The 113,489-nt window shown below is 71.3% G+C and carries 104 protein-coding genes and 1 tRNA gene; 62 read left to right on the top strand and 43 right to left on the bottom strand.

The features are described 5' to 3' along the window. Window positions 1-84: 84 nt before the first annotated feature. Both ACYBSK_RS31390 and ACYBSK_RS31385 read left to right on the top strand, forming a co-directional pair. Window positions 85-1,155, top strand: a complete 1,071-nt coding sequence (locus ACYBSK_RS31390; protein WP_460244128.1) for an SIS domain-containing protein — start codon at window positions 85-87, stop codon at window positions 1,153-1,155. Between the two features lie 427 nt (window positions 1,156-1,582). Continuing rightward, on the top strand, window positions 1,583-3,049 hold the full coding sequence (locus tag ACYBSK_RS31385; protein WP_457481924.1) for a sensor histidine kinase: 1,467 nt from the start codon (window positions 1,583-1,585) through the stop codon (window positions 3,047-3,049). A gap of 210 nt (window positions 3,050-3,259) precedes the next feature. Here ACYBSK_RS31385 and ACYBSK_RS31380 read toward each other — a convergent pair whose 3' ends face one another. Together ACYBSK_RS31380 and ACYBSK_RS31375 are read right to left on the bottom strand one after the other, a co-directional pair. Continuing rightward, window positions 3,260-3,517 (bottom strand): WhiB family transcriptional regulator, encoded by a 258-nt coding sequence (locus tag ACYBSK_RS31380; RefSeq protein ID WP_016639615.1) that lies wholly within the window; start codon window positions 3,515-3,517, stop codon window positions 3,260-3,262. Between the two features lie 321 nt (window positions 3,518-3,838). Further along, window positions 3,839-4,807 (bottom strand): diacylglycerol/lipid kinase family protein, encoded by a 969-nt coding sequence (locus tag ACYBSK_RS31375; protein ID WP_457480625.1) that lies wholly within the window; start codon window positions 4,805-4,807, stop codon window positions 3,839-3,841. Between the two features lie 126 nt (window positions 4,808-4,933). Between ACYBSK_RS31375 and ACYBSK_RS31370 the strand changes: the two genes are divergently transcribed. After that, window positions 4,934-5,383, top strand: coding sequence for a hypothetical protein (locus ACYBSK_RS31370; protein WP_460244127.1), 450 nt, complete (start codon window positions 4,934-4,936; stop codon window positions 5,381-5,383). A gap of 77 nt (window positions 5,384-5,460) precedes the next feature. Here the strand turns inward: ACYBSK_RS31370 and ACYBSK_RS31365 are convergent, their stop codons facing one another. From ACYBSK_RS31365 to ACYBSK_RS31355, 3 genes are all read right to left on the bottom strand, one after another. Beyond that, window positions 5,461-6,495 (bottom strand): RNA polymerase sigma factor SigF, encoded by a 1,035-nt coding sequence (locus tag ACYBSK_RS31365; protein ID WP_457480623.1) that lies wholly within the window; start codon window positions 6,493-6,495, stop codon window positions 5,461-5,463. Further along, window positions 6,492-6,905 carry an ATP-binding protein gene (locus ACYBSK_RS31360; RefSeq protein ID WP_306323431.1) on the bottom strand — a complete coding sequence of 138 codons (414 nt, stop codon included), beginning with the start codon at window positions 6,903-6,905 and terminating at the stop codon, window positions 6,492-6,494. Before ACYBSK_RS31360 ends, ACYBSK_RS31365 begins: the two co-directional genes overlap by 4 nt. Window positions 6,906-7,170: 265 nt before the next feature. Next, window positions 7,171-7,431 (bottom strand): UBP-type zinc finger domain-containing protein, encoded by a 261-nt coding sequence (locus tag ACYBSK_RS31355; protein WP_457480622.1) that lies wholly within the window; start codon window positions 7,429-7,431, stop codon window positions 7,171-7,173. 51 nt (window positions 7,432-7,482) lie between these two features. Between ACYBSK_RS31355 and ACYBSK_RS31350 the strand changes: the two genes are divergently transcribed. Next, a complete protein-coding gene (locus tag ACYBSK_RS31350; protein WP_457480621.1) occupies window positions 7,483-9,081 on the top strand; it encodes a Na+/H+ antiporter in 1,599 nt (532 codons plus the stop codon). On the opposite strand, the gene ACYBSK_RS31345 is transcribed toward ACYBSK_RS31350, so the two are convergent. From ACYBSK_RS31345 to ACYBSK_RS31335, 3 genes are all read right to left on the bottom strand, one after another. Beyond that, a complete protein-coding gene (locus tag ACYBSK_RS31345) occupies window positions 9,060-9,983 on the bottom strand; it encodes a 1-aminocyclopropane-1-carboxylate deaminase/D-cysteine desulfhydrase (protein ID WP_460244126.1) in 924 nt (307 codons plus the stop codon). The two genes, ACYBSK_RS31350 and ACYBSK_RS31345, sit on opposite strands and share 22 nt — an antisense overlap. Window positions 9,984-10,029: 46 nt before the next feature. Continuing rightward, on the bottom strand, window positions 10,030-10,620 hold the full coding sequence (locus ACYBSK_RS31340; protein WP_460244125.1) for an N-acetylmuramoyl-L-alanine amidase: 591 nt from the start codon (window positions 10,618-10,620) through the stop codon (window positions 10,030-10,032). 140 nt (window positions 10,621-10,760) lie between these two features. Then, the gene (locus tag ACYBSK_RS31335) at window positions 10,761-10,994 is read right to left on the bottom strand and encodes a hypothetical protein (RefSeq protein WP_457481923.1); all 234 of its coding nucleotides are present in this window, start codon (window positions 10,992-10,994) and stop codon (window positions 10,761-10,763) included. A gap of 186 nt (window positions 10,995-11,180) precedes the next feature. Between ACYBSK_RS31335 and ACYBSK_RS31330 the strand changes: the two genes are divergently transcribed. The 3 genes from ACYBSK_RS31330 (at window position 11,181) to ACYBSK_RS31320 (ending at window position 14,732) form a co-directional block, all read left to right on the top strand. Beyond that, window positions 11,181-12,587 (top strand): family 2B encapsulin nanocompartment shell protein, encoded by a 1,407-nt coding sequence (locus ACYBSK_RS31330; RefSeq protein WP_457480618.1) that lies wholly within the window; start codon window positions 11,181-11,183, stop codon window positions 12,585-12,587. Between the two features lie 112 nt (window positions 12,588-12,699). Continuing rightward, the gene (locus ACYBSK_RS31325; RefSeq protein ID WP_460244124.1) at window positions 12,700-13,821 is read left to right on the top strand and encodes a family 2 encapsulin nanocompartment cargo protein polyprenyl transferase; all 1,122 of its coding nucleotides are present in this window, start codon (window positions 12,700-12,702) and stop codon (window positions 13,819-13,821) included. A 293-nt stretch (window positions 13,822-14,114) separates the two neighbouring features. Then, window positions 14,115-14,732, top strand: a complete 618-nt coding sequence (locus tag ACYBSK_RS31320; protein WP_460244123.1) for a GNAT family N-acetyltransferase — start codon at window positions 14,115-14,117, stop codon at window positions 14,730-14,732. Between the two features lie 93 nt (window positions 14,733-14,825). Here ACYBSK_RS31320 and ACYBSK_RS31315 read toward each other — a convergent pair whose 3' ends face one another. The 3 genes from ACYBSK_RS31315 to sodN form a co-directional block, all read right to left on the bottom strand. Continuing rightward, on the bottom strand, window positions 14,826-15,710 hold the full coding sequence (locus ACYBSK_RS31315) for an NAD(P)-dependent oxidoreductase (RefSeq protein WP_460244122.1): 885 nt from the start codon (window positions 15,708-15,710) through the stop codon (window positions 14,826-14,828). Between the two features lie 48 nt (window positions 15,711-15,758). Further along, window positions 15,759-16,583, bottom strand: coding sequence for an ATP-grasp domain-containing protein (locus ACYBSK_RS31310; RefSeq protein ID WP_457480614.1), 825 nt, complete (start codon window positions 16,581-16,583; stop codon window positions 15,759-15,761). Between the two features lie 155 nt (window positions 16,584-16,738). Beyond that, a complete protein-coding gene (sodN, locus tag ACYBSK_RS31305) occupies window positions 16,739-17,134 on the bottom strand; it encodes a superoxide dismutase, Ni (RefSeq protein ID WP_306323441.1) in 396 nt (131 codons plus the stop codon). 201 nt (window positions 17,135-17,335) lie between these two features. On the opposite strand from sodN, the gene sodX reads away from it, so the two are divergent. Next, on the top strand, window positions 17,336-17,779 hold the full coding sequence (sodX, locus tag ACYBSK_RS31300; RefSeq protein ID WP_457480613.1) for a nickel-type superoxide dismutase maturation protease: 444 nt from the start codon (window positions 17,336-17,338) through the stop codon (window positions 17,777-17,779). On the opposite strand, the gene ACYBSK_RS31295 is transcribed toward sodX, so the two are convergent. Then, the gene (locus ACYBSK_RS31295) at window positions 17,683-18,312 is read right to left on the bottom strand and encodes a CGNR zinc finger domain-containing protein (protein ID WP_457480612.1); all 630 of its coding nucleotides are present in this window, start codon (window positions 18,310-18,312) and stop codon (window positions 17,683-17,685) included. The genes sodX and ACYBSK_RS31295 overlap by 97 nt on opposite strands. 84 nt (window positions 18,313-18,396) lie before the next feature. Here ACYBSK_RS31295 and ACYBSK_RS31290 point away from each other — a divergent pair, with 84 nt between their 5' ends. Beyond that, on the top strand, window positions 18,397-19,167 hold the full coding sequence (locus tag ACYBSK_RS31290; RefSeq protein WP_457480611.1) for a class I SAM-dependent methyltransferase: 771 nt from the start codon (window positions 18,397-18,399) through the stop codon (window positions 19,165-19,167). 154 nt (window positions 19,168-19,321) lie between these two features. Here the strand turns inward: ACYBSK_RS31290 and ACYBSK_RS31285 are convergent, their stop codons facing one another. The 3 genes from ACYBSK_RS31285 to ACYBSK_RS31275 are packed head-to-tail and all read right to left on the bottom strand — an operon-like array spanning window position 19,322 to window position 22,024. Beyond that, on the bottom strand, window positions 19,322-20,083 hold the full coding sequence (locus tag ACYBSK_RS31285) for an amino acid ABC transporter ATP-binding protein (RefSeq protein ID WP_457480610.1): 762 nt from the start codon (window positions 20,081-20,083) through the stop codon (window positions 19,322-19,324). A 3-nt stretch (window positions 20,084-20,086) separates the two neighbouring features. Then, the gene (locus tag ACYBSK_RS31280; RefSeq protein ID WP_460244121.1) at window positions 20,087-21,025 is read right to left on the bottom strand and encodes an amino acid ABC transporter permease; all 939 of its coding nucleotides are present in this window, start codon (window positions 21,023-21,025) and stop codon (window positions 20,087-20,089) included. 42 nt (window positions 21,026-21,067) lie between these two features. Then, a complete protein-coding gene (locus ACYBSK_RS31275; protein ID WP_460244120.1) occupies window positions 21,068-22,024 on the bottom strand; it encodes an ABC transporter substrate-binding protein in 957 nt (318 codons plus the stop codon). A gap of 567 nt (window positions 22,025-22,591) precedes the next feature. On the opposite strand from ACYBSK_RS31275, the gene ACYBSK_RS31270 reads away from it, so the two are divergent. The 4 genes from ACYBSK_RS31270 to ACYBSK_RS31255 all read left to right on the top strand — a co-directional run bounded on the left by ACYBSK_RS31270 (window position 22,592) and on the right by ACYBSK_RS31255 (window position 25,776). Continuing rightward, window positions 22,592-23,806 carry an NAD(P)-dependent malic enzyme gene (locus ACYBSK_RS31270; protein ID WP_457480607.1) on the top strand — a complete coding sequence of 405 codons (1,215 nt, stop codon included), beginning with the start codon at window positions 22,592-22,594 and terminating at the stop codon, window positions 23,804-23,806. Window positions 23,807-23,933: 127 nt separating this feature from the next. Beyond that, window positions 23,934-24,896, top strand: coding sequence for a zinc-binding dehydrogenase (locus ACYBSK_RS31265; RefSeq protein WP_460244119.1), 963 nt, complete (start codon window positions 23,934-23,936; stop codon window positions 24,894-24,896). A gap of 107 nt (window positions 24,897-25,003) precedes the next feature. Further along, window positions 25,004-25,213: a helix-turn-helix domain-containing protein gene (locus tag ACYBSK_RS31260; RefSeq protein ID WP_207827323.1), complete on the top strand. Its 210-nt coding sequence runs from the start codon at window positions 25,004-25,006 to the stop codon at window positions 25,211-25,213. Between the two features lie 2 nt (window positions 25,214-25,215). Continuing rightward, complete coding sequence (locus ACYBSK_RS31255; RefSeq protein ID WP_460247136.1) at window positions 25,216-25,776, top strand: Clp protease N-terminal domain-containing protein; 561 nt, start codon at window positions 25,216-25,218, stop codon at window positions 25,774-25,776. A 352-nt stretch (window positions 25,777-26,128) separates the two neighbouring features. On the opposite strand, the gene ACYBSK_RS31250 is transcribed toward ACYBSK_RS31255, so the two are convergent. Next, a complete protein-coding gene (locus ACYBSK_RS31250) occupies window positions 26,129-27,103 on the bottom strand; it encodes a PadR family transcriptional regulator (protein ID WP_460244118.1) in 975 nt (324 codons plus the stop codon). A 1-nt stretch (window position 27,104) separates the two neighbouring features. Beyond that, window positions 27,105-28,016 (bottom strand): DUF4097 family beta strand repeat-containing protein, encoded by a 912-nt coding sequence (locus ACYBSK_RS31245; protein WP_457480604.1) that lies wholly within the window; start codon window positions 28,014-28,016, stop codon window positions 27,105-27,107. 169 nt (window positions 28,017-28,185) lie between these two features. Between ACYBSK_RS31245 and ACYBSK_RS31240 the strand changes: the two genes are divergently transcribed. Next, the gene (locus ACYBSK_RS31240; protein WP_460244117.1) at window positions 28,186-29,010 is read left to right on the top strand and encodes a hypothetical protein; all 825 of its coding nucleotides are present in this window, start codon (window positions 28,186-28,188) and stop codon (window positions 29,008-29,010) included. A gap of 107 nt (window positions 29,011-29,117) precedes the next feature. Here ACYBSK_RS31240 and ACYBSK_RS31235 read toward each other — a convergent pair whose 3' ends face one another. Continuing rightward, the gene (locus ACYBSK_RS31235) at window positions 29,118-29,303 is read right to left on the bottom strand and encodes a DUF6104 family protein (protein WP_037674049.1); all 186 of its coding nucleotides are present in this window, start codon (window positions 29,301-29,303) and stop codon (window positions 29,118-29,120) included. 178 nt (window positions 29,304-29,481) lie between these two features. Here ACYBSK_RS31235 and ACYBSK_RS31230 point away from each other — a divergent pair, with 178 nt between their 5' ends. From ACYBSK_RS31230 to fxsT, 8 genes are all read left to right on the top strand, one after another. Then, entirely contained in the window at window positions 29,482-29,988 is a 507-nt protein-coding gene (locus tag ACYBSK_RS31230; protein ID WP_460244116.1) for a CU044_2847 family protein, read from the top strand. Between the two features lie 80 nt (window positions 29,989-30,068). Beyond that, complete coding sequence (locus tag ACYBSK_RS31225) at window positions 30,069-32,084, top strand: VMAP-C domain-containing protein (RefSeq protein WP_460244115.1); 2,016 nt, start codon at window positions 30,069-30,071, stop codon at window positions 32,082-32,084. A gap of 136 nt (window positions 32,085-32,220) precedes the next feature. Beyond that, on the top strand, window positions 32,221-33,252 hold the full coding sequence (locus ACYBSK_RS31220) for an AAA family ATPase (protein WP_460244114.1): 1,032 nt from the start codon (window positions 32,221-32,223) through the stop codon (window positions 33,250-33,252). A 4-nt stretch (window positions 33,253-33,256) separates the two neighbouring features. After that, on the top strand, window positions 33,257-36,655 hold the full coding sequence (locus ACYBSK_RS31215; RefSeq protein ID WP_460244113.1) for an SAV_2336 N-terminal domain-related protein: 3,399 nt from the start codon (window positions 33,257-33,259) through the stop codon (window positions 36,653-36,655). Between the two features lie 36 nt (window positions 36,656-36,691). Continuing rightward, on the top strand, window positions 36,692-36,877 hold the full coding sequence (gene fxsA, locus ACYBSK_RS31210; protein ID WP_460244112.1) for an FxSxx-COOH cyclophane-containing RiPP peptide: 186 nt from the start codon (window positions 36,692-36,694) through the stop codon (window positions 36,875-36,877). A 154-nt stretch (window positions 36,878-37,031) separates the two neighbouring features. Further along, window positions 37,032-38,228, top strand: a complete 1,197-nt coding sequence (locus ACYBSK_RS31205; RefSeq protein WP_460244111.1) for an FxsB family cyclophane-forming radical SAM/SPASM peptide maturase — start codon at window positions 37,032-37,034, stop codon at window positions 38,226-38,228. Next, window positions 38,228-39,658 carry an aKG-HExxH-type peptide beta-hydroxylase gene (locus ACYBSK_RS31200; RefSeq protein ID WP_460244110.1) on the top strand — a complete coding sequence of 477 codons (1,431 nt, stop codon included), beginning with the start codon at window positions 38,228-38,230 and terminating at the stop codon, window positions 39,656-39,658. The genes ACYBSK_RS31205 and ACYBSK_RS31200 overlap by 1 nt, the downstream gene beginning before the upstream one ends. Window positions 39,659-39,799: 141 nt before the next feature. Then, complete coding sequence (fxsT, locus tag ACYBSK_RS31195) at window positions 39,800-42,811, top strand: FxSxx-COOH system tetratricopeptide repeat protein (protein WP_460244109.1); 3,012 nt, start codon at window positions 39,800-39,802, stop codon at window positions 42,809-42,811. An 85-nt stretch (window positions 42,812-42,896) separates the two neighbouring features. Here fxsT and ACYBSK_RS31190 read toward each other — a convergent pair whose 3' ends face one another. From ACYBSK_RS31190 to ACYBSK_RS31170, 5 genes are all read right to left on the bottom strand, one after another. Continuing rightward, window positions 42,897-46,724: a multifunctional oxoglutarate decarboxylase/oxoglutarate dehydrogenase thiamine pyrophosphate-binding subunit/dihydrolipoyllysine-residue succinyltransferase subunit gene (locus tag ACYBSK_RS31190; protein WP_460244108.1), complete on the bottom strand. Its 3,828-nt coding sequence runs from the start codon at window positions 46,722-46,724 to the stop codon at window positions 42,897-42,899. 240 nt (window positions 46,725-46,964) lie between these two features. Further along, complete coding sequence (locus ACYBSK_RS31185) at window positions 46,965-48,053, bottom strand: HAMP domain-containing sensor histidine kinase (RefSeq protein ID WP_457481921.1); 1,089 nt, start codon at window positions 48,051-48,053, stop codon at window positions 46,965-46,967. A gap of 41 nt (window positions 48,054-48,094) precedes the next feature. Beyond that, entirely contained in the window at window positions 48,095-48,832 is a 738-nt protein-coding gene (locus ACYBSK_RS31180) for a response regulator transcription factor (RefSeq protein ID WP_266714016.1), read from the bottom strand. Between the two features lie 93 nt (window positions 48,833-48,925). Beyond that, the gene (locus ACYBSK_RS31175) at window positions 48,926-49,609 is read right to left on the bottom strand and encodes a spermidine synthase family protein (protein WP_457480593.1); all 684 of its coding nucleotides are present in this window, start codon (window positions 49,607-49,609) and stop codon (window positions 48,926-48,928) included. A 57-nt stretch (window positions 49,610-49,666) separates the two neighbouring features. After that, window positions 49,667-50,335, bottom strand: a complete 669-nt coding sequence (locus ACYBSK_RS31170) for a GNAT family N-acetyltransferase (protein ID WP_460247135.1) — start codon at window positions 50,333-50,335, stop codon at window positions 49,667-49,669. 171 nt (window positions 50,336-50,506) lie between these two features. Between ACYBSK_RS31170 and lon the strand changes: the two genes are divergently transcribed. Beyond that, window positions 50,507-52,918 (top strand): endopeptidase La, encoded by a 2,412-nt coding sequence (gene lon, locus ACYBSK_RS31165; RefSeq protein WP_457480592.1) that lies wholly within the window; start codon window positions 50,507-50,509, stop codon window positions 52,916-52,918. A gap of 76 nt (window positions 52,919-52,994) precedes the next feature. Here lon and ACYBSK_RS31160 read toward each other — a convergent pair whose 3' ends face one another. After that, window positions 52,995-53,834, bottom strand: a complete 840-nt coding sequence (locus ACYBSK_RS31160; RefSeq protein WP_460244107.1) for a lysozyme — start codon at window positions 53,832-53,834, stop codon at window positions 52,995-52,997. 239 nt (window positions 53,835-54,073) lie between these two features. Between ACYBSK_RS31160 and ACYBSK_RS31155 the strand changes: the two genes are divergently transcribed. Further along, on the top strand, window positions 54,074-54,574 hold the full coding sequence (locus ACYBSK_RS31155) for a MarR family winged helix-turn-helix transcriptional regulator (RefSeq protein WP_457481919.1): 501 nt from the start codon (window positions 54,074-54,076) through the stop codon (window positions 54,572-54,574). A gap of 60 nt (window positions 54,575-54,634) precedes the next feature. Here the strand turns inward: ACYBSK_RS31155 and ACYBSK_RS31150 are convergent, their stop codons facing one another. Then, window positions 54,635-55,423 carry a protein phosphatase 2C domain-containing protein gene (locus ACYBSK_RS31150; RefSeq protein WP_457480590.1) on the bottom strand — a complete coding sequence of 263 codons (789 nt, stop codon included), beginning with the start codon at window positions 55,421-55,423 and terminating at the stop codon, window positions 54,635-54,637. Window positions 55,424-56,095: 672 nt separating this feature from the next. Between ACYBSK_RS31150 and ACYBSK_RS31145 the strand changes: the two genes are divergently transcribed. The 5 genes from ACYBSK_RS31145 (at window position 56,096) to ACYBSK_RS31125 (ending at window position 61,690) form a co-directional block, all read left to right on the top strand. Further along, a complete protein-coding gene (locus ACYBSK_RS31145; protein ID WP_460244106.1) occupies window positions 56,096-58,780 on the top strand; it encodes a sensor histidine kinase in 2,685 nt (894 codons plus the stop codon). A gap of 35 nt (window positions 58,781-58,815) precedes the next feature. Further along, window positions 58,816-59,289 carry a roadblock/LC7 domain-containing protein gene (locus tag ACYBSK_RS31140; RefSeq protein ID WP_457480589.1) on the top strand — a complete coding sequence of 158 codons (474 nt, stop codon included), beginning with the start codon at window positions 58,816-58,818 and terminating at the stop codon, window positions 59,287-59,289. Then, complete coding sequence (locus tag ACYBSK_RS31135) at window positions 59,286-59,726, top strand: DUF742 domain-containing protein (RefSeq protein WP_457480588.1); 441 nt, start codon at window positions 59,286-59,288, stop codon at window positions 59,724-59,726. Before ACYBSK_RS31140 ends, ACYBSK_RS31135 begins: the two co-directional genes overlap by 4 nt. Then, window positions 59,707-60,336, top strand: coding sequence for a GTP-binding protein (locus ACYBSK_RS31130; protein WP_457480587.1), 630 nt, complete (start codon window positions 59,707-59,709; stop codon window positions 60,334-60,336). Before ACYBSK_RS31135 ends, ACYBSK_RS31130 begins: the two co-directional genes overlap by 20 nt. 97 nt (window positions 60,337-60,433) lie before the next feature. After that, window positions 60,434-61,690: a styrene monooxygenase/indole monooxygenase family protein gene (locus ACYBSK_RS31125; protein WP_460244105.1), complete on the top strand. Its 1,257-nt coding sequence runs from the start codon at window positions 60,434-60,436 to the stop codon at window positions 61,688-61,690. A 148-nt stretch (window positions 61,691-61,838) separates the two neighbouring features. Here the strand turns inward: ACYBSK_RS31125 and ACYBSK_RS31120 are convergent, their stop codons facing one another. From ACYBSK_RS31120 to ACYBSK_RS31105, 4 genes are all read right to left on the bottom strand, one after another. After that, window positions 61,839-62,972, bottom strand: coding sequence for a C40 family peptidase (locus tag ACYBSK_RS31120; RefSeq protein ID WP_460244104.1), 1,134 nt, complete (start codon window positions 62,970-62,972; stop codon window positions 61,839-61,841). Window positions 62,973-63,108: 136 nt separating this feature from the next. Then, window positions 63,109-63,393, bottom strand: coding sequence for a hypothetical protein (locus ACYBSK_RS31115; protein ID WP_457480584.1), 285 nt, complete (start codon window positions 63,391-63,393; stop codon window positions 63,109-63,111). A 79-nt stretch (window positions 63,394-63,472) separates the two neighbouring features. After that, complete coding sequence (locus ACYBSK_RS31110) at window positions 63,473-64,198, bottom strand: TetR/AcrR family transcriptional regulator (RefSeq protein WP_457480583.1); 726 nt, start codon at window positions 64,196-64,198, stop codon at window positions 63,473-63,475. 236 nt (window positions 64,199-64,434) lie between these two features. Continuing rightward, window positions 64,435-65,373 (bottom strand): AurF N-oxygenase family protein, encoded by a 939-nt coding sequence (locus tag ACYBSK_RS31105; RefSeq protein WP_457480582.1) that lies wholly within the window; start codon window positions 65,371-65,373, stop codon window positions 64,435-64,437. Window positions 65,374-65,530: 157 nt separating this feature from the next. Here ACYBSK_RS31105 and ACYBSK_RS31100 point away from each other — a divergent pair, with 157 nt between their 5' ends. Together ACYBSK_RS31100 and ACYBSK_RS31095 are read left to right on the top strand one after the other, a co-directional pair. Then, the gene (locus ACYBSK_RS31100; protein ID WP_457480581.1) at window positions 65,531-66,637 is read left to right on the top strand and encodes a ferritin-like domain-containing protein; all 1,107 of its coding nucleotides are present in this window, start codon (window positions 65,531-65,533) and stop codon (window positions 66,635-66,637) included. Between the two features lie 28 nt (window positions 66,638-66,665). Further along, window positions 66,666-67,505: a hypothetical protein gene (locus ACYBSK_RS31095; protein WP_460244103.1), complete on the top strand. Its 840-nt coding sequence runs from the start codon at window positions 66,666-66,668 to the stop codon at window positions 67,503-67,505. A 16-nt stretch (window positions 67,506-67,521) separates the two neighbouring features. On the opposite strand, the gene ACYBSK_RS31090 is transcribed toward ACYBSK_RS31095, so the two are convergent. The 5 genes from ACYBSK_RS31090 to ACYBSK_RS31070 all read right to left on the bottom strand — a co-directional run bounded on the left by ACYBSK_RS31090 (window position 67,522) and on the right by ACYBSK_RS31070 (window position 72,966). Continuing rightward, window positions 67,522-68,991 carry a peptidoglycan D,D-transpeptidase FtsI family protein gene (locus ACYBSK_RS31090; RefSeq protein ID WP_460244102.1) on the bottom strand — a complete coding sequence of 490 codons (1,470 nt, stop codon included), beginning with the start codon at window positions 68,989-68,991 and terminating at the stop codon, window positions 67,522-67,524. Next, entirely contained in the window at window positions 68,988-70,370 is a 1,383-nt protein-coding gene (locus tag ACYBSK_RS31085; RefSeq protein ID WP_457480578.1) for an FtsW/RodA/SpoVE family cell cycle protein, read from the bottom strand. The genes ACYBSK_RS31090 and ACYBSK_RS31085 overlap by 4 nt, the downstream gene beginning before the upstream one ends. An 87-nt stretch (window positions 70,371-70,457) precedes the next feature. Next, window positions 70,458-70,805 (bottom strand): SH3 domain-containing protein, encoded by a 348-nt coding sequence (locus ACYBSK_RS31080; RefSeq protein WP_457480577.1) that lies wholly within the window; start codon window positions 70,803-70,805, stop codon window positions 70,458-70,460. Between the two features lie 134 nt (window positions 70,806-70,939). Continuing rightward, the gene (locus ACYBSK_RS31075) at window positions 70,940-72,196 is read right to left on the bottom strand and encodes an ATP-binding protein (protein WP_460247134.1); all 1,257 of its coding nucleotides are present in this window, start codon (window positions 72,194-72,196) and stop codon (window positions 70,940-70,942) included. A gap of 71 nt (window positions 72,197-72,267) precedes the next feature. Beyond that, window positions 72,268-72,966: a hypothetical protein gene (locus ACYBSK_RS31070; protein WP_460244101.1), complete on the bottom strand. Its 699-nt coding sequence runs from the start codon at window positions 72,964-72,966 to the stop codon at window positions 72,268-72,270. 120 nt (window positions 72,967-73,086) lie between these two features. On the opposite strand from ACYBSK_RS31070, the gene ACYBSK_RS31065 reads away from it, so the two are divergent. Continuing rightward, window positions 73,087-73,890 carry a nuclease-related domain-containing protein gene (locus ACYBSK_RS31065; protein WP_460244100.1) on the top strand — a complete coding sequence of 268 codons (804 nt, stop codon included), beginning with the start codon at window positions 73,087-73,089 and terminating at the stop codon, window positions 73,888-73,890. A gap of 283 nt (window positions 73,891-74,173) precedes the next feature. On the opposite strand, the gene ligD is transcribed toward ACYBSK_RS31065, so the two are convergent. Next, window positions 74,174-75,052, bottom strand: a complete 879-nt coding sequence (gene ligD / locus ACYBSK_RS31060; RefSeq protein ID WP_460244099.1) for a non-homologous end-joining DNA ligase — start codon at window positions 75,050-75,052, stop codon at window positions 74,174-74,176. Window positions 75,053-75,131: 79 nt separating this feature from the next. Between ligD and ku the strand changes: the two genes are divergently transcribed. Continuing rightward, complete coding sequence (ku, locus tag ACYBSK_RS31055; RefSeq protein ID WP_460244098.1) at window positions 75,132-76,055, top strand: non-homologous end joining protein Ku; 924 nt, start codon at window positions 75,132-75,134, stop codon at window positions 76,053-76,055. A 101-nt stretch (window positions 76,056-76,156) separates the two neighbouring features. Here the strand turns inward: ku and ACYBSK_RS31050 are convergent, their stop codons facing one another. Together ACYBSK_RS31050 and ACYBSK_RS31045 are read right to left on the bottom strand one after the other, a co-directional pair. Then, window positions 76,157-77,287 (bottom strand): acyltransferase family protein, encoded by a 1,131-nt coding sequence (locus tag ACYBSK_RS31050; protein ID WP_457480572.1) that lies wholly within the window; start codon window positions 77,285-77,287, stop codon window positions 76,157-76,159. A 235-nt stretch (window positions 77,288-77,522) separates the two neighbouring features. After that, window positions 77,523-77,987 (bottom strand): MarR family winged helix-turn-helix transcriptional regulator, encoded by a 465-nt coding sequence (locus ACYBSK_RS31045; protein ID WP_460244097.1) that lies wholly within the window; start codon window positions 77,985-77,987, stop codon window positions 77,523-77,525. Window positions 77,988-78,159: 172 nt separating this feature from the next. On the opposite strand from ACYBSK_RS31045, the gene ACYBSK_RS31040 reads away from it, so the two are divergent. Genes ACYBSK_RS31040 through ACYBSK_RS31025 form a run of 4 tightly spaced genes read left to right on the top strand, consistent with a single transcriptional unit; the run spans window position 78,160 to window position 81,919 of the window. Beyond that, a complete protein-coding gene (locus ACYBSK_RS31040) occupies window positions 78,160-79,074 on the top strand; it encodes an SDR family NAD(P)-dependent oxidoreductase (RefSeq protein ID WP_460244096.1) in 915 nt (304 codons plus the stop codon). Window positions 79,075-79,079: 5 nt separating this feature from the next. Beyond that, window positions 79,080-79,961 (top strand): amidohydrolase family protein, encoded by an 882-nt coding sequence (locus ACYBSK_RS31035; protein WP_460244095.1) that lies wholly within the window; start codon window positions 79,080-79,082, stop codon window positions 79,959-79,961. 15 nt (window positions 79,962-79,976) lie between these two features. Further along, the gene (menE, locus tag ACYBSK_RS31030) at window positions 79,977-81,470 is read left to right on the top strand and encodes an o-succinylbenzoate--CoA ligase (RefSeq protein ID WP_460244094.1); all 1,494 of its coding nucleotides are present in this window, start codon (window positions 79,977-79,979) and stop codon (window positions 81,468-81,470) included. Window positions 81,471-81,475: 5 nt separating this feature from the next. After that, window positions 81,476-81,919: a MaoC family dehydratase gene (locus ACYBSK_RS31025; protein ID WP_460244093.1), complete on the top strand. Its 444-nt coding sequence runs from the start codon at window positions 81,476-81,478 to the stop codon at window positions 81,917-81,919. Window positions 81,920-81,929: 10 nt separating this feature from the next. Here the strand turns inward: ACYBSK_RS31025 and ACYBSK_RS31020 are convergent, their stop codons facing one another. The 3 genes from ACYBSK_RS31020 to ACYBSK_RS31010 all read right to left on the bottom strand — a co-directional run bounded on the left by ACYBSK_RS31020 (window position 81,930) and on the right by ACYBSK_RS31010 (window position 82,840). Beyond that, window positions 81,930-82,343 carry a type II toxin-antitoxin system VapC family toxin gene (locus ACYBSK_RS31020; RefSeq protein ID WP_460244092.1) on the bottom strand — a complete coding sequence of 138 codons (414 nt, stop codon included), beginning with the start codon at window positions 82,341-82,343 and terminating at the stop codon, window positions 81,930-81,932. Next, entirely contained in the window at window positions 82,340-82,603 is a 264-nt protein-coding gene (locus ACYBSK_RS31015) for a CopG family transcriptional regulator (protein WP_460244091.1), read from the bottom strand. The genes ACYBSK_RS31020 and ACYBSK_RS31015 overlap by 4 nt, the downstream gene beginning before the upstream one ends. 165 nt (window positions 82,604-82,768) lie before the next feature. After that, window positions 82,769-82,840 (bottom strand) — tRNA-Arg (locus ACYBSK_RS31010). A gap of 114 nt (window positions 82,841-82,954) precedes the next feature. Here ACYBSK_RS31010 and ACYBSK_RS31005 point away from each other — a divergent pair. From ACYBSK_RS31005 to ACYBSK_RS30885, 25 genes are all read left to right on the top strand, one after another. Further along, window positions 82,955-83,503, top strand: a complete 549-nt coding sequence (locus tag ACYBSK_RS31005) for a response regulator (protein ID WP_460244090.1) — start codon at window positions 82,955-82,957, stop codon at window positions 83,501-83,503. 139 nt (window positions 83,504-83,642) lie between these two features. Beyond that, on the top strand, window positions 83,643-84,860 hold the full coding sequence (nrtL, locus tag ACYBSK_RS31000; RefSeq protein ID WP_460244089.1) for an ArgS-related anticodon-binding protein NrtL: 1,218 nt from the start codon (window positions 83,643-83,645) through the stop codon (window positions 84,858-84,860). A 39-nt stretch (window positions 84,861-84,899) separates the two neighbouring features. After that, window positions 84,900-86,291 (top strand): diaminopimelate decarboxylase, encoded by a 1,392-nt coding sequence (gene lysA, locus ACYBSK_RS30995; protein ID WP_460244088.1) that lies wholly within the window; start codon window positions 84,900-84,902, stop codon window positions 86,289-86,291. Between the two features lie 105 nt (window positions 86,292-86,396). Then, a complete protein-coding gene (locus tag ACYBSK_RS30990; protein ID WP_457480548.1) occupies window positions 86,397-87,689 on the top strand; it encodes a homoserine dehydrogenase in 1,293 nt (430 codons plus the stop codon). Window positions 87,690-87,703: 14 nt separating this feature from the next. After that, entirely contained in the window at window positions 87,704-88,762 is a 1,059-nt protein-coding gene (thrC, locus tag ACYBSK_RS30985) for a threonine synthase (protein WP_457481913.1), read from the top strand. 293 nt (window positions 88,763-89,055) lie between these two features. Beyond that, window positions 89,056-89,973, top strand: coding sequence for a homoserine kinase (thrB, locus tag ACYBSK_RS30980; protein WP_457480547.1), 918 nt, complete (start codon window positions 89,056-89,058; stop codon window positions 89,971-89,973). Between the two features lie 397 nt (window positions 89,974-90,370). Then, window positions 90,371-92,449 carry a transcription termination factor Rho gene (rho, locus tag ACYBSK_RS30975; RefSeq protein ID WP_460244087.1) on the top strand — a complete coding sequence of 693 codons (2,079 nt, stop codon included), beginning with the start codon at window positions 90,371-90,373 and terminating at the stop codon, window positions 92,447-92,449. Window positions 92,450-92,789: 340 nt separating this feature from the next. Continuing rightward, entirely contained in the window at window positions 92,790-93,890 is a 1,101-nt protein-coding gene (locus ACYBSK_RS30970; RefSeq protein ID WP_460244086.1) for an LCP family protein, read from the top strand. Window positions 93,891-94,045: 155 nt separating this feature from the next. Further along, on the top strand, window positions 94,046-94,267 hold the full coding sequence (gene rpmE, locus ACYBSK_RS30965) for a 50S ribosomal protein L31 (RefSeq protein WP_359182830.1): 222 nt from the start codon (window positions 94,046-94,048) through the stop codon (window positions 94,265-94,267). A gap of 106 nt (window positions 94,268-94,373) precedes the next feature. After that, window positions 94,374-95,450 carry a peptide chain release factor 1 gene (gene prfA / locus ACYBSK_RS30960; RefSeq protein ID WP_460244085.1) on the top strand — a complete coding sequence of 359 codons (1,077 nt, stop codon included), beginning with the start codon at window positions 94,374-94,376 and terminating at the stop codon, window positions 95,448-95,450. An 82-nt stretch (window positions 95,451-95,532) separates the two neighbouring features. Then, a complete protein-coding gene (gene prmC, locus ACYBSK_RS30955; protein WP_460244084.1) occupies window positions 95,533-96,372 on the top strand; it encodes a peptide chain release factor N(5)-glutamine methyltransferase in 840 nt (279 codons plus the stop codon). 71 nt (window positions 96,373-96,443) lie between these two features. Further along, a complete protein-coding gene (locus ACYBSK_RS30950) occupies window positions 96,444-97,091 on the top strand; it encodes an L-threonylcarbamoyladenylate synthase (protein ID WP_457480542.1) in 648 nt (215 codons plus the stop codon). Next, the gene (locus tag ACYBSK_RS30945; protein ID WP_457480541.1) at window positions 97,088-97,750 is read left to right on the top strand and encodes an arsenate reductase/protein-tyrosine-phosphatase family protein; all 663 of its coding nucleotides are present in this window, start codon (window positions 97,088-97,090) and stop codon (window positions 97,748-97,750) included. The genes ACYBSK_RS30950 and ACYBSK_RS30945 overlap by 4 nt, the downstream gene beginning before the upstream one ends. Before the next feature lie 229 nt (window positions 97,751-97,979). Continuing rightward, window positions 97,980-99,254 carry a serine hydroxymethyltransferase gene (locus tag ACYBSK_RS30940; protein WP_460244083.1) on the top strand — a complete coding sequence of 425 codons (1,275 nt, stop codon included), beginning with the start codon at window positions 97,980-97,982 and terminating at the stop codon, window positions 99,252-99,254. Window positions 99,255-99,381: 127 nt separating this feature from the next. After that, window positions 99,382-100,722, top strand: coding sequence for an MraY family glycosyltransferase (locus ACYBSK_RS30935; RefSeq protein WP_460244082.1), 1,341 nt, complete (start codon window positions 99,382-99,384; stop codon window positions 100,720-100,722). A gap of 272 nt (window positions 100,723-100,994) precedes the next feature. Continuing rightward, window positions 100,995-101,453, top strand: a complete 459-nt coding sequence (locus ACYBSK_RS30930) for a hypothetical protein (RefSeq protein ID WP_457480538.1) — start codon at window positions 100,995-100,997, stop codon at window positions 101,451-101,453. 273 nt (window positions 101,454-101,726) lie between these two features. Next, window positions 101,727-102,497 carry a F0F1 ATP synthase subunit A gene (atpB, locus tag ACYBSK_RS30925; protein ID WP_457480537.1) on the top strand — a complete coding sequence of 257 codons (771 nt, stop codon included), beginning with the start codon at window positions 101,727-101,729 and terminating at the stop codon, window positions 102,495-102,497. Window positions 102,498-102,572: 75 nt separating this feature from the next. Continuing rightward, entirely contained in the window at window positions 102,573-102,812 is a 240-nt protein-coding gene (gene atpE, locus ACYBSK_RS30920) for an ATP synthase F0 subunit C (protein WP_457480536.1), read from the top strand. A 40-nt stretch (window positions 102,813-102,852) separates the two neighbouring features. Beyond that, entirely contained in the window at window positions 102,853-103,401 is a 549-nt protein-coding gene (locus ACYBSK_RS30915; RefSeq protein WP_457480535.1) for a F0F1 ATP synthase subunit B, read from the top strand. Beyond that, window positions 103,398-104,219 (top strand): F0F1 ATP synthase subunit delta, encoded by an 822-nt coding sequence (locus ACYBSK_RS30910; RefSeq protein ID WP_457480534.1) that lies wholly within the window; start codon window positions 103,398-103,400, stop codon window positions 104,217-104,219. Before ACYBSK_RS30915 ends, ACYBSK_RS30910 begins: the two co-directional genes overlap by 4 nt. 121 nt (window positions 104,220-104,340) lie before the next feature. Beyond that, entirely contained in the window at window positions 104,341-105,936 is a 1,596-nt protein-coding gene (atpA, locus tag ACYBSK_RS30905) for a F0F1 ATP synthase subunit alpha (RefSeq protein ID WP_457480533.1), read from the top strand. Window positions 105,937-105,957: 21 nt separating this feature from the next. Further along, window positions 105,958-106,884, top strand: coding sequence for a F0F1 ATP synthase subunit gamma (locus ACYBSK_RS30900; protein WP_460244081.1), 927 nt, complete (start codon window positions 105,958-105,960; stop codon window positions 106,882-106,884). Continuing rightward, window positions 106,884-108,332: a F0F1 ATP synthase subunit beta gene (gene atpD / locus ACYBSK_RS30895; RefSeq protein ID WP_457480531.1), complete on the top strand. Its 1,449-nt coding sequence runs from the start codon at window positions 106,884-106,886 to the stop codon at window positions 108,330-108,332. Before ACYBSK_RS30900 ends, atpD begins: the two co-directional genes overlap by 1 nt. Window positions 108,333-108,447: 115 nt before the next feature. Beyond that, the gene (locus ACYBSK_RS30890; protein ID WP_457480530.1) at window positions 108,448-108,822 is read left to right on the top strand and encodes a F0F1 ATP synthase subunit epsilon; all 375 of its coding nucleotides are present in this window, start codon (window positions 108,448-108,450) and stop codon (window positions 108,820-108,822) included. A 133-nt stretch (window positions 108,823-108,955) separates the two neighbouring features. Next, complete coding sequence (locus ACYBSK_RS30885; RefSeq protein WP_457480529.1) at window positions 108,956-109,411, top strand: DUF2550 domain-containing protein; 456 nt, start codon at window positions 108,956-108,958, stop codon at window positions 109,409-109,411. Window positions 109,412-109,512: 101 nt separating this feature from the next. On the opposite strand, the gene ACYBSK_RS30880 is transcribed toward ACYBSK_RS30885, so the two are convergent. The 3 genes from ACYBSK_RS30880 to ACYBSK_RS30870 form a co-directional block, all read right to left on the bottom strand. Beyond that, the gene (locus tag ACYBSK_RS30880; RefSeq protein ID WP_457480528.1) at window positions 109,513-111,375 is read right to left on the bottom strand and encodes a glycosyl hydrolase family 18 protein; all 1,863 of its coding nucleotides are present in this window, start codon (window positions 111,373-111,375) and stop codon (window positions 109,513-109,515) included. A 139-nt stretch (window positions 111,376-111,514) separates the two neighbouring features. Further along, entirely contained in the window at window positions 111,515-112,162 is a 648-nt protein-coding gene (locus ACYBSK_RS30875; RefSeq protein WP_457480527.1) for a response regulator, read from the bottom strand. Continuing rightward, entirely contained in the window at window positions 112,159-113,331 is a 1,173-nt protein-coding gene (locus ACYBSK_RS30870; RefSeq protein WP_460244080.1) for a sensor histidine kinase, read from the bottom strand. The genes ACYBSK_RS30875 and ACYBSK_RS30870 overlap by 4 nt, the downstream gene beginning before the upstream one ends. Window positions 113,332-113,489 lie beyond the last annotated feature (158 nt).

Genomic DNA, 113,489 nt, shown 5'->3' with positions numbered 1-113,489 from the left:
GCGGGCGCCCCGAGGCCACAGTGGAAGGTGTCCGGAGCCCGATCGGCCACGGCCCCGGTCCGCCGACGCACCGGAGGTGCCCGTATGACCGCCCCCGTCCCCGAGGCCGACCCCGAGCGCCCCGGTCGGATCATGACGCGCGAGATGCGCGAGCAGCCCGACGTGCTGCGCCGCCTCCTCGCCGACGGCGCCCCGCGCATCCAGGAGGTGGCCCGGAGGGTCGCCGCCCGCGCCCCCCGCTTCGTCCTGCTCACCGCCCGCGGCACCTCCGACAACGCCGCGCTCTACGCCAAGTACCTGCTGGAGATCCGCCTCGGCCTGCCCTGCGGCCTCGCCTCGATGTCCACGACGACGGCGTACGGCGCCCGCCCCGACCTGCGCGACGTCCTCGTGATCACGGTCAGCCAGTCCGGCGGCTCGCCCGATCTGGTCGCCTCCACGAAGGCCGCCCGCGAGGCCGGCGCGATCACCCTCGCGGTCACCAACAACCCGGACTCCCCGCTGGCCGCGGTCTCCGAGCACCACGTCGACATCATGGCCGGACCGGAGAAGGCCCTGCCCGCGACGAAGACGTACACCGCCTCGCTCCTCGCCCTGTACCTCTTCGTGGAGGGCCTGCGGGGCGGCGACGGGGCGCCCGCCGCCGTGCTGCCCGGCCACGCCGACCGGATCCTGGCCCGCCAGGACGAGGTCCGCGCCCTGGCGGCCCGCTACCGCTTCGCCGAGCGCATGGTGATCACCTCGCGCGGCTACGGCTATCCGACCGCCAAGGAAGCGGCCCTCAAGCTGATGGAGACCAGCTACATTCCCGCCCTCTCCTACTCCGGCGCCGACCTGCTGCACGGCCCCCTCGCCATGGTCGACAACATCTCCCCGGTCATCGCCGTGGTCACCGACGGCCGCGGCGGCGACGCCCTCCAGCCCGTCCTCGACCGGCTCCGCGGGCGCGGCGCGGACCTCATGGTGGTCGGCCCCGAGGCCCAGGTGGCCCGCGCCTCCGCCGGTTTCGTCCTGCCGACCGCCGGGGTCGCCGAGGAGGTGCAGCCGGTCCTGGAGATCCTGCCGCTCCAGCTCCTCGCGTACGAGGTGACCATCGCCCGGGGCCAGGACCCGGACGCCCCGCGCGCCCTCGCGAAGGTCACGGAGACCCGCTGACCGGGAATCGACCGGCCCGCGAATGAACCGGCGGTGTCCGGCACTCGTGCAGGGGTAGGGACGTTGAAGTGGACGAGGGACGGCCGTGACCGTCGGAGAAACCGACGAGAACAAACCTCTGCCGAGGCATGGACAGGGGAGAATGGTCTAGTCCACAATGCGTAACTGGAACTTCCGCCCTCCCCGCACAGGAGGACGGACAGAGGACCCGCCGCTCTCTGCCCTGACTGCGTCGGATCCTCGATCGGCAGCCGGGACCGCACACCTGGAAGCCGGTGCACCTGAAGGGCTGCGGTGCTAGGGGAAGGGCTGAGGGTCCCTGCCCCCGGCGCCGCGGCCCGTCGGTCTTTTCAGGCCCTGGTCTTCTCGCGCCTCCGGTCTTTTCGGGCCTTCGGCGGGTGCCGGTTAAGCTCGGCCCGTGCCCTCCATGAACGATCTCGTCCGCCAGCACACCGCCCTCGGTGCCTCCGATCTCGAGTGGCTGCATCTGCTGGTCTCGGAGTGGCAGCTGCTCTCCGACCTCTCCTTCGCCGACCTCGTCCTGTGGGTCCCCACCCATGACGGCACGCGATACGTCTCCGTGGCCCAGATGCGGCCCAACACCGGTCCGACGTCCTACCAGGACGACATGGTCGGCCACCTCGTCCCGCGGGGGCGCCGCCCCATGCTGGACGTCGCGCTCGACGAGGGCCGCATCGTGCGCGAGGGCGACCCCGAGTGGCGCGAGGAGGTCCCGGTGCGGGTGGAGTCCATCCCCGTACGCCGGGAGGGCCGTGTCCTCGGCGTCATCGCGCGGAACACGAACCTGCTGACCGTCCGCACGCCCTCGCGCCTGGAGCTGACCTACCTCCAGTCCGCCTCCGACCTCGCGCAGATGATCGCGGCCGGCACCTTCCCGTTCCCCGACCAGCAGGTCGACATGGACGCCTCCCCGCGCGCGGGCGACGGCCTGATCCGGCTCGACGCGGACGGCATCGTCCAGTACGCCTCGCCCAACGCCCTGTCCGCGTACCACCGGTTGGGCTTCCAGGCCGATCTGGTCGGCCACCACCTCGGTACGACGACGGCCGAACTGGCGCCGTCCCGCGGCCCGGTGGACGAGGCGCTCGCCAAGGTGGCCAGCGGCTGGGCGCCGCGCGAGTTCGAGATCGAGGGCGAGGAGGGCTCGATCCAGGTCCGCGCGATCCCGCTCAAGCCCAAGGGCGTGCGCATCGGTTCGCTGGTCCTGCTGCGCGACGTCACGGAACTGCGCCGCCGCGAACGCGAGTTGATCACCAAGGACGCGACCATCCGAGAGATCCACCACCGGGTGAAGAACAACCTCCAGACGGTCGCCGCGCTGCTGCGCCTCCAGGCCCGCCGCATCGGGTCCGACCGCGGCCGCGAGGCGCTGGAGGAGGCGGTCCGCCGGGTCGGCTCCATCGCGATCGTGCACGAGACGCTCTCCCAGAACCTGGACGAGCGCGTGGAGTTCGACGAGATCGCCGACCGGGTCCTCGCCATGGTGGCGGAGATCTCACCGGGCCAGGTGACGGGCCGGCGCACCGGCCGCTTCGGCATCCTGGACGCCGAGGTCGCCACCCCGCTGTCGATGGTGCTCACCGAGGTGCTGCAGAACGCCCTGGAGCACGGCTACCGCCAGGGCGACACCGGCACGGTCGAGGTCTCGGCCGTGCGCGGCGGCACCAGCAAGGAGGCCCGCCTCCTGATCACCGTTCAGGACGACGGCGTCGGCCTGCCCGAGGACTTCGACCCGAAGCGCGCGGGGAACCTGGGGCTGCAGATCGTGCGCACCCTGGTGGAGGGCGAGTTGGGCGGAACGTTCGACATGGTGCCCGCACCGGAACGCGGCACACAGGTCATCCTCGACATTCCCGTACGCAGCAGCAAATAGCGGAAGGGGGTCGGCCGCGCGGCCGACCCCGGACAGCAGTGAGCCCCGGAACCGTCGAACGGTTCCGGGGCTCACTGCTCGCGTTGCTCGGGTCATGTCCCGGGCTGAGCCTGGGGGAGCATCGGGGGGTACTGCGCGCTGCGGCTCGGGGGCGGGAGATGCGTACTCGATGTACGCGCCGCCGGGCTCAGGCTCGTACGGGGTGCGGGATCAGGCGGAGGCCTGACGGGCCCGGTTGCGAGCGGCGCGGCGCTTCATCGCGCGGCGCTCGTCCTCGCTGAGGCCACCCCAGACGCCGGAGTCCTGGCCGGACTCGAGCGCCCACTGCAGGCACTGCTCCATGACGGGGCAGCGGCGGCAGACGGCCTTGGCTTCCTCGATCTGCAGCAGCGCGGGACCGGTGTTGCCGATGGGGAAGAAGAGCTCGGGGTCTTCCTCGCGGCAAACGGCGTTGTGACGCCAGTCCATGGCTGCTACCTCTCCTTGGTATTACGTGCAGGTTGCTTGTGAATGTGAACGCTTTCACGAAACCCTCAACAAGTGAACCGGACGAACGTCACATCCGCGACGGGTGTCCGTATCTTTTGAGGAGGGGATTCGGGCTCTCTGTGGGGCCGATGTTGCGGGCCGTCCCGAGCGCCATGTAGAGATTCGCAAACCTCGGCGGCGGATACAACCCCTTCTGGAAAGTTTTTTTTGATTCCTCGGTGTCGGCTAGGTCACAGCCGTACTTCCATGGGGTGGATGCCAGCCCAAACGTTCGAGATGAAGGACTTTAGTCCCTTCCACTCACACAATCACACGCAGTGCACGGCGTACGCCTGTGAACGTCACGCTGGTTCGCAGTCCCAGGTGGTCGCCGTCCATCTGAAGGGGCAGGGGCGCCTTCGAATGCAAGGTGAAGTCGGTCAGGTCGTGGAGCGTGACCGCGTTCTTCCCGTGGGGGCCGCGTTCGGGTGTCGAAGCCAGCAGCTGGGTGCCGTAACGGGCCACCGCCGGAGTCGAGAGTTTCTTGAGTCCGAGCACGTCAAGGCCGGTGTCGAAGGACGCCTGCGGTGTCGGGTACAGCGGCCTGTTGCCCAGGAAGGACCACGGCGACGTGTTGCTGACTATCGAGACGACCAGATCCGTGACCGGATCCTCGCCCGGCCGTTCGAGCGTGATGGTGCCGTGCCGCCGGTCGGCCTCGCCGAGGAACTGGCGCACCACCTGTCGCACGTACAGGGCATGCGTCGAACGCTTGCCGCGCTCCCGCTGCTGCTCGACCCGGCCGACCACGCCCGCGTCGAAGCCGAGGCCCGAGGCGAAGGTGAACCAGCGCGCCGGCACGCCCTCGTCCTCCGTGCCCACGGTGCCCGAGGCGAGGCCCAGGCCCACCGTGCGCCGCCGGCCCTCTCGCAGGGCGTCCAGGAGCTGCCCCGTGGCCTCCACGGGGTGGTTCGGCAGGCCGAGGGCGCGCGCGAAGACGTTCGTGGAGCCGCCGGGGACGACGGCGAGGCCGGGCAGGCGGTCGAGGTCGACGCCGTTGTGCAGCAGCCCGTTCACGACCTCGTTGACCGTGCCGTCGCCGCCGAGGGCGACGACCAGCTCGATGTCCTTGCTCTCGGCGGCCTGCCGGCCGAGGTCGCGCGCGTGGCCGCGGTACTCGGTGGTGACGGCCTCGAGCTTCATCTCGCTCGCCAAGGCGTGGATGAGGACATCACGCGTGCGCGCGCTGGTGGTGGTTGCCGCCGGATTGACCACGAGAAGTGCACGCATGCAAGGCAGAGTACCCAGCGGCCTTGATCCGACCCAGACCGAGGTGGGTGTCCGGCGGGAGTCGGCACCCGTTTCCCGCGGGGTCCGGCCTTCGAAGCGGCGGTCGGTGGCGGCTACGCTGCAAAGGTGACCTCAGAGCAGAATCCCGCCCCCGAGACCCCCGAAGAAGCCGTCGGCCCGCGCCCCGTCCGGCTGACCGTCGCGGCCGCCCTGGCCGGACTCGAAGGGCTCGCGCTCGTCGTGGGCGGTGTCTACATGCTGATCGCCGGTCTCGCCGGGCACCCCGACAACCCGGAGCAGGCCGTCACCGGCGGGGTCACGCTCGTCGTGCTCGCGCTGCTGCCGCTGTTCGCCGCGCGCGGCCTGCTCGCCCGCAAGGGCTGGAGCCGGGGCCCCGCGATCATCACGCAGATCATGGCTCTGCCCGTCGCCTACACGCTGCTCCAGGCCGACAGCATGGCCATCGGCGGCGGCATCGCGCTCGCCGCCGTGGCGATCGCCGCGCTGGTGCTGCTGGTCAACCAGGAGACCACGCGCGCGCTGGGCATCCGTACGCCGGGCTCCTCGCCGCAGTAGCGCGCGAGGCGACGCGCCACGAGAAGGCGCCCGACGCGTGCCGCGCGTCGGGCGCCTTCTTCGTGTGCCGGTCGGGGTCACTCCTCGACGAGGAGCCTGTCCCGGAGCTGTGCCAGCGTGCGGGCCAGCAGGCGGGAGACGTGCATCTGGGAGATGCCGACCTCCTGGGCGATCTGCGACTGCGTCATGTTCCCGAAGAACCGCAGCAGCAGGATCCGCTTCTCGCGCGGCGGCAGGTCCTCCAGGAGCGGCTTGAGGGACTCGCGGTACTCGACGCCCTCCAGCGCCTCGTCCTCGGCTCCCAGCGTGTCCGCCACCGCGGGGGACTCGTCGTCGGTGTCCGGGACGTCCAGGGACAGCGTGGAGTACGCGTTGGCCGACTCCAGGCCCTCAAGGACCTCCTCCTCGGAGATGGCCAGCTTCTCGGCCAGCTCGTGCACCGTGGGGGAGCGGCCGTGCAGCTGGGACAGCTCCGCGGTCGCCGTCGTCAGGGCCAGGCGCAGCTCTTGGAGACGGCGCGGCACGCGCACCGCCCAGCCCTTGTCGCGGAAGTGCCGCTTGATCTCACCGACGACGGTCGGCGTCGCGTACGTGGAGAACTCCACGCCGCGCTCCGGGTCGAACCGGTCCACCGACTTGATCAGGCCGATCGTCGCGACCTGCGTGAGGTCGTCGAGGGGCTCGCCGCGGTTGCGGAAGCGGCGCGCCAGGTGCTCGACCAGCGGCAGGTGCATGCGGACGAGCTGATTGCGCAGCTCCGCGTACTCCGGGCTGCCGTCCTTCAGGGCGCGCAGCTCGATGAACATGGCCCGCGCGCCGCTGCGGTCCGTCGGATCGTGTCGGCCGTGCCGCTCACCGTGTCGCTCGTGGTCGCTCATCAATCCCGCCCGTCGCGCGTTTGATCCCCCTGAGCCCCCGCGAAGTACGGCCCCCGGGGTCGGCGCTGCCTGCTGCGCCGCGCCTGCCGCCGGGTCCGCCGCGTCCTGCGGGTGCGGCCGGGCCTGCTGCTCGGGGATGCCGGTGGTCGGCCGCTGCATCCCGCTCGCGTCGTCGGCCGGGAGATCCCGTGTGCCGCGCTTGTCGTCCCGCACCGGACCTTCCCCGTTCCTCACGTCGGGCCGGGGCCCGCGCCGCGCTTCTTGTAAAGGCTGATGGAGACGGTCTTGTCCTCGGCCACCGCGGAGTCGACCTGGCCCGCGAGGGCCGAAAGGACCGTCCACGCGAAGGTGTCGCGCTCCGGGGCCCGACCGTCGGTCGTGGGCGCGGAGACCGTCACCTCCAAGGAGTCGTCGACCAGCCGGAACACACAGCTGAGCACGGAGCCCGCGACCGCCTGCTGGAGCAGGATCGCGCAGGCCTCGTCGACAGCGATGCGCAGGTCCTCGATCTCGTCGAGGGTGAAGTCCAAACGCGCCGCGAGACCGGCCGTCGCCGTACGCAGCACCGACAGGTAGGCACCCGCAGCCGGGAGTCGGACCTCCACGAAGTCCTGATTTCCGGGGTCGCCTGCGATCTGGGACACCCTCACCTCCAAGGTGGTACAAGCACTTTCGGGCTCCGGAGGCGTCGTCCCCCGGGTGATGCGCCACTTATATCTGCGGTGACGCTACCGCGCGCCCGACTTTCCTGTCCCGGGGACCCCCGGCCCATTGCTGTCACTCATAGTAAGCCTACGGGTACGGACAGTGGCTAGAGGGTGTGCGGGCCCAATTGGAAAGAGCGGGCGCCGGGTTGACGTACCCAGGCGCCAGTGGATCGAACCCCGACGGGCCGGGGGATCCGCCGCGTCAGACCAGAATGGCGTCGACAAAGCACCAACGCCAGCTCTCACCAGGCTCGAAGGTGCGCATCACGGGATGGCCGGTCTCCGCGTGATGGGCCGTCGCGTGCTTGTACGGGGACGAGTCGCAGCACCCCACATGGCCGCAGACCAGACAGAGCCGCAGTTGCACAGGGTGACTGCCGACGGCCAGGCACTCCAAGCAGGTCTCGCTCAGAGGAGCGGGCTCGGGGTGCGGCAGTGCGGCGACGTGCGAGCACTCGTTCATGATGGCCAGGTTACGACGGGTGTCGCGAAGTGGTGCGGTGGAAGGCGGGTCATGGACGTATTGCCCCTGGTGGGTCTGGTGGCGGCGAGCGCGGCGGTGGCGGGAGCTGCCCGCAGGACGCCGGTTCCGGCGCCGCTCCTCCTTGTCGCGATCGGACTCATGGCGTCCTACGTGCCGTGGGTTCCGCAGTACGTGCTGGACCCGCACGTCGTGCTGCCGCTGATCCTGCCCCCGCTGCTGCACACGGCCGCCCTGGAGAGCTCCTACCTCGACCTCAGAGCGAACATCAGACCCGTCGCGCTCCTCTCCGTGGGGTACGTCCTGTTCGCCACGCTCGCGGTGGGCTGGCTCGCCTACGAGCTGATCCCGGACCTGCCGCTGACCGCGGCGCTCGTCCTCGGCGCGGTGATCGCGCCGCCGGACGCCGTGGCCGCCACGGCCATCGCCCGGCGCGTGGGGCTGCCCTCGCGGCTCACCACGATCCTCCAGGGCGAGTCCCTCGTGAACGACGCGACCGCGATCACCGCCTACAAGGTGGCGCTCGCCGCGGCGGTGGGCGAGGGGGCCAGCTGGGCGGGCGGGCTCTGGGAGTTCCTGGTGGCGGCCGTCGGCGGCGTCGGCGTGGGGCTGCTCCTGATGGTGCCGCTGCACTGGTTGCGCACGCACCTCAAGGAAGCGCTGCTCCAGAACACGCTCTCCCTGCTCATCCCCTTCGTCGCGTACGCGGTCGCGGAGCAGGTCGGCGCCTCCGGAGTGCTCGCCGTCGTGACCGTGGCGCTCTACCTCGGGCACCGCTCCTGGCAGGTCGACTTCGAGACACGGCTCCAGGAGGCGGCGGTGTGGAAGGTCGTCGCGTTCATCCTGGAGTCCTCGGTCTTCGCCCTCATCGGTCTCCAGCTGCGCTTCGTCCTCGAAGGGCTCGGCGAGTACAGCGTGGCGCAGGCCGTCTGGTACGCGGTCGGCGTGTTCGTCTTCGTGGTCGTGGTCCGGTTCGTGTGGTCGTATCCCGCCACCTATCTGCCGCTGTGGCTGTCGTCGCGGATCCGCGCGCGGGAGAGCGACACCGACTGGAAACGGCCGCTGATCGTGAGCTGGGCCGGCATGCGCGGCGTGGTGTCGCTGGCCATCGCGTTCTCCATCCCGCTGGTCACCGAGAGCGGGGACCCGTTCCCCGGGCGCAACCTGGTGCTCTTCCTGACCTTCACGACGGTCATCGGGACGCTCGTCGTCCAGGGGCTCACGCTGCCGCCGCTGATCAAGTGGCTGAAGCTGCCCGGCCGGGACACCCAGGCGGAGACGCTCGCCGAGGCGCAGGCGCAGAACGTCGCCTCGACGGCCGCGGAGGAGCGGGTGGACGCGTTGATGCAGGACGAGCGCAACTGCCTTCCCACGCCGCTCCAGGACCGTCTGCGCACCGTTCTGGAGCGCCGCCGCAACTCGGTGTGGGAGCGGCTCGGCCAGGCGAACCCGGTGACCGGGGAGTCCGCCGACGACACGTACCGCCGGCTCGCGCGGGAGGCGATCGCGGCCGAGCGGGAGGTCTTCGTGCGGATGCGCGACGAGCGGCGCATCGACGACGAGATGCTGCGGACGCTGCTGCGCAAGCTGGACCTGGAGGAGGCCGCCGCCTACCGGGAGGTCGACGGCTGAGCGTCGTCGAAGGGGGCGCCCGTGACCACCGCCGCGACGGTCGTCCCGCGCGCGAAGGCGCCCTCTTCGGCCAGAGCGGCGAGGGCGTACAGGGTCTTGGCGACATACAGGCGCTCGACGGGAACGCCGTGCCGGGCCTCGAAGTCCTCGGCGAACGCGGCGAGTTCCGCGGGCACGCGCGCGTAGCCGCCGAAATGGAAGCGGTCCTCCACCCGCCAGGCGCCCCGCGGTCCGCCGAACGCCGCCTCCTGCAGCGCCCGGACCTCGCCCGGGAGGAAGCCGCCCTTGAGGACGGCCACACCCAGGGCGCGCTGCTCGGGGCCCAGGCCCGCCGCGGCTCCCGCGAGGGTGCCGCCCGTGCCGCAGGCGAGCGCGACGACGTCCGCCCGGCCCCGCAGCTCCCGCCCCAGCTCCGTGCAGCCCTGCACGGCGCGCGCGTTGCTGCCGCCCTCCGGGACCACGTACGCGTCCCCGGCGCCGGCCGCCGCGAGAACGGCGGCCAGCACCTCCGGCTCGGCTTTGCGGCGATACGTCGACCTGTCGACGAAGTGCAGGCGCATCCCGTCGGCCACGCAGCGGGACAGCGACGGGTTCAGGGGGCGGTCGGCCAGCTCCTGGCCGCGGACGACACCGATGGTGGCCAGGCCCAGGAGGCGGCCCGCCGCCGCCGTGGCCCGCAGGTGGTTCGAGTAGGCGCCCCCGAAGGTGACGAGCGTGCGGCCCCCCGCCGCCGCCAGATTGGGGGCGAGTTTGCGCCACTTGTTGCCGATGAGATCCCGGTGGATCAGGTCGTCCCGCTTGAGCAGCAGACGTACGCCGTGGCGCGCGAAGCGCTCGTCGTCGACCTCCACGAGAGGCGAGGGGAGGTGAGGGCGCAGATCGGCGCCGAGGGGGCGGGGCACCCGGCCATTGTCGGACACACGGCCGGATGCCCGCCCCCGCGGGGCGCTACTTGAGCCGGTCCCCGATGCGCTTGCGCATCGACGCCATCGTGAAGCCCTTCGGATCGATCTTCCCCGGCTGCCACTCCAGGTGGCCGATGACCGAGCGCTCCGTCCAACCGTGATGACGGCAGATCGCGGCCGCCGCTCTCTCGATGGCCTCCAGCTGAACGGCCGGCCACGGGTCCTCGCCGTCGCCGAGGTTCTCGCACTCGAAGCCGTAGAAACGGCTGTTGCCGTCCGTGTTCGCCTCGTTGTCGTGCGGCAGCGCCTTCTCCGCGATCACCGCGCGCAGCACGTCGTCGTCGCCGAGCCCCGCGTGGTTCGCCCGCCCGTAGCCGACCAGATGGACGTGACCGTCCTTGGTGATGACCCCGTGGCACAGCGGCCCCGGCAGGTTCGGATGGCCCTTGCGGCAGATACGGACCGTGTTCTCGCTGCCCGACGTGACGGTGTGGTGGATCATCACTCCGTTCACCGGGCCCCAGTCGCCGACGTGATTGCGGTTGTGACTCCGCCATTCGCCGACTTCGACCACCGTCAGACCCTCGTCCTTGAGTGCGTCGATGAAACTGCTTGCGGACATGGGTGGGGCCACGGCCGCCTCCTTCGCGGGAGCGACGGCCGCCGAGTGCGCACCGTCTCGTACGGTTCGCTTGTACCGGAACCACCGTGCAGCGACCAGCCGTTCGCACAAAGTGCACATAGTTCGCGGCCTCGGCGGCCGGCTCGCTCGGTTCAGCTGCGCAGGACGCCGTCCCCGTTCGCCGCGATGTGCGACTCGAGTGCCTGGAGCGCCTGCTGCGTGGCCTGCGGGCTGCCGGTGCCCTTGCGCTCCGCGTAGTACGCCGCGCCCAGTCGCTTGAGCAGATCGCCGCCCGCGCGCTGCGCCTGCACCTCGTCCAGCTTCTGCTTGCCCTGCGTCAGGCCGCGCTGCGCCTGCTCCTTGGCCCGGTCCATGAAGCCCGCCATGGTGATCACCCTTCTCGTTCTTTACCGTTTCCTGACCAACGCGCGTCGGGATCTTCGAGTTCCGGGTGGCCACCTATGCCCCGTCGATCGGAAATCCATTCCCGCTCATTTGTGTAATGGTGCGACAGCGCTCCGTGATGAAGGCTTGTCCGTGCAGGTCAGTTCATGATCGGGAGGGCATAGCACATGTCGGTAGGCGAAGAGGTCCGCGAGCAGACCCCCGGACCGCAGAAGAGTCTGGGCACGTCCGCGGCGCGGAACCTGGCCACGACGACCAAGTCCGCGCCGCAGATGCAGGAGATCAGCTCCCGCTGGCTGCTGCGGACCCTGCCCTGGGTGGATGTGCAGGGCGGCACGTACCGGGTCAACCGGCGGCTGAGCTACTCGGTGGGCGACGGACGCATCACGTTCGTGAAGACGGGCGACGACGTCCGGGTCATCCCCGCCGAATTGGGGGAACTGCCCGTGCTGCGGGGCTTCGAGGACGAGCAGGTCCTCGGCGAGCTGGCCCAGCGCTGCACCCAGCGCGAGTACGCCGCGGGTGAGGTGATCGCCTCGTTCGGCAGCCAGGCCGACGAGGTGTTCCTGCTCGCCCACGGCCGCGTCGAGAAGATCGGCACGGGGCCGTACGGGGACGACGCGGTGCTCGGAGTGCTCGCCGACGGGGCGCACTTCGGCGAGCAGGCGCTGGTCGACCCGGACACCATCTGGGAGTTCACGGCGAAGGCGGCCACCGCGTGCACCGTGCTCACGCTGCCGCGCAGCGACTTCGAGCAGGTCGCCGAGCGCGCCGATTCACTGCGCGACCACCTCCAGCGGCTGCGGTCTCTCCCGGAGCAGCGGTCCAACACCTATGGGGAGAAGGAGATCGACCTCTCGGCCGGTCACGTCGGCGAGGCGGTGCTGCCCGGCACCTTCGTCGACTACGAGGCCGCTCCCCGCGAGTACGAACTGAGCGTCGCCCAGACCGTGCTGCGCATCCACACGCGCGTGGCCGACCTCTACAACCAGCCCATGAACCAGACGGAGCACCAGCTCCGGCTCACCGTCGAGGCGTTGAAGGAGCGCCAGGAGCACGAGCTGATCAACAACCGGGAGTTCGGCCTGCTCAGCAACTGCGAGTACGAGCAGCGCCTCCAGCCGCACGACGGCGCGCCGAGCCCCGACGACATGGACGAGCTGCTCAGCAGGCGGCGCGGCTCCAAGCTGTTCCTCGCGCACCCGAAGGCGATCTCCGCGTTCGGCCGCGAGCTCAACAAGCGGGGACTGGTACCCGAGAGCATCGACGTCGGCGGGAACAGGATCCCGACCTGGCGCGGTGTTCCGATCTACCCCTGCAACAAGATCCCGGTCACCGAGGCGCGGACCACGTCCATCATCTGCATGCGTACCGGAGAGGAGGACCAGGGCGTCATCGGGCTGCGGCAGTCCGGCATCCCGGACGAGATCGAGCCGAGCCTGTCCGTGCGGTTCATGGGCATCAGCGAGCAGGCGATCATCTCCTACCTGGTGTCGACGTACTACTCGGCGGCGGTGCTGGTGCCCGACGCGCTCGGTGTGCTGGAGAACGTCGAGGTCGGCCGGTGGCGGTGACCGGCCGCGCCCGGCCCGTGGTGTCCCCGCCGTGCGGGGCGGGTACACCCAGGGGGTACGCGCCCACCAGTAGCGGAACCGCCACCGTCCGCACCCTCTCCGGGGTGAGTCCATGACGCAGACGACGGAGACGCGAGTGGCAGCACAGCCGGCCGAGTCGGCCGCGGCGACCGGTGGTCGGACAGGAGGTGCGGGGGAGGGCCACGAGGCGCAGGAGGCCTCGGAGATCCTGGCGCAGGCCAGGGCCGCGGTCGACCCCGAGCTGCGACGGGTCGTCGAGGCGCTGCCCGGATCCATACGCCGCGTCGCCCGCTACCACTTCGGCTGGGAGCACGCCGACGGCACACCGGCCACGGGGAACGCGGGCAAGGCCGTACGGCCGGCCCTCGTCCTCGCGGCGGCGCGGGCCCTCGGTGGGCGGCCCGAGCGGGCGGTGCGGGCGGCGGCGGCCGTGGAACTGACCCACAACTTCACCCTGTTGCACGACGACGTGCTGGACCGGGACACCACCCGCAGGCACCGCCCCACCGCGTGGACGGTGTTCGGGGACGCCGACGCGATCCTCGCGGGTGACGCCTTGCAGGCCCAGGCGCAGCGTCTGCTCGCCGCGGACGACCACCCCGCGGGACCGGCCGCGGTCGCCCGGCTCGCGGCGTGCGTCGTGGAGTTGTGCGAGGGCCAGGCCGCGGACGTCGCCCTGGAGGCGCGGGACCCCGCGCAGGTGACCCTGCCGGAGACGCTCGCCATGGCGGAGGCCAAGACCGGGGCGCTGCTCGGCTGCGCGTGCGCGCTGGGCGGGCTGTACGCGGGGGCCGGCGAGGAGGAGGTCGAGGCGCTCGACGCGTTCGGGCGCTGTGCCGGGCTCGCGTTCCAGCTGATCGACGACGTGATCGGCATCTGGGGCGACCCGGCCCGCACCGGCAAACCGGCCTGCGCCGACCTCGCCGTGCGCAAGAAGTCCCTGCCCGTGGTCGCGGCGCTCGCCTCCGGCGGGGCAGCGGCGCGGGAGCTCGCGGCGCTGTACGGGGCGCCGGGGCCGGAGAAGGAAGGAGTGGCGGAACTGGAGAGGATCGCGTTGGCCGTGGAGCGGGCCGGTGGGCGGGACTGGGCGCAGGCGCAGGCCGCGGACCACATGTCCCGTGCGGTGGACCGCCTGTCGCAGGCGGTGCCGGTGCCGGAGGCGGCGGACGGTCTGCTGTCCCTGGCGGAATTCGTCACGCGTCGCGGCTACTGAGGCCTGTCGGCGGGGGGCCGTGATCGGTTGCGGTGCCCCGCCGGGGGTGCCGCGGGCAGCGCCGAGTGTGCGTGCTCCGCCGTGCGGCGGGGGCGCTGGAGCGGGGCTGAGGCCGTCGCCGGATGTGCGCCGCACCGGGGGCCGCCTTGCCCACCCTGCCGCCCTTGGCGGCAGATTGCCCAAGGCGGGGCGGCGTCCACCGGAGGGGGTGGGGTGGGCTGGTCGTGGGGGTGGGGTGGTCGAATAGGGTGCCAACTAGTTTGCTGGGCGGCTGAGTTGGTGAGGGGTTGGCGATGGGTGTGGGGATACGGCGGGCCGGGGAAGCGGATCGCGACGACGTGGTGCGGCTGCTCGACGCGGCGTTCATGGACGACCCGGTCAGCGGCTGGGTGTTCCCCGACGAGGAGCGGCGGCGGGAGCGGCACGCCGGGCTGATGGGAGTGTTCACGGACGCGACGTTCGCCGAAGGGTACGTCGACCTGACCGAGGACGGTTCGGCCGTCGCGCTGTGGGTGGACATGCCGGACGGACCGGCGGACGAGGGCGGGCAGGACATGCCCGCGCAGGTGCGGGCGGCGGTCGACCCCGACAACGTCCGGGTGGAGCAGATCGCCCGGTGGACCTCGCAGGCGCACCCCGTGGGCCGGGCGCACGCCTACCTGTGGATGATCGGCGTCACGCCCGAGCGGCAGGGCCAGGGGCTCGGCACCGCGCTGATGGCGCCGGTCCTCGACCGCTGCGACCGGGAGGGGCTTCCGGCCTACCTGGAGGCCAGCAGCGCACGCGGCCGGGCGCTGTACGAGCGCCTCGGCTTCGTCCTCACCGGAAACGCGATCGAGCTGCCGGACGGACCGACGATGTGGCCCATGTGGCGTGAGCCGAACGCCGGATCGAGCCCCTGCGGCGATTGAGCAGCGGGGTTCGGGGCGGAGCCCCGAGACGTGGGCCGGTCGACGCCGCAGGCGTGTGAGGTAGGTGCGGGCCGGGCGGGGGCCCGGAAGGTGTCAGTCGTCCGTGAAGCTCGCGAAGTAGGTCGCTGCCATGTCCTGCGCCCCGTGCCCCTGCTCGGACGCGCGGCGGAAGCGTTCGCGGCTCGCCGCCACCGCGTCCATGCGGATGCCCGCGCGTTCGGCCGCGGCGAGTACCAGGCCCGCGTCCTTGGCCGCGTTGTCCACCGAGAAGCTCGGGGTGTAGTCGGCTTCGCGGATGGCGGCGGACTTGTTCTGGAAGTAGGCGTTGTCCAGCGGCCCGCCGGTGACCACGTCCACCACGTCGCCGGGGTCCACACCGAGCCCCTGCGCCAGGGCGAGCGCCTCGCCGACGCCCGTGGTCAGCGCGATCACCCAGGAGTTGAGGGCGAGCTTGAGGCGGCTGGCGGTACCCGGCGTGCCGTCGCCGACCCACACCGTGCGGGAGCCGACCGCGTCGAAGAGCGGCTGGACCGTCTCCCGGACGGTCTCCGGGCCCGCCGCGAGCACGATCAGCTTGCCCTGTTCGGCGGGCTGCCGGGTGCCCTGGACGGGCGCGTCGACGAGGAGGAGTCCGGCGCGGGCCGCGTACTCGGCGAGCTCGTCGATGCCCTCGCCGACGGTCCCGGACTGCACCCACACGGTGCCGGGCTTCACGGTGGCCTCCTGGATCACCTCCAGGGTGCGGGGCCCGTCGGTCAGGACGGTCAGGACGACGTCGGCGTCCCGGACCGCGTCGGCCGCGCTGTCGGCGACCGCCACCCCGTCGGCGGCCAGCGGTTCGGCCTTCGCGCGGGTCCGGTTCCAGGCCCGGACCGTGAACCCGGCGCGGGCCAGATTGCGGGCCATGGGCGCGCCCATCGTCCCGGTGCCGAGCACGGCGACGACGGGGCGGGCGGCGGACGGTGCGGTGCTGGTCATGAGCGAACTCCCTGGGTGGGTGCTTCCTCCGTGCGAGTGGTCCCGCCCTCAGACGCTAGCCCGGATCGACGCCTCCATCGCGGTCACGAACGCGTCCCGTGTCGCCTCGTCCAGCAGGTCGAGCGAGAGGTACGGGTTGAGGTCCTCCAGCTCCACGAGGAGCAGCCCGCCGTCCGGGGCGCGGCAGGCGTCGACGCGCTGGATGCCGTGCGGCAACGTGTTCCACTCGATGAAGGAGCGGGCGAACGCGCGGTCCGCGGGCGTCGGTTCGTACGGGCGCAGCTCCCAGCGGCGCGCGGGATCGGGCGCGTACAGGGCGTACATCAGCCGGTCGTCGACGAAGTAGAAGGAGACCTCGTAGGCGAAGTCGACGCGCGGCTGCACCAGCAGGCCGCCGTCCGCGTAGGGGAGTCCGGGCAGGTCGGCGGCCGATACGAAGCGCAGGCCCACCGAGTCCGCGCCCAGCTTCGGCTTCGCCACGTACGCGTCGGCCTCCGGCAGCCGGTCCAGGTCGGCGGCCCGGTCGACCGTGGGGATGACCGGGTGACCGGCCGCGGTCAGGTCCACCAGGTACTGCTTGCCGGCCATGTCGGCGCGCCCGGTCAGCGGGTTGTAGACGTTCGCGCCGCGTTCGAGGGCCCGCGCGCGGAACGCGTCGTACGCCTCCTGGTAGCCGAGCACCGGACCGCTGTTGCGGACCACGACGGCGTCGAAGCCGTCCATCAGCGCGGCCGCGTCCAAGGGGTGGCACAGGGCGAGGTCGAAGGCCGAGCGCAGCCGGGACGTGAGGTGGATGTCCTCGTCGCAGTAGCGGCGGCCCTTGGCGGGATACGCGAGATCGGTGACGTAGAGGACGCGGGGGCGCGGAGACAAGGCGGGGACTCCGGAGGTGGTGCCGAGGGGCCGGGCGGGGCTGGTGCGCCGAAGGGGCCCGGCCGAGCGCGTTGGCTCGGACGGGCCCCTTCGGGAAGTTCACGGACCTGCGGGGGTGCACCGCCCGCCGGTCGCTGAAGTGAACGCGGCCAGGGTCAGGCCTTCTTGGTCTCCCAGAAGATCTTGTCGATCTGGGCGATGTAGTCCAGAGCCTTCTGGCCCGTGGCCGGGTCCGACGAGCCCTTGGCGGCCGAGAGGGCCTTCAGGGTGTCGTTGACCAGCTGGTGCAGCTCCGGGTACTTCTCGAAGTGCGGCGGCTTGAAGTAGTCGCTCCACAGCACCGAGACGTGGTGCTTGGCGAGCTCGGCGCGCTGCTCCTTGATGCCGATGGCACGCGTCTGGAACTGCGGGTCGTCGTTGCCGGCCATCTTCTCCTGGACGGCCTTGACCGACTCGGCCTCGATGCGGGCCTGGGCCGGGTCGTACACGCCGCAGGGGAGGTCGCAGTGAGCGCTGGCCTTCACCTTGGGGGCGAACAGGCGGGAAAGCATGTAGCTGTTCCTTCCTCGTGATCGTCTTCTCGGGTGCGACATTACTCCGTGAGCAACGGCTTTTCTCGGGTGCCCCCGGCGGCTTAGGACAAAAGTCCTGGGTGGGACCGGGACCCGTGCGTCTGGTGGAGGATGGGACCGTGAAGGGCACCGGGCCTGCGGGCCGGCGGAAGCAGCGGTGGGAACCGGGGAGGTTTTCTGATGCCCGAGGCGGTCGAGGAGATGCGCGAGGCGAAGGTGCCGTTTCAGATCATTGAGGTGGAGGGGCCGTCCATGGTTCCGACGCTGTACCCCGGTGACTGGATGCTGGTGCAGCACGGCGCGCGCGTGCGGGCCGGTGACGTGGTCGTCCTGCGCCACCCCTTCCAGCAGGACCTGCTGGTGGTGAAGCGGGTCGCCGAGCGGCGCGAGGGCGGCTGGTGGGTGCTCGGCGACAACCCGGGCGCCGGCGGCGACAGCACCGTGTACGGCGTGGTGCCGGACGAGCTGGTGCTCGCGAAGGTGCGCGGCAGGCTGCGGCGCCGCAGGCCGTGGGCCGAGGGGGAGGGTCAGCGCTCGGTGTCGGCCGTGCTGTCGTGGGTCCTCTCGGCGGTGCGCCCCGTGCTGTCGGACCGGTCGGCCTCCAAGCGCTTGCGGGCGCGGTAGGCGGCGACGTTGGCGCGGGTCGCGCAGCGGTCCGAGCAGTAGCGGCGCGAGCGGTTGGTGGACGTGTCGAGGTAGGCGTTGCGGCAGGGCGTCGCCTCGCACAGGCCGAGGCGGTCCACGCCGTACTCGGTGAGGTGGAAGGCGAGGCCCATCGCGGCGATCGCGGCGTAGCCCGCCGTCGCGTTGGACGGGTGGTCCGCCAGGTGCAGGTGCCACAGCGGGCGGCCGTCGTCGTCGCGGTGGTTGTGGCCGGAGATCTGCGGGCTCACCGGGAACTCCAGGAGCAGCGAGTTCAGCAGGTTCACCGCGAGTTCCTCGTCGCCGCCGTCGGCCGCGTCGAACACCGCGCGCAGCCGCCCCCGTACGCCTCTGAAGCGGGTCAGGTCCGCCTCCGTGGCGCGGCGGGCCGCCTCCTTGTTGGCGCCGAAGAGCTCGCGCACCGCCTCCACGGAGGTCAGGGAGTCCTTGCTGCGCTCCGGCTCCTCGGTGTTGACGAGGCGCACGGCGTAGTCCGAGTAATAGGCCAGTTCCACTTGTAGTCCTTACCGGGGCGCTCTATCGTCGTCTGAAGCGAGGGTAATACTCGCTTCCGGGTTAAGGGTATTACGGGAGGCTGCATGTCCGAGACCGTCGCCAACACTCGTACCACCGACTGGCGGGCCTGGCAGGAGAGCTGGGACCGGCAGCAGGAGTACTTCATGCCGGACCGCGAGGAGCGGTTCCGGGTCATGCTCGACATGGTGGAGGCGTTCGCCGGGCCCGAGCCGCGGGTGCTCGATCTCGCGTGCGGCACGGGGAGCATCACGGACCGGCTGCTGAAGCGGTTCCCCGGGGCCACCAGTGTCGGTGTCGACCTCGATCCGGCGCTGCTCGCCATCGCGCGGGGGACGTTCGAGGGGGACGAGCGGGTCGCGTTCGTGACCGCCGACCTCAAGGATCCGGGGTGGACCGGGGCGCTGCCGCACGACACGTACGACGCGGTGCTCACCGCCACCGCCCTGCACTGGCTGCACTCCGAACCCCTCGCGACGCTCTACGGTCAGGTCGCCGGGCTCGTCCGCGACGGCGGCGTCTTCATGAACGCGGACCACATGATCGACCAGACGACGCCGCGGATCAATGCGGCGGAGCGGGAGCTGCGGCATGCGCGGATGGGCTCCGCCAAGGCCGGTGGGGCGGTGGACTGGGCGCAGTGGTGGGAGCTCGCCGCGGCGGATCCGGTGCTGGCCGGGCCGACGGCCGAGCGGTTCGAGATCTACGGGGAGCATGCGGACGGGGACACGCCGTCGGCGGCCTGGCATGCGGAGGCGCTCCGCGCGGGTGGGTTCGGGGAGGCGAGGGTCGTGTGGGCGTCGCCGTCCGATGCGATGGTGCTGGGCGTGAAGTGAGCCCCCGCGGCGAGGGCGTTGCGGTCGCGGGGCGCTGCCCCGGACCCCGCTGCTCAATCGCCGCAGGGGCTTGATGTGGGGCGCTGCCCCGGACCCCGCTGCTCAATCGCCGCAGGGGCTTGATTGGTGCACTGTTGGGCTCTAACGCCCGGCTCTACAGCACCTTCGACAGGAACGACTGGGTGCGTTCCTGTCGGGGGTTGGTGAGGACCTCGCGGGGGTCGCCGGATTCGACGACCACGCCGTCGTCCATGAAGACCAGGCTGTCGCCCACCTCGCGGGCGAAGCCCATCTCGTGGGTGACGACGACCATCGTCATGCCGGACTCGGCGAGGTCGCGCATGACGTCGAGGACCTCGCCGACCAGCTCGGGGTCGAGCGCGGACGTCGGCTCGTCGAAGAGCATCAGCTTCGGTTCCATCGCGAGCGCGCGGGCGATCGCGACGCGCTGCTGCTGGCCGCCGGAGAGCTGCGAAGGGTAGTTGCCGGCCTTGTCGGCGAGGCCGACGCGGTCGAGCAGCTCCTGCGCCTTCGCGCGGGCCTCGGACTTCGACTGCTTCTTGACCTGGACCGGCGCCTCCATGACGTTCTCGAGGGCCGTCATGTGCGGGAAGAGGTTGAAGCGCTGGAACACCATGCCGATGTCGCGGCGCTGCAACGAGACCTCCCGGTCCCGCAGTTCGTACAGCTTGTCGCCCTGCTGCCGGTAGCCGACCAGGTGCCCGTCGACGTAGAGCCGGCCGGCGTTGATCTTCTCCAGGTGGTTGATGCAGCGCAGGAACGTCGACTTGCCCGACCCCGACGGGCCGATGAGGCAGAAGACCTCGCCCTGCTTGACCTCCAGGTCGATGCCCTTGAGGACTTCGACGTTGCCGAAGGACTTGTGCACGCCCTCGGCCTTGACCATCGCGTTCACAGGTCATCGCCTCCAAGCGGACAGCGAAAGCATGTTGGCCTTCACCTTCTGCCACGGTGTGTTCGGCAGCTGCCGCGACGTGCCCCGCGCGTAGTAGCGCTCGATGTAGTACTGGCCGACGCTCAGGATCGAGGTCATGACCAGGTACCAGGCCGCCGCGGTGAAGTACATCTCCACCGGCGCGCCGGACTGCTGGCCGATGTCCTGGGCGTAGCGGAAGAGTTCGTTGAACTGGACCGCCGCGACGAGCGAGGTGGTCTTCAGCATGTTGATGAACTCGTTGCCGGTCGGCGGCACGATGACCCGCATCGCCTGCGGGATCACGATGCGGCGCAGCGTCTTGGAGTGGCTCATGCCGAGCGCGTGGGACGCCTCGGTCTGGCCCTCGTCGACGGACATGAGGCCCGCGCGGCAGATCTCCGCCATGTACGCCGCCTCGTTGAGGCCCAGGCCGAGGAGGGCCGTGAGCAGCGGCGTCATGAAGGACGACCAGTAGTCCTTGTAGATCGGCCCGAGGTTGATGTACTCGAAGACCAGGCCCAGGTTGAACCAGATGAACAGCTGGACCAGGACCGGGGTGCCGCGGAAGAACCAGATGTAGAACCAGGCGATCGAGCTGGTCACCGGGTTCTTCGACAGGCGCATCACGGCGAGGGTGATGCCGCCGACCACGCCGATGAGCATCGACAGGATGGTCAGGAGCAGGGTCTTGCCGACGCCCGTGAGGATGCGGTCGTCGAAGAAGTACTCGGGGACCGTGCCCCACTGGATCTTGCCCTGGCCGAACGCGTAGACGATCGAGCCGAGGAGCGCGAGGGCCACGACCGTCGCGATGTAGCGCCCGTAGTGCCGGACGGGGATCGCCCTGATGGCCTCCGGCGAGGCCGCGGGCGGCGGCGTGTCCTCGGGGCCGCCGCCCGTCTTCTCTATGTCAACTGACACGGATCTTGCCTTTCAACGACTTCACATGGACGGTTCGTGCCGTCACTTGCCGCCGTTGACAACGGCGGACTTCACGGCGCCCGCCTCGACGCCCCACTTGGCGATGACCTTGTCGTACTCGCCGTTCTTGATGATCGCGTCCAGCGCGGCCTTGAGGGCGTCGCGCAGTTCCTTCTGGTCCTTGGAGACGGCGATGCCGTACGGGGCGGCCTCGACCTGGTCGCCGACGATCTCGAAGTCCTTGCCGCCGCCGGAGGTCTTCACCGCGTACGCGGCGACCGGGAAGTCGGAGGAGCCGGCGTCCGCGCCGCCGGAGCGCAGGCGGGTCTGGGCCTGCTGGTCGTCGTCGAAGGACTGGATGCCGAGCTTCTTGCCGGACGGGCACTTCTTGGCCTGCGACTTGGCGAGGTCGTGGGAGACCGTGCCGCGCTGCACGACGATCTTCTTGCCGCAGAGGTCGTCCCAGGTCTCGATGGACTGGGTCTTGCCCTTCGGGGTGTAGATCGAGACGCCCGCGTTGAAGTAGTCGACGAAGTCGACGCCCTCGCCGACCTTCTTGCCGGTGTCGGAGTCGACACCGTCCTGACGGTCCTTGGTGTCGGTCATGGCCGACATGGCGATGTCGTAGCGGTTCGACTTCAGGCCCGTGATCAGGGTGTCGAACGTGCCGTTCTGGAACTCGAACTTCACGCCGAGCTGCTTGCCCATCGCCTTGGCGAGGTCGGGGTCGATACCGATCGCCTTGCCGGACTTGTCCTTGAACTCGACGGGCGCGTACGCGATGTCCGAGCCGACCCGGATGACGCCCTTGTCGCGGATCTCCTTGGGGAGCTTGTCGGCGAGCGGCGCCGAGTCCGAGCTCTTGGTGCTCTCGTCGGACTTCGTCTGGTCACCGCAGCCGGTCAGCAGCAGAGCGCCGGCGACCGCGATCGCGCCGACCGCGGCTATCCGGGACTTCGCGGACTTCGCGGTCGTGCGCTGAGTGGTGCTTGCGGTCATGGTTGGTTCCTCCGGCCGGGAGTGGGAGTTGCCGAGCTGGTCGCCTTGGCACGCGCCTTCGGGTGTCGCGACCTCGTGTGATGAGGCATCTTGCCATTCGGACTCGGCTGTTCAGGGGGTCAGCCATGTCAAAATCGGATAACAGGTGACTCAAGACGGCCAACATCCGCGCGCATCACGGTGCATGGAGGCCACATCTTCTGCGGATCCGGCGCGCGACGGCCGGAGGATCTCCTGTGCCGCGCCCGCTGTCTCACCATTCGGTCGGACTTCCAGGGCTTTGGGCGGCCGACCTGCGGACTTGTCCAGATATTCGGCTATGAGTCATGTCACCGAGGCGTGATCGATCACGGGTGGGCTCGTGCCCGGCACGGTCCGTCAGGTAAGAAGGATCCTTACACCCCTCATCCGGGGCTCAGGGCGCGCGTGCGGCGCGCCCGTCGTGTACGTGCCCATGGGCCTGCCCGCAACAGGGTCGTCCGGCGCGCACACGGTGCCCGCCCGTTCCTCAATCAGGGACGGATCCACCCTCAACCTGTGCAACACATGACTTAAGGGGTCAGAAAAGTGGCAGCGGAGATCGTCAACCCTCGCAGCGACGCGAGTACCGGCAACGAGGGCTCCGACGAGCCCTTCGATCCGGCCTTCGCGCTGCACCGTGGCGGCAAGATGGCCGTGCAGGCCACCGTGCCGGTCCGCGACAAGGACGACCTGTCCCTGGCGTACACGCCCGGCGTCGCGAAGGTGTGCAGCGCGATCGCCGAGCAGCCGGAGCTCGTCCACGACTACACGTGGAAGTCGAGCGTCGTGGCCGTCGTGACGGACGGCTCGGCCGTCCTCGGACTCGGTGACATCGGTCCCGAGGCCTCCCTCCCGGTGATGGAGGGCAAGGCCATTCTCTTCAAGCAGTTCGGTGGCGTGGACGCCGTGCCGCTCGCGCTCTCGACGAACGACGTCGACGAGATCGTCGACACCGTCGTGCGCCTCGCCCCGTCCTTCGGCGGCGTGAACCTCGAGGACATCTCGGCCCCGCGCTGCTTCGAGATCGAGAAGAAGCTCCAGGAGCGCCTCGACATCCCGGTCTTCCACGACGACCAGCACGGCACCGCCGTCGTCACGCTGGCCGCGCTGAAGAACGCGGCCCGGCTCAGCGGGCGCACGCTCGGTGAGCTGCGCGGCGTGATCTCCGGCGCCGGCGCCGCGGGTGTCGCGATCGCGAAGTTCCTCCTGGAGGCGGGTCTCGGCGACGTCGCGGTCACCGACCGCAAGGGCATCGTCAGCCGGGACCGCGAGGACCTCACGCCGGTCAAGCGCGAGCTCGCGGAGATCACCAACAAGGCGGGCCTGTCCGGTTCGCTGGAGGACGCCCTCGCGGGCGCCGACGTCTACATCGGCGTCTCCGGCGGTACGGTCCCCGAGCCCGCGGTCGCCTCCATGGCGAAGGGTGCCTTCGTGTTCGCGATGGCCAACCCGACCCCCGAGGTGCACCCCGACGTCGCGCACAAGTACGCGGCCGTCGTGGCGACCGGCCGTTCGGACTTCCCGAACCAGATCAACAACGTGCTCGCGTTCCCCGGCATCTTCGCCGGTGCGCTCCAGGTCCGGGCCTCCCGGATCACGGAGACGATGAAGATCGCGGCGGCCGAGGCGCTGGCCGCGGTGGTCGGGGACGAGCTGTCCGCCGAGTACGTGATCCCGTCGCCGTTCGACGAGCGCGTGGCGCCGGCCGTGACGGCGGCGGTGGCCGCCGCCGCCCGTGCCGAGGGCGTGGCGCGCCGCTGACACCGGGCGCGTTTTTCGGTCGAGGCCCCGCCGTTCGGCGGGGCCTTTTCCGTGTCCGTGGCTACGGGACGTGTGTCACAGGCGGCGGTGGTTCCGCGCGCTGGGCACGGCGCCTATCGTCAAGGTCATGTTCGCCGCCTACGCTGCCCGCATCGATCGTGATCAGCCGCTGAACGGCCTGGAGTTGGGGGAGCGGCCCGCCCCCGGGAACCGGCCCGGCTGGACCACCGTGAACGTCAAGGCCGCCTCCCTCAACCACCACGACCTGTGGTCCCTGCGCGGGGTCGGCCTGGGGGAGGAGTCCCTGCCGATGATCCTCGGCTGCGACGCCGCCGGGATCGACAGCGAGGGCAACGAGGTCGTCCTGCACTCCGTGATCGGCCAGAGCGGATACGGGGTCGGGCCGCGCGAGAAGCGCTCCATCCTCACCGAGAAGTACCAGGGCACCTTCGCCGAGCAGGTCACCGTGCCCGAGTGGAACGTGCTGCGCAAGCCGAAGGAGCTCTCCTTCGAGGAGGCGGCCTGCCTGCCGACCGCCTGGCTCACCGCGTACCGGATGCTCTTCACCAACGCCGGGGTACGTCCCGGTGACTCGGTCCTCGTGCAGGGCGCGGGCGGCGGGGTCGCGACGGCCGCGATCGTGCTCGGCAGGGCGGCGGGCCTGCGGGTCTTCGCGACCAGCCGTGACGAGGCGAAGCGGAAGCGGGCGCTGGAGCTGGGGGCGGTCGAGGCCGTGGAGACGGGGGCGCGGCTGCCGGAGCGCGTCGACGCGGTGATCGAGACCGTGGGCGCCGCGACCTGGTCGCACTCCGTGAAGTCGCTCAGGCCGGGCGGGACGCTGGTCATCTCGGGCGCGACGAGCGGGCCGAACCCGCCCGCGGCGGAGCTGAACCGGATCTTCTTCCTCGAACTCAAGGTCGTCGGCTCCACGATGGGCTCCAAGGACGAGCTGGAGGACCTGCTGTCCTTCTGCGCCGCCACGGGGGTCCGGCCGGTGATCGACGAGGTGCTGCCGCTGGACAGGGCGCGGGAAGGGTTCCAGAAGATGGCCGGGGGCGACTTGTTCGGGAAGGTCGTACTGACAGTCTGAGCCGGTGAGGGGAGGGGCGTTGCGGCGATGGGCCGGGCGCCCCTTTTTTCTGCCCCGGTTGTCAACCGGGGTTGACGATGAGAGCCGCGTCAACCTACATTGACACCATGACCGAGGCAACGGATCTCGCCGAGCAGGCGGGGGCCCGCGATCCGCGGGTCGGGCTGCGAGCGGTCGCCGCGCTGCGGCGGCTCCTTGAGCAGCTGGAAGCGGTACAGGTGCGCAGTGCGCGCAATCAGGGCTGGTCGTGGCAGGAGATCGCGGCCGAACTGGGAGTCAGCCGGCAGGCCGTGCACAAGAAGTACGGGAGGCGATGACGGTGTTCGAGCGGTTCAGCAAGGGTGCGCGGGACGTGGTGAAGGGGGCCTTCGCGCACGCCGAGCGGGAGCGGGCGGAGAGCGTCGACGAGGGCCACATGCTGCTCGCGCTCCTCGACGGCACCGGGACGCGCGGCTCGTTCGCGCTCGGTGCGCTGGGGGCGGGTACGCAGGAGCGGCGTACGTCGATGGGGCGGGCCCTTGCGCTCGCCCGGCGCAGGGCGGGCCTTTCGCGGGCCGACGCGGAGGCGCTGGCGGGGCTCGGGGTCGACGTCGAGGAGATCGTCGCGCGCGTCGAGGAGGCGCACGGCGAGGGGGCGTTGACCGGTGGGCGGCGGGTCGGTGGGCGGCGGCGGACGCTCACGCGTGAGGCGAAGGGGGTGCTGGAGTCGTCCCTGCGGATCGCGCTCGCGCATCGTGACCGGGTGATCGGTGACGAACACCTCCTCCTGGCGATTGCCTCCCGGCCGGGGGTCGGGGCGGAGGTGCTGGCGGAGCACGGGGTGCGGGTGGAGGGGTTGGAGCGGGTGCTGTACGGGGGCGGTGAGGCGGCGGCCGGGTGAGGGTCCCTGTGCGGGGCCCTGTGTGGGGTGCGGGTGCGGTGCCGGGGGTCCCGGTGCCGCGCCGGGGTGGGGGCCGCCCGAAGGTGCTGCCCGCACCGGGGTGCCGCCTTGCCCACCCTGCCGCCCTTGGCGGCAGATTGCCCAAGGCGGGGTGGGGTGGGGTGGCGCATTGCTCAAGGCGGGGCGGGGTGGGGTGGCGGATTGCGCAAGGCGGGGCGGGGTGGGGCGGCGGATTGCCCAAGGCGGCGAGATTTCCGCCCGTCCGCCGCCGTGCATTTCCAGCCCCTCCGGCGTTTGAGGAGCGGGGTCCGGGGCGGAGCCCCGGGGTGTGTGGCACGGGTGGGCGCCCCCGTTATCCCTTCGGGGAGCGGAGCGTGGACGCGATGTGGGTGGCGGCCTCCGTCAAGTGGGTGCGGATCGACCGGAGTTGCGCGTCCGTGACGCCCCCGTCGCGGGCCGAGTCGCGGATGTCGTCACGGAACCGGTCCAGGAGCCGGTCCAGGTCACGCGCCGGGTCACCCGTGGCGTCCTCCGACGCCCACGACGGCACGTAGTCGACCGGCACCTCGTCGGACGGCGGCCGGTACTGGGGCTCCGCCGGCTTCCCCCAGGACTTGCCGAACTCGCCGAACTCCTTCGCCAGTTCGGTCAACCCCTCCCGCACCCCGGTCGGCCAGTCGCCCCGCGTGAAGTGGTCCTGCACCTGGTCCTGGACGCGCCGCGCCATCCGCTGGAAGTCCTCCGCGGCCTGCGCCCGCACCTGGTCCTGCGTCTCCTTGGCCTGCCGCCGTGCCCGCTGGGCCTCCTCGCGGGCGCGACGGCTCTCGTCCTTCGCGCGCCGCGCCTGCTCCTTCCACTCCTGCTTGGCGCGCCGCACCTCCTCCTTGGTGGTGCGCCACGCCTCCTTGTCCGTGAAGTCCGTGAAGTCGGAGGCGCCCGCCCGGTTCTGCGACGCGGCCGCCCGCACCTCGCGGCGCAGATCGCCCGCCGCGCCCCGCACGTCGTCCCGGATCTCCGCCGCCAGCTCGGCGACGGACTCGCGGATCTCCAGCTCCAGGTCGGCCAGTTCGCCGCTGCGGTCCGCCAGCTCGGCCCGGCCCGCATCGGTGATCGCGTAAACCTTCCGGCCGCCCTCCGTGGTGTGCGTGACGAGGCCCTCGGACTCCAGCTTGGCCAGGCGCGGGTAGACCGTGCCGGCCGAGGGTGCGTACAGGCCCTGGAAGCGCTCTTCCAGCAGGCGGATGACCTCGTACCCGTGGCGCGGCGCCTCGTCGAGGAGCTTCAGCAGGTACAGGCGCAGGCGGCCGTGGGCGAAGACGGGAGGCATGTCAGAGCACCTTCTTGTCGGAGGGGCCGGCGGCGTCCTGCGGGCCGGGGGTGGCGTCCTGCGGGGCCGGGGCGGCATCGCTCCCGGCGGGGCCCGGTGGCTCCTCCTCGGAGGGCGGCCTGCGCAGCAGGGCGATCGAGCCCGAGACCGTCGTCGCCTTGAGCTTGCCGGTGCCCGCCCCGAGGCGACCGGTGATCTTGTGGGCGCCCCAGGCGCCGGACACCCGCAGGTCCTCGAACGCGTTCGACACCGCGCCGCTCGCCGTGTTCGCCTCGACCTCCGTGTCCGCCGGGTGCGGGATACGGATGGCGATCTCGCCGGAGATGCTGGCCAGGCTCACGTCCGTGGGCCCCGACGGGTCCAGGTCCACGATCATCGAACCGCTCACCGTGTCCGCCTTCACGAAGGAGCCGGAGCCCTCGACGACGGTCAGGTCCCCCGACACCGAGTTGAACCGCAGGTCGCCGGTGACCGCCTGCGCCTCGACGCCCCCGGAGACCGTGCTGGTGCGCACCGGGCCCGTGACGCCGACGAGTGTCGTGTCACCGGTGACGCCCTTCACCTCCGTCGACCCCTCCAGGCCGGAGACGACGGCGCCCGCGCCGACCACGCCGACCTCGACCCGGGTCCCGGCCGGGACCGCGAGCGAGACGACCGCGCTGCGGTGCCACTCCTTGCGGTCGAGCCACTTGAGGAAGCCCTTCCAGGGCAGGTCGTCGTACCCGACGGTGAGGGTGCCGTCCTGCTGCGTCACCCGCAGCGGGGGCCCCTCGATCTCCGAGACCTCAAGGCGGGCCGCGCCCTCGGTCGTCCCCACCACGTTCACCGCGCCGCTCACGACACGTACCTGCAGCGCCGACACCGGCTCGTCGAAGACGAGTTTCCGCGGCTCCGCGACGGACCACTCGGGCATGGTGCGACCTCCTCGACGCTCGGGAGCGAACGCGCCATATCGCGTCCTCCGTCAAACACGATATATCGCGGATCCGGGAAGTCAAGACTGTCGCGGAAGTTCCCCTCCGTCACCCCTCCCGGGCGGTCATGTGCTGCGGAAACGCCCCGGATTGCCTAGTTTTGAGGTCATGTCGTCCGTCGAACCCGCCGGTGCGCTGCTCCTCTGCCGCGCCGAACCGACCGTCGTGGCCCCCGCCGCCCAGCTGCTGCGCGAGCGGATGCTGCTCACCCGGTCCGGCCCCGAGTGGAGCGTCCTCGTGCCCGAGACGAAGCCGTGGCTGTCCCTGGAGGACGGCGGCGGCGAACCCGTCGACCGGGTGCTCGGCGGCTGGGCGGGCGCGCTCGCCGTCGGCGCGACCTGGCCGGTGCTCGCGCTGTGGTGGGACGCCGACCGCAGCGGATTCACGCTGGCCTCGGGGTTCCGCCGCCCCGTCGGCTACGAGTGGCTCGCGAACGGCACCCCGGTCGGCGAGGGCGAGGCGCTGCGCACCTTCGCGGCCCGCCTGGGCCTCGACCCCGTACTGGACCTCCAGGCCCTCGAAGCGCTCGCGAAACCCGACAGCGAGGCGGACGCGCGCGCCCGCATGCTCGGCCTCCTCGCCGTCCTCGACCGCGCCGGACTCGTCCTGCCCACCGGGCTGACCCCGGGCGAACCCGCCGACCGGCTGCGCGAGGTCGCGCGGATCCAGCCGGACGCGCGGCAGATCACCTGGTCCGGCTGGCGCGACGCCGTGCACGCCGAACTCGACGTCGTGGAGGCCACGAGCGTCGGCCCCTGGCTGCGCGGCCCCCGCGCGCGCTGGCTCGCCGCCGCCCAGCTCGCGGCCGGGCTGCCACTGACCGCGTACGGCCTGCGGCGCCGCAGCGGCGGCTGGATCACCGCGGGGTCGCTGCTCCTGCTGCACGGCACGCTCGGCTTCGCGTACGACAAGCTCCGCGCGGGGCGGGACTGAGGGCTCCGCGCGGGACGCGGCTGATCAGCTCCGCGCGCGGGAAGCGACCGGCCGGCGGCCGCGACCCGCCCTGCGCACCGCCGTCGGGGGCGCGACCCGCCCTGCTCCTACTCCTCGTCGTCGTCCTCGTCGTCGAGCCGTGCCAGCCACGTGGCGAGGCGCTCCACCGGTACCTCGAAGTCCGGGTTGAGGTCGACGAACGTTCGCAGCTGCTCGGCGAGCCACTCGAAGGTGACCTCCTCCTCGCCGCGCCGCTTCTCCAGCTCTTCGATGCCGCGGTCCGTGAAGTACATGGGGCTGTTCTCCTGCGTGCGAAGCCCGCGCGGGTGCGCGGGCGGGGTGTGACTGCTCACCCAGCCTATGGGGACCGCGGGCATCACGGCCTGCCCGAGGGGTAGCCCCCGCCCAAGCTGGGAAGGACCCTTGTCCCGCAAGGGGAGGTCACGGGGGAACGGGGAACGGGGGAGCGGTATGGAGCAGGAAGTGACCAGGGTCGCGCGGATCGCGCTGCCGGACGGGACGCCGGTGTGGGCCCGGATCTCCGGGTCGGCCGAGGAACTGGGCGTGCGGAGTGGTGAGTTGTCGTTCTCCGACACCGGGTTCACGGACCGCGTGGAGGCCGGCGTCGAGAGTCTGCACGGGCTCGTGACCGGGGTCGCGCGCTCCCTCGCGGGTCCGCTGCGCGCGGTGCGCCCCGACGAGGTGAGCGTCGAGTTCGGCGTCGAGCTGACCGCGAAGGCGGGCAAGGTCGTGGGGCTGCTCGCGGACGGGGAGGCCAAGACGGCCATCAAGGTCACGCTGACCTGGAACGACGGCCCGCCCGACCTGGAGAACCCGCAGGATCCGGCCACCCGCGCGGCCACGCCCCCCGGCGCCCCGCCGGCCACGCCACCCGCCCCTCGCGCGGCCACGGGCGCATCACCCGGCGCCACGGCGCACGGCGGAGGCGATCCGACCGTCGCCGGGGCGGGGGCATGACACCGGGGTACGACGGGGGCGCATCGGGCAAGCGGGATGCTGCCCTCCTTGCACTGCGTGAACTCGTCATGGCGTCGACCGTGCGCATTCATCGCACGGGCGCCGGGTATGCAGCGGACGGACCCGAAAGCTTCGTCGGGAGCGGCTTCTTCGTCGCCCCGAACTGGGTGCTGACCTGCGCACACGTGGCGCGTGGCCAAGAAGGGGGCGAGCTGGCGGTGGCCTACGAGACCGGACCGGGACGCGGCACGTCCCTCGTCCCCGCGGAGGTCGTCGCCTCGCTCCCCGAGCACGTCGAGCGGGCGGTGCCCGGCAAGTGGCCCGCCCCCGACCTCGCCCTCGTGCGCCTGCGCGGACCCGTCGACCACGAGTGCGCCTACGTAGCCGAGCGGCCTGCCTCGTACTACAGCGAGGGGGAGGTCTTCTACGCCGGCTGGACCGTGGTCGACGGACGGTTGTGCCGCCTCGACGGGCCGATCTCCGTGAAGGGCACCATCGGCGACTGGTCGTCCGGCGTGCAGCTGCGCCTCGGGGAGAACGACCTGCCGTACGGGATCTCCGGCGGTCCGGTCGTCGATCCGGTGCGCGGCGAGGTCATCGGCGTACTGAAGTCGCGCGCGGAGCACGGGCGCGGGGGCACGTCCATCGGGATCGAGCAGCTGCGCACGCTGCCGGTGCCCGGGGAGGCGGTGCGGGCCGAGCACGACGACCTGTACCAGGCCGTGTGCCACGCCCACGACCGCTACCACCGGGACCGCCAGCGGCAGTCCCGCTCCGACCGCAACACCTGGGCCGACGTGCAGCACCGGCTCGGCGCGCGGCCGGGACGGACGCTGACCGCGGGGGAGCGCGTCCAGCTCCTCGGCCGCCTCGCCGACCTGCCGCCGCCGGTCAGCACGCGCAATCTGCTCGACGTCCTGGACTCGCTCCCGGAGTACGAGGGCGGCACCCCGCTGCCGTCGCCGCGCGGCTGGCGGGACGGGCTCGGGGCCCTGTACGAGGGCGCGCACGACGACGGTGTGCGCGGGCTCGTGCTCGACTACGCGATGCGGGTCCTGGCGGCCGAGCGCCCCTTCGTCACGCCGGGCACGACGGACGCCGAGGACGCCCTGTGGGACTGGGTGCGGCACGCCGCCGAGGGCGGCCTCGACGGGGCGCGCAGGCGGCGCCTGGAGAAGCAGTGGATCGAGTGGACGCGCTCGGGCCGGTCGCGCGGCCCCGTCCGGTCGCACGGGACACCGGGGGAGCCGGCCGCCGCGCGCCCGTACGCGCTGCTCGAACTCGTCGAGCGGGGCTGGGAGCGGGAGCACTGGGACTGGCAGCTGTACGTCGCCCGGCCCGACGGCGCGCGGGAGTGCGTGGGGTACGGGGAGCGCACCCCGACCGACGCCCTGCCGGAGCGGCTCGCCGGGCCTTTCACGGAGGCCTTCCGGCAGTGCGACGAGCCGGGGTGGCCCGCGGTGCTCCAGGTCGTGCTGCCGCACAACCGCCTCGACCTGCCGGTGGACGGCTGGCGGCCGCGGCCCGACGAACCGCCGCTCGGGGTGCGCGGCCCCGTCGTGCTGCGCTGCGGGGACCGGGACCGGCTGACCGGCGAGCGCGGGTTCGCCGAGTTCGGCCCGGCCGCGCCCGAGTCGGACGCGGACCGCGCGGACCGCTGGCGCTGGCTGCACGCGCACGGCGCGCGGGCGGAGATCCTCGACTGCGACGAAGGGATGCCCCAACCGGTGCCGGAGAGCCCGGAGTTGCGCAATCTGTCGCCCGGATCCGTACCAGTGATGTGTCGCTATGGAGAGCACCGCTACGAGGACGACGCGGAGGCGCTGGCCCGGATCCTGCTGGGCGGCTTCGGCGTGGCCCTGTGGCGCCGGGGCCCGGCCCGCTCGGCGGCGGTGTGCGGGGAGTTCCACCGCGGCGCCGTCGTCACCATCGCGGACGCGCGCGGGGCACGGCAACTGCCGGAGCGCGTGCACGAGTTGCGCAGAAAGCTGCTGGCGAGTCGTACGGAGGCGTACTGGGCCGACGGCATCGCCCTGTTCTACGACGACCCGGACCAGCCCCTGCCGGGCACCGGCGAACTCCTGGAGGCGCCGTGACGCCGTCGCGCGCTCGCGCCGAAGGGCCCTTCAGGCCAGCTCGCCGCCGAGCCCTTACAAGCGCCACCAACCATCGATACCGTGAGGCACGTCCCTTCGGCTGCCCTGCTGGACGAGTGACGACGAGGACCGGATCATGACCGAATCCAGTGAGTGGCTCATCTACCGCGGCGCCGGTGAACCCCACGAGGGCCTGGACCGGCTGCCCCCGCCGCCGCCCTGGCGGGACTTCTCGGGGCGGTCCGCCACGGACGCGGCGGCCGGGGCCGACGGCTCCGAGGACCGCAGGCTCGGCGCGCACCGCCACCTCGCGGAGCTGCACCGGCCCGGCGCCGAGGAACTGGAGATGATCAACGCGGCGCTGTATCTGCGCCGCCCCCTGCTCGTCACGGGCAGCCCCGGCGCGGGCAAGAGCACGCTCGCGCACTCGGTGGCGTACGAGCTGGGCCTGGGCAACGTACTGCGCTGGTCCATCGTCAGCCGGTCCACGCTCCAGGACGGGCTCTACCACTACGACGCCATCGCCCGCCTCCAGGACGTGCAGATCGCGGCGCAGGGCGGGTTCGGGTCGGCCGGCGGCTCGCCGGGGGCCGTCGAGGGAATCGGGAGCTACATCCGGCTCGGGCCGCTGGGCACCGCGCTGCTGCCTTCGGCGACGCCGCGCGTGCTGCTCATCGACGAGCTCGACAAGAGCGACATCGACCTCCCGAACGACCTGCTGAACGTCCTGGAGGAGGGCGAGTTCGCGATACCCGAACTCGAACGGGTCGCCGACCGGTTACCGGACGGCGAGGCCGAGGTCCTCACCGCCGACGGCGTGAAGGTCCGCGTCCGCGACGGCCGGGTGCGCTGCAACGCCTTCCCGTTCGTGGTCCTCACCAGCAACGGGGAGCGCGACTTCCCCGCCCCGCTGATGCGCCGCTGCATCCACCTCGAACTCGGCAGGCCCGACCACAACCGCCTCGCCACCTTCGTACGCGCCCACCTCGGCGACGAGGCGGCGCGCGCGGGCGAGGACCTGATCAATCGCTTCCTGGAGCGCTCGCGCAGCGAACTCCTCGCCACGGACCAGCTGCTGAACGCGATCTACCTCACCGACGCGGCCGCCCCCACCAGCCGTGAGTCCTTCGCCGACCTCCTGATCCAGCGACTCGACCGCCCGAGGTGAAGCGGTGACTCCCGACGCGACGGCGCGTCAGGGTCCCGGGGCGCCCTCGGAGACCGGACGCCAGGGCGGCGACCCCGTCGCCGGACTCGTCGCCAGGCTGCGGCGGACCGGCCTGGACCCCGACGCCGAAGGTCTCTGCGACGCGCTGTGGCTGGCCCGGTACGCCCGGCCCCCGGGCGCCGCGCCCGGCCATGACCCGGAGCCCGGCGGACGGCCGCCGCGCGCCGACCCGCGGCCGGCCACCGTGCCGGACACCCCGCACCCCCCGCCGTCCGACCGCGCCCCGGAACACCCGGCGCCCCAGGTGTACGGCGAGGGGGGCGACCGGCGCGTCGCCCTGTACCCCGTGCCGCGCTCCGGTCGCGGCACCGCGCGCGCGGGCGGCCGCACCGCCCCGCTCCCGGTCGGCGTGCCCGCCGCGCCCGCCTTCCCCTCCCCGCTCGAACTCCAGCGCGCCCTGCGGCCGTTGCAGGGGTACCGGAGCGCCGCGCCGCCGCTGCGCTCCGTGCTCGACGAGACCGCGACCGCCGAGCGCACCGCGCGCGCGGGCGGCCTCGTCCTGCCGGTGTTCCGCGCGGTGACCCGCGCCGACGCCCGGCTGCACCTCGTCATGGACGCCTCCTCGTCGATGCGCGTGTGGGACCGGATGTTCGAGGAACTGGAGCAGGTCTTCGGCCGGCTGGGCGCCTTCTGGGACATCCAGGTCAGCTACCTGCACGAGGGCCCCGACGCCGAGGCCGCCGTCAGCCGCAGCCCCGAGCTGTACGCGGCGCCCCTGCACTCCGCCGACCGGCTCAGCGACCCCTCCGGGCGCCAGGTCACCGTCCTCGTCAGCGACTGCGCGGGCCCGCTGTGGCGCAGCGGCCGCGCCCACCGCCTCCTGCACCAGCTGGCCCGCCAGGCCCCCGCCGCCGTGCTCCAGCCGCTGCCGCAGCGCATGTGGAACCGGACCCGGCTCCCGGTCACCTACGGGGAGCTGAGCCGCGGCGAGACCCTGGGCGGCGCCGCCGCCCTGCGCGTGCGGACCGCCGCGGGACCCGCGGCGCAGGCCCGCGCGGGCGCCCTCCCGGTGCCGGTGCTGCCGCCGGAGCCGGTGGCGCTCGGCACCTGGGCGCGGCTGCTCGCGGGCGCCGGCGCGGGACCGGTCGCGGGCGCCGTCGGCTGGGTCAGGGCGGACCAGCGGCCGGCCTCGGCGGGCCGTCAGGCGCAGCGGCCGTCCGTGCTCGAACTGGTCTCCCGGTTCCGCTCCACCGCCTCACCGGACGCGAGCCGGCTCGCCGGGTTCCTGGCGGCGGCCCCGCTCTGCCTGCCGGTGATGCAGCTCGTGCAGCGCACCATGCTGCCCGGCTCCGGCCCCTCCGAGCTGGCCGAGGTGCTGCTCAGCGGGCTGCTCACGCGGGCCAAGGAGGACCACGGGGGCGGCAGCGGCGACGGTGTGCAGTGGTACGAGTTCGCGCCCGGCGTGCAGGAGGCGCTGCTGGGGCCGCTCGGCAGGGACGAGGCCGTGCTCGTCCTCAAGCACTGCTCCGAGTACATCGAGGCCCGCTTCGGCAAGGGCGGCCCCAACTTCCCGGCCCTCGCCCTCGCCCAGCTCGGCGACGGCTCCGACGAGCCCGAGGGGCCCGACGCGGTCCGCCGCCCGGGAGGCAGCGGCTACCGGACACCGGCCACCGTCGACGGCGACAACGGATACGGCGGGCCGGGCGGCCCCGACCTGGTCCCGCAGCCCTTCGCCGAGGTCGCGGCCCGTGTCCTGGAGCGCTTCATGCCGCTGCCCGAACAGTTCGCGCCGTACGGCAGCCAGGGCCACGAAGGACTCACGGAAGCACCGCCCACCCACCCCGCCGTCACCCGCGCCCGCGCGCTCGCCGAGCGCTTCGACAGCGAGCGCATGGTGCAGGACCTCATCGACGCCGTGCAGCTGCTGCGCGGCGCCACCGAGCACGAGTCGCCCGCGGAGCGGGACTTCGAGCTGTGGGCCGAGTACGCCCACTGCGTGCTGCGCCTGTGGGAGGTGCAGGGCGGCGCGGAACTGCTGCGGGAGGCCGAGCGGGCCGCCGAGCGGGCCGCCGCCCACCCGCACGCGCTGCGCGAACGTGCCGTCCTCGCGCGCGTGCTCGCCACCGCCGCCACCGACCGCCGTCGCCGCGGCGACCGGGGCGGCGCGCTCGAACTGCTCCGCAGGGCCGACCGGGAGTACGCCGTGGCCTGCTCGGCCCCCGACCTCGCGGAGCAGGAGGCGCTGCGGCTCACCCTGGAGCGGGTCGCCGCCCTGGACGCACAGTGGCGCCTCGGCAGCGACAGCGCGCTGCTCCAGGGCGCCGTCGGCATGCTGGAGGCCTTCGTGGACACCTGGCCCGACCGCCGGCACCCGCCGGAACTGCCGCTCGCGCACGGCCGCGTCCTGCTCCGCCTCGCCGGTACCTCGGCCGACGGCGAGCAGGCCGTCAAGTACGCGGAGCAGGCCGCCGGTTCGCTGCGCACCGCCCTGAACAGCGAGGCGGAGGACCCCGGAGGGGTGCCGCGGGTGCGGGTGCTGCTCGACCTGGTGGACGCGCTCCTCGTGACCGGTGACGCCCTCGACGAGGCGGCGGCGCGGGTCGACGAGGCCCTCGCGGCCGCCCGCGACCAGCGGCTGCGCGCCGCCGTCCTGCTGCGTGCCGCACGCGTCGCGCGCGCCCGGCACGCCGAGTCCGGCGACCCGCGCGAACTCCAGCAGGCTGCCCGCCACTTCGAGCAGGCCGCGCACTGGATGCCCCGGGACTCCGCGGCGCACGCCGACGCGCTCGCCGAATGGGGCGAGGTGCTGCTGCTCCGGGCGGGCGCCGCGCCGTCGACGCCCGCCGAGCAGGACGCGCTGTCCCGGGCCGTCCGGGTGCTGCGGGACTGCCGCGCCCAGACCCCGGCGGGCAGCGCCCGGCTCGCGCACCGCCTGCTGCTGCTCGGCCGCGCCCTGATGCTGCGCTACCGCGCGCGCGGGGACCGCGTCGACCTGCGCGAGGCCGAGCACCTCCTCGGGCTCGCCGCGTCGGAGGCGGACGACCATCTGCTGGCCGCGCGGAGCTGGCTGGAGCTCGGACAGGTGCAGTTCGAGGTGTTCCGCAGCCTCGGCCGCCCGGCCCGCCTCGACGAGGCCGTCGACGCGTTCCGGTACGCCGCCGAGTCGGCCCGCGGCGCCGAGCGGGAGGCCGATACCGACCGGCTCCGCCAGGAAGCCGTCGTACTCGGCGCGCAGGCACACCACTTGCGGGGTATGTCCTACGAAGCGGCGGCACGCCCGCGCGCCGCCCGGGAGGCCTATCGGGCGGCCCGCGGCGAGTGGGCGAGGCTGCCGGACGACACCGTGACCGGGGGCGGGCCCACGGCGGAGCAGACCGCGCAGCGCCTCGCCGCGCTCGACTGACACCGGCCCGTCGTCGGCCGGGAAAGAGGGGATCGCATGGACGCACAGGACGTACGGGACGCGCACCGGGAACCGGCCGAGCCGGGCCCGGACCTCACCGAGCTGAGCCTCGCCGAACTGCGCACGGCCCAACACCCCGTGCTGGACGAGGTGTTGACGGACCTGCGCGAGCGCGCGGAGCGGCCCGGTGAGATGCTCTGGGGCTTCAACAGCGCCCTCTGAAGCCCCGCGCCCACGCGGGGAGCCGCTTTCGGTCGCCCCGCGCGAGCGAACCGGACAACGTTGAACCCACCACGTTTGTGCCGCGCGCCCCACTGGGAAGGCGCCCCGTACGCGCGAGCCCGTCCTGCGGGCGCACGGCATGGGGGGTACCGGAGTGGCTGGAGTCTCCACGGACGCCGTCACCGCACGGGCACCACGACAACGGACGTTCCCCTTCCGCCAGTTCATCGTGAAGGTGCACGGCCGCTGCAACCTCGCCTGCCGCTACTGCTACCTGTACGAGGGGCCCGACCACACCTGGAGCACCCGCCCCGCCGCCGCGTCGCCCGAGGTCCTCGACCGCACCGCGACCCGGATCGCCGAGCACGCGCGCGTACACGAACTTCCGCACCTCTCGCTCGTCCTGCACGGCGGTGAACCGCTCCTCGCGGGCGCCGCCGTCCTCGGCCGGTTCACGGACCTGGTCCGCGAGCGGGTCCCCGCGGGGTGCGCGGTGCACTCCGTCGTCCAGACCAACGCCACCCTGCTCACCGAACGGCGCCTCACCACCCTCGCCCGGCACCGGGTCCGCGTCGGCGTCAGCCTCGACGGCGGACTGCCCGCCCACAACGCCCGCCGCGTCGACCGCGCGGGCCGCCCGTCCTGGCCCGCCGCCACCCGCGGGGCGCGCCTGCTCGCCGAGCGGTTCCCCGACACGTACGCCGGGATCCTCGCCGTGATCGACCCCGCGCAGGACCCCGTGGAGACGTACGAGTCGCTGCTCACGCTCGGCCCGCCCGCGCTCGACCTGCTGCTCCCGCACGGCAACTGGTCGGCGCCGCCGCCCGGTTGGGAGCCCACCGGGACCGTGTACGGCGGATGGCTGTGCGCGGCCTTCGACCGCTGGTGGGACGCGGGACACCGGGAGACCCGGGTCCGCCTCTTCGAGGAGTGCCTCGCCCTGCTCCTCGGCCTGCCCTCGGCCGTGGAACCGCTCGGCCTCGGCCCGTTCGAGGCCGTCGTCGTGGAGACCGACGGCTCCATCGAACAGGTCGACTCGCTCAAGTCCGCCTACGACGGCGCCGCGTGGACCGGGCTCGACGTCTTCCGGCACGACTTCGACGCGGCGCTCGCCCACCCCGCCGTCGCCGCCCGGCAGGCGGGCGCCGCCGCGCTCGCCGCCGACTGCCGGGCCTGCCCGCTGCTCGACGTCTGCGGCGGCGGCCAGTACCCGCACCGCTACCGCGCGGGGCACGGGTTCGCGAACCCGTCCGTGTACTGCGCCGACCTCCAGCGCTTCATCCGTCACGTGGCGTCGCGGGTCACCGCGAGCGCGGTGCCCGGCGCCCACCCCGAAGGGGACCACCCGTGATGCTCCCGGCGATCCCGGACCACGCCCTCACCGAACTCGGCCGCACCGAAGGCGGCCCCGAGGCCCTCGCGCTGCTCGTCCGTGCCCAGGACACCCGCAGGCTGCTGATGCTGCGCGCCGTGCTCGACGCCACGGCCGACGCCGACCCCCGGCTCTGCCCGGTGCCCGCCCGCAGGCGCCTCAGGGAGGACTGGGCGCTGCTGGAGGCGGCGGACGCCACGACCCGGCGGCCCGCCGACTCACCGGCCCGCGCCCGCGTCCTGCACCCGCTGGTCGGCCCCTGGGCGCAGCGCTGCCTGATCCTGCTGCGCACCGACCCCGCCCGCCCCGGAGCGCTCAAGCGCAGCCGCGAACTCGCCCGGGAACTGGCCCACTTCAGCAACCTCGCCGCCGCGTCCGCCGTCCGCGCGGGCCTCCCCTTCACCGCCCGCCTCACCGCCCGCGACGGCCTCCTCGGACTGCCCTCGCTCGGCGCGCTGCACACCCCGGAGCCCGACGGCACGCCGTACGACGTCACCTTCGAGCACGGCCGGCTGACGATCCGCGGGCGCGGCGCCGCCCCCGTGTGCGTCCGCCCGGAGCGCGGCACCGGAGCCTGGTCCGACGACCCCGCGTGGACGCCCGCCCACACCCTCCCCGCCCTCACCACGGGCGCCGAACCCACCCCGCTCGACGACCTCGACCCCTACCGCGGCGCCGAAGGAGGCACTCACTACCGGGGCGCGGGCGGACCCGCGACCCTCGACGACGCCGCCCGCAAACGCTGGCTCCAGGCCTGGTCGGGCACCGCCGTCGAACTCCGCCTCGGCGGCGAGCAGCGCCTCGCCGAGGCCGTCGCGCTGCTGCGCTGCCTCGTCCCGCTCGACACGCCGCCCGGCGCCGACCCCTACGACGCCACGGCCGGCACGTGCAGCGGCACCCGGCGCGAGGCCTTCGGCGCCGTCCTCAGCAGCACCCCGCCCACGGCGCCGGTGTTCGCCGCGACCCTCGTCCACGAACTCCAGCACACCAAGCTGCTCGCGGTCGCCGACCTCGTGCCGCTCCACCGGGCGGGCGGCGCCGCCCGCTACTTCGCGCCGTGGCGCCCCGACCCGCGCCCCTTCGACGGCCTGCTCCAGGGCGCGTACTCGCACCTGGCGCTCGCCGACTTCTTCCAGCGGCGCGCACTGAGCATCGGCAGGACCGCCGAGCGGGAGTCCGCCTGGGCGGTGCACGCCCGCTGCAAGGCGCAGGTGGGCGCCGCGCTCCCGGCCGTCGTCGGCTCGACCGACCTCACCCCGCAGGGCCGGCGCTTCGTGGACCGCATGGTCGCCACCTACGAGCGGCTCGACGAGCACCCGCCGCCCCGCGGCCACGCCGCCCGCGCGCGTGCCTACGTGGATGCGGCCCGCACCCTGTTCTCGGCACGCCGGATGCGTTCAACGGGGTGATTTTTGCTGCCAGTTGGGGCGAAGATCGGGGCATGAGCGTGAAGGAATGCCGGTACGTCGCGCGGAGGCCGCTCAGGCCCGTCCCGACCCTGTCGCGGTGGCGTGCCGAGGTTCTACCATTACGTGCCGGGAGGCCGCTGAATGTCTGCAATCCGTAGGCCGGTCGGATCCACCGGCAAGGGGGCCGGGAAATCCACGGTCACCATCAGCTTCGCCGGCTTCAACCGGGCCTGGGCGGCCTGGATCGGAGACCGGCTGGAGCGGCGCGGCCTGCGCGTCGTCTACGCGCGCTGGGACTCCCGCGCCGACGTTCCGCTGGCCGACCTGCTGAGCGACCTCAGGCTCGCCGAGGGCCGCGTCCTCGTCATCGTCAGCGAGTGGTACTTCCAGCTCGGCCCGCGCACCCACGAGGAGTGGAACGCGGCGCTGCGGCAGATCGTCGCCCCCGACGCCGCCCGGTTCGCCGCCGTCTCCGTCACCAACGCGACGCTGCCCACGGCGACCACCGTGCTCGCCGCCACCCAGCTGATCAACATGGGCGCCGACGAGGCGGAGCGCCGCCTCCTCGACCGGCTCGACCTGCCGACCGACCCGCTGCCGGAGCCCGCCGCGGGCGAGCGGCGCGGCCCGCGCTTCCCCGCCTCCATGCCCGAGGTGTGGGGCGGAGTGCCGCGCCGCAACACGCGCTTCACCGGCCGCGAGCCGCTGCTCAACGACGCGTACCACCTGCTCCAGGGCGCCGAACCCGGCGCGGGCGTGCTCACCATGCACGGCATGTCAGGCGTCGGCAAGACCCAGCTCGCCGCCGAGTACGTCTACCGCTTCGGCTCCGAGTACGACGTCGTGTGGTGGGTGAACGCCGAGGGCCGGGTCACCTACCGCCGCCTGATGGCCGAACTCGCCCCGAAACTGGGCCTGTCCACCGGACCCGAGTACGGCGAGCGGCTGCGCGCCGTCCGCGACTCGCTGCGCCGCGGCGACCCCTACGGACGCTGGCTGCTCGTCCTCGACGGCGCCGACGAACCGGACCAGATATGGGACCTCGTGCCCACCGGCCCCGGCCACGTCCTGATCACCTCCCGCAACCCCGAGTGGAGCGAGCACAACAGCAAGCTCCTCGAAGTGCCGATCTACGACCGCGACGAGTCCGTCGCGTTCATCCGGCGCCGCGCGCCCCGCCTGAGCGAACCGGACGCGGACCGGCTCGCCGCGGCGCTGGAGGACCTGCCGCTGCTCCTCGACCAGACGGCGGGCTGGCTCAACGACTCGGACATGACCGTCGAGGAGTACATCGACCTCCTGGAGGGCGGCATCGACCAGGACGTCGTCCGGGTCTCCGCCGACTTCCCGCTCTCCTTCCAGACCGCCTGGTCGATACTGCTCAACAAGCTGCGCGAGACCGTCCCCGAGTCCGTCGACCTGCTGCGCCTGTGCACGTTCTTCGCGCCCGGCTTCATCCCCGTACGCCTCCTGCGGGAGATGCCGCACGACGAACTGCCCGAGCAGGTGGCCGGGTTGCTCAACGATCCGCTGCTGTGGAACAAGGCGATCAACCAGCTGCGCCAGTACTCCGTCGTCCGCCTGGAGTCCCACGAGACGGGCGGCGACGAGTCCTCGGCCTCCGGCGAGTCCCTGTACCTGCACCGCATGGTCCACCAGATCGTGCACAAGGACATGCCCGACGAGGACCGCCGCGAGTTCATCGACGTCGTCCGCAAGGCGCTCGCCGCCGCCGACCCGGGCCGCGCCACCGACACCCGCCTGTGGGACGAGTACGCGGCGATCGTGCCGCACCTGAAGTACGCCGACGTCCTGGAGAGCACGGACCGCAAGGTCCAGAACATGGTGCTCAACTGCCTGCGCTACATGTACTTCACGGGCGAGTACGTCTCCGGCATCAAACTCGGCGAGCGCGCCCTCGCCACGTGGAAGCGCCGCCTCGGCGACACCCACCAGCGGGTCTGGGACCTCACGTACCACCTGGCCAACCTGTTGCGCGCGGCCGGCGAGTACGAGCGCGCCGAGGAGATCGGCAGGGCCGCCGCCGACCACCTCCTGGTCGAGCGCGGCCCGCAGGACCTCGACTACCTGCGCGCCAACATCGGCCGCGGCGCCGACCTGTGGGGCCTCGGCCGCTACGAGGAGGCCCGCGAGCTGTACGACTGGCTGTACCCGGCCTACCGCGAACTCCTCGGCGAGCAGGACTCCCGCACCCTCAACGCCCTGAACAACCTGGGGTTCGCGCTGCGCCTCCTCGGCCGCTACAAGGAGAGCCTCGACATCGACCGGCGTACCCTGGAGGCCCGCCGGCTGCTCCTGAAGAACCGGCACCCCTGGGCGCTGTTCTCCGAGATCCACTACGCGACGAACCTGCGCCTGCTCGGCCGCTACACCGAGGCCGAGTCCATGCAGGCCAAGAACGTCCGCGAGTACCGCATCGTCATGGGCGGCGACAACCCGCAGACGCTCCTCGCCGAGCACAACCTCGCGCAGTGCCTGTACCGGCTCGGCGACCACGGCCGGGCGGGCCCGCTGTTCACCCGCGTCCGCGAGCGCTACGAGCGGCAGCTGGGGGACAACGACCCGCAGACCCTCGCCGCGGCCGTCAGCCACAGCTGCTTCACCCGCGAGCACGGCGACATCGACCAGGCGCGGGAGACGAGCGAGTACGTCCTCGCCCGTTACGAGGAGAAACTCGCCGAAGGCCACCCGTTCATCGCCGGGGCCCGCTCCAACCACGCGCTGATCCTGCGCAGCGTCGGCGAGCGCGACCAGGCGCACGCGCTGATCGAGCAGGCCATGACCGACATGACGGCCGCGGTCGGCGACCACCACCCGTGGACGGTGGGCTGCGCCGTCAACGCGGCGGCGCTGCGCAACCTCGTCGGCGACACCGAGTCCGCGGCCGCCCTGAGCAAGTCGGCCGCCGCCCGCGGCGCGGAGACCCTCGGCCGGACGCACCCGCTCACGCTCACGGCGCGCGTCGCGCACGCGGCGGACCTGCGGGGCCTCGGCGACCGCCGGGAGGCGGAGAAGACCGAGCAGGAGGCGCTCTCCGACCTCGCCTCCACCCTCGGCCCGCAGCACGTCCACACCCTGTCGGCGCGGGCCCGCAACAGGCCGTACTGGGACTTCGAGCCCCAGGTGACCTGAGCGCCGCCCGCACCCGAAAAGGCCGAAGGCCCGGCCCCCTCGGAAGGGGGCCGGGCCTTCGGCTTCGTTCGCCGGACCTTCGGGGCTACGCCTCGAAGACCTCGCGCACCAGCTGCTCCTGCTCGGCCTGGTGGCGCTTGGCCGAACCGACCGCCGGGGACGAGCTGTGCGGCCGCGAGATGCGGCGCAGGCGCTCACCGTGCGGCACGTCGGCGCCGACGGCCAGGTCCAGGTGGTCGATCAGGTTGAGAGCGATGAACGGCCAGGCACCCTGGTTCGCCGGCTCCTCCTGCGCCCACAGGTACTTCTCGGCGTTCGGGAACTTGGCGATCTCGGCCTGGAGCTCGGCACCCGGCAGCGGGTACAGACGCTCGACGCGGATGATCGCGGTGTCCGTGACGCCGCTCTTCTTCTTCTCGGCCTCGAGGTCGTAGTACAGCTTGCCCGACACGAAGACGACCTTCTTGATGGCCTTCGGGTCCGTGGCACCGGCCTCGACCTCGGTGTCGCCGATGACCGGACGGAAGCCGCCCGTCGTGAACTCCTCCACCTTCGACGCGGCGGCCTTGAGGCGCAGCATCGACTTCGGGGTGAAGACCACCAGCGGCTTGTGGTGCGGGTTGTGCACCTGCCACCGCAGGAGGTGGAAGTAGTTCGACGGCAGCGTCGGCATGGCGACCGTCATGTTGTTCTGCGCGCACAGCTGGAGGAAGCGCTCGACGCGGGCCGAGGAGTGGTCCGGGCCCTGGCCCTCGTAGCCGTGCGGCAGCAGCAGCGTGACGCCGGAGGTCTGGCCCCACTTCTGCTCGGCGGCCGAGATGTACTCGTCGACGACGGTCTGCGCGCCGTTGACGAAGTCACCGAACTGCGCCTCCCACATCACGAGGGACTCGGGGCGCGCCAGCGAGTAGCCGTACTCGAAGCCCATGACCGCGTACTCGGAGAGCAGCGAGTCGTAGACGTTGTAGCGGGCCTGGTCCGGCGACAGGTAGAGGAGCGGGGTGAAGTCCTCGCCCGTCTTGTTGTCGATGAGGACCGCGTGGCGCTGACCGAAGGTGCCGCGGCGCGAGTCCTGGCCGGACAGCCGGACCGGCGTGCCCTCCAGGAGCAGCGAGCCGAGGGCGAGGGTCTCGCCCATGCCCCAGTCGATCGTCCCGTCCTCGATCATGGTGGCGCGGCGCTGGAGCTGCGGCAGCAGACGCGGGTGCACCGTGACGTGGTCCGGGATGTTGACCTGGGACTCGGCGATGCGCTTGACGACCTCCTGGGAGATCGCGGTCTGCACCGGCACCGGGAACTCGGCCTGCGGCTCCGGGACTTCGGTGGCGGTCGGGTGCGAGACGGCCTCGCGGACCTCCGTGAAGACCTTCTCCAGCTGGCCCTGGAAGTCCTGGAGCGCCTGCTCCGCCTCTTCCAGGGTGATGTCGCCGCGACCGATGAGGGACTCGGTGTAGAGCTTGCGCACCGAGCGCTTCTTGTCGATCAGGTCGTACATCAGCGGCTGCGTGAACGCCGGGTTGTCCGACTCGTTGTGACCGCGGCGGCGGTAGCAGATGAGGTCGATGACGACGTCCTTGTTGAACGCCTGGCGGAACTCGAAGGCCAGACGGGCAACGCGGACGACGGCCTCGGGGTCGTCGCCGTTCACGTGGAAGATCGGCGCCTCGATCATGCGGGCCACGTCCGTGGCGTACATGGAGGAGCGCGACGACTCCGGGGCGGCGGTGAAGCCGACCTGGTTGTTGATGACGATGTGGACCGTGCCGCCCGTGCGGTAGCCGCGCAGCTGCGACATGTTGAGCGTCTCGGCGACCACACCCTGGCCCGCGAAGGCCGCGTCACCGTGCAGGGCGACCGGCAGGACCGTGAAGTCCGTGCCGCCCTTGTTGATGATGTCCTGCTTGGCGCGGACGATGCCCTCGATGACCGGGTCGACCGTCTCCAGGTGGGACGGGTTGGCGGCCAGCGAGACGTTGATCTGCTCGCCGTCCAGGCCCGTGAAGGTGCCCTGGGCGCCCAGGTGGTACTTCACGTCGCCGGAGCCGTGCATCGACTTCGGGTCGAGGTTGCCCTCGAACTCCCGGAAGATCTGCGCGTACGACTTGCCGACGATGTTCGCCAGGACGTTCAGGCGGCCGCGGTGGGCCATGCCGATGACGACCTCGTCGAGGCGGGCCTCGGCGGCGGCGTCGATGACCGAGTCGAGCAGCGGGATGACGGACTCGCCGCCCTCCAGGGAGAACCGCTTCTGACCGACGTACTTGGTCTGGAGGAAGGTCTCGAAGGCCTCCGCCGAGTTCAGCCGGCGCAGGATGCGCAGCTGCTCCTCGCGCTCCGGCTTGGCGTGCGGCCGCTCGATGCGGTCCTGGAGCCAGCGGCGCTGCTTCGGGTCCTGGATGTGCATGAACTCGACGCCGGTGGTGCGGCAGTACGAGTCGCGCAGGACGCCGAGGACGTCGCGCAGCTTCATCATCGACTTGCCGGCGAAGCCGCCGACGGCGAACTCGCGCTCCAGGTCCCACAGCGTGAGCCCGTGCTCGGTGATGTCCAGGTCGGGGTGCTTGCGCTGCTGGTACTCCAGCGGGTCGGTGTCGGCCATGACGTGGCCGCGGACCCGGTAGGAGTGGATCAGCTCGAAGACGCGGGCGGCCTTGGTGACGTCGTCGTCGTGCGACGCGTCGATGTCCTTGAGCCAGCGGACCGGCTCGTAGGGGATCCGCAGGGCCTTGAAGATCTCGTCGTAGAACTCGTTCTCCCCGAGGAGGAGGTTCGCGACGATGCGCAGGAACTCGCCGGAGGCGGCGCCCTGGATGACCCGGTGGTCGTAGGTCGACGTGAGCGTCATGACCTTCGAGATGCCGAGCTTGTTCAGGGTGTCCTGGGACGTGCCCTGGAACTCCGCCGGGTAGTCCATGGAGCCGACGCCCATGATGACCGACTGTCCGGGCATCAGGCGCGGGACCGAGTGGACGGTGCCGAGGCCGCCGGGGTTGGTCAGGGAGACCGTGACACCGGTGAAGTCGTCCATGCCGAGCTTGCCGTCGCGGGCACGCCGGACGATGTCCTCGTAGGCCTGCCAGAACTCGAAGAAGTTCAGCGTCTCGGCCTTCTTGATGCCGGCGACGACGAGCTGGCGGTCGCCGTTCGGCTTCACGAGGTCGATGGCCAGACCGAAGTTGATGTGCTCCGGCTTCACCAGGGTCGGCTTGCCGTCCTTCTCCTGGAAGGAGTAGTTCATCGACGGCATGGCCTTGATGGCCTGCACCATCGCGTACCCGATCAGGTGCGTGAAGGAGATCTTCCCGCCGCGGGCGCGCTTCAGGTGGTTGTTGATGACGATGCGGTTGTCGAACAGCAGCTTCACCGGGACCGCGCGCACGGACGTCGCCGTGGGGACCTCGATGGACTTGTTCATGTTCTTCGCGACGGCGGCGGCGGGACCGCGCAGCGTCACGAGCTCGGGGCCGGCAGGGGCCTCGGTCGTCACTTCTTCAGCCTTCTTCGGTGCGGGGGTGGCGGGCTTCGCGGCCTGAGCGGGCGCGGCGGCCGGCTTCGGCGCGGTGGGCGCGGCCGGAGCGGCGGGCTTTGCGGGCGCGGCGGCAGCCTGTGCGGGAGCTGCGGCTGCGGGCTGCGCGGGGGCTGCCGGGGCCTGCGCCGCGGGCGCGGCCTGGGCGGCGGGCTTCTCGGCCGGCTTCTGGGTCGTCGCGGCCCCCGCGGCCGCGGCACCTGGCTTGTAGTCGGCGAAGAAGTCCCACCAGGCTCGGTCTACCGAATTCGGGTCCTGGAGGTACTGCTGATAGATCTCGTCGACGAGCCACTCGTTGGGACCGAAGGCGGCGGCAGGGTTTTTACCCTGCCCGGCTTGGTCGGTCTCGGTGGAGATGCTCGAGTTACTGGGGGACTGTGGCGACACGGCGGTAACCGCCCTCTTCCGCTTCTCACAAGGTGATGGACAGCGGGAATAAAGGCTACGCCTCCAAAGACGGGACGTGCAGACCGGGCCGGTGATCCGTCACGTAAGTCACACCGGAAGCCGTGTTTCGGGCCGTGAAATGGCGGGAAACAACCGGGGTTTCGGTACGTTCGGATGCGCGCCGGGCGTGTTCGTGTACGCCGGGCGCGCTCTTGACCCCTGCCTGACCGAAACCCTACGTCAACTTTGCGTTCCGGGCTCTCCCGGAAGAGTGACCTTGATCCGGCAGCCCCGAGCGGATTCGGCCACCCGGATCCGGCCGCCGTGCAGTTCCACGGCCCAGCGGGCGATGGCGAGGCCGAGGCCGGTGCCGCCGTCGCCCTTGTCGCCCGTGGCGGCGCCCTGGTTGAAGCGCTCGAAGACCTTGTGCCACTCGGACTGCGGGATGCCGGGGCCCTCGTCGAGGACTTCCAGTTCGAGCGAGTCCGGGTAGGGGCCGCGCCGGGCGAGCACGGTGACCCGGCCGTGCTGCGGGGAGTGCTTCACCGCGTTGTCGATGAGGTTCGCGACGACCTGGTGGATGCGCTCCGGGTCCGCGTGCGCCGTCAGTTCGGGCGGTGAGACGTCGAGGTGCAGATGGACGTCCGTACGCGTGTGGGTGCCGGAACCGGAGGCGATGCCGGCGCGCTGGGAGACCGCCATGTTGGCCTCCTTCAGGACGCCCGACAGGTACGGCCACACCTCGAAGCGGCGGGTCTTCAGCGGCACCGCGCCGTTGTCCAGGCGGGACAGGTCGAGCAGGGTGTCGACGAGCCGGCCGAGCCGCTCCGTCTGTTTCAGCGCCGTGCGCATCGTCTCGGGGTCCGCGGCCATGACGCCGTCCACGACGTTCTCCAGCACCGCGCGCAGGCCCGCGATGGGCGTGCGCAGCTCGTGCGAGACGTTGGCCACCAGCTCCTTGCGCTGCTGGTCCTGCGCCGCCAGCTCGTCGGCCATGCGGTTGATGGTGACCGCGAGGTCGCCGATCTCGTCGCGCCGGCCCGCGCCGCGCACCCGGCGCGAGTAGTCGCCGTTGGAGATGAACCGGGCCACCGTGTTCATCTCGTCGAGCGGGGCGGTCAGCGAGTGCGCCACGAACTGCGTGATCAGCAGTGTCGCGATGATCGAGAACACCGTGATGAAGCGCAGCTCGGTCGCCGTGTACATCGCCACCATGAGCAGACCCGTGGTGATGAAGACGGAGACGACGACGAGCGTGCCCAGCTTCGCCTTCACGGAGAAGGGGCGCAGGCCGCCGGACGCCCAGTGCGGATTGAAGGACGGCCGCAGCGGCCGTCCGCCCGCCGTCGTCCGGTCACGGTCCCCGGCGCTCACGGGTTCGGCGTCTCCAGCGCGTAACCCACGCCGTGCACGGTGCGGATGCGCTCCGCGCCGATCTTCCGGCGCAGTGCCTTGATGTGGCTGTCGACGGTGCGGGTGCCGGAGGCGTCCGCCCAGTCCCACACCTCGGCGAGCAGCTGCTCACGGGAGAGCACCGCGCGCGGGGTGTTCGCCAGGCACACGAGGAGGTCGAACTCGGTGGGCGTGAGGTGCACGTCCTCGCTGCGCACGCGCACGCGGCGCTGCGCGTGGTCGATCTCCAGCTCGCCGAGCCGCAGTATGCCGCTGCGCGGCGTCGTGGCGGCGAGGGCCGCCCGCTCCACGCGGCGCAGCAGCACGTGCACGCGCGCCGCCAGCTCCCGCATGGAGAACGGCTTGGTCATGTAGTCGTCGGCGCCGACGCCGAGGCCGACCAGCATGTCCGTCTCGTCGTCGCGCGCGGTGAGCATCATCACCGGCACGGGCCGCTGGGCCTGCACGCGCCGGCAGACCTCAAGGCCGTCGAAGCCGGGCAGCATGATGTCGAGGATCAGCAGATCGGGCTGCCAGGCCTCGGCCGTGTCCACCGCCGCCGGACCGTCCTGCGCGGTTTGCACGAGGAATCCCTCGGCGCGCAGCCGAGCGGCGATGGCGTCGACGATCGTCGGATCGTCCTCGACGACCAGGACCCGCCGTTGGGCTCCCTGAGTCGTCGTGGTGGTGTTGTGGGAGGTGTGTGTCTGCTCCATCGCCCCGCCCCTGAATGCGCGCCGTCGTGACGCGCTTGACGCTTGAATGATCGGGTTTCGGACGTCAGCGTACGGGGAGTTACCGCCGGTCGGCTACGTGGGCCTCGTCGCGAGGTGCACCACGTCGGGGACGCCCCGGACAACGGGGATCTCTTCGGTGCGCACCGCCTGGAATCCGGCATTCCGCAAGGTTTCTTCGAAATTTGCTGACGGCTGTGCGGACCATACGGCGAGAACCCCGCCCGGGTCGAGTCGGTCCCGGCAGGTGGCGAGGCCTGCCGGGGAGTAGAGGCCGTCGTTGTCCTCGGTGACGGTCCAGTCCGGCCCGTTGTCGATGTCGAGGCAGAGCGCGTCGTACGTCTCCGTGGTCGTGCGCAGGTGGGCGACGAGGTCGGCCTCGACGATGTCCGTCCGGGCGTCGGCGAGGGCCTCGGCGGACAGGGTCCGCAGCGGCCCCGTGCGGTGCCAGCCGACGATCGCCGGCTCGCGCTCGACGACGGTGATCCGGCCCCAGCGCGGGTTCGCGGCCGCGTGCGCGAGGGAGAAGCCGACACCGAGACCGCCGATGAGCACCCGCGGCCCCTCCCGGTCGCCGAGAGCGGCGAGCGCCGAGTCGACGAGCCGCCGCTCGGAGCGGCCGTCGGACGTGTCCATCAGGAACGTGCCGTTGGCGATGATCTGGAGCAGATCGCCGTGACGGCGCAGGACCACCTCGCCGAAGGGGCCTTCGCGGCGGTCCAGGACGACGGGAGGATCGGGGTCGAGCTGAGTCGTCATGGCCGCCATTGTGGCCGACGGGCGGGGCGCCGCGCGGGGTTTTCTGTGGCCCACGTCTCACGTGGCGCTGGTCACTCCTCGGCCCGCGTACTTCGCGTTCGTCAGCGGCGCCTCGATCCGCCACCCCACGGACTCGTACAGGAGTCGCCCCTCGGGGGTGCACGCCAGGACGGCGTGGACGGCGCCCTGGGTGCGGGCCGTCTGCTCAAGGGTGCCCATGACCACCCGCCCGAGCCCCTTGCGGCGGTGCCGCTCGGACGTCTCGATCTGGTCGACGACGGCGCTCGCCCCGGTCGGGGCGACCTGGCCGCGTGCGGCGAAGGCGCCCTCGGTGTCGGTGAGCAGGACGCGGGTGACGCCGGCGCGGGTCCAGATGTGCCGGATGTAGCCGTCCGGCGCCGGGGGCACGGGGGTCGGGGCGAGGTCCGTCGACATCAGGAAGTCGTCCGCCCCGTACGGCTCCCACTCCGGGCCGAGCCACGGCAGTACGCGCGCGGGGTCGGCGAAGACCTTCAGGTGGGTGCCGCGCCCGCGCGTCGCCCCGGCCACCTTGCGCACGGTCTCCTCGGTCACCGTCTCGTTGGCGGCACCGACGACATGGCGGCTCACGTGCTCAGGCAGGCCCACGTGAATCGTGTAACCCCAGGGCTCGACGAGCGGGGGAGCGGTCCCGCGCGAGACCACCCAGCCGTCGACCCAGTTCCGTACGAGTTCCTCGCCGCGCATGCCCGTCACGCTCCCCAATGTAAGGGTCATATTTCCCAGGCGCTTATTACATCGCGCGTGTCGTCGCGGCCGGAAGGCGTGATCGCTGACAGCGAACGCCCTTCTCGGAACATCTGAAGGTCGCCAAGCATTGAGTCGACATAGCTCAACTTGACTGCCGAAGGGGAGATCATGGCTTCGACGTCCAACCCGCTCACCCTGCCCGTGCTGCCCCTCGACGACGAGGTCGTACTGCCGGGAATGGTGGTGCCCCTGGACCTGAACGACACCGACGTACGGGCCGCGGTGGAGGCCGCGCAGGCCGCCGCGCGCACTGGAACCAGCAAGCCGAAGGTTCTGCTTGTTCCACGGATCGACGGCACGTACGCGAACACCGGCGTGCTCGGCACCGTCGAGCAGGTCGGACGCCTCGCCGACGGCGACCCCGGCGCGCTGATCCGCGGCGTCGGCCGCGTCCGCATCGGCGCGGGCACCACCGGTCCCGGCGCCGCCCTGTGGGTGGAGGGCCTGACCGTCGAGGAGGAGGTGCCGGACCCGCTGCCCGGCGCCGTGACCGAACTGGTCAAGGAGTACAAGGCGCTCGCCACGAACTGGCTGAAGAAGCGCGGCGCCTGGCAGGTCGTGGACCGCGTCCAGGCCATCGACGACGTCTCCGCGCTCGCCGACAACTCCGGCTACTCGCCGTTCCTCACCACCGCCCAGAAGGTCGAGCTGCTCGAAGCGGCCGACCCGGTGAAGCGCCTGAAGCTCGCCACCCAGCACCTGCGTGACCACCTCGCCGAGCAGGACGTCGCCGAGACCATCGCCAAGGACGTCCAGGAGGGCGTCGACAAGCAGCAGCGCGAGTTCCTGCTGCGCCGCCAGCTCGACGCCGTGCGCAAGGAGCTGCGCGAGCTGAACGGGGAGAAGGACGAGGGCGAGGAGTCCGACGACTACCGCGCCCGCGTCGAGGCCGCCGACCTCCCCGAGAAGGTGCGCGAGGCCGCGCTCAAGGAGGTCGACAAGCTGGAGCGGTCGAGTGACCAGTCGCCCGAGGGCTCCTGGATCCGCACCTGGCTCGACACCGTCCTCGAACTCCCGTGGAACGAGCGGACCCAGGACGAGTACGACATCCAGGGCGCCCAGTCCGTCCTCGACGCCGAGCACGCGGGCCTCGACGACGTGAAGGAGCGCATCACCGAGTACCTCGCCGTGCGCAAGCGCCGCGCGGACCGGGGCCTGGGAGTCGTCGGCGGCCGCCGCGGCGGCGCCGTGCTCGCGCTCGTCGGCCCGCCCGGCGTCGGCAAGACCTCGCTCGGCGAGTCCGTGGCGCACGCGATGGGCCGCAAGTTCGTCCGCGTCGCGCTCGGCGGTGTCCGCGACGAGGCGGAGATCCGCGGCCACCGGCGTACGTACGTGGGCGCGCTGCCCGGCCGTATCGTGCGGGCGATCAAGGAGGCCGGGTCGATGAACCCCGTCGTCCTCCTCGACGAGATCGACAAGGTCGGCTCCGACTTCCGGGGCGACCCGGCGGCGGCGCTCCTCGAAGTGCTCGACCCGGCCCAGAACCACACCTTCCGGGACCACTACCTGGAGGTGGAGCTGGACCTGAGCGATGTGGTCTTCCTGGCGACCGCGAACGTCCTGGAGGCCATCCCGGAGGCCCTGCTCGACCGCATGGAGCTGGTCCGGCTCGACGGCTACACCGAGGACGAGAAGGTCGTCATCGCCCGCGACCACCTGGTGCCGCGCCAGCTGGAGCGTGCCGGGCTCGACGCCGACGAGGTCGTCATCGGTGACGACGCGCTGCGCAGGCTGGCCGGCGAGTACACGCGCGAGGCGGGCGTGCGCAACCTGGAGCGGTCCGTCACACGGGTGCTCCGCAAGGTGGCCGCGCAGCACGAACTGGGCGACCGGGAACTGCCGTTCACCGTCGGCGCGGACGACCTGCGCGGACTCATCGGGCGCCCGCACCACGTGCCCGAGTCGGCGCAGGACCCGGCCGAGCGGCGTACGTCCGTGCCGGGTGTCGCGACGGGGCTCGCGGTCACGGGGGCCGGGGGTGACGTGCTCTTCGTGGAGGCGTCGCTGGCCGACCCGGAGACGGGCGCGGCGGGGCTGACGCTCACCGGCCAGCTGGGCGACGTTATGAAGGAGTCGGCGCAGATCGCCCTGTCCTTCCTGCGCTCGCACGGCGCCGAACTGGAGCTGCCCGTCGCCGACCTCAAGGAGCGCGGCGTGCACATCCACTTCCCGGCGGGCGCCGTTCCCAAGGACGGGCCGAGCGCGGGCGTCACGATGACGACGGCGCTGGCGTCGCTGCTGAGCGGGCGGCTGGTCCGTACGGACGTGGCGATGACCGGTGAGGTGTCGCTGACGGGGCGGGTGCTGCCGATCGGCGGCGTCAAGCAGAAGCTGCTCGCGGCGCACCGGGCGGGCGTCACGACGGTGATCATCCCGAAGCGGAACGAGGCCGACCTGGACGACGTCCCGGCCGAGGTCCTGGAGAAGCTGGACGTGCACCCGGTGAACGATGTGCGCCAGGTGCTGGAGCTGGCGCTGGCTCCCGCGGCCACCGGGGCGGAGGTTCCCGTCGCCGCCTGAGCCGCACCGGCGTCGAGGACGCGGGGCTCCGTCCCGGAGCCCCGCGTCCTCGATCGTCCAGAGGGCTGGACCGGGCTCAGCCGTTGGCGAGCGCCACGACGCGGTCGAGGGCGCCGTTGAACTTGTTGTGGTCGCCGACCGTCGGGCCGGACGAGGTGTACTGCCACATCGTGTAGTAGCCCCAGCCGGCCGGGAGCGTGCCGACGGTGGAGGCGTAGCGGGCGATCCACAGCGGGTTGTTGGCGGCGAAGCCGCTGTAGTTGCCGGTGCACTGGGTCCACCAGCTGGTCGCCGTGTAGATGACGGCGTCACGGCCGGTGCGGGCCTTGTACTGGTTCAGGAAGTCCCGGATCCAGGTCACCATGGCGCTCTGCGTCTTGCCGTAGCAGGCGGCGCCGTACGGGTTCCACTCGATGTCGAGCGCGCCCGGCAGCGTCTTGCCGTCCCTGGACCAGCCGCCTCCGTGGTCCACGAAGTAGTTGGCCTGCGTGGCGCCGCTCGTCGTGTCGGGCGTCGCGAAGTGGTACGCGCCGCGCACCATGCCCACGTTGTACGAGCCGTTGTACTGCTGCGCGAAGTACGGGTTCGTGTAGTACGTGCCTTCGCTGGCCTTGGTGTAGGCCCAGCGCACGCCGCTGTTCCAGAGCGTCGACCACGCCACGTTGCCCTGGTGGCTGGAGACGTCGACGCCCTCGGTCTGGGTCGCGGCGATGGAGTTGGTCGGCGGCAGGGAGCCGACGCCGTCGTGCGCGGCGACCCCCATGCCCATGTACGCCTCGCCGCGGGCCGGTCTGTCGGCGGCGTGGGCCGCGCCCGGCAGGGCGAGGAGGAGGGAGAGCGCCGCGAGCAGGGCGCCGGTGATTCCCAGACGGGAACCGCGTCTGCGACGGTTGAGGACAGGTCTGTGCACGGGCATGAGCGGCCTCCGAGAACGACGTGGGGTGACGTGCGGTGGCGCCGGTGCGCTTGATGGCGTGAACCCTGACGGGTGTGCGTGCCGGGTACGGCAGCGGTAAAACGCTACGCACGTAGACCCCGGGAGGGAAGAGGGGCCGGTGTGTGCCGTTGGTCTACTCCTGCGAAATACTGGGGGAACTGCGGCGACGGCCGTGGTGGGCGAAAACTTTCAGAGAAAATCTGGTCATGGGTACTGACGTGCGCGAGGACGGAAACGACGGGCGGCGGGACGCGGAAGGCGCACCGCGACCCGGCACCGCGCCCTCGCCGGTGGACGGCGAGTTCCTGGCGCTGGAGCGGGAGTTGACCGTCTTCCTGCGCCGGGCCCGCGCCAACTCCGGCGAGATGGCCCGCGAGGTCCACCCCGACCTGGAACCGGCCGCGTACGGGCTCCTGGTGCGCCTCGCCGAGTGCGGGGCGCAGCGGGCCACCGAGCTCGCCGCGTACATCGGCGTCGGCAAGGCCACGATGAGCCGCCAGCTGCGCGCGCTGGAAGAGCTCGGCCTCGTCGGCCGCGAACCGGACCCCGCGGACGGCCGGGCCTGGCTGGTCTCCCTCACGGAGTACGGCAGCGAGCACTTCCGGCGGGTGCGGGACGCGCGGCGTATGCGGTACGTGCGGCAGCTGGACGGGTGGGACCGGCGCGAGGTCGCCGAGCTGGCGCGGCTGCTGCATCAGCTGAACGCCGGGGCCGAGTAGTCCCGCGACGTCGGAGCCCCTCCGGCGATCGGGGAGCGGGGGCCGGGGCGGGGCCCCGGGTCACAGCGCCACGTACGCCAGCGTCGCGTCGTCGTGGACCTTGCCGCGCCGCAGATACGTGCGCGACGCCTCGTCCGCGTCCTCCAGCGCCCGCACCCGCGACACCACCGCCTCCACGCCCTCCTTGCGGACGAGCGCGAACAGGTCCGCCCAGCCGCCCTCGTGGAACGTCTCCACCCACCGGGTCACCCCGTCCGTCATCGCGGCCAGCGCCCGCACCTCGGCCCGGGGGAGCGTGCCGGTCACCGCGCGCCGTGCCACGGACGGGTCCGCGGCGGCGGTGAAGAAACCGCCCTCCTTGTTGCGCACCGTGGCGTCGGCGACCTCGTTGGAGACGAGGTGGGCGCGCGGGACCCGGTCGAGCCGGTCGTCGAGGTGCGCGGTGACCGCCCCGTCCGGGGCCTCGACGAGCAACGCGGAGTCGGAGAGCACCAGATGCTCCACCCGCTCGTCGTCCCAGCGGGCGACGACGACGGTTGCCTGAGGCGTGCGCGGGTGAGAAAGGTCACATGTGTCGCGGTGGGCGTCGGCGGTCCGGGCGATCGCCTCGCCGAGCGTGTCAAGCAGGCTCATATCCCGGCGTGAAACGGACAGTTCGGCCAGTGCCCCGCCGAGGTGCGCGGTGAACCACGGGACCGAGTGCCGGCAGCCGTCGTCGCCGGGCGGGGGAGTGACCCCGTCGAGCACGATGAGTGATCCCCCATGCCCCGTGGCCGGTGCGGCTACCGATACCCAGTCCTCGTTCGGTCGGTCGGGGGTGCCCGGCTCGGTGGTCAGTTCGATGCGCATGCGGTCAGTCTGCATGAGGCGCTCTCACCAGGGCGTGAGGCGCCGCGAGTTGGCGGGTGGCGGCCGGAAGAACCGGGCTGAGCGCCGGGTTTGTGCGGAATGATCGCTTCCGTCGGGGGTGTGGCGGGGCATCTTGCCAAAGGCTGTGGAAGACGTCCAACCCGCGCGCGGTTGACGCAGGGTGATCTCCGCCAGGGAACTTGCTCCCCAACTCCCGCTCGATGTTCACTCCTTCGGGTGGCGGGCGAGGTGATGGGCGCCCCCTGCTCACCGGCACTGGAAGGGTCAGGAGCCAGGCCAGAGGGGCACCAGTGTTGACGCGGCGTCACCCGGGCCCATGGGTAGGACGAGTCAGGAATGCGAGCATCAGTGGGGAACACCTCCGGCGGTAATGGGGCCAGTGGGCTGGGTGTGACGGGTGGTGTCGGCCCGGGGGGACCGGGTGTTTCGGGCTCCGCGGATGCCGTGGCCGCCGCGCCGGGGCCGACGTCGCGGGGCGCTGCCCCGGACCCCGCTGCTCAAGCGCCGCAGGGGCTTGAAGGTGCCGCCGCGCCGGGCTCGACGACGCGGGGCTCCGCTGCTCAAGCGCCGCAGGGGCTCCAGAGTGCTGCGCCCAAGCCTGCCGATACCCCCAACCGTGGGAAGCGCGTGCGCGTGCGGAGTCGGTTGATCGTGGCCGTCGCCGTGGTCGCCGCCGCCGTGATGGGGGCCGGGGCTCCCGTCGTCATCGGGGCCTCCGACCGCGTCGGGGAGTCGCAGACGCTCGTCGACGACGCCCAGCGGACCCAGAAGGCGCTCTCCCTGTCGTACGCGCTCGCGGACGAGCGGGACGAGGTCACCCGGTACATCGCGGCGGGCCGCCCCAAGGGCCAGGGCCTCAGCGAGGAGCGCGGGGCCCGGGTCGACCGGCAGGTCGACGAACTGCGCGTGGACGCGCCCGCCGCCCTGCGCAAGGACCTCGACGAGGTCGCCGCCGTCCGCCGCTCCGCCCTCACCGGCAAGGGTTCCGCCCTGGAGGCGCACACCGCGTACTCCCGCGCCATCCGTGAACTGCACTCCCTCGCCGAGGACCTGGCGGAGCGCATACCGCTGCGCGCGGGCTCCGGAGCGTACGCGCTCGCGGATCTGGACCGCGCCGTGGAACAGGCCTCCGCCGCGCGGGGCCTGCTGCTCGCCGCGCTCGCCGTGCCGCGCACCACGAACAGCCGGATCAACCCGGCCACCGGCCTGAGCGAGAACGTCGTCGGCCAGTCCGACGCCGCCCGCGCCCAGCGCGACGCGCTCAGCGCCGAGGGCCAGCGCGCCCGGGTGCGCGAACAGGCCGCGCTCGACGACTTCCACGACTCGGGCACGACCGCGTCCGTCGGCGCGTACGACTCCACCGTCACCGGCCCCGACGCCACCCGCGCCGAGGCGTACCTGAAGAACCTCGCCGACGCCCCGACGCTGAGCGAGACCGAACTCGGCTACAACACGAAGAACGTCGAGGACGCCCTCACCGCCCGCATCGACCTCATGCGCGGCGCCGAGGCCGCGCTCGGCGACCAGCGGATCAAGCGCCTGGAACAGCTGCGCGACGACGACGTCACGGCCCTGGAGATCCGGATCGCGCTGGTCGGCGCCTGCCTGCTCGTCGCGGTCGGCGTCGCCATGGCGACGGCCCGCTCGCTGACCCACCCGCTCGCCGCGCTGCGCATCGGCTCCGCGCGCGTCGCGGGCGATCCGGCCACCGAGGAACCGGTCAAGTACAAGGGCCGCAACGACGAGTTCGCCCAGGTCGTCGACTCCATCAACGCGCTGCACGCGCACGCCGTCGCGCTGGGCAGCCGCATCGGCACCCTGGAGTCCGACCGCAAGCACCTCGTCGGCGAGCGCCAGCGGATGGCCGACGAGCGGGACCGGCTGCGCGCCGAACTCGCCGACGCCGCCCGCAAGCTGGACCGCGTCAAGCACTCGATACACGGCACGTTCGTCAACCTGGCGCTGCGCACGCTCGGCCTCGTCGAGCGGCAGCTGGGCATCATCGAGGGCCTGGAGGAGCGCGAGCAGGACCCCGACCGGCTCGCCACGCTCTACAAGCTGGACCACTCCGCGACCGTCATGCGGCGGCACAGCGAGAACCTGCTGGTCCTCGCGGGCACCGAGCGCGGTCAGCAGCACACCGGCTCGGTGGCGCTCGTCGACATGGTGCGCGCCGCCGTCTCCGAGATCGAGCGCTACGAGCGGGTGCGCATCGCCGCGCTGCCGCCGCACGCCCACATCGCCGGATTCGCCGCCGACGACATCAGCCACCTCATCGCCGAACTCCTGGAGAACGCGACGTCGTTCTCGCCGCCGGACGCCTCCGTCGAGGTCTCCGGCTGGCTCCTGGAGAGCGGCTCCGTGATGCTCTCCGTGCAGGACGAGGGCATAGGGATGACCGACGACCGGATGCGCGAGCTGAACACGCGTCTGTCCTCGTTCACCGCCGAGGAGGCCCACGACCCGGAGGACGTCGACGGGTTCGGGCTCGGCCTCTACGTCGTCGCCCGCCTCGCGGTGCGGCACGGCGTACGGGTCCGGCTGCGCGAGCAGAAGCAGGGCGGGGTCGCGGCGGTCGCCGTGCTGCCCGCCTCGCTCTTCGCCGCGGCGCCCGCGGCCTCGGTGCCGCCCCCCGTCCTGGTCCCCGGCGCGGCGCCCGCGGTGCGGCTCGCGGGGTCCGAGGCGGAGGCCAACTCCAATGAGCTGTACGGCCGTACGGTGGCGGAGCCGCCGGCCGGCGACCCGCTGATCGAGGCGGCGGAGCACGCCGTGCGCGAGGCGGCCGAGCCCTCGACGGAGGCGCCCGCGGAGACGCCCATGGAATCGACCATGGCGCTCGGCACCCCCGTACCGCCGGAGCCGGAGCTGGAGTCCGAGCCCGAACCGGAGGCCGAGCCGGAGCCCGCGTCCGAACCCGTCGTGGCGCAGGAGTCGTCCGCCCCCGAGGAGGCCCTGGCCCCCCTCGCCCCCGAGGAGACCCCGGCCGCCCCCGCCCCCACGGCCGACCTCCCGCACCAGCGCCCGCCGCACGACGAGCAGGAACAGCCCGCCGCGCACCCCGAGCCCGAGCCCGAGCCCGCCCCCGAGGCCCGGCCCGAGCCGGCCGAGCGCGTCACCGCCAAGGGCCTGCCCAAGCGCACCCCGAAGGTGGCCGCCCCCGCCGCCGCTCCGAAGCCGCGCAGCGGCTCCGTCGACGCGGAGGCGCTGCGCCGCAAGCTGGGCGGGTTCCACCGCGGCGCCACGGAGGGCCGCCGCGACGTGACGGCCGAGCTCGCCGAGAACCCGAGACGTAAAAGAGAAGCCGAGGGGGACACAGCCGAGGAGGCAAGCAGTTGACTGCGCCCACCCCTGCACTCAACGGACTCAAGGGAATGAACGGGAACGGTCTCAGTAACGAGGCACGCAATCTGCACTGGCTCCTGACCGACCTGGTCGAGGAGGTGCCGGCGCTGCAATCCGTCGCGGTCGTCTCGTCCGACGGGCTGCTCCTGCTCTCCTCCGACCCCGGCCGGCACGCGGCCGCCGCGGACGCGGAGCAGAGCAGCGGCCCCAAAGGGTCCAGCGCCGACCTGGCGGCCATCGTCGCCGGGCTCGGCTCGCTGACCATCGGCGCCGCCAAGCTCATGGACGGCGGCGGCATCAAGCAGACGATGGTCGCGATGGACGAGGGCAGCCTCTTCGTCATGTCGATCAGCGACGGCTCGCTGCTGGGCGTGCACGCGTCCGCGGACTGCGACATGGGCGTCGTCGCGTACCACATGGCGCTCTTCGTGGGCCGTGCCGGGCACGTCCTGACGCCCGAACTCCGCAGCGAGCTGCGCCAGTCGATGGAGGCCACCCGATGACCCCCGGCACGCCGAGCAGTGCTCACAGTACGAACGGTGCCAGCAAACTCCCCACGCGTGGCGGGGACCGCAGGCCCGCCCGCGTGCGCCCCTACTCCCTGACGGGCGGCCGTACGCGCTTCGGCCATGTGCTGCTCGTCGAGACGTTCATCGCGAGCACCGCGGCGATCGAGGGGCCCGAGGAGCGGCCGGAGCTCGGCAAGGGCGGGCTCGCCGGCATCATGCCGGAGATGCGGGCCATCGTCGCGCTGTGCCGCCGGATGCGGACCGTCGCGGAGATCGCCGCGCTGCTCAAGATGCCGCTCGGCGTGGTCCGCGTGCTGCTCAGCGACCTCGCCGACCAGGGAAAGATCCGTGTATACGGAACAGGACACGGCCCCGGACAGCCGGACCGGGCGCTCCTCGAAAGGGTGTTGAGTGGACTCCGCCGCCTCTGAACTGCTCGGCGAACTGCCCATAGAAGAAGAGCAGTTGCAGGCCTGGCAGACGGACAGAACCCGGGCCCCCGTCGCCACGAAGATCATCGTGGCGGGCGGCTTCGGCGTCGGCAAGACGACCCTGGTGTCCGCCGTCTCCGAGATCCAGCCCCTCGAGACCGAGGCGCTGATGACCCAGGCGAGCGAGGACACCGACGACCTCACCGCGACGCCGGACAAGACGACGACCACCGTCGCCATGGACTTCGGCCGCATCACGCTCGACGACGACCTGGTCCTGTACCTGTTCGGCACGCCGGGCCAGCAGCGGTTCTGGTTCATGTGGGACGACCTGGTGCGCGGCGCGATCGGCGCTGTCGTGCTCGCCGACACCCGCCGTCTGAAGGACTGCTTCCCCGCGCTCGACTACTTCGAGAGCTGCGGGCTGCCGTACATCGTGGCCGTCAACCACTTCGACGGTTCGGAGGAGTTCGCGACCGACGACGTCCGCGAGGCGCTGACGGTGCCGCCGCACGTACCGGTGCTGATCATGGACGCGCGGCGCCGCATCGCGGCCATCGAGACGCTCTTGGCGCTCGTCGGCCACGCGCTGGACGTCACCCCCGAGTAGTCGCGGTGGCCGCGGTCGTCGCGCGTACGATCGGCAGCCGCCAGGCCCGCCCCCCACACACCACCATCAGCAGTTACGGCAGTTAAGGCAGTCTCATATGTCGCGGAAGATACTCGTCGTGGGAGCCGGCCAGTCCGGTCTCCAGCTCGCCCTCGGCCTCCAGACCCAGGGGTACGAGGTCACCCTGATGTCGAACCGCACCGCCGACGAGATCCGTTCCGGACGGGTCATGTCGACGCAGTGCATGTTCCACACGGCGCTCCAGCACGAGCGCGACCTCCAGCTCAACTTCTGGGAGTCGCAGGCGCCGAAGATCGAGGGCCTCGGTGTCTCGGTCGCGGCGCCCGGTTCGCACGACCCGGGCCCCACCCAGCGGGCCATCGACTGGGTCGGCCGGCTCGACGGCTTCGCGCAGTCCGTCGACCAGCGCGTGAAGATGGCGGGCTGGATGGACACGTTCGCGCAGCGCGGCGGCCAGCTGGTGATCCACGGTGCGGCGGTCTCCGACCTCGACTACTTCTCGCGCACGTACGACCTGGTGCTGGTCTCGGCCGGCAAGGGCGAGCTGGTCTCGATGTTCGGCCGTGACGCCGAGAAGTCCCCGTACACGGAGCCGCAGCGCGCGCTGGCCGTCGCGTACGTGCACGGGCTCGGGGTCCGCCCCGAGCACCCCGACTTCGACGCGGTCCGCTGCAACCTGGTGCCGGGGGTCGGCGAGCTCTTCGTGATGCCGACGCTCACCACGTCCGGGCGCGCGGACATCCTCTTCTGGGAGGGCATCCCCGGTGGGCCGGTGGACGCGTTCAAGGGCATCAAGGACCCCTCCGAGCACCTGGCGCTCACGCTGGAGCTGATGGAGAAGTTCACGCCGTGGGAGTACGCGCGCGCCACGAAGGTCGAACTGACGGACGCGAACGGCACGTTGGCCGGCCGGTACGCCCCGACGGTCCGCAACCCCATCGGTCGGCTGCCGGGGGGCGGGGCGGTGCTCGGCGTCGCCGACGTGGTCGTCGCGAACGACCCGATCACGGGCCAGGGCTCCAACTCGGCGTCCAAGTGCGCGGCGTCGTACCTCGCGTCCATCGTGGAGCACGGTGACAAGCCGTTCGACGAGGACTGGATGCAGTCGGCGTTCGACCGGTACTGGGACACGGCGCGGCATGTCACGAAGTGGACGAACACGATGTTGCAGGCGCCGCCGGAGCACGTGCTCAACCTGATCGGTGCGGGTATGCAGTTGCAGCCGGTGGCCGACCGTTTCGCCAACGGGTTCAACGACCCGTCCGACTTCGAGAACTTCTTCTACGAGCCGGAGAAGACGAATGCGTACCTCGGGTCGCTGACCAACGCGTAACCCCTCCGGGGGCTTTCGGACGACGGCGTTACGGCCTCGGAGCTCCGCCCCGGCCCCCGGCTGCTCAATCGCCGCAGGGGCTTCAATTGACCCCATCGAGCCCCTGCGGCGATTGAGCAGCGGGGTTCGGGGCGGAGCCCCGAGGGTGTCACCGGGTCGCCGCGTAGCCCGTGTCGTCGCCGTCCATCGCCCCGGAGGGGATCGGTGGGGGCTCGTAGGTGGGGAGCGGGGGCTCCTCGGGGTCGGGGCGGACCGCGCCGAGGAGGGGGTTCGAGGCGATGGGGGAGACCTTGACCCGGGTGCCGGGCCGCGGCGCCTGGACCACCATGCCGTCCCCCAGGTACAGCGCCACATGCGTGGCCTTGGGGAAGTAGACGACCAGGTCACCCGGGCGCAACTCCGACACCGGCACCCGCGGCAGCGTCGCCCACTGCTCCTGCGACGTCCGCGGAACGCCCCGCCCCGCCCGCGCCCACGCCTGCGACGTGAGCCCGGAACAGTCGAAGGACCCGGGCCCCTCCGCACCCCACACATACGGTTTGCCGATCTGCCGCACCGCGTACGCGAGCGCCTCCGCGCCCGCCTTCGACGGCGCCCTCCCGGCGGAGCTCAGCGCCCCGGACGCCATGAACGCCCGCTGCGCCTCCGCCGTCCCCTGCTCCTCCAGCCGCGCCAGCTCGGCGAGCTGCCCGGCGGTGAGCGAGGCCAGCAGCGCCTCGACCTCCCGCAACCGCTCGCGCACCGCGTCCCGGTCCTTCTTCTGCCGCTCCGCGACCCGCAGCCGCGCGTCCAGCGCCCCCCGCGCCCTCGTCGCCAGCGCGTCGGCCTTCTTCTCCCGGCCCACCAGCCGGTCCACGGTCGCCTGCTGCTCACGCGCGGCGCGCCGCAGCACACGGCCCTGGTCGAGCGCCCGCTGCGGATCGCGCGCGAGCAGCAGCCGTACGTAGGGGGAGATGTCGCTGCGGGCCTGGTACTGCTGGCGCGCCAGCCGCCCCGCGTCGAGGCGGCTGCCGGACAGCGAGGACCGCGCGGCGGCCAGCTTCCGCGCGAGGGCGTCCGCCTCCTCGCGGCGCTCCTTGAGCGTCTCCTCCGTCGCGTTGTACGTCTCGGTGGCCTCCTCGGCCTCCTGGTACAACCGCTGGAGGTCCGCGAGGAGTTCGGCGACCGAGCGTTCCCCGCCGGGTTCCGGGACGGGGGCCGGCGCCGCGCTCGCGGGCATCGGTACGAGCAGCGCCCCCGTGACGGCCACCGTGCACACCCACCGCACCAGCCTGCCTGACACCTGATCACCTCCGGTACGGGGCAACCCCTGTGCCCCGCACCGTGTACCTGAACAGAACGGCGCCCGGCCCACCCGTCGGGCTGCTCGCTTCGGCCCAACGCCGCCACCCGTCCGGTGCCCGCCCGGCGAGCCGCCTTTACGCCTCCGTGGACCCGCCGTCCGCCTTGGACCAGGGCCACCGAACGCGCCGCTCCGCCCGCCCGTCGGGCGCGAACACGTACCGCCACTTCGCCACGAGCCGGACGCCCTTCCCGCCGGGCTCGGCCTCCCGCAGGTACACGAGCACGGTGTCCGGACCGCCGTCGGCGCCCGGCACCGGCACCCGGTACACCTTGGGCGGATTCCCGGTGGCGGTCACGAGCACCGGCAGCACCCGCCCGTCGAGGGGCCCGCCCACAAAGGGAATGTCTTCGCTCTTCACCCCACCAGTGTCACGCAGCCCCGCCCGCGCCGGTCACGCGCACCCACGCGGTCGCGCACCCCCGTGCCGGGGCCGCCGCTCAGAGCAGATGCCCCGCCCCGGCCACCACCGGCAGCACTCGCCGCGCCAGCTCTCCCACCGGCCCCTCCGGTCCTTCCAGCGCGAGCGCGTACCGGACCACGTCCGCCGTCTGGGGGTCCCGGCCCGCCGTCGCCGTCAGGACCGCCATGAACTGGTCGACCAGTCCGTCGCGCAGCTCGTCCCGCGGCGGCTGCTTGCCCTCGTCGAGCCAGATCAGGGAGGCCGCCTCCACCGCCGTGATCCACATCCGGACGGTCATCCGCAGGCGCGGCCCCGGCACGGCCTGGCCGAGGTGGCTGAGGATGTGCTCGGCCGCGGCCCTGCGCACCCCGTCCACGATCGCCGTCGTCCGGGAGGTCTCCACCACGCTGCCGCCCTGGAGCAGCGCCGCGAACCCCATGTCGTGCTGGTCGACGAAGCCCAGGTAGCGGTCGAGCGCGCGGGTCAGGCGCGCGGTCAGCGGACCCTCGGGAGGCTCGGCGAAGCACTGCTCCAGGTCGTCGGCGGCGGAGCGCAGCGCGGCCTCGTACAACTGCTGCTTGCCGCCAGGGAAGTAGCGGTAGACGAGGGGACGCGAGACCCCGGCGACCTCCGCCACGTCGTCGAGCGAGACCTCCTCCGGCGCCCGGTGCGCGAACAGCGACAGCGCCGACTCGAGAAGCTGCGCGCGCCGCTCCTCCACACGGAGCCGTTTGTAGGCGGGCGTACCGGTGGCCGAGGTCATGCCCCGAAGCGTAACCGCCACCGCGCGCCTTCCGTCTAGGGCCTGTCGTTTGGACCAGGCCGGGCTCGCGGGGGCTGGCACGCACGCTCGCGGCGTTGTCGTCGGTTGCCGACGCTCCGCGTCGACGCCCTCCTCCGCCTTGCGATCGCACGCTTCCCCAAGCTCTCGGCTCCGCTCGAGCAGGGGAGACCCCATTGCCCCCGCTCCCTGATCCGGCCTGATCCAAACGACAGGCCCTAGGCCAGAAGTCCCGAGGACCGCCACATCCGGCGGCCGACGCCGCGCAGGACGCCGATGTCGTCGAGGAAGTCGGTCAGCCGCTTGGCGCCGGACTGCATGACCTCGCGGCGGTGGCCGCTGGCCTTGACCTGCGCCATCGCCTCCTTCTTGTCGAGGCCCACGTTCGCGTACACCTGCGGGTTGATGAAGGCCACCGAGAAGACCCGGGCGAACTCGCCCGACGTCAGCCGGGTGAACTCCTGCGACCAGCGCGGCGCCGTGACCATCTGGCGCCGCAACTCCTCGCGCGCGTACCGGACATGGCGCGCCTCCTCCACGACGTGGATGCGCGTCACGCCCCGGACCAGGGTCTGCACGCGCTCGTCGGGGAACGTCAGACGCTGCATCCAGTCGAGGACCTCCTCGCCGAGCAGCGTCGCCGTGAACGAGCCGGGTGTCGTGGAGATCGTCTTGAAGAGGCGACCGAGGTTGTGGTGGACGGGCGCCACCGGGTACCACGGCGTCTCGCCCCGCGAAATCAGACGCGCGAACATCTTCGAGTGCCGGCACTCGTCCTCGATCTCCGTGAGGGCGTACCGCACGTGCGCGCTCGTCGCCGCCTTGTCGTAGACGTGCCGGACCAGCAGCTGCATCAGGATCAGCTCGAACCAGATGCCGAGCGAGGCCAGCGCCGCCGCCTCGTGCTGGGAGAGGAGGATCCGCTGTTCCTCGCCCATCCGCTTCCACAGCGGGGTGTCGTACAGCGACACCAGCTCGGGCGGCCAGAACCACTTGCCCTCCTCGAAGGGCGCGTCCCAGTCCAGCTCCTCGTCCGGGTCGAAGGAGTGCTTGGCGGAGGACGCGAGCAGTCGCTCGGCCACCTGCTCCCGGTCCTTGAGCAGGCCGAGCGCGTCCCGCAGCCCGGCCAGCGCGTCGGTCTCCGTCATGGTCGTCATGGGGTCCCCACATCGTCGTACGGGTTACCTGTGGTCACGCCTGCATCCGTCCTTATGAGACTGCGCGTCAGCAAGCCCGTCAATCCCTTTCGCACGACTACGCACGACTGCGCACGACTTGTTGACCCCGCGTCTACCACCGTGTGAGCCTGCCAGCATGGCGACGCATGAGCTGTACACCAAGGCCCCGAACGGGTCCAACTGGCAAGTACCGTCCGCCAGTTCGGCCCGTCTCAGCTGGGAGTACGACGAAGGGCGCGACCGGCTCCTGTCCCTCTACCAAAAGGGCAAGGACAAGCAGTGGGACGGCGCCAAGCGCATCGACTGGGACCTGGAGGTCGACCCCTACGACCCCCTCGGCACCCCCGACGACGTCCTCGCCCTCTACAACACCCCGTACTGGGCGAAGATGAACGACAAGGACAAGGCCGAGCTGCGCAAGCACTCCGCCTCCTGGCAGTTCAGCCAGTTCCTGCACGGGGAGCAGGGCGCGATGGTGTGCGCCGCCCGGATCGTGGAGTCCGTGCCCGACCTCGACGCCAAGTTCTACTCGGCGACGCAGACCATGGACGAGGCGCGGCACGCGGAGATCTACGGCCGCTTCCTGCACGAGAAGCTCGGCATGCTGTACCCGATCAACGACAACCTCCAGTCGCTGCTCGGCGACACCCTGCGCGACTCCCGCTGGGACATGCCGTACCTCGGCATGCAGGTCCTCATCGAGGGCCTCGCCCTCGCCGCGTTCGGCCTGCTCCGCGACACCACCGACAAGCCGCTGCCCAAGCAGATCCTCGCGTACGTGATGCAGGACGAGGCCCGGCACGTGGCGTTCGGGCGGATGGCGCTGCGCGACTACTACAAGCAGCTCACCGACGCCGAACTGCGCGAGCGCGAGGAGTTCGTCATCGAGGGCTGCTACCTGATGCGCGACCGGCTGCGCGGCATCGAGGTCCTGGAGAACTTCGGCGTCCCCAAGGCCGACGCGGAGAAGTACACGGAACAGTCCGAATTCCTGGCCATGTTCCGCCAGTTGCTGTTCTCCCGCATCGTCCCGTGCGTCAAGGACATCGGCCTGTGGGGCAAGCGCCTCCAGCAGGCCTACGTCGACATGGGCGTCTTCGACATGGGCAACGCCAACCTCGACCAGCTCATGGCCCAGGACGAGGAGATCGCCGAACAGCTCGACGCGCAGCGCTTCGAGGCGGAGGAGCAGGCGCGGGTCGCGGAGGTGGACGAGGCCGTCAGGGCGGGCGCGGCGGACTGAGCGCACCGCATGCGATAGCTTCTGCGACGTGTCCACGCCACCTTCACCGTCGCCGCAGCAACCGGGCCCGTACGGGCAGCAGCCCGGCCCGTACGGTCCGCCGGCCGGCCCCTACGGCCAGCAGCCCCCGCCCTACGGTCCGCCGCAGCAGCCTCCCCACCCCGGCTTCCCGCAGCAGCAGGGGCCCCAGCCGTACCCCGCTCCGTGGGGCGCGCCGCCCCCTCCGCCGAAGAAGCGGACCGGGCTGATCGTCGGGATCGTGGCGGGCGTCGTGGTGCTGGCCGTCGCCGGGATCGGCGCGCTCGCCTACATCGGCAAGAGCGTGAACGACAGCTTCCCCGAGGCCGAGTACCGGCTGACGCTGCCGAAGACCGTCCTCGACGACGAGTACGAGCTGGCCCAGGACCTGTCCGCGTCGAAGGGCTCGCAGGTCGAGGAGGAGGCCGACGGGGCCTGGGACGCCAAGGACGTGAAGGCGGTCGTCGGGCAGTACACGCTCGGCGGCGACCAGAGCAGGGGCGCCCTCGTCGTCTCCGGGATGTACGGCCGCTTCAAGAACACCGACGAGGCCCGCGACAGCATGATGAAGGGCGCGAGCGAGTCCGAGAACGCCACGGTCGCGGTGCGGCCGAAGGACTTCCGCCCCGCAGGCGCCGACATCACCGTCACCTGCCAGGTCCTCACCCAGTCCAACGCGGGCAGCAGGGTCACCATGCCCATGTGCGCCTGGACCGACGACAACACCGGCGCCTCGGTCGCCGAGATCACCGCGCGGACCACGACGCAGGACCCCGAGGACGTCGACCTGGCAGCGGCCGCCGAGCGGGCCGTCGAACTGCGCGAGGAGCTCAGGCAGCCGATCGGCTGACCCCCCGGTGCCCGGCTCAGGAGTCCGAGTCGAGCACGGCCCGCATCACGGACCTGGCGATCGGCGCCGCACTCCCGCCGCCACTGATGTCGTCCCGGTTCGCGGCGGCGTCCTCGACGACCACCGCGACCGCGACCTCCGGCGTGGCCGCGTCCTTCTCCTTGGCGTAGGAGATGAACCACGCGTACGGCGTCCCCTCGTTGTTCTCACCGTGCTGCGCCGTCCCGGTCTTGCCGCCCACCGTCGCCCCGGAGATCTTCGCCCCGGTCCCGGTGCCCTCGGAGACCACGTCCTCCATCATCGTCTGCAACTGCGTCGCCGTGTACGGGGACATGGCCTGCTTGTACGTCTCGTTCCCGGTCTGCGAGACGGTGTCCCCGTCGCTCGTCGTGGTCCGGTCGACCAGGTGCGGCTTCATGAGCGCGCCCCCGTTGGCGACGGCCGAGGCGACCATCGCCATCTGGAGCGGCGTCGCCGCGGTGTCGTACTGGCCGATCGAGGAGAGCGCCAGCTGCGCGTCGTTCATGTCGGTGTCGAAGTTCGACTTCGCGGCGGTCATCGGCACGTCGATGCCGCTGTCGTTGAAGCCGAAGTTCTCCGACATCTTCACCATGTCGGAGAGCCCGGTGCGCACCCCGAGGTTGGCGAACACGGTGTTGCAGGAGACCCGCAGCGCGTACTCCAGCGTCGCGTCCTCGCACGCCGCCGACGAGGACTCGTTCGTCAGCTGCGTGGTGGTGCCGGGCAGCGTGTACGGGGACGGGGTGTCGGTCTCCGTGCTGATCCCGTCGACCACGCCGTTCTCCAGGACCGCGGCGGCGGTGACCACCTTGAACGTGGAGCCGGGCGGATACGTCTGGCGCAGCGCCCGGTTGAGCATCGGCTGGTCGTCGTCCTTGTTCAGCGCGGTCCACGCGTCGGTCGTGGTGGAGCCAGTGCCGGCGATCGTCCCGGGGTCGTACGAGGGGGTGGAGACCAGCGCCAGGATCTTCCCGGTCGCCGGGTCGAGCGCCGCGACGGCGCCCTTCTTGCCGCCGAGCCCCGCGTACGCGGCCTGCTGCGCGCGGGCGTTGATGGTGGTGCGCACATTGCCGCCGGGGTCCTGGGTGCGCGAGATCTCGTTCCAGAACGGGACGGGCGACAGCATCGGGTCGGTGCCGGAGAGGATGTCGTCCTCGGCGCTCTCCACGAACGTCGTGCCGTACGTCTGCGAGGCGTAACCGGTCACGGGCGCGTACAGCGGCCCGTTCTTGTACGTCCGCTCGTACCGCAGCGACTCCCCGGTGTCCTGGGAGCCGGTCACCGACTTGCCCTGTACGAGGATGTCGCCGCGCGGCTGGTCGTAACGCTGGATCGTGGAGCGGCGGTTGGCCGAGTTGTCGTCGAGGGACTCGGCCTGGAAGAACTGGACGCGGGCCGCGTTGATCAGCAGCGCGACCAGCAGGACCAGGCAGAAGACCGAGGCCCGGCGGATGTACTTGGTCACTTGGCGCCCTCCACGGTGTCCGAGGCGTGCTCCGGGGACTCGGGCAGCAACTGGCTGCGCGCCCGGTCACTGACGCGGATGATGATCGCGACGATGATCCAGTTGGTGACGAGCGACGAACCGCCCTGCGCGAGGAACGGCATCGCCATGCCGGTCAGCGGGATCAGCCCCATCACGCCGCCCGCGATGACGAACACCTGGAGCGCGACGATCGAGGCGAGCCCGATGGCGAGCAGCCGGCCGAACGGATCGCGCAGCGCGAGCCCCGCCCGGTAGCCGCGCTCCACGAGGAGGGCGTACAGCAGGAAGATCGCGGTGAGCCCGGTGAGGCCCAACTCCTCGCCCGCCGTGGCCAGGATGAAGTCGGACTTGGCGGCGAAGCCGATCAGGATCGAGTGGCCGAGGCCGAGCCCGGTGCCGAGCATGCCGCCCGCCGCGAACGCGAAGAGCGACTGGGCGAGCTGGCCCGCACCCTCGCCCGCGTCGATGGAGGCGAAGGGGTGCAGCCAGTCCTCGACGCGGCTGTGCACATGCGGTTCGAAGGAGGCCACGAAGAACGCGCCGACGGCCGCGAGGACCAGCCCGATGGCGATCCAGCTGCCGCGGCCCGTCGCCACGTACAGCATGATCACGAACAGTCCGAAGAACAGCAGCGAGGTCCCGAGGTCGGTCTCCAGGACCAGGACGCCGACGGTCATCAGCCAGATCACCAGGATCGGCGCGAACACCCGCATCGTCGGCAGCTGGAACCGCCAGATGCGCTTGCCGGTGTACGCCAGCGCGTTGCGGTTGGCCGCGAGGTAGCTGGCGAAGAAGATCGCGAGCAGGATCTTGGCGAACTCGCCGGGCTGGATGGAGAAGCTGCCGATCCGGATCCAGATCCGGGCGCCGTTCACGGCGGGGAAGAAGATCGGCAGGATCATCAGGACCAGGGCCGTGACCACGCAGATGTACGCGTACCGCTGGAGGACCCGGTGGTCGCGCAGGAAGAGCACGGTCAGGATGAACAGGGCCACGCCGAGCGTCGACCAGATCAGCTGCGTGGGCGCCGCCTGGTCGCTCGGGGTCTCCAGGTCGAGCCGCCAGATCAGCACCAGGCCAAGTCCGTTGAGCAGCACCGCGATCGGCAGCACCAGCGGATCGGCGTACGGGGCGCGGAAGCGGACCACGAGGTGCGCGACGAGCGCGAGGGCCCCGAGCCCGGCGCCGTAGCTCGCGGCGCCGCCCGGGACCCGGCTGTCCTTGGCCAGCCCGACGTCGATGTAGCCGTAGACGCTGAGCAGCACGGCCACCACGAGCAGGGCCAGTTCGGTGCCCCGGCGCCGGGGGACGCGTACAGCGGGCACCGAGGAGGGCGCGGACGTACCCGATCCGGTCATACCGGGAACGTAGCAAGTGAATACCAGATATCCGGTTATGTCGGCTCTGGCGGTTTACGGCAGTGCGGGTGTGGGTGCGGGGGGGCGTCAGCACCAGCGCGGCACGGCTCCGATGTTCGCGATGTACTTCGCCGAACCCCACGCCCACGTGCCGTCGGTGAGCAAATACCAGTACGAGTTGCCGCCGACGTTGCCGCCCGAGGTCTTGCAGAAGATCGTGACGACCGCCTTGTACGGCTCGGAGCGCACGACCTTCGCGCCGCGCGTCGGGGCGTCGCGCAGCAGCAGCCCGGACTTCGCCGTGACGCGGCCCTTGTAGATGGGCGGACGCTCGCCGGAGGCCGCGCCGCTGTCGGCGACGGCGGGTGCGGCGGCGGTGGTGACGAGGGCGGCGACGGCGGCGATGCCTATGCCGAGGCGGGCGGTGAGCGTCATGGGGATCCTCCTGGTGGGGCGGGGGAGAGGCGGAGAGGGGGCCGGTCGGACCGAAGGCGGTCCGACCGGAATATGCCGGTTTCCGGCTTTCACCCTAGAAGCGACACATAACGCACGCAAAAGGTCACTCTCCGCTACGGGGCTCCCGCCTCGCCCTCCTCGTACGGCAGCGTCAGCGTCGCCACCGCGCCACCGTCCGGCGCGTTCGTGAACTCCAGCCGCCCGCCCAGGACTTCGGCCTGTCCGAGCGCGATCGTCAGCCCGAGCCCGTGCCCGCGCGCCCCGCCTTCGGTGCGGAACCGCTGCGGGCCGTGCTCCACGAGATAGCCGGGATAGCCCGCGCCGTGGTCGCGCACCGTGATCACCGGCCCGTCCACGGTCAGGGTGACGGGCGCGGCGCCGTGCCGGTGCGCGTTCGCCACGAGGTTGCCGAGGACCCGTTCGAGCCGGCGCCGGTCCGTGACGACGCAGACGTCCCGCACGAGCTCCACCTCGGTGGCCGGCCCGGCGCCGTCCCGGGGCGGCTCGGACGCGGTTGGCCCGTCGGCCCCCGCCAGGCGGACCACCCGCTCGGCGACCGGGCCGAGCCACGTCGCGTCCAGGTCGAGGCGTTCGCTGCGCGCGTCGAGGCGGGAGATCTCCAGCAGGTCCTCGGTGAGCGTGCGCAGCGCCGCGACCCGGTCCCGCACCAGCTCCGTGGGCCGCCCCGGCGGCAGCAGCTCGGCGGCGGCGTGCAGCCCGGTCAGCGGCGTGCGCAGCTCGTGCGCGACATCGGCGGTGAACCGCTGCTCGGTCAGGATCCGGGCCTGCAACGAACCGGCCATGCTGTCGAGCGCGCCCGCGACGGCGGCCACCTCGTCCTGGTGCCGCCCCGGCTCCTTCGTCCGCGGATCGTCCACCCGCGCGTCCATGTCGCCCGCGCTGATCCTGCGCGCCACCCGCGCCGTCGCGTGCAGCCGCCGCGTCACCCGGGTCACCGCGAACGCGCCGACCAGCAGCGTCGCCCCGATCGCGAGCGCCGACGAGGTGAGGATCGCCCGGTCGAGCCCGTCGATGGTGCTCTTGCCCTGCGTGAAGTCCACCCGCACCGCGAGCGCCCGCCCCCGCTCACCGGCGCCGGTGGCCGCGGGGCCCGCCGCCCACACCGTCGGCCGCGTCCGGTCCGCGGAGACCATCGTGCCGCGCTGCCCGCGCGCGGCGAGGGCGCGCAACTCGCCCGGCAGCCCCGGCGGATCGAGGCCCGCGCCCGGCGCGAGCCGGCCCCCGGCCTCATACCGGCTGGTGGCGGACTTCAGCAGGGTGAGCGCCCGTTCGCGGGCCTGGCCCACCGTCCGGTCGGTGACCGAGACGTGCACGAGGACGCCGAGCAGCGCGGCGAGCGCGCAGCACATCACGGTGATGAACACGGCCGCCTTCCACGTCAGGGACGCGGTCCAGGCGGGCAGCCGCGGCAGCCGGGCCGTCACGAGCGGCTCGGGGCGGGGGAGTCGGACGGCCCGGGGCTGGAGCCGGTACTGGCGCCGGTGCCGGTGCGCAGGATCTCGTCGCGGGTGGGCAGCATCGCCTTCTGGTGCTCGTCGTACGACCAGGACGTCCGGTACTCGTAACCGGGCAGATCGGCGGCGGCCCGCACCACGATGTTCCGGCCCGCCAGATGCACGTTGATGACGGCGTCTTTGTCGTCCATGATCTGGGTCAGCCTCCCGCCGCCGTACGTGTACGTCTGCAAGTAGGCGAGGCGGCGCGGGGCCCGCACGGCGACGAGCAGATCGTCCCGGCCGTCGCCGGTCAGGTCCCGGTAGTACGCGTCGAGGACGGGACAGTCGTCGTCCCCGGAGTCGGGACAGGCGGCGACGGCGTCCGCGATGTCCTTGTAGTCGTCGGGTGCGGCGGCGATCCGGGCCCGCACGATCGCGACCGGGTCGGCCCGGCGCAGCGTCCCGCCCGGCACCTCGACGCCCTTGACCACGGCGGTCTCCCCGGCGCCGTAGTCGTCGGCGGCCCGCGTCGCGGCCGGCAGCGTCGGCCACAGCCGCTCGGGTCCGACGGCGGTCGGCGTCGGACCCGCGCTCTCCAGGCCCCCCGAGTCCCCGCAGCCGGCGCACAGGAGCGCGGCGGCGGGCACGGCGAGTGCCACGAGACCGAGGCGCCTGACCGTCACTGCACTCCTGCCTGCCGGGACGAACGGGATGAGGTGGCTGCTTTCGTCATCATGCCGGTCCTGCGGGCTTATTGCCCTGCGGCCGGGCTTGCTGCTCCCATGGTCGTGGGGTGATGGGGCATGAGCGGACTGCGCGTCATACCGACCTGGCGGCACGGCCAGGAGTGGCTCTACGTGTGCGGGGACGACGGCCGGAGCGTCGCCTGGTACGACCGGGACGCGGGCCGGGTCAACCTGCTCAGCGAGTCCCGCAGGGAAGACGTCCTGGACGTCCTGCGCCCCTTCGTCGTCGGCAGCGTCACCGTCGGCCCGCCCCCGGTGCCCACCCCCGCGGAACTGGCCGGGCTCGCCCTCCACCCCGACGACGACCTCGCGCCGAACCGGCCGGGGGAGGCCCTCATCATCTCCCTGGACCGCGACCCGGGACCGCAGCGCCGCCTGCGCACCGACCCCCGCCGCAAGGCGCTCGCCGCGCAGGTCCGGATCGGCGAGGTGCTCGACGTCCTGGAGGGTGCGGGCTGGCGGGTCCTGCACTCGGTACCGCTGCCCGGCGGCGCCCGCATCCACCACCTGCTGATCGGTCCGGGCGGCCTGTTCGCCCTGCACGCGCTGCCCGCGCGCGGACGCCGCGTGCGGATCGCCGACCCCTGGGTGACCACGGGCCGCGGCGAACCCCAGCCCCTGCTGCGCCGCCTGCGCGCCGACGCCTCCCGCGCCACGTTCGCCCTGACCGCGGAGGTCCGCGCGGCCCTGGCCCTGGTGTCCCCCTCGACGGTCGACATCCCCGCCCCACCCCGGGACGTCCACGTCTTCACCGACACCGACCTCCCCTCCCTCACCCACACCCCCGCCCTCCTCAAACCCGCCGACGTGGAAGCCCTCCACGCCATGGCCCGCACCCGCACCACCTGGACCCACGTCTGACCCGGCCCGCACTTCAAGCGTCTCCGGTGGCCGGTGGCCGGGGTGCCGACGCCTGAGACGCCGCGCCCACCCATTTCGAGCCCTTCCCGGCGCCCCACCTCAAGCCCGTCCGGCGCCCCATTTCGAGCCCGTCCGGCGACGCATCTCAAGCGCGTCCGGCGCCCCATTTCAAGCCCTTCCCGGCGCCCCATTTCAAGCCCCTCCGGCGATTGAGGAGCGGGGCCCGGGGCAGAGCCCCGCGACCGCAACGCCATCCGCCGCAACCCGAACCCCGCCGGACGGCTCACGGCACCACACCCCCCCGCCCCACCCCCATCTCCCGCAACAGATCCCCCGCCCGCCCCACCCGCTCAACCACATCCCCCACCAAGAACACCAACTCCTCCGCCCGCCGACACCCCTCCACCTCCTCCCACCCCACCGGCGCCGAAACCATCGGCACCCCCCGCGCCCGCACGGTGTAAGCCACCGCCGTCGTCTTCGCCGCCGCATTCTGACTGTGGTCCACGAACACCTTCCCCTCCCGCAGACTCCGCGCCATCCGGTGCACCACCAGCCCCGGCATCCCCGCCTCCGCCTCCCGCGCCAACCCCTTCGCGTACGCGCTCACCCGCTCCGACGCCGTCGGCACCACCGGCACCAGCAGGTGCAACCCCTTCGACCCGGACGTCTTCGCGTACGCCCGCAACCCGTCCCGCGCCAACCGCTCCCGCAGCCACAGCGCCACCTCACAGCACTGCACCACGTCCGCCGGCGCCCCGGGGTCCAGGTCGAACACGATCCGGTCCGCCTGCCCGGGGGCATCCGCCCGCCACTGCGGGGCGTGGAACTCGGTCACCAGGTTCGCCGCCCACATCAACGTCGGCAGGTCCTGGACGAGGATCTGCCGCGAGACCCCGTCCGACCGCTCCACCTCCGCCGTCTTCACCCAGGAGGGGGTGCCCGGCGGCACGTTCTTGGCGAAGAACCGCTGCCCGTCCGGCCCGTCCGGAAAGCGCAGGAAGGACACCGGACGGTCCCGCACCTGCGCGAGCAGCGGCTCCGCGACGGTCGCGTAGTAGTGCAGCAGCTCACCCTTGGTGAACCCGGAGGCCGGATACAGCACCTTCTCCAGGTTGCTGAGCGTGATCCGCCGTCCCTCTACTTCTGTGATGGGCGCCATACGGTAATACTCTGGCAATCACGTACGAAGCACCCATCAACCCACCAAACGGCGCGAACCGAGAACCGGGAGGCAAACCGTGCGCTCCATATGGAACGGCGCCATCTCCTTCGGCCTGGTCAGCATCCCGATCAAGCTGGTCAACGCGACCGAGAACCACTCGATCTCCTTCCGCCAGATCCACCTGGAGGACGGCGGCCGCATCCGCTACCACAAGGTGTGCGAGCTGGAGGACAAGGAAGTCACGAACGACGAGATCGGCAAGGGGTACGAGGACGCCGACGGCTCGATCATCCCGATCACCGAGGACGACCTGGCCCAGCTCCCGATCCCCACGACGAAGACCATCGACATCGTCTCCTTCGTGCCGGCCGAGCGGATCGACCCGCTCCAGATGGGCACGGCGTACTACCTCCAGGCCAACGGCGTCCCGGCCGCCAAGCCGTACACGCTGCTGCGCGAGGCGCTGAAGCGGAGCAACAGGGTGGCGATCGCCAAGTTCGCGCTGCGCGGCCGCGAACGGCTGGGGATGCTGCGGGTCGTCGACGACGTCATCGCGATGCACGGCCTGCTGTGGCCGGACGAGATCCGCTCCCCCGAGGAAGCCGCCCCCGACACGGACGTCAAGGTCCGCGACGCCGAACTCGACCTGGCGGACGCCCTGATGGACACGCTCGGCGAGGTCGACCTGGACTCGCTGCACGACGACTACCGGGACGCCGTCGAGGAGATGATCGCCGCGAAGTCCTCCGGCGACGAACCGGCCGAGCCCCGCAAGAAGTCGGACAGCGGCGGCGGCAAGGTCATCGACCTCATGTCGGCCCTGGAGAGCAGCGTCCGCGCGGCCAAGAAGGCCCGCAACGAGGGCGAGGACGCCAAGGTCACGGACCTCAAGTCCCGCTCCAGCACACCCAAGAAGAAAACAGCGGCGAAGAAGACGACCGCCAAAAAGACGACTTCGGCAAAGAAAAAGCCGACGCCCAAAAAGAAGACGTCGGCCTAACCTTCCCAGCCCCGTTCAAGCCCCTGCGGCGATTGAGCAGCGGGGCCCGGGGCAGAGCCCCGAGTCCGCAACCACGTCACCCGCCACCACGGAGCGGAGCGTCACCGCCCTCGTTTGAAGGCCCACTCCATCTTCGGCTCCATCACGAACCGGAACATCCGCTGCACGGGCGTCGTGCACAACACGGTGATCAGACTCGCCGCGAGCAGCGTCACCACGACCTGCCCCCACGGGGTGTGCACCCAGCTGACCTCGTACCAGTCCCAGAAACGGGACCCCTTGGCGACGAAGCCGTGCAGCAGGTAGCCGTACAGCGTGCCCGCGCCGAGCGCCGTGAACCACAGCTTGCGGCCCGGCACCCACGCGAAGAAGCACGCGGTGAGAATCACCGAACAGCCGAACATGGCCAGGGTCATGACGATCCCGGTCCAGCCGGGCGCGCCCAACTCCTGCGCGCTGTCCCGGTGGTACGTCCACGCCGCCGTCATGCGCGGAGCGGCCCAGTACGCGAACACCAGGGCGGCCGCGAACACCGGCACCGCGATGATCCGCGCCTCCTTGCGGCGCACCAACTGGAAGTGCTCCGGCTTCAGGCACAGACCGAGCACGAAGAACGGCAGGAACTGCAACAGACGCTGCATGTCCAGGTCGTCACCGATGCTCGGGGAGACGGAGGCGAGCGCGGCGATGCCGAGCGCCACCGGCAGCGGCCAGCGGATCGCCTTCCAGATCGGCGTGGAGAGCCGCCACACGAACAGCGACACCAGGAACCAGGTCAGGTACCAGGGGTCGAGCAGGCTGAAGTCGTAGCCCGGATCGTCACCCGCGTACCGCTTGAAGAGGGTGTAGAGAACTTCGAACACCACGTACGGCACGGCCACACCCGTGATCAGCCGCTTCAGCCGACCCGGGCTCGCGTCGAACGACCGCGAGAAATAACCGGAGATGACGATGAACGCCGGCATGTGGAACGTGTAGACGATGATGTAGAGGGCGGACGCCGCCCGACTGCCGTCGCGCAGCGGCTCCCAGGAATGCCCCATCGCGACCAGGACGATCGCCAAGTACTTGGCGTTGTCGTAGAACGCGTCACGCGCCTTGCCGGATTTCTTCGGCGCGGCGGCGGCCGGGGTGGCCGCCTGTCTCCCGGAGGGAGTGCTCGCGGGTGCGACGGCGTCCTGCTGCGCGGGCAGCGGGGCGCGATGAGCCGCGAGCTGTACCGGTTCGCTCACGATCCCTCCCGTTGGGAACCCCGACTGCCGGAAACGCATCTTCCTGGATTCGTGAGGTTCAAGTGGCTGCGAGACATCGACCGCACCGTAGTCATCCGGTGGTGCAGGAGTAAACCTGGATCGGGTCCGCGTGGCGGCTCTCACAGTTCTGAGCAGGAGTGACGATCACTCAGATGGTTTCCGCGCCGGTCTCCCTAACGAGAAGTCGACAACGGCCGAAATCGATCGCCGGGGGTCATCCGCCGAGCCCGCTCTCCGCGACGCGCAACAGCAGTCCGTGCAGCGTCTCGCACTCCTCCGCGTCCAGCGGTGCGAGCAGTTCGCCGGTCACCCGCAGCCCCGCCTCGTCCGTGCCGCGCAGGAAGTCCCGCCCCTCGTCGGTGAGGACCACGATCCGGCTGCGGCGGTCGCCGGGCGAGGCCCTGCGCTCGACGAAGGCGGCCTTCTCCAGGTCGTCGACCAGTCCCACGATCGCGCTCGGGTCGTAGCCGAGCCGCGCGCTCAGTTCGCGCTGCGGGGCGCCCTCGCCCGTGGCCAGGAAGCGCAGCACCGCGTAGTGCCGCAGGCGCAGACCGGACTCCTGGAGCGAGGCGTTGAACAGCTGTCCCGAGCGCAGCCCGAGCCGGTACAGCAGATAGCCCGTGTCGGCGTGCAGACCGCGCATCCATGGCTCGTGCGCGTCGATCGGGGCGGGGTCCATGCGAGCTCCAGGGTTCGGTGGTCCGGCGGTGCGGCCAGTCTGACGCATGCCGGGGTCGGCAACAACTATTGACGTCACCAATTATTGCTCTTAGCTTCCTTCTTGCCCTGCCCGTACGTGTCCGGTTCACCCGGCCCACCCCGCAGGGCTCGCCGACGAAGGGACCCCGTACGTGTCCATCGATCTCACCGGCAAGGCGGCCGTCGTCACCGGCGGCGGCCGCGGCCTCGGACTCGCCTACGCCCACGCACTGGCCGCCCACGGCGCCTCGGTCGTCGTCAACGACATCGACGAGACCCTCGCGCGGGCGGCCGTGGAATCCGTCCGGGAGGCGGGCGGCACGGCCGTCGCCGAGGTGGTCCCGGTCGGCACCGCCGAGGCCGCGGACCGCCTGGTGGCGCGGGCGGTGAGCGAGTTCGGCCGCCTCGACGTCCTCGTCACCAACGCCGGCATCCTGCGCGACAAGGTGCTGTGGAAGATGACCGACGACGACTTCGACGCCGTCGTCACGACCCACCTCAGGGGCACCTTCACCTGCGCCCGCGCCGCCGCCGTCCGCATGCGCGAACAGGGCGAGGGCGGCACGCTCGTCCTCGTCGGCTCGCCCGCCGGGCAACGGGGCAATTTCGGCCAGACGAACTACTCCGCCGCGAAGGCCGGCATCGCCGCCATGGCCCGTACGTGGTCGATGGAGCTGTCCCGGGCGAACATCACGGTCAACGCGATCGTCCCGGTCGCCGCCACGGCCATGACGGAGACGATCCCGGCCTTCGCCCCGTACGTCGAGGCCCTGCGCGGCGGCGAACCGCTGCCGTCCTTCCTGCGCAAGGGCGAGGGCTTCGGCACCCCGGAGGACTGCGCGGCCCTCGTTCCCTTCCTCGCCTCGGACGCGGCCCGCTCCGTCACCGGCCAGGCGATCGGCATCGGCGGCGACCGCCTCACCCTCTGGTCGCACCCGCAGGAGATCCGGTCGGCCTACGCGGACGGGGGCTGGACCGCGGACGCACTCGCCGAGGCGTGGCCTACGTCGGTCGGCGCCGAACTCCAGACGGTCGGCATCCCGGCCCCGAAACTCCCGGGGGAGTGACAGCCATGAACATCGACGAACTGACGGCGATCGATGTCCACACCCACGCGGAGGTGTCGTCGAAGGAGAAGGGGAGGTCCTCCCTCGACGACGACCTCCACGAGGCCTCGTCCGCGTACTTCAAGACCGAGGGCAACCGGAAGCCGACCCTTGAGGAGATGGCCGCCTACTACCGCGAGCGCCGGATGGCCGCGGTCGTCTTCACGGTCGACGCCGAGTCCGCGACCGGCACGCCGCCGGTCCCCAACGAGGAGGTCGCCGAGGCCGCCGCGGCGAACCCCGATGTCTTCATTCCCTTCGCCTCGATCGACCCGTTCCGCGGCAGGGCGGGCGTGAAGCAGGCCCGCCGCCTGGTCGAGGAGTACGGAGTGAAGGGCTTCAAATTCCACCCTTCGATCCAGGCCTTCTTCCCCAACGACCGCGCGGTCGCCTACGACCTCTACGAGCTGATCGAGGAAACCGGCACCATCGCCCTGTTCCACACCGGCCAGACCGGCATCGGCGCGGGCGTCCCGGGCGGCGGCGGCATCCGCCTGAAGTACTCCAACCCGCTGCACGTGGACGACGTGGCGGCCGACTTCCCGCACCTCAAGATCATCCTGGCGCACCCGTCGTTCCCCTGGCAGGACGAGGCCCTCGCCGTCGCGACCCACAAACCCGGGGTGCACATCGACCTCTCCGGCTGGTCCCCGAAGTACTTCCCGCCCCAGCTGATCCAGTACGCGAACTCGCTGCTCAAGGACAAGGTCCTCTTCGGCTCCGACTACCCGGTGCTGACACCCGACCGCTGGCTCGCCGACTTCGCGAAGCTCGGGATCAAGGACGAGGTGCGCCCCAGGATCCTGAAGGAGAACGCGGCCCGCCTGCTGGGACTCACCAAGCCCTGAAGGGGATCGATCGCTATGCGCAACGAGGGACTGGGGTCATGGCCCGCCCGCCGAGCCCGCAAGACCCCGCACCGCACGGCCCTGATCCACAACGGCACCACCCACACCTACGCCGCTCTGCACGACCGCACGACCCGCCTGGCACACGCCCTGCGCGCCCGGGGCGTGCGCCGCGGCGACCGCGTCGCGTACCTCGGCCCGAACCACCCCTCGTACCTGGAAACGCTGTTCGCGACGGCCGTCCTGGGCGCGGTCTTCGTCCCGCTCAACACCCGCCTGTCGCCCTCCGAACTCGCCTACCAGATACGGGACTCGGGAGCGGGAACCCTCCTGTACACGGGTAATGCGGAATCCGCCCGAGAGCTCCCGACCCCGCTCACGCTCGAGGCCGAGGGGGAGACGTACGAGACCCTGCTCGCGACGGCGCCACCGGAGCCGATCGACGAGAAGGTCACCGGCGACGACGTCTGCCTGATCATGTACACCTCGGGCACCACGGGCCGCCCCAAGGGCGCCATGATCACGCACGCCAACATCACCTGGAACGCGATCAACGTCCTGGTCGACCACGACCTGGTCGCGGACGAGGTCGCCCTGGTCTCGGCGCCCCTGTTCCACACGGCGGGCCTGAACATGCTGACGCTGCCGGTGCTGCTGAAGGGCGGCACCTGCGTCTTGTCACAGGCCTTCGACCCGACGGAAACGCTCGACCTGATCCCCCGCCACGGAATCACGTTCATGTTCGGCGTCCCGACCATGTTCGACCTGCTGACCCGCCGGCCGGAGTGGCCGACCGCCGACCTCTCCTCGCTGCGCCTCCTGACCTGCGGCGGCGCCCCCGTCCCCCTGCCCCTGATCGCGGCGTACCAGGAACGCGGCCTCACCTTCCTCCAGGGCTACGGCATGACGGAGGCGTCCCCCGGCGCCCTCTTCCTCGACGCGGAACACGCGGTGAGCAAGGCGGGCTCGGCCGGGGTGCCGCACTTCTTCAGCGACGTACAGGTGGTGGGACCGGACCTGACGCCGGTGGAAGTCGGCGAGACCGGCGAGGTACTGGTGCGCGGCCCACACGTGATGCCCGGCTACTGGGGCCTGCCGACGGAGACGGAAGCGGCCTTCTCCGACGGCTGGTTCCGCACGGGGGACGCGGCCCGCGTGGACGCCGACGGCTACGTCACCATCGTCGACCGTTTCAAAGACATGATCATCTCGGGCGGCGAGAACATCTACCCCGCCGAGATCGAAGCGGCCCTCCTCGCCCACCCCGACGTGGCGGAGTGCGCGGTGATCGGCGTCCCCGACGAGAAATGGGGCGAGGTCCCCCGAGCGATCGTCGTCCCACGCCCCGGCTCGACCCCCGACCCGGCCACCCTCCTGGCCTCCCTCACGGACCGCCTGGCCCGCTACAAGATCCCCAAATCCCTGACGCTGACGCACGAACTGCCCCGCACGGCCTCAGGAAAACTCCTCAAGTCCCGCCTCCGGGAAACCTACGCACAGAACGCCTGACGAACATGCCCCTCACGGCCAACGGCCTGAGCAGCGGCACGGACCTCGGCACGAGCGACTGGCTGGAGCCCACCCAGGACCGCATCGCCACGTTCGCCGACGCGACGGACGACCACCAGTGGATCCACGCCACCCCCACCCACGCCGCATCGGCCCCCTTCGGCACCCCCATCACCCACGACTCCCTGCTCCTCTCCCTCTTCATCCCCCTCTTCACGTCCCTCCTGGACGTCGCCAACGTCACCACCAAAATCAACTACGGCCTCAACAAGGTCCGCTTCCCGTCCCCGGTGAGGTCCGGCGCCCGCATCCGCCTGTCGGCGAAGGTGGCATCGGTGGAGGAGGTTCCCGGCAACGGCGCCCAACTCACGATCGACGGCACGCTGGACATCGCCAACTCCCGGAAACCGGCCGCGGTCCTCCAGTCGGTGTCGCGGTTCTACGAGTGAGTGGGGGGCGTCAGACCTTGATGACGGTGATGCGCGGTCCGCACAGCGCCGCGAGATCCTCCGGGTCCGAGGTGAGCACGGTGACGGGCCCCGGAGCGGCGAGGGCGGTCGCGCCGAGCATGGCGTCGATGGCGTACTTGTGCCCGTGAAGGCCGGCGTCGCTGAGCAAGGCGGCGGCCTGGCGCGCGAGTACATCGGTGACCGGCTCCACGACGAGTCGGGAGAGCGTCCACTCCAACGCCGGGCGATTGACGCGCGGGTGGACGACTTCCACCAGAGTGGCGGCCGAGGTGATCACACGCAGATCGTCCGCGCGTGCCAGGGCGAGCCAGGCGGTGACCGCGCGATCGCGCAGCACGGCCTTGGCGAGCCCCTCACTGTCGAGCACGAGCGTGCCGCCCGGTGTCGCAGGAGAACGCGTCACGCCGCGCCCGCCGCATCGCCGCTCTGCTGAGTCCGCGCCTCGTGCAGCTGCTCGCGCAGGGCCTGCACCTCTTCGTCGGTGATGGGACCGTGCTCGGCCTCGGCGACATGAATGAGGTCGTTGAGATTGTCCCGCTCGATCTGCCGGGCAACGGCAGCGGCAACGTACGCGGACAGCCCGGAGGGCCCGCTGTGCGCACGAGCGGCTTCGGCGATGTCCCGCGGCATGGTGATCGAGTACTTCTGGGTAGGCTCGGCCATGCTCCTTATGCTACCGCTCATGCCACCACGACTCTCACGCTTGCGGGCCCGCCCAGATCCGCCCTGCTTGCACCGGAGTTGGGCCCGGAGATGGCTGCACACGCAAAAAGACCCCGAACTCAGCGACGAGGCTGAATTCGAGGTCTTCGGACACCTACTGCGAGGTGCCCCCGGCAGGATTCGAACCTGCGCACACGGCTCCGGAGGCCGTTGCTCTATCCCCTGAGCTACGGGGGCGTGCGCCGCGCGGTGCGTGGCGACGGGTAGAACACTACCAGCTCCTTTGAGGTACTCAGGAACGGGTTATGGCATGGGGGACGGCGGGGTTCGGGTCGCCTGTAGGGGGCGGAAGTGGGGAAAACCCGGACGCGGTGGCCGGTGTCGACCTACTCTCGAGTTGTGCCAGGCGCGTCCGGCCGAGTCCTTGTCGTGGACGACAACAAGGTCATTCGGCAGCTGATCAGGGTCAATCTCGAGCTGGAGGGCTTCGAGGTCGTGACCGCGGCCGATGGTGCCGAGTGTTTGGACGTGATCGACCAGGTGCGGCCCGACGTCGTCACGCTCGACGTCGTCATGCCTCGCCTCGATGGACTGCGTACCGCCGCGCGGCTGCGCAGTGACCCGCGGACGAGTGCTCTGCCCGTCGTCATCGTCAGTGCCTGCACCCAGTACGAGGTCGCGAGCGGGCTCGACGTCGGGGTCGACGCGTTCCTCGCCAAGCCCTTCGAGCCCGCCGAACTGGTGCGTGTCGTACGGCAGTTGAGCGAGACGGGGCGTGTGGAGCACCCGGGAGTCCCGGGAGGCCCGGGAGCCTCCGCCTCCGGTGTGTCCCGTGCGGGTGACCGGCTCGGGTGCGCCGCCGACGACCCCGAGCAGGCCCCCCGCACCGCCGACGCCTGAGCGCTCCCGCCACCCCGGCCACCGCCACCCGCCCCACCGGGCATCACGCACCCTCGCCGGCCCCCGCCCCCGTCCGCATCCCGGACCTTCCGGGAAACCGACTCGCCTACCCACCCCCCTCCTCCCATACGCTTGTCCCGTGACCCCCGCCGAGCTCTCCCGCACCGTCCTGCGCGCCGTACGTCGCGCGGTCGACGACGGTGAGCTCGACGCTGCCGTGTGCGCGGCCGAACCGCGGGTCGTCGTCGAGCGGCCGCGGCCCGGTGGGCACGGGGACTACGCCACCAATGTCGCGCTGCAACTCGCCCGCCCCGCCGGTCGGCCCCCGCGGGACGTCGCCGAGATCCTGTCCCGGCGGCTGGGGGAGAGCCCCGGCATCGCGGACGTCGCCGTCACCGGGCCCGGCTTCCTCAACGTCAGCCTCGAAGCGGCCGCCCCCGGCGAGCCCGTCGCCCGCATCCTGCGCGCCGGCCGCCGGTACGGCTTCGCCGACGCCCCGGGTGCCGCCGCCCCGCAGCGCGTGCGGCTCCACGCCCCCCACGAGGTGCGCGCCGTCGTCGTCATGGACACCGTCGCCCGCCTCCTGCGCTCCCAGGGCGCCGACGTACGGACCAGCTGCGCCGCCCGGCCCCGCCCCGAGTGGGTCGACGTCCTCGGCGTACGCGTCGACGCGTACGACACCCCGGCCACCTCCGGCGCCCACCCCGGCACCGGCGACGCCTCAGCCACCCGCCACGTCGACGCCGACCACCCCCCACCCACCCCCGACGTCGACATCCGCCCCGTCCCCGCCCCCGCCGACCCCCTCCCGCTCGGCCGGGACGCCGCCCGCTGGGCCCTGCTGCACCCCGCCGCCCACGACCGGCCCCGGATCGGCGGCGCGTACGACGAGGAGCACCTCGCCCAGCGCGCGTCCAACCCCCTCTTCCGCGTCCAGTACGCCCACGCCCGCACCCGCGCCCTGACCCGCAACGCCGCGCAGCTGGGATTCACCGCCGTCCCCGGTGACGTACTCGCACACGAAGCCCCGGAGCAGGCCCCCTCCACGGAGGACACCTCCACACCGCCCCGCCCCGCGCAGGACCTCCCCGGCCTGGACGACCTCCTCGCCGCCCTCGCCGACCACCCCCGCATCCTGCGCTCCGCCGCCCGGCACCACGCCCCGGATCGGCTCGCGCGGCAGCTCGTCCAGGTTGCCGACGGCTTCATGGCCTCGCTGCACCCGGCCGTGCTGCCGCAGGGCGAGGAGAAACCCTCGGCCGCCCACCGCGCCCGGCTCGCGCTCGCCGAAGCCGTCGGGACGGTGCTCGCAGGCGGCCTGACCCTGCTCGGCATCGACGCCCCCGCCCATGTCTAGAGACATGACCCGAGAACAGATAGTGAGCGACCCGCAGTCATGAGCCGTTCCGCACACCCCGCAGGCCCCCGTCACGCCGACGTGCTCCCCGAGGGGCACTGGACCGCCCCGCCCGCCGACCTCAACGCCCTCGACCCCAAGGTGTGGGCGCAGACCGTGGCCCGTACCGGCGACGGCGGAGTCAGCGTCGGCGGTGTCGAAGTCGCCCGGCTCGCCGAGGAGTTCGGCACCCCGGCGTACTTCCTCGACGAGGCCGACTTCCGCGCCCGGTGCGCCGCCTGGCGCGACGCCTTCGGGCCCGACGCCGATGTCTTCTACGCCGGCAAGGCGTTCCTCAGCCGGGCCGTCGTGCGGTGGCTGGACGAGGAGGGGCTCAATCTTGATGTCTGCTCCGGTGGTGAGCTCGCCACCGCGCTGTCCGCAGGCATGCCCGCCGAGCGCATCGCCTTCCACGGCAACAACAAGACCGAGGAGGAGATCAGCCGCGCGGTCCAGGTGGGCGTCGGGCGGATCGTGCTCGACTCCTTCCAGGAGATCGTCCGCGTCGCCCACATCGCCGACGGCCTCGGCAAGCGGCAGCGCGTGCAGATCCGCGTGACCGTGGGCGTCGAGGCCCACACCCACGAGTTCATCGCGACCGCCCACGAGGACCAGAAGTTCGGGATCGCGCTGGCCGACGGGCAGGCCGCCGAGGCCGTGCGGCGCGCGCTGAAGCTCGACGGGATCGAGCTCATCGGCATCCACTCGCACATCGGGTCGCAGATCTTCGACATGGCCGGCTTCGAGGTCGCCGCGCGCCGCGTCGTCGGGCTGCTCGCCGAGATCCGCGATGAGCACGGCATCGAGCTGCCCGAGATCGACCTCGGCGGCGGCCTCGGCATCGCGTACACCAGCGACGACGACCCCCGCGAGCCGCACGAGATCGCCAAGGCGCTGAACGAGATCGTCACGCGCGAGTGCGAGGCCGCGTCCCTGCGCACGCCGCGCATCTCCGTCGAGCCGGGGCGCGCCATCGTCGGGCCGACCGCCTTCACGCTCTACACCGTCGGCACCGTCAAGCCGCTCGAAGGGCTGCGCACCTACGTCTCCGTCGACGGCGGCATGTCCGACAACATTCGTACGGCGCTCTACGACGCCGAGTACACCGTCGCCCTCGTCTCGCGCCGCTCCGACGCCGAGCCGATGCTGGTGCGCGTCGTCGGCAAGCACTGTGAGAGTGGCGACATCGTCGTGAAGGACGCGTTCCTGCCGTCGGACGTCGCCGCCGGCGATCTGATCGCCGTGCCGGCCACCGGCGCGTACTGCCGCTCCATGGCCAGCAACTACAACCACGCGCTTCGCCCGCCCGTCGTCGCCGTCCGCGACGGTGAGGCCCGGGTGATCGTCCGCCGTGAGACGGAGGAAGATCTCCTGCGTCTCGACGTCGGATAAATGAAATCTACGTCTCACGATCCGGACCCTGGGCTGAAACCCCGGTTCGGTGGGTGAGACTGGTCCCACCGCAGAAATACGTAGTAGTAGAGGAAACGAGGTCGCATGATGCGTACGCGTCCGCTGAAGGTGGCGCTGCTGGGCTGTGGGGTTGTCGGCTCAGAGGTGGCGCGCATCATGACGACGCACGCCGACGACCTCGCCGCCCGGATCGGTGCCCCCGTCGAACTCGCGGGTGTGGCCGTGCGGCGGCCTTCCCGGGTGCGCGAGGGAATCGATCCGGCACTGGTGACCACCGACGCCACCGCGCTCGTGAAACGCGGTGACATTGATGTCGTGGTCGAGGTCATCGGTGGGATCGAGCCCGCGCGGACCCTCATCACCACCGCCTTCGAGCACGGCGCCTCCGTCGTCTCCGCCAACAAGGCGCTCGTCGCCCAGGACGGCGAGGCGCTGCACGCCGCCGCCGTCGAGCACGGTGAGGACCTCTACTACGAGGCTGCCGTCGCCGGTGCGATTCCGCTGGTCAGGCCGTTGCGGGAGTCGCTGGCCGGCGACAAGGTGAACCGCGTTCTCGGCATCGTGAACGGGACGACCAACTTCATCCTCGACGCCATGGACACCACCGGCGCCGGCTACCAGGAAGCGCTCGACGAGGCCACGGCCCTCGGGTACGCGGAAGCCGACCCCACCGCCGACGTCGAAGGGTTCGACGCCGCCGCCAAGGCCGCGATCCTCGCCGGTATCGCCTTCCACACCCGCGTCCGCCTCGACGACGTGTACCGCGAGGGCATGACCGAGGTCACCGCCGCCGACTTCGCGTCCGCGAAGCAGATGGGCTGCACCATCAAGCTGCTCGCGATCTGCGAGCGGGCCGCCGACGGCCGGTCCGTCACCGCGCGCGTGCACCCCGCGATGATTCCGCTTTCGCACCCGCTGGCCTCCGTGCGCGGCGCGTACAACGCCGTCTTCGTCGAGGCCGAGGCCGCGGGCCAGCTCATGTTCTACGGGCCCGGCGCGGGCGGTTCGCCGACCGCGTCCGCCGTACTCGGCGACCTCGTCGCCGTCTGCCGCAACCGCCTCAATGGCGCGACGGGACCCGGCCAGTCCGCGTACACACAGCTGCCCGTCTCGCCGATGGGCGATGTCGTGACGCGGTACCACATCAGCCTCGACGTGGCCGACAAGCCCGGCGTTCTCGCGCAGGTGGCGACGGTCTTCGCCGAGCACGGTGTCTCCATCGACACCGTGCGCCAGTCGGGGAAGGACGGCGAGGCCTCCCTCGTCGTCGTCACCCACCGCGCGGCCGACGCGGCCCTCACCGGGACCGTGGACGCGCTGCGTCAGCTCGACACCGTGCGCGGTGTCGCCAGCATCATGCGTGTTGAAGGGGAGTAGCAGGGATGACCGGAATGACCCACCAGTGGCGCGGCATCATCGAGGAGTACCGGGACCGGCTCCCGGTGACCGACACCACGCCGGTCGTGACACTGCGCGAGGGCGGCACGCCGCTCGTCCCCGCGCAGGTGCTCTCCGAGCGCACGGGCTGTGAGGTGCACCTGAAGGTCGAGGGCGCCAACCCGACCGGGTCCTTCAAGGACCGCGGCATGACCATGGCCATCACCAAGGCCAAGGAGGAGGGCGCGAAGGCCGTCATCTGCGCCTCCACCGGCAACACCTCGGCCTCCGCCGCCGCGTACGCGGTGCGCGCCGGCATGGTCTGCGCCGTGCTCGTGCCGCAGGGCAAGATCGCGCTCGGCAAGATGGGCCAGGCCCTCGTCTACGGCTCGAAGATCCTCCAGGTCGACGGCAACTTCGACGACTGCCTGAACCTGGCCCGCGCCCTCTCCGAGAACTACCCGGTGGCGCTGGTCAACTCGGTGAACCCGTTCCGCATCGAGGGCCAGAAGACCGGCTCGTTCGAGATCGTGGACGCCCTCGGCGACGCGCCCGACATCCACGTCCTCCCGGTCGGCAACGCCGGCAACATCACGGCCTACTGGAAGGGCTACAAGGAGTACGCCGCCGACGGCGTCTCCTCCCGTACGCCGCGCATGTGGGGCTTCCAGGCCTCCGGTTCCGCGCCGATCGTGCGCGGCGAGGTCGTCAAGGACCCCTCGACGATCGCCACCGCGATTCGCATCGGCAACCCCGCCTCGTGGCAGCACGCGCTCGCCGCGCGCGAGGAGTCGGGCGGCTTCATCGACGAGGTGACGGACCGTGAGATCCTGCGCGCCTACAAGCTGTTGGCCTCGCAGGAGGGCGTCTTCGTCGAGCCCGCGTCCGCCGCGTCGGTCGCCGGTCTCCTGAAGGCGGCCGAGCAGGGCAAGGTCGACAAGGGCCAGAAGATCGTCTGCACCGTCACGGGCAACGGACTGAAGGACCCGGACTGGGCCGTCGCCGGCGCCCCGCAGCCGGTCACCGTTCCGGTCGACTCCGCGGCGGCCGCCGAGCGCCTCGGCCTCGCCTGACCTTGGCATCCTGCCCTTTACGCCGGGCTGACACCTCGTCAATTGGGCGTTTCGGCACAGGGGGTGCACAGGGGGCTTACGACACGCATCGTGCGCCTCCTGTGCGCCCTATGTCGCCACTGAACCTTCCTTCGATAGTCTGTATCGAACCCGCCCACCGCATATGCCGTGGTGCGGCCGCTGTTCTGTCGATCGCGGCCCGGGTGTCGACCTACGCATCACCAGACATCGACGCATCACAAGACATCGGACGTTTCCGAAACATCCCGCAGCTCAAGGAGAGTCATCCAGCGATGGCCGGTCCTGCTTTCCGCGCCGCCGCCGTAAGGGTGCGCGTTCCCGCCACCAGCGCCAACCTCGGCCCGGGTTTCGACTCGCTGGGCCTGTCGCTGGGGCTCTACGACGACGTGGTCGTCAGGGTCGCCGACTCCGGGCTGCACATCGACATCGCGGGCGAGGGCTCCGAGACCCTGCCGCGCGACGAGTCCCACCTCCTCGTACGGTCGCTGCGCACGGCCTTCGACGCCCTCGGCGGACAGCCGCGCGGCCTCGAGATCGTCTGCGCCAACCGCATCCCGCACGGCCGGGGCCTCGGCTCCTCGTCCGCCGCCATCGTGTCCGCCGTGGTCGCCGCACGCGCCGTGACCATAGGCGGCAACGCGCTGCTCGACGACGCGGCGCTGCTCGAACTCGCCACCGAGATCGAGGGCCACCCCGACAACGTGGCCCCGTGCCTGCTCGGCGGCTTCACCATCGCGTGGACGGAGACCGGCGCGGGTCGCGCGGTCCGTCTCGACGCGGCTCGTTCCATCGTTCCGGTGGTTTTCGTCCCCGGAAAGCCCGTCCTCACCGAAATGGCGCGAGGACTGCTGCCGCGCACCGTCCCCCATGTGGACGCAGCGGCGAACGCGGGCCGGGCGGCCCTGCTCGTAGAGGCCCTGACCAGGCGCCCCGAGCTGCTGCTCCCGGCCACCGAGGACCGTCTGCACCAGGAGTACCGGGCGCCCGCGATGCCGGAGAGCGCCGCACTGGTGGAGCGGCTGCGGGCCGACGGGGTACCCGCGATGATCTCCGGGGCGGGGCCGACGGTGCTCGCTCTGGTGGAGGAGGAAACGGCCGACAAGGTCGCCCGGCTTGCCGGAGAGGGCTGGGCGGCGAACCGCCTCGCCCTCGATCTCGACGGAGCGAGCGTGCTGCCGCTTGGCTCCTGACACCCGGTTGCCGGATTACGAGAGGGGGAATATTTGTTGGATCCGGTAGTGTTAACCTCAAGTCTGCACCCGGCCCTACCATGGCGAGGTGCTGTGTGTCCCCGTCAGGGACAACCATTCTTCCGGGAGCCTCCCCAGCGATTCCGTGCATCGTCCTCGCATGTCGAGACGCGGCGCTGAAGAGTGGCGAGCACGCTCCGGAACCGGCGTGACCGAGCCGCGTGACACAGAAATCCAGTGCACCCGCGGAATCGGGCAACGTCGTCACCACCGAATTCTTCCGCCTCATCGGCGGACAACCGCCCCGGCACGGTCCGTACAGGCAGGACCACCGCCGGACAGCACAACCGGTCGCCGAGCCAGACAGGCCGACGTCCGCTCCAGGGAAGGACCCTTCGTGAGCGACACCACCGATCTGATGGGCGTGACTGCCGACAGCTCCGCTGCCGCGCCCGCCGCGTCCTCTGCGGACGCCTCTGCTGCGCCCGCCGCCGGTGCTTCGGGCTCCCGGCGGCGCCGCGGCACCGGCCTTGACGGCATGGTGCTGGCCGAGCTGCAGCAGGTCGCATCGGGCCTCGGAATCAAGGGCACCGCGCGCATGCGCAAGAGCCAGCTGATCGAGGTCATCAAGGAGGCGCAGTCGGGAGGCGGCAAGTCGGCCGCCCCGGCGAAGAGCGCCGAAGCCGCCGAGACGAAGCCGAAGCGGCGGGCCACCTCGAAGGCCCGCACCGGCGAGGAGTCCGCGGCCGACGCCGCGCCCGCGAAGTCGGGTGTCAAGGCGGAGAAGGCCGAGGCGGCCGACGCCAAGGCCAAGAAGGCCACCGCCCAGCAGCAGATCGAGATCCCCGGCCAGGGCGCCGGCGACGAGCAGCCGGCCGGTGAGCGTCGTCGCCGTCGGGCGACCGCCGACGCGGGCAGCCCGGAGACGGTGACCGCCGAGGCCAAGGCCGACACCCGCCAGCAGGACAAGCAGGACGGCGGCGACGGCAACAAGAGCGACGGCGGCCAGGACGGCAACAACGGCCACGAGGGCCGTCGCGACCGCAGGGACCGCCGTGACCGCGGCGACCGCGGTGAGCGTGGCGACCGTGGTGACCGCGGTGGCCGCGACCGGGACCGCCGCGGCGGCAAGGGCGACGACCAGGGCGGCAACAACCAGGGCGGCGGCCGGCAGCAGCAGGGTGGCGGACGCCAGGACCGCAACAACGGTCCGCAGGACGACGACGACTTCGAGGGCGGCCGCCGCGGCCGCCGGGGCCGTTACCGCGACCGCCGTGGGCGTCGCGGGCGCGACGAGGGCGGCTTCGGCAACGAGCCGCAGATCTCCGAGGACGACGTCCTGATCCCCGTCGCGGGCATCCTCGACATCCTCGACAACTACGCCTTCATCCGTACGTCGGGCTACCTCCCGGGCCCCAACGACGTCTACGTCTCCCTGGCCCAGGTCCGCAAGAACGGCCTGCGCAAGGGCGACCACGTCACCGGCGCCGTGCGGCAGCCGAAGGAGGGGGAGCGCCGCGAGAAGTTCAACGCGCTCGTCCGCCTCGACTCCGTCAACGGCATGGCGCCCGAATCCGGGCGCGGGCGGCCGGAGTTCAACAAGCTGACGCCGCTGTACCCGCAGGACCGGCTCCGTCTGGAGACCGACCCGGGTGTGCTGACGACGCGCATCATCGACCTCGTCGCGCCGATCGGAAAGGGCCAGCGCGGCCTGATCGTGGCCCCGCCGAAGACCGGCAAGACCATGATCATGCAGTCGATCGCCAACGCGATCACGCACAACAACCCCGAGTGCCACCTGATGGTCGTCCTCGTCGACGAGCGTCCGGAAGAGGTCACCGACATGCAGCGGTCGGTGAAGGGCGAGGTCATCTCCTCGACCTTCGACCGTCCCGCCGAGGACCACACCACGGTCGCCGAGCTCGCCATCGAGCGCGCCAAGCGCCTCGTGGAGCTGGGTCACGACGTCGTCGTGCTGCTCGACTCGATCACCCGCCTGGGCCGCGCGTACAACCTCGCCGCCCCGGCCTCCGGCCGCATCCTGTCCGGTGGTGTCGACTCGACGGCCCTGTACCCCCCGAAGCGCTTCTTCGGCGCCGCGCGCAACATCGAGGACGGCGGCTCGCTGACCATCCTCGCCACCGCGCTGGTGGACACCGGGTCCCGCATGGACGAGGTGATCTTCGAGGAGTTCAAGGGCACCGGCAACGCCGAGCTCAAGCTCGACCGCAAGCTCGCCGACAAGCGCATCTTCCCGGCGGTGGACGTCGACGCGTCCGGTACCCGTAAGGAAGAGATCCTGCTCGGCAGCGACGAGCTGGCGATCACCTGGAAGCTGCGTCGCGTGCTGCACGCGCTCGACCAGCAGCAGGCGATCGAGCTGCTGCTCGACAAGATGAAGCAGACGAAGTCCAACGCGGAGTTCCTGCTCCAGATCCAGAAGACGACGCCGACGCCGGGCAACGGCAACGACTGACGCTTCACCGCGATCCACGGGCTGGGCCCCGCCGCTGCACGCGGCGGGGCCCAGCCCTTTTTCCGTCCGATCGGTGCTGGTCGGACCGTTTCCGGGTACTCGGAGTCCGGAGACCTTCACCACATGTATAAGGGTCTGTGCCTTCTGTGAAGCATGCGGCACATGGTTATGAAAGCGCAGGTGAGAGCCGTAAAGGCCGTTGGTCCCCCTACGCTCCGTCGCTGACTCGCCCCGGAGCGCGCACAGGCGTCTGTGCAACCCTTCTTGGCGGTCCGCCGTCACACCGAGTGAACGACATGGCGGACCGAAGCTTTGGCAGCAGACGAACCTGCGAGGAGTTATGCCGGACCGTGACAGCAAGCCCGGGCGCCACCGCGCCAAGGGCACCCGTCGCAAGCCCCGCAGTGGGCGCAGCAAGGCGCTGCGCGCCGCCGCGTGGAGCGCCGCGGGCATCGTCGTCCTCGGCGGCACAGGCCTTGGCTACGTCTACTTCCACCTCAACGGCAACATCAAGAGCGTCGACATCAACTCCCAGCTGGGCACCGACCGCCCCGAGGACGTCGACGACGGCTCGCAGGACATCCTCGTCCTCGGCTCCGACAGCCGCGCGGGCAAGAACGAGAAGGTCGGCGGCGGCGCCGACGAGGGCTCCGCGCGCTCGGACACCGCGATGGTCGTGCACATCTACAAGGGCCACAAGAAGGCCAGCGTCGTCTCCATACCCAGGGACACGCTGATCGAGCGGCCCTCGTGCACCGACAAGGACGGCACCGAGCACCCGGCCCAGAGCGAGGCCATGTTCAACTCCGCGTACTCGACCGGTGGCGCGGCCTGCGCCGTGAAGACCGTCGAGTCGCTGAGCGGAATCCGGATGGACCACTACGTCGAGGTCGACTTCAGCGGCTTCCAGCAGCTGATCGACGACCTCGGGGGCGTCAAGGTCACCACCACGAAGGCGATCAACGACCCCGACAGCCACCTGAACCTCTCCGCCGGCACGCACACCCTCACCGGCGAGCAGTCGCTCGGCCTGGTGCGCACCCGGCACGGCGTCGGCGACGGCAGCGACCTCGGCCGCATCCAGCTCCAGCAGGCGTTCATGAAGGCCCTGATGGACCAGATCAAGTCGGTCGGTGTCTTCACCAGCCCGAGCAAGCTGTACGCGCTCGCGAACACCGCCACGAAGACGGTGACCACGGACTCGCAGCTGGCCTCGGTCAAGGACCTCACCTCGTTCGCGAGCGGCCTCAAGGGCATCGGCTCCGGCGACATGAACATGGTGACGCTGCCGGTCCAGTACGACCCGAACGACGCCAACCGCGTGCTGCTCGACGAGACCAAGTCCGACCAGGTCTGGAAGGCGCTCAACGCCGACAGGGCCATCCCGAAGTCCGCCACCGCGGACTCCGCCAAGGGCTCCGCCGACGACGTCGTGAAGTAGCCGTGACGGCGCCGGGAAGCGGCCGGGAATAGTTCGGGGCCCTCCCCGGTTTTGGGGGATACGGCCAGTCCTGGCAGACTGGTACGTCGGCCCCGGTTCACGCTCCCGCATCCCGCGTCAGCGACCCGGAGCCCTCCATGAACCTAGGAGACACCTTGAAGCGCGACATCCACCCCGAGTACGTCGAGACGCAGGTCTCTTGCACCTGCGGCGCGTCGTTCACCACCCGCAGCACGATCCCGTCCGGCACCGTCCGTGCCGAGGTCTGCTCCGAGTGCCACCCGTTCTACACGGGCAAGCAGAAGATCCTCGACACCGGTGGCCGTGTGGCCCGCTTCGAGGCCCGCTTCGGCAAGGCTGCAGCTGCCAAGAAGTAGCGAAGCTCCAGCGCCGGTCCACGGTGCCCCTGTTTCCGCGGGGGCACCGGGACCGGCGCTTTGCGGTGCAGCCCCTTTTGACCCCCCGTAACTGCAGGAGCCGGAGATGTTCGAGGCCGTCGAGGAACTGATCGGTGAGCACGCCGATCTGGAGCAGAAGCTCGCGGACCCCTCGGTCCACGCCGACCAGGCCAACGCGCGCAAGCTCAACAAGCGCTACGCCGAGCTGACCCCGATCGTCGCCACGTACCGCTCCTGGAAGCAGACCGGGGACGACATCGAGACGGCGAAGGAGTTCGCCGCCGACGACCCCGACTTCGCGGCCGAGGTCAAGGATCTGGAACAGCAGCGCGAGGAGATCACCGAGAAGCTGCGCCTGCTCCTCGTCCCGCGCGACCCGTCCGACGACAAGGACGTGATCCTCGAGATCAAGGCCGGCGCCGGCGGCGACGAGTCCGCGCTGTTCGCGGGCGACCTGCTGCGCATGTACCTGCGCTACGCGGAGCGCGTCGGCTGGAAGACCGAGATCATCGACGCCACCGAGTCCGAGCTGGGCGGCTACAAGGACGTCCAGGTCGCCGTGAAGACCAAGGGCGGCAACGGCGCGACCGAGCCCGGCCAGGGCGTCTGGGCCCGCCTCAAGTACGAGGGCGGCGTGCACCGCGTGCAGCGCGTGCCCTCGACCGAGTCGCAGGGCCGCATCCACACCTCCGCCGCCGGCGTGCTCGTCACGCCCGAGGCCGAGGAGGTCGACGTGGAGATCCACGCCAACGACCTCCGCATCGACGTGTACCGCTCCTCGGGCCCCGGCGGCCAGTCCGTCAACACGACCGACTCCGCCGTCCGGATCACGCACATCCCCACCGGCGTCGTGGCTTCCTGCCAGAACGAGAAGTCCCAGCTGCAGAACAAGGAGCAGGCGATGCGTATCCTGCGCTCCAGGCTCCTCGCGGCGGCGCAGGAGGAAGCGGAGAAGGAGGCCGCGGACGCCCGTCGCAGCCAGGTCCGCACCGTCGACCGCTCCGAGAAGATCCGCACGTACAACTTCCCGGAGAACCGCATCTCGGACCACCGCGTCGGCTTCAAGGCCTACAACCTGGACCAGGTGCTCGACGGCGAACTCGACCCCGTGATCCAGGCGTGCGTCGACGCGGACTCGGCCGCGAAGCTCGCCGCCGCGTAACCCCCACTCGTACGACCACAGCTCAGCCCGGAGGACCAGCGTGCAGCAACATATTGGGGGGCGACCCCCAAACCCCCGCAGCGTGCTGCTCGCGGAAGTGGCCCAGGCCACCCAGCGGCTGGCCGACGCCGGCGTGCCCTCGCCGCGCAACGACGCGGAGGAGCTCGCCGCCTTCGTGCACGGCGTCAAGCGGGGCGAGCTGCACTCCGTCAAGGACGCGGACTTCGACGCCCGGTACTGGGAGGTGACCGCGCGCCGCGAGGCCCGCGAGCCGCTCCAGCACATCACCGGCCGCGCCTACTTCCGCTACCTGGAACTCCAGGTCGGCCCCGGGGTGTTCGTGCCGCGTCCGGAGACCGAGTCGGTCGTCGGGTGGGCCATAGACGCCGTCCGTGCGATGGACGTCGTCGAGCCGCTGATCGTCGATCTGTGCTCCGGCTCCGGCGCCATCGCGCTCGCGCTCGCCCAGGAGGTCCCGCGCTCGCGCGTGCACGCCGTGGAGCTGTCCGAGGACGCCCTCAAATGGACGCGGAAGAACGTCGAGGGGTCCAGGGTCGACCTGCGCCAGGGAGACGCCCTGGAGGCCTTCCCGGACCTCGACGACCAGGTCGACCTCGTCATCTCCAACCCGCCGTACATCCCGCTCACCGAGTGGGAGTACGTGGCGCCGGAGGCCCGCGACTACGACCCCGACCTCGCCCTGTTCTCCGGCGAGGACGGCCTCGACCTCATCCGCGGCATCGAGCGCACCGCCCACCGTCTGCTGCGCCCCGGCGGCATCGTCGTCATCGAGCACGCCGACACCCAGGGCGGCCAGGTGCCGTGGATCTTCACCGAGGAGCGGGGCTGGGCGGACGCCGCCGACCACCCGGACCTCAACAACCGGCCGCGGTTCGCGACGGCCCGCAAGGCGCTGCCGTGAGCGCCTCCCGTCCTTCCCCGCTTTCCCCGACCTACGAATTCGAGCAGTACGCAGAGCAGGAGGCCCGCTAGATGGCACGGCGTTACGACACCAACGACGCAGTCGACCGCGCTACCGGTCTGCGTGAAGCCGCCTCAGCCGTCCGCCGCGGCGAACTGGTCGTGCTGCCCACCGACACCGTGTACGGCATCGGCGCCGACGCCTTCACGCCGGAGGCCGTCGGTGACCTCCTGGAGGCCAAGGGCCGCGGCCGCAACATGCCGACGCCCGTCGTCATCCCGTCCCCGAACACGCTGCACGGGCTCGTCACGGACTTCTCCGAGATGGCCTGGGAGCTCGTCGACGCGTTCTGGCCGGGTGGCCTGACCCTCGTCGCCAAGCACCAGCCGTCGCTCCAGTGGGACCTCGGCAACACCCGCGGGACCGTCGCGGTGCGCATGCCGCTGCACCCCGTCGCCATCGAACTGCTCACCGAGGTCGGCCCGATGGCCCTGTCCTCGGCGAACCTGACGGGCCACCCGTCCCCCGAGAACTGCGACGACGCGCAGAACATGCTCGGCGACTCCGTCTCCGTCTACCTCGACGGCGGGCCGACGCCCGGCAACATCCCGTCGTCCATCGTCGACGTCACCGGCAAGATCCCGGTCCTGCTGCGCGAGGGCGCGCTGACCGCGGACGAGCTGCGCAAGGTCGTACCCGACCTCGAGGTGGCGAATTGACAGCCCCTGAGACGGGGCGTGGCATAGGCAACGGGTACGTACGCACGCCGGCGCTCCCCGGCGACACCTTCCGCATCCTCCACGTCAGCACCGGCAACGTGTGCCGCTCGCCGATCACCGAGCGGCTGACCCGGCATGCCCTCGCGGACCGGCTCGGGGCGCCGCTCGCGGGCGGGCTCATCGTGGAGAGCGCGGGCACGTGGGGCCATGAGGGCGCGCCCATGGAGGCCAACGCGGAGACGGTCCTGGCCGACTTCGGCGCGGATCCCTCGGGGTTCGTCGGCCGTGAGCTCCTCGACGACCACGTCATAAGGGCGGACCTGGTCCTGACGGCGACCCGTGACCACCGTGCGCAGGTCATCTCGATGGGGCACAGCGCCGGGCTGCGGACGTTCACGCTGAAGGAGTTCACGCGGCTCGTGCAGGCCATAGACCCGGCCACGCTGCCGGATCCCCTGGAGGCGGGCGTCGTCGAGCGGGCCCGTTCCCTGGTGCGTGCGGCGGCGGCTCTACGCGGGTGGCTGTTGGCGCCCTCCGTGGAGGCGGACGAGGTCTACGACCCGTACGGGGCGCCCCTGCCGTTCTTCCAGTCGGTCGGCGGCGAGATCCAGGAGGCCCTGGCCCCGGTGGTGACCGCCCTCACGGGCGTCCGTAAGTAGCCGTCTCCCTACGCCACGGGGCTCCGCCCCGGACCCCGCTGCTCAATCGCCGCAGGGGCTTGATGTGCACGGCCCACGCTCGAAGCGCAAGGTGCGCACAATCAGCCCCGCCGGCGTTTGAGGCGCGGGGTCCGGGGCGGAGCCCCGTGGCGTGATGTCGGGCGGGCGGAACCGGGCGGATCTACATTGGAAGGCATTCACCTCCCCGACGCGAGGCCCGGAGCCGACCATGCCGGTGATGACAGAACCCGCAGCCATAGCGGAGCTACAGCGGCAAGACCCCGAACTCGCCGAGATCCTCCTCAGCGAGACCGCCCGCCAGGCGGACTCCCTCCAGCTCATCGCCGCCGAGAACTTCACGTCCCCCGCGGTCCTCGCCGCCCTCGGCTCCCCCCTCGCCAACAAGTACGCGGAGGGCTACCCGGGCCACCGCCACCACGGCGGCTGCGAACTCGTCGACGTCGCCGAGCGCCTCGCCGTGGACCGGGCGAAGGCACTGTTCGGCGCCGAGCACGTCAACGTACAGGCGCACAGCGGCTCTTCGGCCGTCCTCGCCGCGTACGCCGTGCTGCTGAAGCCCGGCGACACCGTCCTCGCCATGGGCCTCCCCGCGGGCGGCCACCTCACGCACGGCTCCCCGGCCAACTTCTCGGGCCGCTGGTTCGACTTCGTGCCGTACGGGGTCGACCCGGAGAGCGGGCTCATCGACTACGAGGAGGTGCGCGCGGCGGCCCGTGCCCACCGGCCGAAAGCCATCGTGTGCGGCTCGATCTCGTACCCCCGGCACATCGACTACGCCGCCTTCCGCGACATCGCCGACGACGTGGGCGCCCACCTCATCGCCGACGCCGCGCACCCCATCGGCCTGGTCGCCGGGGGAGCAGCCCCGAACCCGGTCCCGTACGCCGACATCGTCTGCGCCACCACGCACAAGGTGCTGCGCGGCCCCCGCGGCGGCATGCTGCTGTGCTCGGCGGAGCTCTCCGACCGCGTCGACCGGGCCGTCTTCCCGTTCACCCAGGGCGGCGCCCAGATGCACACGATCGCCGGCAAGGCCGTCGCGTTCGGGGAGGCCGCGCGCCCCGCCTTCACCGCGTACGCCCACCAGGTCGTCGCCAACGCACGGCTGCTCGCGGGCGCACTCGCCGCGGAGGGCTTCGGCGTCACCACCGGCGGCACCGACACCCACCTGCTGACCGTGGACCCGGCCCCGCTCGGCGTCCAGGGCCCGGCGGCGCGCGGCCGGCTCGCCTCGGCGGGGATGATCCTCGACACATGCGCCCTGCCGTACGAGAACGGGCGCGGCCTGCGCCTCGGCACCGCCGCCGTCACCACCCAGGGCATGGGTGAAGCGGAGATGGCGCGTATCGCCGTGCTCCTCTCGGGTGTCGTACGCGGCGCCGTTGACGCCCCCGCGGTCCGCGAAGAGGTGCGCGACCTGGCCGGAAGATTCCCCCCGTACCCCGCCTGGAACGGGGTAGGCGAGCCACGAGACACCCCTTGAGCCGCACCAGTACGTCCCCGGAACCGTCACCCGTGCAACCATCGTCGCTACCCGGAAGTCCCCAACCCTAAGCACGCGAGACTAGGGTGTGGGGCTGAGATGGCCAGCGATACCTGTGGGGAAGCCCGTGCGTGAATACCTGCTGACGCTCTGCATCACGGCCGCGGTGACCTATCTGCTCACAGGCCCGGTGCGGAAGTTCGCGATCGTGGCCGGCGCCATGCCGGAGATCCGTGCACGTGACGTGCACCGGGAACCCACGCCGCGGCTCGGCGGTATCGCCATGTTCTTCGGCCTGTGCGCGGGCCTGCTCGTCGCCGATCACCTGACCAACCTGGACAAGGTCTTCGAGTCGTCGAACGAGCCGCGGGCGCTGCTGTCCGGGGCGGCTCTCATCTGGCTGATCGGCGTCCTGGACGACAAGTTCGAGATCGACGCCCTCATCAAGCTCGGCGGCCAGATGATCGCCGCGGGCGTGATGGTCATGCAGGGCCTGACGATCCTGTGGCTGCCGATCCCGGGTGTCGGGACGGTGTCCCTCACCCAGTGGCAGGGGACGCTGCTCACCGTCGCGCTCGTCGTCATCACCATCAACGCCGTGAACTTCGTCGACGGCCTCGACGGCCTCGCGGCGGGCATGGTCTGCATCGCCGCCGCGGCGTTCTTCCTGTACGCGTACCGGATCTGGTACGGCTACGGCATCGAGTCCGCGGCACCGGCCACGCTGTTCGCGGCGATCCTCATGGGCATGTGTCTGGGCTTCCTGCCGCACAACATCCATCCGGCCAGGATCTTCATGGGCGACTCGGGCTCCATGCTCATCGGCCTCGTCCTCGCGGCCGGCGCGATCTCCATCACGGGCCAGGTCGACCCGGACGCGCTCAGGCTGAACCTCGGCGGCTCGACGCGTGACACCACGCACGCGATGCTCCCGGTCTTCATTCCGCTGCTGATGCCGCTGACGATCATCGCGATCCCGTTCGCCGACCTGGTGCTCGCGATCGTGCGCCGCACGTGGAACGGGCAGTCGCCGTTCGCCGCGGACCGCGGCCATCTGCACCACCGGCTCCTGGAGATCGGTCACTCGCACTCCCGCGCGGTGCTGATCATGTACTTCTGGTCGGGCCTCATCGCCTTCGGCGCGGTCGCCTACTCGGTGCACTCCGCGTCCGGGATGTGGGTGATGCTCTCCATCGTGGCGCTGAGCTTCGTCGGCCTCGTGCTGCTCCTGCTGCCGCGCTTCACGCCCCACGTGCCGCGCTGGGCCCAGCACTTGGTGCCGCCGCGCTACCGGCGCCCGGACCCGCGCACCGCGTCGGCGGACGGGGCGGAGGAAGCCGCCGAGCCGTCCGAGAGCGCCGAGGGCGAACCGGACCGTGGCCGGATTCCGGCGGGTGTCAACGGCGCGACCGCGATCGGCGCCCGTTCGCGCTTCACGGATCGGCGTAAGGCCGGATCGTCCCGTTGACGCGGAGAGCCCGACACCTGAAATGGGCTCAATACCAGACATGTTGACGTCGCGGGCGCACAGACGCGCAGAATCCCCCTCACGTGTGACGGTTAGCACACCTTCTAGGTAAAGACCGCATCAAATAGTTTGTGATACCGTTCACGAAGCCGGGGGAAGGACCGAAAGGCCGTAGTGCGACGGCCATTTGGCCCGAATCGGACTACTGAATTCCCGGACTACGCTCGTCCATGACGACACCCTGCCCCACACCAGTAAGCGGAGTTGCCGCCATGCCGTCCAATGACGCACGGACCCTTCTTCACACCGTCGTACCCACCGCCGCCGCGGGCGTGATTGCCGCGGTGATCAGTGGTGTGGTTGCGGGCGGCAAGGGGGCCATCGGTGCGCTGGTCGGTGCTCTGGTCGTGATCGCCTTCATGGGCCTCGGGCAGGTCGTGCTGATCCGCACGGCAAAATCGCTTCCGCAGCTGTTCCAGGCGATGGGGCTGATGCTCTACGTCGCCCAGCTGCTGCTGCTCATGATCTTCGTGGCCCTCTTCAAGGACACGACCCTGTTCAACCCCAAGTCCTTCGCCGTCTCTCTGGTCGTCTCGACCGTTGTGTGGATGGCGGCCCAGGCCCGTGCCCACATGAAGGCCAAGGTTTTCTATATCGACCCCGAGGCGGCGCCCGGTTCCAAGGGGACCGGGACCAGTGAGAAGGCCGAGAAGTCCGGGTCGTCGTCGTGAGAGGTAGGGCCGGGATAAGCGCCCGTTCGTCGGGCTGCTATCGTCCGGTGCCAACTGCGGCATCGCTGGCGCGGGCACGAGAGCTGACGCCTGCACGATCGCGAGGCTCACTGCCTGCCCGCCGCCCCCACACCCGAAACACCAGACCGGTGCCGATCCGCGGCTGCGCGCCGCACCGACACAACGAGGTTGCCGTACTTATGCGTCACGCCGAAGGAGCCCGCGGTGAGTGCTGACACGACCCAGCTCGCCTTTGACTGGAGCTGTCGGATCATGTCCGACAACGGATGCGGCTTCCCGGCACCGGGCCTGCACTCCTTCCTGTTCGAACCGATCGCCGATTTCGGCTGGTTCTACTTCAACAAGGTGATGCTGCTCGCCCTGCTCACCACGATCGTCATCTGTGTTTTCTTCTTCTTCGCGTTCGGCCGCTCCAAGGTCGTCCCGGGCAAGATCCAGATGATCGGTGAGGCCGGCTACGACTTCGTGCGCCGCAACATCGTCTACGAGACGCTGGGCAAGCGCGAGGGCGAGAAGTACGTCCCCATCATGGTCTCGCTGTTCTTCTTCATCTGGATCATGAACGTCTGGTCGGTCATTCCGCTGGCCCAGTTCCCGGTCTCGTCGGTCATCGCCTACCCGGCGATCCTCGCGGCCATCGTGTACCTGATCTGGGTTCCGCTGACCTTCAAGCGCCACGGTTTCGTGGGTGGTTGGAAGAACATCACCGGCTACGACCCGACGCTCGGCCCGATCAAGTGGCTGGTCTCGTTCATCGAGTTCTTCTCGAACCTGCTGGTCCGCCCGTTCACGCACGCGGTCCGACTCTTTGCGAACATGTTCGCGGGTCACCTGATGCTGGTGATGTTCACCGTCGCCTCCTGGTACCTGCTGAACAGCTGGATGATCCCGGCCGCCGGTGTCTCCTTCGTCATGACCATCGCCATGGTCCTCTTCGAGCTTTTCGTCCAGGCCGTTCAGGCGTACGTCTTCGTCCTCCTGGCCTGCACGTACATTCAGGGCGCTCTCGCCGAGCACCACTGAGCCCCACCCGTCCAACCACCCCAGGTCGTCCGGTGGCCAACCCCCACCGGTTCGTAAAGAAAAGGAAGTAACGGCATGTCCGCGTCCATCGAACTCGCCGCTGGCGTCACCGGCTCCCTCGGTTCCATCGGTTACGGTCTCGCCGCGATCGGCCCCGGCATCGGCGTCGGCATCGTCTTCGGTAACGGCACCCAGGCCCTGGCCCGCCAGCCCGAGGCCGCCGGCCTGATCCGCGCCAACCAGATCCTCGGCTTCGCCTTCTGTGAGGCGCTCGCCCTCATCGGCATCGTTATGCCGTTCGTGTTCGGTCAGTAATCACCGCTACTGACTGACACTTTCGACGAAAGGCACTGATGTGATCGCCAACCTGGTTGCACTCGCGGCCGAGGAGAAGCAGAACCCGCTTCTCCCGCCCGGTCCCGAGCTGCTCGTCGGCACCATCGCCTTCGCCATCGTCTTCTTCGTCTTCGCGAAGAAGCTCCTTCCGCGCATCAATCAGACGCTGGAAGAGCGCCACGCGAAGATCGAAGGCGGTATCGAGAAGGCCGAGGCGCTTCAGACCGAGGCCCAGAGCGTGCTCGAGCAGTACAAGGCTCAGCTCGCCGAGGCCCGGCACGAGGCCGCGCGGCTGCGCCAGGAGGCGCAGGAGCAGGGTGCCGCGCTCATCGCCGAGATGCGTGCGGAAGGCCAGCGGCAGCGTGAGGAGATCATCGCCGCCGGTCACTCCCAGATCGAGGCCGACCGCAAGGCCGCCGCTCAGGCGCTGCGTCAGGACGTGGGCCAGCTGGCCACCGACCTGGCCGGCAAGCTGGTCGGCGAGTCCCTCGAGGACTCCGCCCGGCAGTCGCGCACGATCGACCGCTTCCTCGACGAACTCGAAGAGAAGGCAGAGGCTGCTCGATGACCGCCCACGGAGCGAGCCGCGAGGCCCTGGTCGCCGCGCGCGAGCGTCTGGACGCGCTGACCGACAACACGTCGGTCGACGCCAAGGCGCTCGCCGGTGACCTGGCCTCGGTGACCGCGCTGCTTGACCGCGAGGTCAGCCTGCGGCGGGTCCTGACCGACCCGGCGCAGGCCGGCGAGGCCAAGGCCGAGCTCGCGAGCCGCCTGCTCGGCGGCCAGGTCGGCGGCGAGACCGTCGACCTGGTGTCGGGCCTGGTCCGCTCCCGGTGGTCGGCCTCCCGCGACCTGGTCGACTCCCTGGAGGAGCTGGCCAACACCGCGGACCTGACCGCGGCGCAGAACTCCGGCGACCTCGACGACGTCGAGGACGAGCTGTTCCGGTTCGAGCGGATCGTCGGCTCCAACCCGGAGCTGCGCGCCGCCCTGACCGACAAGTCGGCCTCGGCCTCGGCCAAGGGCGACCTCGTGAAGCAGCTGCTCGACGGCCGGGCCAAGCCCACCACCGAGCGGATCGTCGGCCGTCTTGTGACCGCGCCGCGGGGACGTAGCCTGGAAGCGGGACTCGAGTCCCTCTCCAAGCTCGCCGCCGAGCGTCGCGAGCGCATGGTGGCGGTCGTCACCACCGCGGTGCCGCTGAGCGACGCACAGAAGCAGCGCCTGGGCGCGACCCTGGCGAAGCTCTACGGGCGCCAGATGCACCTGAACCTGGACGTGGACCCCGAGGTCCTCGGCGGGATCAAGGTGCAGGTGGGCGACGAGGTCATCAACGGCTCCATCGCGGACCGCATCGAGGAGGCCAGCCGCCGTATGGCCGGCTGACCGCACACCACCTCAACACGTACGACTACGGCCCTAGTTGGGCCGTGCAGAGGATTCCTGGGGGCTGACCCCAGACCCCCCAAGAACACTTCGGGCCCAACAAGGAGAGCAGGGAACCCAGATGGCGGAGCTCACGATCCGGCCGGAGGAGATCCGGGACGCGCTGGAGAACTTTGTCCAGGCGTACAAGCCGGACGCGGCCTCGCGCGAGGAGGTCGGTACGGTCACCCTTGCCGGCGACGGCATCGCGAAGGTCGAGGGCCTTCCCTCGGCCATGGCCAACGAACTGCTGAAGTTCGAGGACGGCACCCTCGGACTCGCGCTCAACCTGGAAGAGCGCGAGATCGGCGCCATCGTCCTCGGTGAGTTCAGCGGCATCGAGGAGGGCCAGCCGGTGCAGCGCACGGGCGAGGTCCTGTCCGTCGGCGTCGGCGAGGGCTACCTCGGCCGCGTCGTCGACCCGCTCGGCAACCCGATCGACGGCCTCGGCGAGATCGAGACCACCGGTCGCCGCGCCCTCGAGCTGCAGGCCCCGGGCGTCATGGCCCGTAAGTCGGTGCACGAGCCGATGGAGACCGGCTACAAGGCCGTCGACGCGATGACCCCCGTCGGCCGTGGTCAGCGTCAGCTGATCATTGGTGACCGCCAGACCGGCAAGACCGCCCTGGCCGTCGACACGATCATCAACCAGCGCGACAACTGGCGCACCGGCGACCCGAAGAAGCAGGTCCGCTGCGTCTACGTCGCCATCGGCCAGAAGGGCTCCACCATCGCCTCCGTGCGTGGTGCGCTCGAAGAGGCCGGCGCGCTGGAGTACACGACCATCGTCGCCGCCCCGGCGTCCGACCCGGCCGGCTTCAAGTACCTGGCGCCGTACACCGGCTCGGCCATCGGCCAGCAGTGGATGTACGACGGCAAGCACGTCCTCATCATCTTCGACGACCTCTCGAAGCAGGCCGACGCCTACCGCGCCGTGTCCCTGCTGCTCCGCCGCCCGCCGGGGCGCGAGGCCTACCCGGGTGACGTCTTCTACCTGCACTCCCGTCTGCTCGAGCGCTGCGCCAAGCTCTCGGACGACATGGGCGCCGGTTCGATGACGGGTCTGCCGATCGTCGAGACGAAGGCGAACGACGTGTCGGCGTTCATTCCGACCAACGTCATCTCCATCACCGACGGCCAGTGCTTCCTTGAGTCCGACCTGTTCAACGCCGGCCAGCGTCCGGCCCTGAACGTCGGTATCTCGGTGTCGCGTGTGGGTGGTTCCGCCCAGCACAAGGCCATGAAGCAGGTCTCCGGCCGCCTCCGTCTGGACCTGGCCCAGTACCGCGAGCTGGAGGCGTTCGCCGCCTTCGGTTCCGACCTGGACGCCGCGTCGAAGTCGCAGCTGGAGCGTGGACAGCGACTGGTCGAGCTGCTGAAGCAGGCTCAGTACCAGCCGATGGCCACCGAGGACCAGGTCGTCTCCATCTGGTCGGGCACCACCGGCAAGATGGACGACGTGCCGGTCGCCGACATCCGCCGCTTCGAGAAGGAGCTTCTTGAGTACCTGCACCGCAAGGAGCAGGGCCTCATGACCTCCATCAAGGAGGGCGGCAAGATGTCGGACGACACGCTCTCGGCCGTTGCCGACGCCGTTGCCGACTTCAAGAAGCAGTTCGAGACCTCGGACGGCAAGCTTCTGGGCGAGGACGCTCCGGCCGTCAACGTCTCCAAGTGACGTAAGGAAGGGACCTGACTCATGGGAGCCCAGCTCCGGGTCTACAAGCGTCGCATCCGATCCGTCACCGCGACCAAGAAGATCACCAAGGCGATGGAGATGATCGCCGCCTCGCGCGTCGTCAAGGCGCAGCGCAAGGTGGCGGCCTCCACGCCCTACGCGACCGAGCTCACGCGCGCGGTCACGGCGGTGGGGACGGGGTCGAACACCAAGCACCCGCTGACGACCGAGGCCGAGACGGCGACCCGCTCCGCGGTTCTCCTGCTCACCAGTGACCGCGGTCTGGCCGGCGCCTTCAACGCCAACGCGATCAAGGCAGCCGAGGCGCTCACGGACGAGCTGCGGGCCGACGGCAAGGAGGTCGACACGTACATCGTCGGCCGCCGTGGTCTGGCCCACTACAACTTCCGCGAGCGCAAGGTCGTGGAGTCGTGGTCGGGCTTCACCGACGAGCCCACGTACGCGGACGCCAAGAAGGTCGCGGCGCCGCTGATCGAGGCCATCGAGAAGGAGACGGCGGAGGGCGGCGTGGACGAGCTCCACATCGTCTACACCGAGTTCGTCTCGATGATGACGCAGACGGCCGTCGACGGTCGGCTGCTGCCGCTCAGCCTCGAAGAGGTGGCGGAGGAGTCCAAGGCGTCCGGCAAGGGCGACGAGATCCTTCCGCTGTACGACTTCGAGCCGTCGGCGGAGGACGTCCTCGACGCCCTGCTGCCGCGCTACGTCGAAAGCCGTATCTACAACGCGATGCTCCAGTCGGCTGCCTCAAAGCACGCCGCCACGCGCCGCGCGATGAAGTCGGCCACCGACAACGCGGGAGAGCTGATCAACAACCTCTCCCGTCTTGCCAACGCGGCCCGCCAGGCCGAAATCACCCAGGAAATCAGCGAGATCGTCGGTGGCGCCAGCGCCCTGGCCGACGCGACCGCGGGGAGTGACAAGTAATGACCACCACTGTTGAGCCGACCGCTCCTGCTGGCGTGGCCACTGGCCGCGTCGCGCGGGTCATCGGCCCGGTCGTCGACGTGGAGTTCCCCGTCGACGCGATGCCGGACATCTACAACGCCCTGCACGTCGAGGTCAACGACCCGGCGCAGGACGGCGCGAAGAAGACCCTGACGCTCGAGGTCGCGCAGCACCTCGGTGACGGCCTGGTCCGCGCGATCTCCATGCAGCCCACCGACGGTCTGGTCCGCCAGGCCCCGGTGACCGACACCGGCAACTCCATCACCGTGCCGGTCGGCGACTTCACCAAGGGCAAGGTCTTCAACACCCTCGGCGAGGTCCTGAACGTCGACGAGCAGTACACGGGCGAGCGCTGGGGCATCCACCGCAAGGCTCCGAACTTCGACGAGCTCGAGTCGAAGACCGAGATGTTCGAGACCGGCATCAAGGTCGTCGACCTTCTCACCCCGTACGTCAAGGGTGGAAAGATCGGCCTCTTCGGCGGTGCCGGCGTCGGCAAGACGGTGCTCATCCAGGAGATGATCTACCGCGTCGCCAACAACCACGACGGTGTCTCCGTGTTCGCCGGTGTCGGTGAGCGCACCCGTGAGGGCAACGACCTCATCGAGGAAATGGCCGACTCGGGCGTCATCGACAAGACCGCGCTGGTCTTCGGTCAGATGGACGAGCCGCCGGGCACCCGTCTGCGCGTGGCCCTCGCGGGTCTGACCATGGCGGAGTACTTCCGCGATGTGCAGAAGCAGGACGTGCTGTTCTTCATCGACAACATCTTCCGCTTCACGCAGGCCGGTTCCGAGGTCTCCACGCTGCTCGGCCGCATGCCGTCCGCGGTGGGTTACCAGCCGAACCTCGCCGACGAGATGGGCCTCCTCCAGGAGCGCATCACCTCGACGCGTGGTCACTCGATCACGTCCATGCAGGCCATTTACGTGCCCGCGGACGACCTGACCGACCCGGCCCCGGCGACCACCTTCGCCCACCTCGACGCGACGACGGTGCTTTCCCGTCCGATCTCCGAGAAGGGCATCTACCCGGCCGTGGACCCGCTGGACTCGACGTCCCGCATCCTCGACCCGCGGTACATCGCGGCGGACCACTACAACACCGCGATGCGCGTCAAGAACGTCCTTCAGAAGTACAAGGACCTTCAGGACATCATCGCGATCCTCGGTATCGACGAGCTCGGCGAGGAGGACAAGCTCACCGTCCACCGCGCCCGTCGTGTGGAGCGCTTCCTGTCGCAGAACACCCACGTCGCCAAGCAGTTCACCGGCGTCGACGGTTCGGACGTTCCGCTGGACGAGTCGATCACCGCGTTCAACGCGATCATCGACGGCGAGTACGACCACTTCCCGGAGCAGGCGTTCTTCCTGTGCGGTGGCATTGAGGACCTCAAGGCCAACGCCAAGGAGCTCGGCGTCTCCTGAGCCCCGTAGCTCAGGGAGGGCCGGGGGTATGTCCCGGCCCTCCCACCACGCCCACTAGACTTTGAACCGACACCCGGCAGCGAGTGCCGCCGGGTGGTGACCCGAGGAGCCCACCTTGGCTGCTGAGCTGCACGTCGAGCTCGTCGCCGCGGACCGCAGTGTCTGGTCCGGCGAGGCCACCCTGGTCGTCGCGCGTACCACGTCCGGCGACATCGGCGTCATGCCCGGTCACCAGCCGCTGCTCGGTGTGCTGGAGTCGGGGCCCGTGACGATCCGCACGACGGACGGTGGCACGATCGTGGCGGCTGTCCACGGCGGTTTCATCTCGTTCGCCGACAACAAGCTGTCCCTGCTGGCCGAGATCGCCGAGCTTTCGGACGAGATCGACGTCCAGCGGGCGGAGCGGGCGCTGGAGCGCGCGAAGGGCGAGGCGGACGCCTCGGCCGAGCGTCGTGCCGACGTCCGACTGCGTGCGGTGGCGGCGCGCTGAATCCAGCGAGCCCAGTGACGTACCTCAGCCGCGGCCCAGGCCGGAGATAATCTCCGGACCGGGTCGCGGCTGAGGCGATCTACAACTGTTTTGCTGTTCCGTTATCGGTCGAGAAGCGAGGAGGTCGGTGAAGATGGTCCTCGTTCTCGTGCTGTGCGTAGTCGCGGTCGTCGTACTCGTGGTGGTGGGGTTGGTCGCCTTCGGGGTGCGGCGGCGGCTCATTCAGCGGTCGGGCGGTACGTTCGACTGTTCGTTGCGGTGGGACGCGCCGGCGCCGGATGCGGTGGACACCTCCGGCAAGGGGTGGGGGTACGGCATCGCCCGCTACAACGGGGACCGGGTGGAGTGGTTCCGGGTGTTCTCGTACGCGCCGCGGCCCAAGCGGATCCTTGAGCGGGCGGCGATCGAGGTGACCGGGCGGCGGGCGCCCGAGGGGGAGGAGGAGCTGGCGCTTCTCTCCGATGCGGTGGTGCTCGCGTGCACGCATCGCGGTACGCGTCTTGAGCTCGCCATGAGCGACGACGCGCTCACCGGTTTCCTGGCGTGGCTGGAGGCGGCGCCTCCCGGCCAGCGGGTCAACGTGGCGTAGCCCCCCTGCAAAGACGTCCTCAATCGCCGGACGGACTCCGCATCACATGGAGAAGCCGGGCGCACGGGGGGCGTTCCCGTGGGCCCGGCTTCGTTCGGGGGTTACTTCAGGCCGGAGTTGATGGCCGTGACCAGTTCGCCGTTGGCGGTGTCACCCGAGAACTCCCAGAAGAACGCGCCGCCCAGGTTCTGGGACTTGGCCCACGCCATCTTCGAGGCGATCGTCGCGGGCGTGTCGTACGACCACCAGTCGGACCCGCAGTGCGCGTACGCCGTCCCGGCCACCGTGCCGTTCGCCGGACACTTGGTCTTGAGGACCTTGTAGTCCTCGATGCCCTGCTCGTACGTGCCGGCCGCCGGGCCCGTCGCCGTACCGCCCGGCTCCTTCTGCGTGACGCCGGTCCAGCCGCGGCCGTAGAAGCCGATGCCGAGCAGCAGCTTGGACGCCGGGACGCCCTGCGCCTTCAGCTTGGCGATCGCGTCGGCCGAGGTGAAGCCCTGCTGCGGGATGCCGGAGTACGAGGTGAGCGGGGAGTGCGGGGCGGTCGGGCCCTTGGCCGCCCACGCGCCGAAGAAGTCGTAGGTCATGACGTTGTACCAGTCGAAGGACTGGCCGGCGCCCGCGTAGTCGTTCTTCTCGATCTTGCCGCCCGCCGAGGCGTCGGCGGTGATCGCCGCCGTCACGAGGTTCTGCGAACCGAACTTGGAGCGCAGCGCCGTCGACAGCTTCTTCAGGGCGTCCTGACCCGACGTGTCGCACGTCAGACCGCACGCGTTGGGGTACTCCCAGTCGATGTCGATGCCGTCGAAGACATCGGCCCAGCGCGGGTCCTCGACCAGCTTGTAGCAGGAGTCGGCGAACGCGGCCGGGTTCTTGGCGGCCTCACCGAAGCCGCCGGACCAGGTCCAGCCGCCGAACGACCAGAGGATCTTGATGTTCGGGTGCTTGGCCTTCAGCTGGCGCAGCTGGTTGAAGGCGCCGCGCAGCGGCTGGTCCCAGGTGTCGGCCTGGCCGGAGACGGAGTTGGCGGCCGTGTAGGCCATGTCCGTGTCGGCGTAGGCGTCGCCCATCGTGCACTTGCCGCCCTGGACGTTGCCGAAGGCGTAGTTGATGTGCGTGATCTTCGACGCCGAGCCCGACGTCTCCAGGTTCTTGGGGTAGTACTGGCGGCCGTAGACGCCCCAGTTCGTGAAGTAGCCGAGGTTCACCTTGCCGCCGGTGCCCGGCTCACCCGGGTCCGTGCCGCCCCCGGTGGTGCGCACCTTGACCGAACCGGACACCGGGCCCGTCTGGTCGGCGGTGTCGCGGGCCTGGACCGTGTACGAGTAGTCCGTGCCGGCCTTCAGCCCGGTGTCGGTGTACGACGTGCCGGTCACCGTGGCGACCTTGGCCCCGTCGCGCAGCACGTCGTAGTTCTTGACGCCCTTGTCGTCGGTGGCGGCGGACCAGGTCAGCTTGGCCGAGGTGTCGGTGATGCCGGAGGCGGTCGGGGTGCCGGGCGCTGAGGGTGCCGCGTCGCCGGGGACGTCGCCGCCGTCGCAGGAGGCGCCGTTGAGCTTGCAGCCGGTGGGGGCGCCGGAGCCGGAGCCGTTGAAGCCGAAGGAGACCGAGGCGCCGGGGGCGAGCGTCCCGTTCCAGGAGAGGTTCTTGGCGGTCCAGTGGTCGGCGGAGTTGGTGACGCTCGCGTCCCAGGCCGAGGTCACCTTGGTGCCGGAGGGGAAGTCCCACTCGACGGTCCACGAACTGACCGACGTGGTACCGGAGTTCTTGATCGTCCACTTGCCCTCGAAGCCGCTGCCCCAGTCCTGGGTCTTGGCGTACGTGGCGGTGACGGCGGTGGCCTCGGCGGCGGCGTGGGAGGGGGTGGCGAGGCCGACGAGTGCGGCGGCGGGCAGTGTGAGCGTCGCGAGTGCCGCGGTCGCTCTGTGCCGAAGTCTTCTTCGGGGTACGTCGGTTGAGTGCATTCGGTGCTCCTCGGGTGGTCCGGGGTCCGTGATGGGGGTGGAACCCTGCGACGCCCATGAGCACCGGAAGTGGGGGGTGTGCTCACCGCAGTGCGGCGAGAATAGAAAGGTCTGGACCAGCGGTCAAGGTCTAAACCAATCACGGCTTTCGGCCAACTTCGCGCGCCAGCACCGCGGCCTGCACCCGGCTGCGCAGATTCAACTTGCCGAGCAGGCGGCTGACATGGGTTTTCACCGTGGCCTCGGCCATGTCGAGCCGGCCCGCGATCTCCGCGTTGGACAGGCCCTCGCCGAGGCGGTCGAGCACCTCCCGCTCGCGACGCGTGAGCGTCTCCAACTCCGGTGGAGGAGCGACCGGTTCGGCGCCGGAGGGCCGGGCGAACTCGGCGATCAGGCGGCGGGTGACCGCGGGCGCGATCAGGCCCTCGCCCCGTGCCACCGCCCGGACGGCCGACAGCAGGTCCTGGGCGTCGGTGTTCTTCAGCAGGAACCCGGCCGCCCCCGCGCGCAGTGCCCCGAACACGTACGCGTCGAGGTCGAAGGTGGTCAGGACCAGCACGTCGGCCAGCCCCTCCTCGACGACCGCGCGCGTGGCCGACACCCCGTCGAGACGCGGCATCTGCACGTCCATCAGGACCAGGTCGGGCCGCACCTCCCGGGCCAGCTCCAGCGCCCGCTCGCCGTCCTCCGCCTCGCCCACGACCTCGATGTCGGCCGCGCTGTTCAGGATGAGCACGAGCCCGGCCCGTACGGCGGACTGGTCCTCGGCGACGAGTACGCGGATCACTCGGTGACTCCTTCCAGGGGGAGGCGGGCGCGCACCCGCCAGACCGTGCCGTCCGGGGCGCCGGGCCCCGCCTCGAACGTGCCGCCGAGCAGCGCCGCCCGCTCCCGCATCCCGACGAGCCCGGCCCCGGACCCCGGCGCGCGCGGCCCGTCGCCCCGCTCCCCGCGCGGGCTGTCGATCCGCACCTCGACGCATCCGTCCGTGCGGTCGACGGCCACCGTGACGCGGCCGGGCCCCGCGTGCTTGAGCGCGTTCGTGAGCGACTCCTGCACGATGCGGTACGCGGCCAGGTCGATCGGCGCGGGCAGGCCGGTGACGGCGCCGGACACGGCGAGTTCGATGTCGAGGCCGTTCGCGCGGGACTGCTCGACCAGCGCGGCGAGGCCCGCCAGGGTGGGCGCGGCGGCCGGTTCGGTGCCCTCGCCCGCGTCCCGCAGGATGCCGATGAGGCGGCGCATCTCGGCGAGGCCGTCGACGCTGTTCTCGCGGATCGTCCGCAGCGCCGTACGCGTCGTGTCCGGGTCGTCGAGGGAGAGCGCGGCCGTGGAGTGGATCGCGATCGCCGACAGATGGTTCGCCACCATGTCGTGCAGCTCGCGGGCCATCCGCGCGCGCTCCGCCGTCACGGCCTGCGCCCGGTCCATCTCGGCGAGCAGCGCCGTCTGTTCGGCGCGCAGCCGCTCGGCCGCCGCCTTGTCCCGGTGGCCCCGCATCAGCACGCCGGTCGCCGCGGGCCCGAACGAGACGACTCCGGCGGCCACGCCGACCAGCACCGCCTCGGGCTCCTGCCACCAGGCCAGCAGGCCGAGCGTGGTGACGGCCGTGAGCAGGCCTGTGATCACCGGGAGGCGGCGGGCCGTGCCGGGCGTGCCGTACAGCGCGGCGGCGTACACGAGGTCCGTGAACATCAGCAGCGTGGCCAGGCTGCCCTGGGTGCACTGGTCGAGGACCAGGGCGCCCGTCCCGGCGAGCAGGGCGAACCGCGGCCGGGTGCGGCGCAGCAGTTCCAGGGCCGCCATGACGACGAGCGGGACGAGCAGCCACGCGCCGTCGAACAGCCGCCCCGTGTTCATGCCCAGCCCGATCCCCCACAGCACGAGACCGCCGAGCAGCCCCACGGCGGCGATCAGGACGTCGTCGCGGTGCGGGCGGGGGAGTGCGCGGTGCATGCCCCCATCCAACACGTACGGCCCGGTCCGGGCATGGTGCCGGGGGACGAGCGGGGCGGCGGCGCCACTACATCGAAGGATGCAGTCCCACTTCGTCATGCACGACGACGATCACGGCCCGTCCGGCAGGGAGGCTGGAAGCGGGGAAGGGGAAACCG

This window comes from Streptomyces sp. BYX5S (assembly GCF_054724165.1).
Note: the sequence above shows the minus strand (reverse complement) of the source record. Positions and strands in the feature narration are given on the sequence as shown.

What these genes read in the sequence shown, in the direction of transcription:
- thrB (WP_457480547.1), top strand. Translation starts at nt 89,056, where the DNA reads ATGGCCGGTCCTGCTTTCCGCGCCGCCGCCGTAAGGGTGCGCGTTCCC.
- ACYBSK_RS31330 (WP_457480618.1), top strand. Translation starts at nt 11,181, where the DNA reads ATGTCGGTAGGCGAAGAGGTCCGCGAGCAGACCCCCGGACCGCAGAAG.
- ACYBSK_RS31355 (WP_457480622.1), bottom strand. Translation starts at nt 7,431, where the DNA reads ATGAACGAGTGCTCGCACGTCGCCGCACTGCCGCACCCCGAGCCCGCT.
- ACYBSK_RS31175 (WP_457480593.1), bottom strand. Translation starts at nt 49,609, where the DNA reads ATGACGACTCAGCTCGACCCCGATCCTCCCGTCGTCCTGGACCGCCGC.
- fxsA (WP_460244112.1), top strand. Translation starts at nt 36,692, where the DNA reads ATGGACGCACAGGACGTACGGGACGCGCACCGGGAACCGGCCGAGCCG.
- ACYBSK_RS31200 (WP_460244110.1), top strand. Translation starts at nt 38,228, where the DNA reads ATGCTCCCGGCGATCCCGGACCACGCCCTCACCGAACTCGGCCGCACC.
- ACYBSK_RS31110 (WP_457480583.1), bottom strand. Translation starts at nt 64,198, where the DNA reads ATGACCTCGGCCACCGGTACGCCCGCCTACAAACGGCTCCGTGTGGAG.
- atpA (WP_457480533.1), top strand. Translation starts at nt 104,341, where the DNA reads ATGGCGGAGCTCACGATCCGGCCGGAGGAGATCCGGGACGCGCTGGAG.
- ACYBSK_RS31315 (WP_460244122.1), bottom strand. Translation starts at nt 15,710, where the DNA reads ATGACCAGCACCGCACCGTCCGCCGCCCGCCCCGTCGTCGCCGTGCTC.
- ACYBSK_RS30940 (WP_460244083.1), top strand. Translation starts at nt 97,980, where the DNA reads ATGCCGGTGATGACAGAACCCGCAGCCATAGCGGAGCTACAGCGGCAA.
- ACYBSK_RS31320 (WP_460244123.1), top strand. Translation starts at nt 14,115, where the DNA reads ATGGGTGTGGGGATACGGCGGGCCGGGGAAGCGGATCGCGACGACGTG.
- ACYBSK_RS31035 (WP_460244095.1), top strand. Translation starts at nt 79,080, where the DNA reads ATGAACATCGACGAACTGACGGCGATCGATGTCCACACCCACGCGGAG.
- atpD (WP_457480531.1), top strand. Translation starts at nt 106,884, where the DNA reads ATGACCACCACTGTTGAGCCGACCGCTCCTGCTGGCGTGGCCACTGGC.
- ACYBSK_RS30970 (WP_460244086.1), top strand. Translation starts at nt 92,790, where the DNA reads ATGCCGGACCGTGACAGCAAGCCCGGGCGCCACCGCGCCAAGGGCACC.
- ACYBSK_RS31220 (WP_460244114.1), top strand. Translation starts at nt 32,221, where the DNA reads ATGACCGAATCCAGTGAGTGGCTCATCTACCGCGGCGCCGGTGAACCC.
- ACYBSK_RS31085 (WP_457480578.1), bottom strand. Translation starts at nt 70,370, where the DNA reads ATGACCGGATCGGGTACGTCCGCGCCCTCCTCGGTGCCCGCTGTACGC.
- ACYBSK_RS31260 (WP_207827323.1), top strand. Translation starts at nt 25,004, where the DNA reads ATGACCGAGGCAACGGATCTCGCCGAGCAGGCGGGGGCCCGCGATCCG.
- ACYBSK_RS31290 (WP_457480611.1), top strand. Translation starts at nt 18,397, where the DNA reads ATGTCCGAGACCGTCGCCAACACTCGTACCACCGACTGGCGGGCCTGG.
- ACYBSK_RS31275 (WP_460244120.1), bottom strand. Translation starts at nt 22,024, where the DNA reads ATGACCGCAAGCACCACTCAGCGCACGACCGCGAAGTCCGCGAAGTCC.
- ACYBSK_RS31380 (WP_016639615.1), bottom strand. Translation starts at nt 3,517, where the DNA reads ATGGACTGGCGTCACAACGCCGTTTGCCGCGAGGAAGACCCCGAGCTC.
- atpE (WP_457480536.1), top strand. Translation starts at nt 102,573, where the DNA reads ATGTCCGCGTCCATCGAACTCGCCGCTGGCGTCACCGGCTCCCTCGGT.
- thrC (WP_457481913.1), top strand. Translation starts at nt 87,704, where the DNA reads ATGACCCACCAGTGGCGCGGCATCATCGAGGAGTACCGGGACCGGCTC.
- ACYBSK_RS31100 (WP_457480581.1), top strand. Translation starts at nt 65,531, where the DNA reads ATGGCGACGCATGAGCTGTACACCAAGGCCCCGAACGGGTCCAACTGG.
- ACYBSK_RS31150 (WP_457480590.1), bottom strand. Translation starts at nt 55,423, where the DNA reads ATGCGCATCGAACTGACCACCGAGCCGGGCACCCCCGACCGACCGAAC.
- ACYBSK_RS31245 (WP_457480604.1), bottom strand. Translation starts at nt 28,016, where the DNA reads ATGCCCGAGTGGTCCGTCGCGGAGCCGCGGAAACTCGTCTTCGACGAG.
- ACYBSK_RS31350 (WP_457480621.1), top strand. Translation starts at nt 7,483, where the DNA reads ATGGACGTATTGCCCCTGGTGGGTCTGGTGGCGGCGAGCGCGGCGGTG.
- ACYBSK_RS31075 (WP_460247134.1), bottom strand. Translation starts at nt 72,196, where the DNA reads ATGTGCTGCGCGCTCGCCGCGCTGCTCGGCGTCCTCGTGCACGTCTCG.
- lysA (WP_460244088.1), top strand. Translation starts at nt 84,900, where the DNA reads ATGAGCCGTTCCGCACACCCCGCAGGCCCCCGTCACGCCGACGTGCTC.
- ACYBSK_RS31335 (WP_457481923.1), bottom strand. Translation starts at nt 10,994, where the DNA reads ATGGCGGGCTTCATGGACCGGGCCAAGGAGCAGGCGCAGCGCGGCCTG.
- ACYBSK_RS31240 (WP_460244117.1), top strand. Translation starts at nt 28,186, where the DNA reads ATGTCGTCCGTCGAACCCGCCGGTGCGCTGCTCCTCTGCCGCGCCGAA.
- ACYBSK_RS30990 (WP_457480548.1), top strand. Translation starts at nt 86,397, where the DNA reads ATGATGCGTACGCGTCCGCTGAAGGTGGCGCTGCTGGGCTGTGGGGTT.
- ACYBSK_RS30950 (WP_457480542.1), top strand. Translation starts at nt 96,444, where the DNA reads ATGGCACGGCGTTACGACACCAACGACGCAGTCGACCGCGCTACCGGT.
- ACYBSK_RS30900 (WP_460244081.1), top strand. Translation starts at nt 105,958, where the DNA reads ATGGGAGCCCAGCTCCGGGTCTACAAGCGTCGCATCCGATCCGTCACC.
- ACYBSK_RS31325 (WP_460244124.1), top strand. Translation starts at nt 12,700, where the DNA reads ATGACGCAGACGACGGAGACGCGAGTGGCAGCACAGCCGGCCGAGTCG.
- ACYBSK_RS30930 (WP_457480538.1), top strand. Translation starts at nt 100,995, where the DNA reads ATGCCGTCCAATGACGCACGGACCCTTCTTCACACCGTCGTACCCACC.
- ACYBSK_RS31080 (WP_457480577.1), bottom strand. Translation starts at nt 70,805, where the DNA reads ATGACGCTCACCGCCCGCCTCGGCATAGGCATCGCCGCCGTCGCCGCC.
- ACYBSK_RS30885 (WP_457480529.1), top strand. Translation starts at nt 108,956, where the DNA reads ATGGTCCTCGTTCTCGTGCTGTGCGTAGTCGCGGTCGTCGTACTCGTG.
- ACYBSK_RS31135 (WP_457480588.1), top strand. Translation starts at nt 59,286, where the DNA reads ATGACCCCCGGCACGCCGAGCAGTGCTCACAGTACGAACGGTGCCAGC.
- lon (WP_457480592.1), top strand. Translation starts at nt 50,507, where the DNA reads ATGGCTTCGACGTCCAACCCGCTCACCCTGCCCGTGCTGCCCCTCGAC.
- ACYBSK_RS31230 (WP_460244116.1), top strand. Translation starts at nt 29,482, where the DNA reads ATGGAGCAGGAAGTGACCAGGGTCGCGCGGATCGCGCTGCCGGACGGG.
- ACYBSK_RS31140 (WP_457480589.1), top strand. Translation starts at nt 58,816, where the DNA reads ATGAACGGGAACGGTCTCAGTAACGAGGCACGCAATCTGCACTGGCTC.
- ACYBSK_RS31390 (WP_460244128.1), top strand. Translation starts at nt 85, where the DNA reads ATGACCGCCCCCGTCCCCGAGGCCGACCCCGAGCGCCCCGGTCGGATC.
- ACYBSK_RS31125 (WP_460244105.1), top strand. Translation starts at nt 60,434, where the DNA reads ATGTCGCGGAAGATACTCGTCGTGGGAGCCGGCCAGTCCGGTCTCCAG.
- ACYBSK_RS31065 (WP_460244100.1), top strand. Translation starts at nt 73,087, where the DNA reads ATGAGCGGACTGCGCGTCATACCGACCTGGCGGCACGGCCAGGAGTGG.
- ACYBSK_RS31235 (WP_037674049.1), bottom strand. Translation starts at nt 29,303, where the DNA reads ATGTACTTCACGGACCGCGGCATCGAAGAGCTGGAGAAGCGGCGCGGC.
- ACYBSK_RS31385 (WP_457481924.1), top strand. Translation starts at nt 1,583, where the DNA reads ATGAACGATCTCGTCCGCCAGCACACCGCCCTCGGTGCCTCCGATCTC.
- ACYBSK_RS30910 (WP_457480534.1), top strand. Translation starts at nt 103,398, where the DNA reads ATGACCGCCCACGGAGCGAGCCGCGAGGCCCTGGTCGCCGCGCGCGAG.
- fxsT (WP_460244109.1), top strand. Translation starts at nt 39,800, where the DNA reads ATGTCTGCAATCCGTAGGCCGGTCGGATCCACCGGCAAGGGGGCCGGG.
- ACYBSK_RS31170 (WP_460247135.1), bottom strand. Translation starts at nt 50,335, where the DNA reads ATGCGCGGCGAGGAACTCGTACGGAACTGGGTCGACGGCTGGGTGGTC.
- ACYBSK_RS31105 (WP_457480582.1), bottom strand. Translation starts at nt 65,373, where the DNA reads ATGACGACCATGACGGAGACCGACGCGCTGGCCGGGCTGCGGGACGCG.
- prfA (WP_460244085.1), top strand. Translation starts at nt 94,374, where the DNA reads ATGTTCGAGGCCGTCGAGGAACTGATCGGTGAGCACGCCGATCTGGAG.
- ACYBSK_RS31160 (WP_460244107.1), bottom strand. Translation starts at nt 53,834, where the DNA reads ATGCCCGTGCACAGACCTGTCCTCAACCGTCGCAGACGCGGTTCCCGT.
- ACYBSK_RS31180 (WP_266714016.1), bottom strand. Translation starts at nt 48,832, where the DNA reads ATGGAGCAGACACACACCTCCCACAACACCACCACGACGACTCAGGGA.
- ligD (WP_460244099.1), bottom strand. Translation starts at nt 75,052, where the DNA reads ATGGCGCCCATCACAGAAGTAGAGGGACGGCGGATCACGCTCAGCAAC.
- ACYBSK_RS31265 (WP_460244119.1), top strand. Translation starts at nt 23,934, where the DNA reads ATGTTCGCCGCCTACGCTGCCCGCATCGATCGTGATCAGCCGCTGAAC.
- ACYBSK_RS31015 (WP_460244091.1), bottom strand. Translation starts at nt 82,603, where the DNA reads ATGGCCGAGCCTACCCAGAAGTACTCGATCACCATGCCGCGGGACATC.
- ACYBSK_RS31250 (WP_460244118.1), bottom strand. Translation starts at nt 27,103, where the DNA reads ATGCCTCCCGTCTTCGCCCACGGCCGCCTGCGCCTGTACCTGCTGAAG.
- menE (WP_460244094.1), top strand. Translation starts at nt 79,977, where the DNA reads ATGCGCAACGAGGGACTGGGGTCATGGCCCGCCCGCCGAGCCCGCAAG.
- ACYBSK_RS31375 (WP_457480625.1), bottom strand. Translation starts at nt 4,807, where the DNA reads ATGCGTGCACTTCTCGTGGTCAATCCGGCGGCAACCACCACCAGCGCG.
- ACYBSK_RS31025 (WP_460244093.1), top strand. Translation starts at nt 81,476, where the DNA reads ATGCCCCTCACGGCCAACGGCCTGAGCAGCGGCACGGACCTCGGCACG.
- ACYBSK_RS30880 (WP_457480528.1), bottom strand. Translation starts at nt 111,375, where the DNA reads ATGCACTCAACCGACGTACCCCGAAGAAGACTTCGGCACAGAGCGACC.
- sodX (WP_457480613.1), top strand. Translation starts at nt 17,336, where the DNA reads ATGCCCGAGGCGGTCGAGGAGATGCGCGAGGCGAAGGTGCCGTTTCAG.
- sodN (WP_306323441.1), bottom strand. Translation starts at nt 17,134, where the DNA reads ATGCTTTCCCGCCTGTTCGCCCCCAAGGTGAAGGCCAGCGCTCACTGC.
- atpB (WP_457480537.1), top strand. Translation starts at nt 101,727, where the DNA reads ATGTCCGACAACGGATGCGGCTTCCCGGCACCGGGCCTGCACTCCTTC.
- ACYBSK_RS31045 (WP_460244097.1), bottom strand. Translation starts at nt 77,987, where the DNA reads ATGGACCCCGCCCCGATCGACGCGCACGAGCCATGGATGCGCGGTCTG.
- ACYBSK_RS30870 (WP_460244080.1), bottom strand. Translation starts at nt 113,331, where the DNA reads ATGCACCGCGCACTCCCCCGCCCGCACCGCGACGACGTCCTGATCGCC.